Here is a 113,115-nt window from a genome sequence, read left to right as displayed (position 1 = left end):
CGGGCCGGCGCCGCGACCGACATGGTGTTCGCGTAGACGCCCGGGCCCGCCTTGGCTCCCGGGTACGAGCCCGGCCGGAAGCGCGCCTTCATGCGCGTGACCTGGTCGGCGATGTCGCCCTTGGCCCGCTCGACGTGGGCGAGCACCATGGCACCGACCGCCGCGGTGATCAGCAGCGCGGAGGTGACCTCGAAGGCGAAGACGTACTTGGTGAACAGCAGGCGCGCGATGCCCTGCACGTTGCCGCCGGCGGCGCTGTTCGCCTCGGCCAGGCCGACGACCTCGGTGCCGGCCAGCGAGCGGGCCAGGCCGGTCGCGACGAGCACCCCGAACGCGACGCCGAGCAGGATGGCCGCGATGCGCTGCCCCCGCAGGGTCTCGATCAGGGAGTCGGAGGCGTCCCGGCCGACCAGCATCAGCACGAACAGGAACAGCATCATGATCGCGCCGGTGTAGACGATGATCTGCACCGCACCCAGGAACGGCGCCTGGTTGATCACGTAGATGAAGCCCAGGCAGAGCATCGTGACGACCAGCCAGAGGGCCGAGTGCACCGCGTTGCGCGCGATGACCATGCCCAGGCCGCCGATGACGGCGAGCGAGCCCAGGATCCAGAAGCCCCAGGCCTCACCGGTGGAGACCTGGCCCGCGGCGGCCGCGGCGTAGGCGAACATCAGGAGGCCTCCCGTCGTACCGTGCCCGCGGTCTCCGGCCGGGCGGCCGGGTCGACGGCGGTCGCCGCGTCGTCGGTGCCCGCGTCGGACCACGGCGCCCGTTCGGCACCGGCCGACGTGCCCGGGTTGGTCAGCGCACCGAGGTAGTAGTCCTTGTCGGTGTCGCCGAGCCGCATCGGGTGTGGCGGCTGCTCCATGCCGGGCAGCAGCGGCGCCAGGAGCTCCTTCTTGGTGAAGATGAGGTCCTGACGGCTGTCGCGGGCCAGCTCGTACTCGTTGCTCATGGTCAGCGAACGGGTCGGGCAGGCCTCGATGCACAGTCCGCAGAAGATGCAGCGGGCGTAGTTGATCTGGTAGATGCTGGCGTACCGCTCACCGGGCGAGAAGCGCTGCTCGTCGGTGTTGTCGCCACCCTCGACGTAGATCGCGTCCGCCGGGCAGGCCCAGGCGCACAGCTCGCAGCCGATGCACTTCTCCAGGCCGTCCGGGTGCCGGTTGAGGATGTGCCGCCCGTGGTAGCGCGGCGCCGGCGTCGGCGGTGTGAACGGGTAGTCGGTGGTGATGACCTTGCGGAACATGTGCGCGAAGGTCACCCCGAAGCCCTTGAACGAGCCGGTGAACGTTCCCACGTCACACCTCCTTGTCTGACGTGTCGTCCGGGGTGGGCGTGGTGCCGCCGACCGTGGCCGGCTGCCGTTCGGCGACCGCCCGGCGGGCCCGTGGGCTGGGTGGTACCTGGAGGTCCATCGGCGGGACCGGGAAGCTGCCCGGGGGCCGGGCGGCCAGCTGTTCCTCGATGGAGAACTCGCGGGGCTTCTTGCTGGCCGGCCAGAGCAGCGCGATGCCGAGCACCACCACCGCCGCGGCCAGGTAGACGAGCCAGCGGGCGCCGCCGTCGATCCGGTCGTTGGTGACCCGGACGCCGGCCAGGAACAGGATCCAGACCAGGTTGACCGGGATCAGAACCTTCCAGCCGAAGCGCATGAACTGGTCGTAGCGCATCCGGGGCAGGGTGGCCCGCAGCCAGATGAAGCCGAAGAGCAGCAGCAGCACCTTGCCGAGCCACCAGATCAGCGGGAACCAGCCGGAGTTGGCGCCCTCCCACCAGCTGATCGGCCACGGAGCCCGCCAGCCGCCGAGGAACAGCGTGGTGGCGAACGCCGAGACGGTGATCATGTTGATGTACTCGGCCAGGAAGAACAGCGCGAACTTGAACGACGAGTACTCGGTGTGGAAGCCGCCGACCAGCTCGGACTCCGCCTCGGGCAGGTCGAACGGGGCCCGGTTGGTCTCGCCGACCGCCGCGATGCAGTAGATGACGAAGCTGGGCAGCAGCAGGACCGCGTACCAGCTCGGCGCGGTCGGGCTCCAGCCGAAGATGTCGAACGCCGTGGTGGGGTTGTTGCCCGCCTGGGCCGCGACGATCTGCGAGGTGCTCATGGTGCCCGCGGTCATGAAGACCGCCACGATGCTCAGGCCCATCGCGACCTCGTACGAGATCATTTGCGCACTCGACCGCAGCCCGCCCAGCAGCGGATACGTCGAACCCGACGCCCAGCCGGCCAGCACCACGCCGTAGACGGCCATCGACGAGCAGGCCAGCAGCACCAGCACCGAGACCGGCACGTCGGTCAGCTGCAGCGCCGTCTTGTGGCCGAACATCGAGACGACCGGCCCGAAGGGGATCACCGAGAACGCGGTGAACGCCACCGTCGCCGAGATCACCGGGGCGATGAAGTACACCACCTTGTCGGCGGTCTTCGGGATGATCTCCTCCTTGAACGGCAGCTTGACGCCGTCCGTGAGGCTCTGCAGCCAGCCCTTGGGCCCGACCTGGTTGGGGCCCGGGCGGACCGCCATCCGGGCCACGACCTTGCGCTCGTAGTTGATCGTGAACAGCGTCAGCAGCAGCAGGATGACGAATACACCCAGCAGCTTGATCAGGACGATCCACCAGACGTCGTTCTCGAACGTCGCCAGGGTCGGGTCCTGCGCTTTCGCGAGGATCAGCGAATTCATGCGGTAGCTCCCTGAGCCAGGATCGGGCCAGGCTGGCCGGCGCTGAGCCGGACCACCGCACCCGAGGTGACGCCGAGGCTGCGACGCAGCGTCGAGCCCGGCGAGTTCGTGGGCAGCCACACCACCTGCGCGGGCAGGTCGGTGATCGCCGCCGGCAGAGTGATCGCGCCGCGGTCGGTGCCGACCGTGACGGCGTCACCGTCGGCCACTCCGAGCGCCTCGGCCAGCCCCTTGCCCAAGCGGACCACCGGGGTGCGGGCCGTGCCGGCCAGCACCTCGTCGCCGTCGAGCATCGAGCCGAGGTCGATCAGGTGGTGCCAGGACGCCAGCACCGCCTCCTGGTCCCCGACCTTCGGCAGCGCGGCAGCAGCGACGGCCGGCACTGCCGGGCGGTCGGCGCGGCTCGCGGGCATGCTCCCCAGCTCGCGGCGGATGGCGGCGACGTCACCGGTGGCCAGCGAGACATCCATGAGAGCGGCGATGGCCTCCAGCACCCGGCCGTCGGTCATCGCGGTGGTGTTCAGCACGGCGTCGAAGGTCCGCAGCCGGCCCTCCCAGTCCATGAAGGTGCCGGGCTTCTCGGCGGCCGGGGCGATCGGCAGCACGACGTCGGCGCGGCGGGTGACCGCGCTCTGCCGCAGCTCCAGGCTGACCAGGAACGGCACCGCGTCGAGGGCCTGATCGGCCAGCCGCGGGTCGGCCAGGTCGGCCGGGTCCACGCCGGCGACCAGCAGAGCGCCCAGGGTGCCGTCCGCGGCGGCCGCGACGATCGCGTCCGTGTCGCGGCCGACCGTGCCGGGCAGCGCGCCGGCCTCGACGTCCCAGGCCGCGGCGAGCTCGGCCCGCGCACCCGCGTCGGTGACCGGACGGCCGCCGGGCAGCAGGTTGGGCAGGCAGCCCGCGTCCACCGCGCCCCGGTCGCCCGCGCGCCGCGGCACCCAGGCAAGCCGGGCGCCGGTGCGGTCGGCCAGCGCGGCGGCGGCCGAGAGACCACCGGGCACGCTCGCGAGCCGCTCGCCGACGATCAGCAGGGCGCCGGGCACGGCGAGTGCGGCGCTCACGGCCGCGTCGGTGCCGAGCAGCCGGGCCTCGTCACCGGGCACGGCCGCGACGAGCGTCGCGCCGAGCTTCTCAAAACCCCGGCTGAGGTACGGCGCCACGGCCGTGACCTTGAGCTTGCCCTTCCCGTGGCCCTTACGCAGCCGCAGGAAGAGGATCGGGCACTCCTCCTCGGGCTCGAGGCCGACGATGACCGCGGCGGGCGCGTTCTCGACGTCCTCGTAGGTGACGTCCGTGACGCCTGCGACGGAGGAGGCCAGGAAGTCGGCCTCCTCGCCGGACAGCGGGCGCGCCCGGAAGTCGATGTCGTTGGTGCCGAGGGCGACCCGGGCGAACTTCGCGTACGCGTACGCGTCCTCGACCGTGAGACGGCCACCGGTCAGCACGCCGACGCCGCGGCCCTTCGCCGCCTGCAGCCCCTCGGCGGCGGCCAGCAGGGCCTCGCTCCAGGACGCCTCACGCAGCTGGCCGGTCTTGGCGTCACGCAGCATCGGGGTGGTGATGCGGTCGTAGCCGGTGGTGTAGCGGAAGCCCCACCGGCCCTTGTCGCAGTTCCACTCCTCGTTGACCGCCGGGTCGTCGCCGGCCAGGCGCCGCAGCACCTTGCCCCGGCGGTGGTCGGCCCGCATCGAGCAGCCGGCGGCGCAGTGCTCGCAGGCGGTCGGCGAGGAGACCAGGTCGAACGGGCGGGCCCGGAACCTGTACTGCTCGCCGGTCAGCGCGCCGACCGGGCAGATCTGGATGGTGTTGCCGGAGAAGTAGGAGTTGAAGGCGACGTCGCCCTCGCCCTCGCCGACCTGGCCGTCGCCGGTGCCCTCGCCGCCGAAGAAGTCGTCACGGTAGACGTTGATCTGCTCACCGGACGAGCGGTCCATCAGGTCGATGAACTTGTCGCCGGCGATCTCCTCGGAGAAGCGGGTGCAGCGCTGGCACAGGATGCAGCGCTCCCGGTCCAGCAGCACCTGGCTGGAGATGTGGATCGGCTTCTCGTACTCGCGCTTGTGCTCGTGGAAGCGCGAGTCGACGCGGCCGTTCGACATCGCCTGGTTCTGCAGCGGGCACTCGCCACCCTTGTCGCAGGTCGGGCAGTCGAGGGGGTGGTTGGCCAGCAGCAGCTCCATCACGCCGCCCTGCGCCTTGGCGGCGACCGGGGAGCTGAGCTGGGTCTTGACCACCATGCCCTCGGCCACCGTCTGGGTGCAGGAGGCGACCGGCTTGCGCTGGCCTTCCACCTCGACCAGACACTGGCGGCAGGCGCCGGCCGGGGCCAGCAGCGGGTGGTCGCAGAACCGCGGGATCGCGATGCCCATCCGCTCGGCGACCCGGATGACCAGCTCGCCCTTGGCGGCGGTCACCTCCACGCCGTCGACGGTCAGCGTGACCTCATCGGTCTTCTTGGCGACGTCGGTCATCAGTGCGCTCCTACCAGGGCCTTCTCGGACAGCCGCGGAGCGGTCCGGCCCTCGATGTAGTCCAGGTAGTCCTGGCGGAAGAACTTCAGCGTCGACATGACCGGCGTCGCGGCGCCGTCTCCGAGGCCGCAGAAGGAGCGGCCGAAGATGTTGTCGGCGGTGTCCTGGAGGGTGTCCAGGTCCTGGTGGGTGCCCTGACCGGAGAGGATCCGGCGGTACGTGCGGACCATCCAGTAATTGCCCTCGCGGCACGGGGTGCACTTGCCGCAGGACTCGTGGTGGTAGAACTCCAGCCAGCGCCAGGTCGCGTACACCGGGCAGTCCTGGTCGGAGAAGATCTGCATCGCCGTGGTGCCCAGGATCGAGCCCGCCGCGGCCACTCCCTCGAAGTCCATCGGGGTGTCGATGTGCTCGGCCGTCAGCAGCGGCGTCGAGGAGCCACCCGGCGTCCAGAACTTGAGGTTGTGACCCGGCTTCATGCCCCCGGCCAGCTCGATCAGCTCGCGCAGGGTGATGCCGAGGCCGCACTCGTACTGGCCCGGGTTGGCGATCCGGCCGGAGAGCGAGTAGATCATCGGGCCGGACGACTTCTCCGTGCCCATGCTCTTCCACCAGTCCGCGCCGCCCAGCACGATGTACGGCACCGACGCGATGGTGCCGACGTTGTTGACCACCGTCGGGCTCGCGTACAGGCCGGCGACCGCGGGGAACGGCGGGCGCAGCCGGGGCTGGCCGCGGAAGCCCTCGAGCGAGTCCAGCAGCGCCGTCTCCTCGCCGCAGATGTACGCCCCCGCGCCGCTGTGCACGACGAGGTCGAGGTCGAACCCGGAGCCGAGGATGTTCTCGCCGAGGTAGCCCTTGGCGTACGCCTCCCGGACCGCGTTGCGCAGCCGCCGGGTGGCGTGGACGGCCTCGCCGCGGATGTAGATGAACGCCCGGCTGGCCCGGATCGCGTAGGCCGCGATGATCGCGCCCTCCACCAGCGAGTGCGGGTCGTACGTCATCAGCGGCAGATCCTTGCAGGTGCCGGGCTCGCCCTCGTCGGCGTTGATGACGAGGTAGTGCGGCTTGCCGTCGCCCTGCGGGATGAAGCCCCATTTGAGACCGGTCGGGAAGCCGGCCCCGCCGCGGCCGCGGAGGCCGGAGTCCTTGATGAGCTGGATCAGGTCGTCGGGGTGGACGTCCAGCGCCTTGCGGACGGCGGCGTACCCGTCGAGCCGCTCGTAGGTGTCGATCTGCCAGGCGTCCGGCGACAGCCAGCGCTTGGTGAGGACGGGGGTGAGCTTCTGAAGAACCTCACGCCGGGGCTGAGTCACTTCTTCTCCTCGTTGCCGCGCGGAGTGTTCTGCCAGCCGGGGTTGTCGTTCGTGGTGGCCGGCTGCTTCTGGGCGGCGGTGCCCTCGCTGACGATGCTCTCGCCGCGCTCGGTGTCGCCGGCGGGCTTGCCGTCGCCGGCGACCTCGTTCTTCGCCGCGCCGGCCGCCTCGGCCGGGTTGCTCGGAGCCGGGGTCTGGTTCGGCAGCCCGGCGCTGGTCGCGGCCGGGGCCGGGGTGTCGGCGGTGGGGTTGCGGGCTTCGGCGGCCCGGGTCTCCGGGTCCTTGTCGTCGCCGGCCTTGACCGGCGCACCGGCCTTGCGGTGCTCGACCTTGTCGACGACCGTGGCCGCCGCGGCCTTGACCTTGGAGGCCACGTTGGCGATGAGGCCGCCGTGCTTCTCCTCGGTCCGCGGCGCGGAGACCGGGCCGGGGTCCTTGACGGCCTTGGCGGACTCGTCGCGGGCCGGCTTGGTGGTGGTGATCGGGGTGTCGATGTTGAAGTTCGCCACCGCGACGCCGTGCTCCTGGGCCAGGGTCACGCCGCGCAGGGTGGGCGCCCCGGCCGGACCGTCGGCGACCGCACCCTCACGCTCGTCGGCGAAACCGGCCAGCTGGAACTGCATCTCCTTGAGCGAGCAGATCCGCGCGCCGCGGGACGGCATCGGCCGCTCCCCCTTGCGCAGCTGCTCGACCAGCTCGACCGCCGCCTGCGGAGTGCTGTTGTCCACCGCGAAGTCGTAGTTGACCGTCACGACCGGCGCGTAGTCGCACGCCGCGAGGCACTCGGCGTGTTCCAGCGTGATCTTGCCGTCGGCCGTGGTCTGGTCGTGCCCGACCCCGAGGTGCTCGACCAGGCCGTCGTAGATCTCCTGGCCGCCGAGCACGTTGCACAGCGTGTTGGTGCAGACGCTGACCAGGTATTCGCCGGTCGGCTTGCGCTTGTACATGGTGTAGAAGGTCGCCACCGCGCCGACCTGGGCCTTGTTGATGCCCAGGATCTCGGCGCAGAACGCGACACCGTTGGGGCTGACGAAGCCCTCCTCGGTCTGCACCAGGTGCAGCAGCGGGAGCAGCGCCGAACGCTCACGACCCGCCGGGTAGCGCGCGAGGATCTCGCGCGCCGGCTCGAGGAGCTTCTCGGCCAGCGGCGCTGCCGCCGGGGAGAAGTCCACAGTCACATCTGACATTTAGCGGTCACACCCACCCATCACGGGGTCCAGGGAGGCGCCGCCGGCGATGACGTCGGCCAGCAGCGCACCCTCGGCCATCGCGGGGATGGCCTGGAGATTCACGAAGCTCGGGTCGCGGTAGTGCACCCGGTACGGGTGGGTGCCACCGTCGGAGACGGCGTGCACACCCAGCTCGCCACGCGGATGCTCGATGCCGACGTAGACCTGGCCGGGCGGCACCCGGAAGCCCTCGGTCACGAGCTTGAAGTGGTGGATCAGCGACTCCATCGACTGACCCATGATCTTGGCGACGTGCTCGAGCGAGTTGCCCATGCCGTCGACGCCCACGGCCAGCTGGGCCGGCCAGGCGATCTTCTTGTCCGCGATCATCACCGGGCCGGGCTTGAGCCGGTCCAGCGCCTGCTCGACGATCTTCAGCGACTCCCGGATCTCCGCCATCCGGACCAGGTAGCGACCCCAGACGTCGGCGGTGGTCGCGGTCGGCACGTCGAACTCGTAGTTCTCGTAACCGCAGTACGGCATGGTCTTGCGCAGGTCCCAGGCCAGGCCGGCCGAGCGCAGCACCGGGCCGGTGACGCCCAGCGACAGGCAGCCCGTCACGTCGAGGACGGCGACGCCCTGGGTGCGCTCCTGCCAGATGACCTGGCCGGAGAGCATGGCCTCGTATTCCTTGAGCTTCTTGGGCAGGTAGACGAGCAGGTCCCGGATCTTGCGGATCGCCGAGTCCGGCACGTCCTGCGCGACCCCGCCCGGACGGATGTACGCGTGGTTCATCCGCAGGCCGGAGGTCTCCTCGAAGATGTCGAGGATGTACTCACGCTCGCGGAAGCCGTACAGCATCATCGAGATCGCGCCGAGCTCCATGCCCGTGGTGGCGATCCACACCAGGTGCGACGAGATCCGGTTGAGCTCCATGAAGAGCACCCGGATGGTGTTCGCCCGCTCGGTGATGTCGTCGGTGATGCCGAGCAGCTTCTCGACCGCCAGGCAGTAGCCGGTCTCGTTGAACAGCGGCGCCAGGTAGTCCATCCGGGTCACGAAGGTCGTGCCCTGGGTCCAGTTGCGGTACTCGAGGTTCTTCTCGATGCCGGTGTGCAGGTAACCGACGACCGGGCGGACCTGGGTGACGGTCTCGCCCTCGAGCTCCAGCACCAGCCGCAGCACGCCGTGCGTCGACGGGTGCTGCGGGCCCATGTTGACGACGATCTTCTCGTTGCTGAGCGGATCGATGCCACCGGTGATGGTGTCCCAGTCGCCCCCGGTGACGTTGAAGACCCGGCCTTCGGTGGTCTCGCGCTCGGTGGCGTACCCGGCTCCGCTGGTCGTCTGGCTTGTCATTGGTAGACCCTCCGCTGGTCCGGCGGCGGAATTTCGGCGCCCTTGTACTCGACGGGCACGCCGCCGAGCGGATAGTCCTTGCGCTGCGGGTGGCCTTCCCAGTCATCCGGCATCAGGATCCGGGTGAGGTTGGGGTGGCCGTCGAAGACGACACCGAACATGTCGTAGATCTCGCGCTCCTGCCAGTCGGCAGTGGGGTACACGCTCGTCACGCTCGGCAGGCTGACGCCCTCCGCCACGGCCGCCTCCAGGCGGACCCGGCGGCGGTACGTCATGGAGGTGAGCTGGTAGGAGACGTGGAAGCGGCGGTTGTCGCTGCCCAGGTAGTCGACCGCGTCCACCGAGGAACACAGCTCGAAGCGCAGCGACTCGTCGTCGCGCATGATCTGGGCGACCTCGGCGATCCGCTCCGGCTTGATGTGCAGGGTCAGCTCGCCCCGGTCGACGACGACCTTCTCGATCGCGTCGGCGAAGCCCGGGTAGGCCTCCTCCAGCGCGTCGTGGACCTCGTCGAAGTAGCCGCCGAACGGGCGCGGGGTGTCGGCCGTGGTCGGTCGCCGGCGGGCCAGGCCGCCGAAGCCGGACACGTCGCCGGTGCCCTGGACGCCGAACATGCCCTTGTCGGGGCTCGGCGGCGTCTGGGCCGGAGCGTCGAGGTCGGCGCCGACCGGCTGAGTGGCGGGTACGCCGCCGTCGGACTCGTTGGTCACTTGCCACCCTCCCGAAGGTGCGGCTGCAGCTTCATCCAGTTCTCGATGCGCAACTGCTCCTCGCGGCCTTCCTTGACGGCCTGCGTCCACTCCGCCCGGCGGGCCTTGTCCACCCGGTACGACGAGGGCATCGCGCCCGGTGCGACGACCGGCAGCTTGCCCTCGGCCCGGCGCGCCTCGAGCATCTTGCGGCCGTTCGGGCCGAGCGGGGCGGCCATGACCTTCTCGCGCATCTTGAGGATCGCGTCGATCAGCATCTCCGGCCGCGGCGGGCAGCCGGGCAGGTAGATGTCGACCGGGACGATGTGGTCCACGCCCTGCACGATCGCGTAGTTGTTGAACATGCCGCCGGACGAGGCGCACACGCCCATCGAGATGACCGAGCGCGGCTCGGGCATCTGGTCGTAGATCTGGCGCACGACGGGGGCCATCTTCTGGCTCACCCGGCCGGCCACGATCATCAGGTCGGCCTGCCGCGGCGAGGCCCGGAAGACCTCCATGCCCCAGCGGCCGAGGTCGTAGTGCGGTCCGCCGGCGGCCATCATCTCGATGGCGCAGCAGGCGAGGCCGAAGGTGGCGCCCCAGAACGACGACTTGCGGGCCCAGTTGGAGAGCTTCTCCACCGAGGTCAGCAGAATGCCGCTGGGCAGCTTCTCTTCGATTCCCATGTCAATCAGTCCCAGTTCAATCCGCCGCGTCGCCACACGTACGTGTAGGCGATGAAGACAGTGACGATGAAGAGGACCATCTCGACGAAGCCGAACAGGCCGAGCGCCTCGAAGGACACCGCCCACGGGTAGAGGAAAATGGTCTCGATGTCGAAGACGATGAACAGCATCGCGGTCAAGTAGAACTTGACCGGGAAGCGACCGCCACCGATGGGCTGCGGAGCCGGCTCGATGCCGCACTCGTACGCCTCGAGCTTGGCCCGGTTGTAGCGCTTCGGACCCACGATCGGCGCGATCGACACCGAGAACAGGGCGAAGAGCGCACCGAGGATCAGCAGCCCGACGATCGGTACGTAGGGATTGAGCGTCATACCGTCTCCTGCTCGACTGTTAGCCGCTTCACACTATTAATCCGCTTTGGCGTCTTGTCGACCGGGGTCCACTTGTCTCTCATACCGCCGGTGCGACCTTCGTCAGGCCGTTGATGATGCGGTCCATGGCGTCGCCGTCCCTTGGATCCGTCAGGTTGGCCAGCAGCTTGAGCACGAACCGCATCAAGGTCGGGTGCGGCATGCCGTGCTTGGTGGCGATCCGCATGATCTGCGGGTTGCCGATGAGCTTCACGAAGACCCCGCCCAGGCGGTAGTACCCCCCGAACCGGATCTTCAACTCCGACGGGTAGGCCTGCAGGGCGCGCTCGCGGTCGGCGCCGGCCGGGCGCGCGAGGGCCTGGACGGCCACCTCCGCGGCCAGCTCGCCGGACTCCATCGCGTAGGCGATGCCCTCGCCGTTCATGGGGTTGACCATGCCACCGGAGTCGCCGACCAGCATGACGCCGCGCGTGTAGTGCGGCACCCGGTTGAAGCCCATCGGCAGCGCGGCCCCCAGGACCGGGCCGTCGGCGTTGGCCTCGCCGCGCATGCCCCACTCCTCGGGCGTGGTGTTCAGCCAGTCGGTGAGCATGGCGCGGTAGTTGGTCTTGCCGAAGGCGCTGGAGGAGTTGAGGATGCCCAGGCCCACGTTGACCCGGCCGTCGCCCAGGCCGAAGATCCAGCCGTAGCCGGGCAGCAGCCGGTCGCGGTCCTGGGCGCTGCGCAGCTCCAGCCAGGACTCCAGGTAGTCGTCGTCGGCGCGTACCGGGGACTGGTAGTAGCGCCGGACGGCGACGCCGAGCGGGCGGTCGTCGCGCTTGGCCAGTCCCATCGCGAGCGGGAACTTGCCGGACACGCCGTCCGCCGCGATCACCAGCGGGGCCCGATACTGGACGGGTTCCTTCCCGGGGCCGGCCTTGGCCTCGACACCGATGGCGCGGCCGTCGGCGTCGAGCACCGGGCCGGTGACGTTGACCCCGGTGCGCAGCAGGGCGCCGGCTTCCACCGCGCGCCTGGCCAGCATGTCGTCGAAGTCGAGGCGGGTGCGCACGAGACCGTAGTTGGGGAAGCTCGCGAGCTCCGGCCAGTCCAGCTCGAGGCGGACGCCGCCACCGATCACCCGCAGGCCGCGATTGTGCAGCCAGCCCGCCTTCTCGGAGGTGTCCACACCCATCCGGATCAGCTGGCGGGTCGCGCGTGGAGTGAGGCCGTCACCGCAGACCTTCTCGCGCGGGAACTCCGTCTTCTCCAGCAGCAGGACGCGCAGGCCGTGGCGCGCCATGTGGTACGCCGCGGCGGAGCCGCCCGGCCCAGCCCCGACCACGATCACGTCGGCCTCGTCGGCGACGGTTCCCCCTGCGACAGCGAGGTCGTTCACGGCTCACCTCCGTCAAGCGCGGGCTCGTGAAACAGTTCACAAGCCAGCCCAGTCGGAGTCTAAGACGGCCATCGAAGCGGATAGGGGTTAGGGAACCCTAACTGTTTCGGAACTGTTCCGGCTTCTCGCGAGAGCCCGCTGCAGGACCTCGCGGGCGACTCCGTCCAGGTGCTCGGAAAACGTACCGCCCATCGCGGCATCGAGCGCGACGATCAGCTCATCCACCAACCGCTGCGCCTGTTCCGGGTCCCGCACGGCCACCAACCGGATACGATGCGCCAGCTCCAGGGCCCGGCGCTCGCCCTCGTCACGGTCGTCGATCGGGACGTCGATGTCCGAGTCGTCGACCAGGCAGTCGATTGTCGTCATGTCCTCGAGTCAAACACCCCGGACCGGCGAGAACCGGGCAAACGCTCATTTTTCAGATCTTCGTGGCCCGGTGCAGGGCAACGACCCCACCGGTGAGGTTGCGCCACCCGACCCGCGCCCACGGGCCCGCGCCCGCGATGCGGGCGGCCAGCCCGGACTGGTCCGGCCAGGCGCGGATCGACTCGGCCAGATAGACGTACGCCTCCGGGTTGCTCGACACGCCGCGGGCCACGGTGGGCAGGCTGCGCATCAGGTACGACAGGTAGACGGTGCGGAACGCCGCGTTGGTCGGGTGGCTGAACTCGCACACCACCAGGCGCCCGCCCGGCCGGGTGACCCGGCCCAGCTCCCGCAGCGCCGCGCCGGTGTCGACGACGTTGCGCAGGGCGAAGGAGATCGTCACCGCGTCGAACGTGTCGTCGGGGAACGGCAGCTTGAGCGCGTCCCCGGCGACCAGTGGCACAGCCCGGCCGGCGGCCCGACCGGCCCGCAACATCCCGGTGGAGAGATCGGCACCCACCGCGTACGCCCCCGAGCGGCCCAGCTCCTCGGTCGACACCCCGGTGCCCGCGCCGACGTCGAGGACCCGCTCCCCCGGCCGCAGCCCCAGGGCGGCCCGGGTGGCCCGGCGCCAGCCGCGGTCCTGGCCGAAGGAGAGCACCGTGTTGGTGAGGTCGTACCGCTCGGCCACACCGTCGAACATCTCGGCGACCTCGTGCGGCTGCTTGTCCAGATCTGCGCGCGTCACGCCCCCACTTTGCCAGCCGCGCACATGGAAAGGGCGGGATGGTGACCCATCCCGCCCGTTCATCTTGCGTTATATATACGACCGCCATCGGTCGGGTCCGACCCCGCCGCCGACGGTCATGAGTCGTGGCGACGCTTCAGTGTTGCGGTGTTACGCAGGCAACGTAACCAGCACCAACGCGCCGGACCAGAGACACACGCGGCTCGTTACCGAGGAGCAATCAGCCCCTCACCGCTTCGCCGAGGCGCACCTGGCCGATCGGCCGGTGACCCCGGTCATCCGGCCCATCGACACCCCTCAGCGCGGGGGCCGCCGGGTCTCGAGAAGCTATCGGGCCTCGACGAGCGGCAGCTCGGTGCGGCCCGCGCCGCCGCCGGGCATCGCGATCGACGAGAAGTGCGACACCACGCGCTCGTCCGTCGGGTCGTCGGCCTCGGTCGCGTGCACCGCGAGGTGCCGGTACAGGGTGTCGCGCTGCGCCGGGACCCGGCCCGCCGTGCGGATCATCCAGATCAGCTCGTGCAGGTTCGACCGGTGCCGGGCGCCGGCCGAGGAGATCACGTTCTCCTCCAGCATGATCGAGCCGAGGTCGTCGACGCCCAGGTGCAGAGCGAGCTGGCCGACGTCCTTGCCGGTGGTCAGCCAGGACGCCTGCAGGTGGGCGATGTTGTCGAAGAACAGCCGGGAGACCGCGATGAAGCGCAGGTATTCCATCGTGGTGGCCTGGGTGCGGCCCTTGAGGTGGTTGTTCTCCGCCTGGTACGTCCACGGGATGAACGCGCGGAAACCGCCCACGCTGCCCTCGGCCTCGACCGCCGAGTCCACGTAGCCGTTCGCCACGGCGAGGTCCTGCACGTCGCGGATCATCCGGATGTGCTCGATGCGCTCGGCGTTGGTCTCGCCGGTGCCCATCATCATCGTGGCCGTGGAGCTCAGGCCGTTGCGGTGCGCGACCGCCATGACCTCGAGCCAGCGCGCGCCGGACTCCTTGAGCGGCGCGATCGCCTTGCGCGGCCGGTCGGGCAGCATCTCGGCGCCGGCCCCCGCGATGGAGTCGAGGCCGGCGGCCTTGATCCGCAGCACCGCCTCCTCGATGGAGACGCCGGAGACCTTGGCCATGTGCAGGATCTCGCTGGGGCCGATCGAGTGGATGGCCAGCTGCGGGTAGGCCTGCTTGACCGAGGAGAAGAGATTCTCGTAATACTCCACGCCGTAGTCCGGGTGATGGCCGCCCTGGAGCATGACCTGGGTCGCGCCGAGCTCGACCGCCTCGCCGCACCGGTGCAGGATCTCCTCCATCGGGTGCGACCAGCCCTCGGCGTGCTTCGGCGCCCGGTAGAAGGCGCAGAACTTGCAGGCCGTGACGCAGACATTGGTGTAGTTGATGTTGCGATCGATCAGGTAGGTGACGATCCCGTCCGGGTAGCGCCGGCGCCGGACCGCGTCAGCCGCCTCGCCGAGGGCGTGGAAGGGCGCTTCGGTGTAGAGCAGCAGCGCCTCCTCGGGCGTGATCCGCCCACCGTCGGCCCCACGCTGCAGGATGCTGTCGATCTCCGGGTTCGCCGTCACGCCCCGAAGCCTACGTCCCGGATCCGGCAGTCGTCAGCGGCGTCGGTCACTGACGCGCCGCGCTGCTGCGGCGCTCGATCAGCACCCCGAGGCCGTCCAGGACCCGTTCGAGGCCGAACGCGTACGCGTGGCCGGGGTCGAAGGCGGCACCCAGCTCGGCGCCCGCCGCGGCGCCGACCCGCACGGCCGTCGGGTAGGCGGCCGGATCGAAGACCTTCGCCAGCAGCGGGCCGTTCTCGGCCCACCACTCCTGATCACTGCGCGCGCTGCGCTCGGCCGCGGCCTGCGCGTCGGCGGCGGCCCGGGCCGAGGCCCGCACGAAGCCGAGCAGGAACGTCAGGGCGGAGTCGGTCTCCACGTCGTCGAGGCCGGTGCCCGCGAAGGCGCGCAGCTCGTGCTCGTATTTCGCCATCAGGCCGGGGCCCAGCGGCGGCCGGCTCTGCGCGATGCCCGCCGCCCACGGGTGCTGCGCGAAGAGCAGCCTGTTGTCCTCGGCCACCGCCGCCAGCCGCTCCCGCCAGGACGCGTCCGCGCTGCCTTCGCGCGACATCCGCAGGTAGACGGCGTCGAGCATCAGGTCGAGCAAGGCGGCCTTGTCCGGTACGTACGTGTACAGCGTCATCGGCACGACGCCCAGCTCCTGGGCCACCCGCCGCATGCTCACCGCGTCGAGCCCCTCGTCGTCAGCGAGCGTGATGGCGGCGTCGACGACCTGGGCGACGGTCAGGCCCTTCTTACGGCCTCGCCGGCTCGCCGGCTCGTCGAACCAGAGCAGGTCGATGGTGCGTCGCGCCTCGGCCACGGGGTGGCACTCCTTTCTTGTACGGCGTATCTTATACGGCGTCCAACTAAACGGGCTGGGGGCCCGGTGACAGTGTCCCGCCTACCGTTCGGGCTTCGCCTCGCCGGGGCGCACCTGCGCCAGGGGCGGGCTCAGTCGTTAACCTCGACAGGTCGATCGGAATCGGAGTCGCAGTGCTCGTCGTGCATGGCGTGTGGATCGCCGGTGAGTCGGCGCCCGGGAGGCTCGCGCTCTGGGCCGAGGATCCCGCTCTCCCGCTGACCACCTCTTCCCGGGCTCGTCGCCGCCCCCATCCGTTCGCGGTGCCGCCCGGAGCCCTCGCCGCGGCTTTGACCGGCTCGTCGGATGACGTCCGAGACGCGCTGGCCAAGGCCGCCGAGACGGAGCTGGTCCTGCAGCTGCCCGGCACGGCCAAGGGTCCGCTGCCGTCGCCGGAGGCCGGCAGCGAGGCGCCCGGCCGGGGTCTGCGGCTGGGGGCCTGGGAGACACCGGCCCTGGTGCTGCCGGGCGAGCTGGCGCTGACCGCCCTGGGCGCGCTGGCCGAGCCCGATCCGGACGGGCCCTGGATCGCCGCGGCGTCCCTGCGCTACCTGTGCGTGCTGGCCGGGCACGCCTGCGACATGGCCCGCCGCGGGCGGATGCTGCCGCAGCTGGTGGTGGAGTCGGGCACGCCGGCCGGCCGCTGGCGGCCGGTGCTCACCGGCGCCGACGCCGCCGGCTATCGCGACTTCGCCGCGGCCATGCCCCCGGTGTGCCGCTCGGCCGCGGTGGGCGGGTCGTCCGACGACGCCGGGAGCAGTGCCACCGGCAGTGTCGGCCGCACGTTGCGGGACGCGCTCGAGGTCCTGGTGGATGCCGCCGCCCGCTCCCTGATGCCGGAGCGGATGCTGCTGGGGCTGCGGCCCGGCCCCAGGACCGCGCTCGCCGAGCGATGGCTCTTCTCGCTGACCGGCGCCGATCCCTCCTTGCCGGGGGCCAAGCCGGCCGACGTCGCCGAGCTGTCCAAGCCGCTGGTCGGCTGGTTGCGGTCGGCGCACGACGCCAACGGGCCGATCCGGGTGAGCTTCCGGCTGACCGAGCCCCCGCCCGGCACCGACGACTGGGCGCTCGACTTCGCCCTCCAGTCGGCCGACGATCCGAGTCTCTACCTGCCCGCCGACGACCTCTGGAGCGGCACGCGCATGCCCGGCCTGCCGGCCAATCCCGACGAGACGCTGCTCGCCGGGCTCGGCCGCGCGGTCCGGCTGTTCCCGGCGCTGCACGAGGCGCTGCTGGACGCCCGGCCGGCGGCCATGGCCCTGAACACGGGCGAGGCCCACGACTTCCTCCGGCAGGCCGCTCCCCTGCTGCAGGCCGCCGGCTTCGGCGTGCAGCTCCCGGCCTGGGCCGGGCGCAAGGCGGTCGGGCTCAAGCTGACCACCCGCACCCGCAGCAAGACGCCGTCCGGCAAGGCCGCCGCCGACTCCGGGTTCGGCCTCGAGCAGCTGGTCGACTTCCGCATCGACCTGGTGATCGGCGACGGCACGGTCAGCGCCGAGGAGCTGGCCGAGCTGGCCCGGCTCAAGGTGCCGCTGGTCCGGGTCCGGGGGCAGTGGGTCGAGCTGGACGATCGCCAGCTCAAGGCGGCTCTGAAGGCCGTCGGCAAGCGCCGCGAGGGCGAGCTGACCGCCGGCGAGGTGCTGCAGCAGGTGGTCGACGGCGGCGAGGAGGATCTGCCGCTGGTCGAGGTGGACGCGGACGGCGCGCTCGGTGACCTGATCTCCGGGCAGGCGGCTGAGCGGCTCACGCCGGTGCCGACACCGCCCGGGTTCCAGGGGACGCTGCGGCCGTACCAGGAGCGGGGGTTGTCGTGGCTGCACTTCCTGGCCCGGCTCGGCCTGGGCGGCATCCTCGCGGACGACATGGGCCTCGGCAAGACGGCACAGACGCTGTCGCTGCTGCTGGCCGAGCGCGTCGATCCGGATGTGCCGGTCGCCCCGACTCTGCTCGTCTGTCCTATGTCTCTGGTCAGCAACTGGCAGAAGGAAGCCGCCAGGTTCGCGCCCGCGCTGCGGGTGCATGTCCATCACGGCGGGGCCCGCAAGCGCGACGACGATTTCCGGTCCGTGGTCGCCACGGCCGATCTCGTCATCACCACATACGGCACCGCCCTGCGGGATCTCGGCGCCCTTCGTGAGGTCCAATGGGGACGGATTGCTTGCGACGAGGCCCAGGCGATCAAGAACAGCGGCACCCGGCAGGCCCAGGCAGTGCGGGCCATCCCGGCCCGGACCAGGCTGGCCCTGACCGGTACGCCGGTGGAGAACCATCTCGCCGAGCTCTGGTCCATCATGGAGTTCTGCAATCCCGGCCTGCTGGGGCCCGCGAAGCGGTTCCGCCGCCGCTTCCAGGAGCCGATCGAGGTGCGCGGCGACGCCGATGCCACCGCCGCTCTGAAGCGCGCCACCGGACCGTTCGTGCTGCGCCGCCTCAAGACCGACAAGTCGATCATCTCCGACCTGCCGGAGAAGAACGAGATGAAGGTCTGGTGCACGCTCACGGCCGAGCAGGCGACGCTCTACCAGGCCGTGGTCGAGGACATGATGGCCGTCATCGACAACAGCGAGGGCATCCAGCGGCGGGGCAACGTGATCGCCGCGATGACCAAGCTCAAGCAGGTCTGCAACCATCCCGCCCACCTGCTCAAGGACGGCTCCCGGCTGCCCGGTCGCTCCGGCAAGCTGGCCCGGCTGGAGGAGCTGACCGCGGAGATCATCGAGGACGGCGACAAGGCTCTGATCTTCACGCAGTATTCGGAGTTCGGGACCATGCTCCAGCCGTACCTGGCCGCGCATCTCGACCGGCCGGTGCTGTGGCTCCACGGTGGACTGTCGAAGGCGCGGCGGGACGAGCTGGTCGAGCGTTTCCAGAGTGACACCGAGCCGATGCTGTTCCTGCTCTCGCTCAAGGCGGCCGGCACGGGCCTGAATCTGACGGCCGCCAACCACGTCATCCACGTGGACCGCTGGTGGAACCCGGCAGTCGAGGACCAGGCGACCGACCGCGCGTTCCGCATCGGACAGTCCCGCAACGTGCAGGTGCGCAAGTTCATCTGCACCGGCACGCTCGAGGAGAAGATCGACGCGATGATCGAGCGCAAGAAGGCCCTGGCGTCCTCAGTGGTCGGTACGGGCGAGGACTGGGTGACCGACCTCAACACCGACCAGCTGCGCGAGCTGTTCGCCCTCGACCCGGTGGCGGTGAGCTGACCATGCCCGTGGACCCGCAGGGACGCTGGTTCGACAACACCGGGCCGATCCGGGTGGACGGCGGCCTCGCCGTGCGCGCCAAACGCGGCAAGATCGGCGAGCAGTGGTGGTCCCGCCGCTTCGTCGACATCCTGGAACGCACCTGCGACCCGGGCCGGCTCGCGCGCGGACGTGCGTACGCCCGCAAGGGTCAGGTCATCGACTTCGAGCTCACCCCCGGCCGGGTTGCGGGACGGGTGCAGGGATCACGCCCGCAGCCGTACGAGGTGACGATCGCCATCCCGGCCTACGACGAGGCACAGTGGACGCGCGTGCTGGCCGCGCTGGGATCACAGGCTCTGTATCGCGCGGCACTGCTCGCCGGGGAGATCCCGCACGAGTTGGTGGACCTGTTCGACGAGCTGGAGCTGCCGCTGTTTCCGTCCACACTGGAGATGAGCTGTTCGTGCCCGGACTGGGGCACGCCGTGCAAGCACGTGTCCGCGGTGCTCTACGTGCTGGCGGAGGCGTTCGACGACGACCCGTTCCTGGTGCTGGCCTGGCGCGGACGCGGCCGGGAGGGGTTGCTGACCGCCCTGCGCGGCCTGCCCGAACCGGTCGAGACCATCGACCCGCTCGCGGTCGAGGAGGTTGAGCTGCAGACGCGTCTGACCGACTTCTACACCCCGGCCATCTCACTGAGCCGGCTGCGCGAGCGCCCGGGCCGGGTGACGGTGCCGCCGGAGCTGCTGCTGCGGGTGCTGGACGCTCCGCAGATCCGGGTCCGCCACATCCCGCTGGTTGACATCCTCCGCCCGGCGTACCGCGACCTGGCCGACCCACCGTCCACATAGGGCCGCGGATGGTTGGATCGGCCGAAATCGCGGCGACGCGCCGGCCCCATCGGCAGCCGGCGGGCGGGCACCGTCCTCCCCGATCGCGTCCGGCCCGGTGAACGCCACCGCCACCCTCCGCACCACTCGCGGGCGGTGTGGTCGACGAGGCACACCGTCGCTGTCCTCAACCGCGGCAGTGGCCGGATTCCGGTGGGCCCGCGCCCGCCGCGCAGGCCCACCGGAGACCGCGCATGACAACAGACGGGCCTGCGTATGCCGCGCAGGCCCGTCCGTCACCGCACCGTCAGCCCTTGTGCCACTTCTGGTTCGCCGAACCCCCGCAGTCCCAGAGCTGGAGCCGGCCGCCGTCCGCACCGTTCCAGTCCTTGATGTCCACGCAGCGGTTCGCCTGCGGGTTCACCAGGTCGCCCGCGCCCGAGAGCACGAACTGCTGGGCCCCCGTACCGTTGCAGGTGTAGAGCTGCACCGGCGTGCCGTTCGCCGTTCCGCCGCCGGCCACGTCCATGCACTTGTTGTTCTGCGCCTGCAGGGCGCCGCCCGCCGACGTCCACTTCTGGGCGTTCGATCCGTTGCAGGTCCACGTCTGCAGCGGCGCGCTGTCGACGAAGTTGGCGCTCGGCACGTCGATGCACTTGCCGTTCCAGTCGCTGATCAGAGCCTGTCCCCCGCCCGTCGGCGGCGGCGTGGTCGGGCCGCCCGCACCGAACGGGGTCAGAATCAGCCCGGCCGCACGCGGGTCGCCGTCGTGCACCAGCGACTCGAAGGCGCCGACATCGTCGAAGGCGAACGCGTACGCCTTACCATCGGCCATGTTCTGGTGAATGATCTTGGCGTACTGGTTGGTCGGGTTGTTCTGGTAGAACTGCGCCGCGTTGGTGCTCGGCTGGGTGTCGATGGTGCCCAGCGTGCCGCGGTTCAGCGCCGCGCAGAGGGTACGCGAGATCGGCCCCTTCACCAGGTCGTTCGGTGCCGGCAGATCACCGTCGCAGCCCCAGACGCTGGCCGACGAGGGCTTGTTGAACGACGCCACCTGCTGGCCCGCGCTGTTCGTGAAGTTCATGACGTTGCCGGAGGTCCGGCCGAAGTACTTGGTGTTCGGCTGGTCCCCGAACGGCACCACCGTCAGCGTCTTGCTGGTGTACGCGTTCCACGCCGACGTGATGTACGAGTCCAGGTAGTTCGCGCTCATGAGCCCGGCCCCGGCGGCCTTGCCCGGCGCCAGCGCCCGCAGCACGGTTCCGTCCGAGCGGGTGTAGACCGTGTTACCCCAGCCGGCCTGGGCCTTGATGCCGTTGATGACGTTGTTGCGGCCGTTGTTGAGCAGCTCGCCGGTCTTCTTCGTCGCGCCGGAGGATCCGGTCACCGTCACCGCGTGCGGCACTGCGAACATGTCGACCTGCGAGCTGTTGAGCCACAGGCCCGCGTCGTTGTAGGTGAACTCGCTCCAGTCGAACAGGATGTTGTAGTTGGCGTCGCCGCTGGCCCACGGGGCGGGCTGCACCAGGCCGTCCGGGGTGAGGAAGAACTTGAGCTTCTCCCCCAGCGAGAAGTAGACCCGCCCGGAGAAGCCGCGCGGGAAGTTGATCGTCGTGGCGCCGCCGTTGCCGGGGCCGCCGATCGCCACGTCGGGGGCGGGCGAGGGCGGGAGCGAGCCGGCCGGCCACGGGGTGAAGGCGCCGCCCTGGTTGACGTAGCCGAGGCGGTTCGTGCTCAGGTTGATGCCGATCACGTACAGGTAGACGGCTTCGCCACGGCCGGAGTTGTTGGTGACGGTGACCGGCAGCACAGCCGGGCCGACCGCTTGGGCCGGCGCGGCCGCCGCCACGGCCGCGAGCGGCACGGTGACGGTGAGCGCGGCCAGCGCATGCAGAAGTTTTGATCTGATACGCACGATGACTCCTCGGGAGACGGACGGCGCAGGGGATGGGGGACGGCTCGTGAGAGCGCTCTCACAGCATCAAATGGTTAACACTGTGTGTCAATAGACACCAGCTGATGTATTGCCAGATTATTTCGGCACCCTCGTCGGCATAGGCTCGGATCATGAGTGACATGACCTACCGCCGCCTCGGCACCTCGGGCCTGGTCGTCTCGGTCGTCGGCATCGGCTGCAACAACTTCGGCCGCAAGCTCGACGTCGACGGCACCCGGGCGGTCGTCGACGCGGCGCTCGACGCGGGGATCACGCTGTTCGACACCGCCGACATCTACGGGACCCCGCACGGCAGTTCCGAGGAGTGCCTGGGCGCGGCCTTGAAGGGCCGGCGTGACGAGGTCGTGCTGGCGACCAAGTTCGGCATGGACATGGAGGGCCTCAACGGCGCGGACCATGGCGCCCGAGGTTCCCGGTCGTACATCATCCGGGCGGTCGAGGCCTCGCTGCGCCGGCTCGGGACCGACCACATCGACCTGTACCAGATCCACACCCCGGACGAGGCCACCCCGATCGAGGAGACCCTGTCGGCGCTGGACGACCTGGTCCGCAGCGGCAAGGTCCGCTACCTGGGCAACTCCAACTTCGCGGGCTGGCAGATCGCCGACGCGGACTGGACGGCCCGGACCGCCGGCCGCACCCCGTTCATCAGTGCGCAAAATCAGTACAGCCTGTTGCACCGCGAGGTCGAGGACGAGGTCGTGCCGGCGTGTGAGCAGTTCGGGCTGGGACTGCTGCCGTTCTTCCCGTTGGACAGCGGCCTGCTCAGCGGCAAGTACCAGCGCGGCACGCCGGCACCCGAGGGCACCCGGCTGGCCCAGGAGCGGTATCAGCGCTGGCTGGACGGGGCGGACTGGGACACCATCGAGGCGCTGACCGCGTACGGCAAGGAACGCGGGCACACCCTGCTCGACGTGGCGATCGCCGGCCTCGCCGCGCAGCCGGCGGTGACCAGCGTGATCGCCGGCGCCACGACCCCGGACCAGGTACGGGCGAACGCCGCCGCCGGGCAGTGGCGCCTCACCGCGGACGACGTGGCCGCCCTGGACCGGATCCTGAACCGCGGAGCCTGACGATGCAGGAGGAAGCCGCCCGGGCGATCCTCCCCGCAGCCGTCTACGACTACTACCGGGACGGCTTCGGCGCCCAAGTCACCCGGGACGAGGCCGCGGCAGCCTGGCGCGAGTGGCGGTTCGTCCCGCGGCTCTTCCGCGATGTCTCCCAGGTCAGCACCGAGGTCGAGCTGTTCGGCGCCCGGCTCGCCGCCCCGGTGCTGGCCGGACCGACCGCGCTGCACACGCTCGCGCATCCCGAGGGTGAGGCGGCAACCGCCCGGGGCGTCGCGGCGGCCGGCTCGTTGCTGGTGCTCAGCGCCCGGGCGGGCCGGTCGCCGGCCGAAATCGCGGTGGCCGGGCCCTGGTGGTTCCAGGCCTACGTGCTCCGGGACCGGGACATCACCGAGCAACAGGTACGCGCAGCCGTCGCCGCCGGGGCGGGCGCGATCGTGCTGACCGCCGATGCCCCGTTTGTGCACCCGCGGTCGGTACCGCAGGCCGGTGCGCTGTCCCCGGCGACCCGACCGGTGGGCCGGGAGCAGGATCCGGCCCTCGAGGCCGGCGCGATCGGCTGGCTGGCGGCGATCTCCGGCCGGCCGGTGCTGGTCAAGGGTGTGCTCGGGGCCCGGGACGCGTCGGCTTGTGTCGAGGCGGGCGCTGCCGGGGTGATCGTCTCCAATCACGGCGGCCGGCAGCTGGACCGGGTGGTCGCTACCGCGCGGGCGCTCGGCCCGGTTGCCGAGGCGGTCGCGGGCCGGGTGCCGGTGCTGGTGGACGGCGGCATCCGGGACGGCGGCGACGTGCTGACGGCATTGGCGCTGGGTGCGCGGGCGGTGCTCATCGGCCGCCCGGTGCTGTGGGCCCTGGCCACCGGCGGCGCGGACGGCGTCCGTGACTGCCTGGATTACTACCGCACCGACCTGGCCCGGACGATGGCGCAAGCCGGCTTACCGGCGATCAGCGACATCGACGCCGACGTGATCACCCGGCCCTGACCGAGCGGCCGAGCCGGCCCGGCCCGACCCGACCCGCGACCCCGGGCAGCCAGACCAGCCAAGCCGGCCACGACGCACGCCCGGCGGGATCGACCGGCCGGCGGGACGACGCCCGCCCAGGACGGAAGCAAAACCGACCGGCGGGCCCACCCGCCCGAGCGGAATCAGACCGGCCGGCGACGACGGGTCAGCACCAGCGCCAGCGCACCCGTCAGCACGAGCATCATCCCCACACCAGCGATCCGCCCGGCCGGCGCACCCGTGATGGCCAGCCCACCGCCGGACCCGCCACCGGTGCCACCGGAACCGCCGCCCGAGCCGCCGCCCGTGGTCAGCTTGACCTCGATCTTGGCCACGTTGTTGGTCGTCTTCTGGTCCTGCACGCCACCGTCGACCGTGATCGAGCCCTCGTCCTCGTTCTCGCCGTCCTCGATCTTGGCGGTGAACGAGAACAGCTGCTGCTCCCCCTTGGCCAGCTGCTTGCTCGCCACGCACAGGTAATCGTGGCCGCTGACCTGGCCGGGCTGGTCCCAGCTGGGGTCGCCGTCGCCGTTCGGGACGCAGTGCTTGTCCACCTTGGTCAGCGCCAGGCCGGACGGGATGCGCACCTTGGCCGCGTGGATCCACGACGTCGTGCGGCCGAGCACGGTGGCCGGGCCGTCGTTGCGGAAGCCGACCTTCACCGTACGGGTGTCGCCGATCTTGCCCTCGAAGTTGTCGCCGATGGCCACGCTGTCGGCCGCGTTGAGCGGGACCTTCACCTGGAACGAGGTCGCGTTGTCCCATTCGTTCAGCTCGCGCTGACCGGCCGCGAGGCTCTGCGCGGCCGGCACCAGTTGGAGCTTGGCGCCCGGCTTCCTGGCTGCCTTGGTCGCCGCGGCGAGGCCGGCTTCGTCGTCGTCGAGGCCCAGGGCCGCCACGCCGGCGGTGTAACTCGCCGGGCCGGGGGCAGCCACGTCGGCCGCGACGGTGAGCGGGGTCGTCGGCGACATGCCGAAGGTCGAGCCCGGCGCGAGGGTCAGGTCGAAGACGCAGACGATGCCGGGCAGGTCCTCGGCCTTGACGCAGTTGCTGTAGTTGTTCGGATACGAGATGTAGCGCGGGCCGGCCAACGCGAGGGCGACACCCTCGGCGGCCTTGTCGCCGTTGTTACGGACCGAGATCGGCAGCACGGCTGACTTGCCCGCAGCCAGCTCGATGTCCGGGATGCGGGCGGTCTCGAGGTCGACGCCGGCCGCTTCGCGCACCACCGTGACGGTGGTCGACTCCTTCCACGCGCCCCCGGCGTCGTGGACCACCAGACCGATCGCGGCCCCGGTCGCGGGCAGCGCGGCAGTGGGCGTCACCGTGAACGAGAAAGCCTTGCGGGCGCCCGGCGCGAGGTCGCCGATCGCGCACCCGGTCGCGGTGCAGCCCGGCGCGGGCTTGAAGCCGAGGCGCGGGTCGATCGCGGTGCCGGCGAGGGCGAAGTCGAGGGTCAGGCCGGTCGCCGCGGTCTCGCCCGCGTTGACGACCTCGAACGGCACGGTCTTGGTGGCACCGCTGGTGGTGACCACCCGCTCGGGCGCCGAGATCTCGATCGTCGGCCGTTCGGCCGCGGCCTCGGCGCGTGCCGGGGTGGCCGCGCCGACGGCGGTCAGCCCGATCATGGCGAGGGGCAGCGCGAGGCGGATCGCGAGATTGTTCGGTCGGGTAGCCACCGGTCAATGCTCCACTGCGGACCGACGCGGCGCTACCCCCTGAGGAGCAAAGCGGTCTATACCTGGGCGAAGATCGGCCCGTCGGCCGGCAGGGCCGGCGCCTCGCCGCGGGCGGCGGCCCGGCGGGCGAACTCGCGCACCCCGGCCACCTGCCGCTCACCCAGCGAGAAGTCCAGGGCCCGGAAGTACGTGGCCAGCGTCGCGGCGTCGAACGGCTCCCAGCGCGCCGCCGCCTCGGCCACCTCGTCCAGCTCACCGAGGCAGAGATCGCGTGAGCGCTGGAACGCCTCGTGCACCTCCTTGACCACACCCGGGTGGGCGGCGGCGAACTCCTTGCGGACCGCCCAGACGGCGAAGACCATCGGCAGGCCGGTCCACTCCTTCCACGCCTGCGCCAGGTCGATGACCTGCAGGCCGAGCTCCGGGGCCTCGTACATGGCGCGCAGGGCCGGGTCGCCGATCAGCACCGCGGCGTCGGCCTCCAGCAGCATCTGGTTGAGCTCCGGGGGGCAGCGGAAGTATTCGGGCTCGGCGCCGTACTGCTCGGCCAGCAGCATCTGGGCCAGCAGCACGCCGGTCCGCGACGTCGAACCGAGCGCGACCGGGCGGCCGTCCAGCTCGGCCGGCGGCCGGGTGGACACCAGGTTGACCGACAGCACCGGCCCGTCGCTGCCGACCGCGAGGTTCGGCAGCAGCAGCAGGTCGTCGGCGTTGCGCAGATACTCGACCAGGGAGATCGGGCCGATGTCGAGGTCGCCGGCGACCAGGGCGGCGTTGAGCCGGTCCGGGGTGTCCTTGTGCAGGTCGACGTCGAGCAGCGCGCCTGAGCGCATGAGGCCCCAGTAGATCGGCAGACAGTTGAGGAACTGGATGTGGCCTACCCGGGGTCGCCGGACTACGTCGCTCATGGTCCGACGCTATCTCCGGCGGGTTGCGCGGGCCGGGGCTCCACCCGCGGCGAGGGACCTATCTCACGTTCGGCCCGGCGGACGACGGGCAGGCAGACGGCCACCGCGACCAGCCCGGCGAGCCCGGCCGCGGCGACCAGCGGCCGCGGCGCGAAGTGGTCGACGAGCGGCCCGCCGACCAGGTAACCCACCATGCCGGCGCCCTGAACGGCGGCGCCCATCGCGGCGAACGCCCGTCCGCGGGCGGCGGCCGGCACCCGTTGGGCCATGACCACGCTGGTGAAGACGTTGATGCCGCCGTTGCAGATGCCGCCGGCGAACCAGAGCGGCACCAGCAACAGCGCGTGCCACACGCCGGCCCCGGCCAGCACGGCGGCGCAGGTGGCCCCGGCCAGCAGCAGCGAGATCCGCACCAGCCGTCCGGGCTGGGTCCAGCGCCGGCCGAGCCGGCCGAACAGCAGGGCGCCGGCCAGCATCCCGGCGGTCCAGGTGCCACTGACCAGGCCGAACACCGTGGTGGAGGCGCCGAGAGTCGCCCGGATGAAGAAGACCTCGATGACGTTGATGGCGTCGACGCCGGCCACGACGGCCGCGATCGCCCCGACCATCACGGCGACCAACCTGTCGTCGCGCAGCCGCCAGGAGACGGGCACGGCCGCGGCGGGCCGGGCCGCGGGCGATCTCCGGGTACGGATGAGCAGCCCGGCCACCACCAGCGACAGGTACGAGACGGCGTCCAGCAGCAGCGGCACCCGTACGCCGAACTGCCCCACCAGCACCCCGGCCAGCGCGGGAGCGATCAGCATGCCGATCAGTCCCGCCGTCTGGTTGATGCCGCTCGCCTTGGCCAGATCCTCCCGCCGGACCATCGCCGGCAGCAGCGCCGCGAGGGTGGGTTGGGTGACCGCGAGCCCGCTCGCCAGCACCGCGACCAGCGCAATGATCACCAACGAGTGCTCGGCGAAGGCCAGCGCCGTGCACACCGCGGCCTGCCCGATCCCCGCCACGATCAGCAGCTTGCGGCTGTCCACCCGGTCGGCGATCCGGCCGGTCACCGGGGCCAGCACCGCCAGCGGCAGGGCGGCGGCGAGCAGCAGCCCCGAGACGGCCACCCCACCGGCCCCGGCCTGCTGCAACGCGAGCGCAAGAGCGGTGGCCGCCAGGAAGTCACCACAGGCGCTGACGCCCCGGGCGCCGGCGGCGAGGTAGACGTCACTCCAGCGCGAGCCGTCAGATGTGAAGGACATACTTCGAAAATAATCCTTCGCATCTGCTCAGCACAAGGGCTACTCCACCGGGAAGACGGCGTAGTGCACAGCGACCGGCCGCGCGTCCGCGGGCGCGTCCGCGATCCGCTCCCGCCGCCGGTACGGCGCCAGCACCTCCTTGACCCGCCGGTTGACCTCGGCCAGCTCCTCGGCGTTGAGCAGCAGCATCGGACTCATCAACGCGCTCGCCTCCTGCCAGGTCTTCGGCTCCTCGTGCGCCCGCGCGACCCACTCCCGCAACCGGGCGAAGTCGCGGTTCAGGTAGACATCGACCAGCGCCCGCTGACTGGCCCGGGTCTCCGGCTCGTTCAGGTCACCGTCGACGTTGAGCCCCGAGGTGGTGCTGCGCCAGACCCGTTCGCGGCCGTCCCCGCGGCTCGGCGCCTGCTCGACGAGCCCGTACCTGGCCAGCTCACGCAGGTGATAGCTGGTCGCACTGGGCGACAGGCCGACCAGCCCGGCACATTCGGTGGCGGTGACGACCGCCCCGGTGCTGCCGAGATGCTCGATGATCGCGATCCGGGCCGGGTGCGCGAGAGCCCGCATCACCTTCGGGTCGGTGATCCGTGTGGTGGGTTGCCCGTCAGCCATGCCACCCATGATCCCGCGTCACCCGCGGCCCCGACGCACCCGGGCGATCAGAGATGCCGGCGCAACTCTGCAGCGAAACGCGGCACGCCGGTGCGCTCGAGCAGCACCAGCACGCCGGGAACGCTGGTCGGCTCCCGCCGATAAGAGGCGGCCTGCTGACGCAGGACCGCCAACGTCAGACCCGGATAAAGATCCAGCTGATCGAGCCGAAACTCGTCCGGATGCACGGCAATGATGTCGTCAATCAGGGACTCATAACCCGTGACCAGCGCGTCAGGAAACGACCGCGTCATCAGGGCGATCCGCCGGTCAACCTTGTCGGCAGGAATCCCCCGTTGGATCACGTTACGCCGTAGTTCCTCCAGGACGGTCCAACGACCACAGCGGCCGGTAGGCAGAGGCTTCGGCCAGGCGGAGCAGCGTGTCAGCGAGGTAGGCCGGATAGAGAACGCAGGTGTCAAGAAAGGCGGGGAACGGCACGGTGGCGGTTCCTTATCGGGTCGGTCTCGGGGTGGCGGTGGACTCGTACAGTCCTGCCTCCTCCCCCTCTGACGCCATCCGGTCCAGCGCTTCACGGCGTTCGGTTCGCACGCGCTCCTGGTAGGCGAGGACGTCGCGGAGCATCACCCGGCGATGCCTTCCGCGCATGGTGTACGAGATGTCGCCGTCCGTCAGGAGCCGGACCAGGGTAGGCCGCGAGATGTTGAGCAGGTCGGCTGCTTCCTGAGTGGTCAGCATCGTGTTGTGCGGTGCGATGGAGATCGCCATCCCCTGGGACAGCGCCCCCACCACGTCTCGCAGGATGCCGTAGAGATCGTCCGGGATCTCGATCTCCGTGCCGTCCGGGCCGACCAGCCGAGCCCGCGTGGGAGCCGCCACCGCGGCCAGACCGCGAGCGAAGCGGGCCATATCGGCAGGGTCGTCGGGGGGCAGCACGGTCCGTTCGCGCAGGACACCGGTCATGAAATGAGCCTACCGCTAAACGAAAAAAACGAAAGACGAAATTCGGTGGCCGAGGGCGGCGGGGTTGCGTATCGTACGTGGCCGCTTGACGGCCGCGGTGAGTCGACACCGCAGCGGACGTCTCCGCGCCGGACGACGGCCACCCGTTGCCGGATACGCGAGCGAGCAGCGAGCTACCGCGATAGGAATCAGCGTGCCCGCATCCGAACTCGACAACGAACTCATTTCCGAACGCCGGCACCTCAGCCAGTCCCGCGCCGCGCTGGGGCGGATGCGGGGGCGGGCCGAGTCCCTGTTCGCTGCCGGTGCTGACATCGCCGGGGACGCCTACAGCGCCGAGACGCTCGGGCGGACCCTGTCGCGCCGGGTGGCCGAGCTGGCCGATGATCCCGACACTCCGCTCTTCTTCGGCAAGCTGGACATCGAGCAGACGGCGTACCACATCGGGCGCCGGCACGTCACCGATGATTCCGGTGAGCCGATGGTGCTGGACTGGCGGGCGCCGCTCTCCCAGTCGTTCTACCGGGCCAGCGTGCGTGATCCGCAGGGTGTGGCCACCCGGCGCCGGTTCGGTTTCGTCAAGGGGGAGCTGACCAGCTTCGAGGACGAGCATCTGGACCGGGGCGAGGAGCTGGGCACCAAGAGCCGGATCCTGACCGCCGAGATCGAGCGGCCGCGCGTCGGGCCGATGCGCGACATCGTCGCCACCATCCAGCCCGAGCAGGACGAGCTGGTCCGCGCCGAGCTCGAGGACTCCATCTGTGTGCAGGGAGCGCCCGGCACCGGTAAGACGGCGGTCGGGCTGCACCGGGCCGCGTACCTGCTCTATGTCCACCGGGAGCGCTTGCGCCGCTCCGGGGTGCTGATCGTCGGGCCCAACACCGCGTTCCTGTCCTACATCTCGGCGGTGCTCCCGGCGCTCGGTGAGGTCGAGGTGCAGCAGGCCACGGTCGACGACCTGATCGCGCGGGCACCGGTACGCGGCCACGACGCCGAAGCCACCGCCCTGCTCAAGCACGATCCGCGGCTGGCCACCGTCCTGCGCAAGGCCTTGTGGAGCCGGCTGGCCAAACCGGTGGAGCCGATCATGGTTTCGGACGGCTCGTACCGCTGGCGGATCGATCCGGGACCGCTGCGGCAGATCGTGGACGAGGCGCGCCGGGAGGAGCTGCCGTACGCGGTCGGCCGGGAGCGGGTCCGGGCCCGGGTCGTCGCGCTGCTGCAACGTCAGTCGGAGTACCGCACCGGCAACTCACCGAACGAGGGCTGGCTGCGCCGGATGGGCAGGATCCCCCCGGTACGGGACTTCCTGGACAACGCCTGGCCCGCGCTGACCCCCGAAGGGCTGGTCGTGGCGCTGCTCAGTGACGCCGAGCTGCTGGCCGCCGCGGCCGAGGGCATCCTCACCGAGGCGGAGCAGGAGCTGCTGCTCTGGCCGAAGGCGCCGCGCACGGTGAAGGCGGCCAGGTTCAGCGCCGCCGATCTGGTGCTGATCGACGAGGCCGCCGGGCTGCTGGAGCGGGAGCAGAGCTTCGGGCACGTGGTGGTGGACGAGGCTCAGGACCTGTCGCCGATGCAGGCGCGGGCGATCGCCCGGCGCAGTGAGCACGGCTCGATCACGCTGCTCGGCGACCTGGCTCAGGGCACCGCGCCGTGGGCCGCCGCCGATTGGCGGGACACGCTGCGGCATCTCGGTAAGCCGGACGCCGTGGTGGTGCCGCTGACGGTCGGTTTTCGCGTACCCGCTGTGGTTGTGGCCCTGGCCAACCGCCTGCTGCCGGCGCTCGGGGTGGACGTGCCGGAGGCCGTCTCGCTGCGTCGCGACGGTGATCTTTCCGTCGTCGGCGTGCCGTCGGCGGACCAGGTGGATGCCGCGATGCTGGTCGAGGTGACCGCGGCGCTGGAGCACGAGGGTTCGGTCGCGGTCATCGCGGCCGACGCGGCGGTGGACCGGCTGCGGGCGCATCTCGCGGCGGCGGGTCTGCCGGCCGCGACGCCGGACGACGTCGACTCCGAGGCGCGCGTCACGGTCGTGCCGGCCACGATCGTCAAGGGCCTGGAGTACGACCACGTGGTCGTCGTGGAACCGGCCCAGATCGTGGCGGCCGAGCCCCGCGGCCTGCACCGGCTCTACGTGGTCCTGACCCGCGCGGTGTCCCGGCTGTCCGTGGTGCACGCCGAGCCGCTGCCCGAACCGCTCAGAGCGGCTTGATCCAGCGGGACCAGTCCGGCTGGCGGTGGTAGCCCCGGGCGGCCCAGATGGCGTGGGCCCCCGGGTTGTCATCCAGCACCATCGCGTCGATCCGGGTGCCGCCCAGCGCCCGGATGCGGTTCTCCGCCGCCTCGATCAGGGCCCGCCCGATGCCGTTGCGGCGGCGTTGCGGATCGACCGCGAGGCGGTACAGGTGGCACCGCCAGCCGTCCCAGCCGGCGATGATCGTGCCGACGATCCGGTCCCCCTCGACGGCCACGATGAGCGCGTCCGGGTCCCGCAGGTGCAGCGCCGCCAGGGCGCCCGGGGTGTCCGGCGGGCGACTGGCGTTCTCGGCCGCCGTCGCCCAGAACGTCAGCACCTCCCCCAGCTCGCGGGAGTCGGCGGCCCGCAGTACGAGATGGCTCACCGCGCGATGCTAAGCGAGCAGTAAGGTTTATGGCACAAAGCTCTTTGACTTTATGCGGTAAAGTTCTTTGCATGGACGCCAGAGATGACGAACTCCCGCCGGCCGACCCCGCCGAGTCCCTGCGCCTGATCGCGCGGGAGCGGGCCACCACCGCCCGCCGGCTCACGCCGGATCCCCGCCTGCTGCTCTGGCCGTGGGGCCTGGCCTGGCTGATCGGCTTCGGGGTCTTCTTCCTGCGCTTCGGTCCCGACGAGCGGGTCTATGTGGACATGCCGGACTATCTGCCGCTGACCGTGCTGCTCGGCCTCATCACGCTCGCCGGCATCACCACCGGCTTCGTCGGTGCCCGGGCCAGCCGGCAGGTCAGCGGCCCGTCCTCCCGCCAGGGCGCGATGTACGGCTTCACCTGGTCGGTCGCCTTCATCGGCATGGCCGTCCTGTTCAGCCGGATCAGCGACCTGTTGCCCGTCCCCGACGCCAACCTGCTGTGGGCCGGCGCGATGGTCGCGCTCACCGGCGCCCTGCACATGGCCGGCGGCGCGCTGTGGAACGACCGGGTCCTCTACGTCCTCGGCCTCTCGATCAGCGTCGTCAACGTCGTCGGCGTCATCATCGGGCCGGGCTGGCACGCGCTGATCGTCGCCGTGTTCGGCGGCGGCGGGATGCTCGTCGCCGGGCTCATCTCCTGGCTGCGGATGCCGCGGTGAGCGCCGACCTGCCCGAGCTGGACCCGGTGATCCACGCCCAGGCCCGGCTGCGCGTCGTCTCCGCCCTCTCCACCCTGCGCGAGGCCGACCGGATCGCCTTCCCGCGGCTGCAGGACATCCTGCGGATGACCGCCGGCAACCTCTCCGTGCACCTGCGCAAGCTCGAGGACGCCGGCTACGTCGAGGTCACCAAGACCCACCAGGGCCGGACGCCCACCACGCTGGTCCGACTCACCGGGCGCGGCCGGGTCGCCTTCGAGGACTACACCGCGGCGCTGCACGCGCTGCTCAACGGCACCGCCAACCTCCAGGAGGAGTTGTGATCCTCGCCCGCGCCCTCGGCGTCAGCCGCCGCTACGGCGACGTGCTGGCCCTCGACCGGATCGACCTCGACGTGCCCGCCGGTGAGCTCGTCGGCCTGCTCGGGCCCAACGGCGCCGGTAAGAGCACCCTGGTCAGCCTCCTCACCGGCGTGCGCCGGCCCACCTCGGGCACGGTGGAGCTGTGCGGCGGCGACCCGCGCGACCCGGCGAGCCGGCGAGCGCTGGGGGTGACCCCGCAGGAGACCGGGCTGCCCGGCGCACTGCGCGTCGGCGAGGTCGTCGACTTCGTCCGTGCGCACTTCCCCGACCCGCTGGGCCGGGCCGAGCTGCTCGACCGGTTCGGGTTGACGGACCTGGCCAAGCGGCAGACCGGCGGCCTGTCCGGCGGCCAGAAACGGCGGGTCGCGGTGGCGCTGGCGTTCGTGGGCCGGCCCCGGATCGTGTTCCTCGACGAGCCGACCACCGGGCTGGACGTGGAGGCCCGGCACGGTTTGTGGGACGGCATCCGGGCGTTCCACGCCGACGGCGGCACGGTCGTGCTGACCAGTCACTACCTGGAAGAGATCGAGGCCCTGGCCCGGCGGGTGGTGGTGATCGGGGGCGGCCGGGTGCTGGCCGACGACACCGTCGCGGCGGTACGCGGTCTCGTCGCCATCCGCCGGGTCAGCCTGACCGTGCCCGTACCGCTGCCCGAACTGCCCGGGGTGGTCGGCACCGAACGCGACGGCGACCGCACCCACCTGCTCACCGGCGACGCCGACCGGCTGGTCCGCGATCTCGTCGCCCGCGACGTCCCCTTCACCGAGCTGGAGGTACGCCCCACGTCGCTGGAAGAAGCGTTCCTCACCCTCACCTCGGCCTGACCCGGAGGTTCGGATGACATCCCTCGCCCTGACCCACGCCCGTTTCCAGCTCATCGAGACGTTCCGGATCCCGATGGCGCTCATCGGCAGCGCGTTCTTCCCGGCCGCCTCGATGATCTTCTTCGTGGTGCCGTTCGTCGGCGACGACCCGGTGTACGCCACCTACGCGACCGCGTCGATGGTCACCTTCGTGGTCATGACCAGCAATCTCTTCCAGTACGGCATCGGCGTGGCGGAGGACCGGGCCCAGCCCTGGGACCCGTACTCGCGGACCCTGCCGGCCGGCGCCGCGCCGCGTTTCGCCGGCCGCATCCTGGCCGGGCTGGTACTGATGGGCGCCTCGCTGGTGCCGGTCGTGGTCATCGCGGCGGTGGCGACCGAGGCGACGATCACCCTGACCGGTTTCCTCACGGCGGTGGCCGTGGTGGCCGTGATCGCGGTGCCGTTCACGCTGATGGGGCTGGCCATCGGCTACTCGCTGCCGGCCAAGGCCGCGATCGTGCTGGCCCAGGTGCTGTTCTTCCCGCTGGCGTTCGGTGGCGGCCTGATGACCGCGCCGGGCAGCGCGCCGGGGTTCGTCGAGACCATCGCTCCGTACCTGCCCACCGGGGCCGCGGTGCGGCTGATGTGGGCGGCCGTCGGCGACTTCCCGGTGCAGTGGGCATCGATAGCGGCCTTGATCGCTTGGACAGCCGCCCTGGCTGGGGTGGCCGTATGGGCCTATCGACGCGACGAAGGTCGGCGGTTCAGTTGAACTTCCGACTGAGCGGCCCCGTACCTCGCATCGCGGTGTAACGATCCACCTGTCGTCCGCCGTAACCCCGAGGAGCAGGCATGAACCCACCGACCCCCGGTGTACCGAACTGGGTGGACCTGGGTACCGCCGACCTCGCGGACGCGATCCGCTTCTACACCTCGCTGTTCGGCTGGGAGGCCGAGGTGTCGGGTGAGGAGTACGGCGGCTACACCACGTTCCGGCTCGACGGCCGGGCCACCGCCGGCGCCGGTCCGCTCTACGGCGAGGGCCAGCCGACCGCCTGGAGCACGTACGTGGCCACCGACGACGCGGACGAGATCGCGGCCCGGGTCGAGGCGGCCGGCGGCAAGGTGCTGGTGGCACCGTTCGACGTCATGTACCAGGGCCGGATGGCCGCGTTCCTGGACCAGGCCGGCGCGCCGTTCAGCGTCTGGCAGGCGGGCACGATGCGTGGTGCCGACATCTTCGACGTGCCCGGCGCGCTGACCTGGAACGAGCTGACCACCCGGGACCTGGAGGGCTCGGCCGCGTTCTACGGCTCGGTCTTCGGCTGGGTGGCCCGGGAGAGCTCGGTGAGCGGCATGGACTACATCGTGTGGGAACACGAGGGCCGGCAGATCGCGGGCATGCAGGCGATGGACGGCGACCGGTGGCCCGACGACCTGCCGCCACATTGGATGATCTACTTCGCGGTGGCCGACTGTGACGACTCGGCCGCGTACGCGCAGTCGCTGGGCGGCCGGATCGTGCACCCGCCGACCACCCTGCCGATCGGCCGGTACGCGGTGGTGGACGACCCGCAGGGCGGCACGTTCTCCATCCTGCAGGGCACCAACGGCTAGCCCCGGACCGGCACGACCAGCGGTCCCTGCCCGCCGTCGATGACCTTGACGCGTACGCGGTAGTGCCGGGCCAGCAGTTCCTCGGTGAGCACCTCCCACGCGGTGCCGGCCGCCACCACCCGGCCGCCGGCCAGCAGCACCATCCGGTCCGCGTACTCGCCCGCGATCGACAGGTCGTGCATCGTGGCCAGCACAGTGAGGTCGCGTTCGCCGCGCAGCCGGTCGATCAGTTCGAGCACCTCCTGCTGGTGACCGATGTCGAGCGCGCTGGTCGGCTCGTCCAGCAGCAGGATGCGGGCGCCCTGGGCGAGCGCGCGGGCCAGGAACACCCGCTGCCGTTCGCCGCCGGAGAGCGTGTCGAGCCTTCGGGTACGCAGCCGGTCCAGGTCGAGCGCGGCCAGCACCTCCTCGACGGCGGCCAGATCGGACTCGGACTCCCGGCCCAGCGCCGGGATGTAGGGCGTGCGACCGAGGAGCACGTAGTCGAGGACCAGCATGCCCGGCGGCACCACGGGCGACTGCGCCACGGTGGCCACGGTCCGGGCCCGTTCCCGCCGGGGCAGCCGGTCCAGCGGGGTGCCACCCAGGCCGACCGAGCCACTGAACGGCAGCAGCCCGCCGACGGCCCGCAGGACCGTGGACTTGCCCGCGCCGTTCGGGCCGATGATCGTGACCCACTCCCCGGCGGCCACGTCCAGATCGACGCCGTCGACGATGACCGAGCCGCCCAGCCGGACCCGCAGCCCCCGCACGCTGATCATGAGCCCCCGCCGACACCGCTGCGGCGCAGCACCAGCGCGAAGAACGGTGCGCCCAGAAACGCGGTCACCACGCCGATCGGGATCTCGGCCGGGCTGACCACCGTCCGCGCGACCAGATCGGTCAGGGCCAGGAACGCGCCGCCGAACAGCACCGACAGCGGCAGGATCGACCGGTAGCTCGGCCCGGCCAGCAACCGCAGGGTGTGCGGCACGATGATCCCCACGAAACCGATCAGCCCCGACACCGACACCGCGGCCGCCGTGCCCAGCGAGGCGGCCGCGATCAGCAGATAGCGGCTGCGCTGCGGGTGCAGGCCCAGGCTGGTCGCCTCCTCGTCGCCTACGGTCAGCACGTCCAGCTCGCGGCGCTGGGACAGCACGATAGCGGCGGTGATCGCCGCGTACGGCAGCACCAGCAGCACGTCGTGCCAGCCGGCGGTGGCCAGCCGGCCGAGCAGCCAGGAATAGACCTCACGCAGCGCCTCGATGTGCCGTTGCAGCAGGAACGTCTGGGCCGCCGCCAGGAACGCCGACACGGCCACGCCGGAGAGGATGAGCGTGGCCGGAGTCCGCGACCGACCGCCGGCGCCGCCGAGCACCCAGGTCAGGGCGACGGCGACGGTGGCACCCACGAAGGCGGCGAGCGGCACCCCGATCGGCAGGTCCGCGGTGGCATCACCGGCTGCCGGCCGGAACGCGACGACCACCGTCACCCCGAGCCCGGCCCCGGCCGCGACCCCGAGCAGGTGCGGATCGGCCAGCGGGTTGCGGAAGACGCCCTGGTACGCGGCCCCGGCCAGGGCGAGCAGGGCGCCGACGAGCAGGCCCAGGACGACCCGGGGCAGGCGGAGCTCGGTGACGATCGCCGTCTCGCGCAGGCTCAGGCCGCTGTGGATCCGTACCCCCGGAATCAGGTCGAGCAACGCGGCCGCGACCCCGGCCGGCGGCAGTGCGACCGGCCCGAAGGCCACCCCCGCGATCAACGCGACCAGCACCGCGAGCACCCCGCCGGCCAGCCAGCCGGGCCGCAGGCCGGCCGGCCGCGGCGGATCGGTCACGCGGTGCCCACCTTGGTCATGCCGGGACCTTGGCCACCGCATCGGCGACGGCCCGGACAAGGTCGACCACCCGCGGACCCCACCGCGACGCGACGTCGTCGTCCAGGGCCACGATCCGGTCCTGCCGCACCGCGGTGATCTGTGACCAGCCCTTGCGCTGCCGCACCGTCGCCGCGGACTGGCCGCAGCACTTGGTGTCGGCCAGGAAGATCAGGTCGGGGTCGGCCGCGACGAGCGCCTCCGGGGAGAGCTGGGGATAGCCGTTCTTGCTGCCGTCGGGATCGGCCGCGTCCGCGACATTGGTGAGCCCGAACGGCGCGAGCAGCGAGCCGATGAAGGTCTTGGAGGTCGCGGAGTAGAACGTCTGGTCGATCTCGTAGTAGTAGCTGAGCGGATCCTTCCGGGGCGGCACCTCTTTGACGATCTTGTCGATCTCCGTCCGCATCCGCTGTACCAGCGCGGCCGACTCGTCCCGGTGCCCGGTCAGCGCGCCGAGCTGGTCGATCTGCCGGTAGGAGTCGTCGATCACCTTGGCCGCCGGGGCGAGCAGCACCGGGATCTCGAGCTTGCTCAGCTGGTCGACGATCTTCTCCAGGTCGTCGGAGACCACCACCAGGTCGGGGTTCCGCGCGGCGATCGCCTCGGCGTTCGGCTTGAAGCCGGACAGGTCGGTGCGGGGCGCCTCGGCCGGATAGGTCGACTGGTCGTCGACCGCCACCACCTGCGGGCCGGCGCCGATGGCGAAGAGCGTCTCGGTCGCCGTCGGGGCGAGCGAGACGATCCGGGCGGGCCGCTCGGCCACGGTCACCGACCCGACCGTGACCGGGAAGGCGGCGCTCGAGGCCGCCGGCTTCCCCTCATCCTCGGCACCGCCGCCACAGCCGGCGAGCAGCAGGGCGGTGACCGCGATCGCGGCCGTCCCAAGTCGTCTCATTCTGTCCTCCTGTCGGCCGAGGCTGCGGTGCTTCGCCGACCGGAGGAGCAGGGCCCGGCCCGCGAGGCGCCCCTCCCCGGGAGCGCTGAATCGCGACCGACGCCCAGGCGACCTGGCTTCACCCACGCCGCACGGGCGAGGGCTCACAGTTGCGGGACAGCGCCGGAATCCCACCGGCTTCGCTGCGACGCGGTCATGTCGAAACTAGCCCAGGCATCCGCGGCGCAACGAACAGACCCGTCAGCTCAGCGGCCAGATCCGGGCCAGGAGTCGGCCGTCCACGGAGTCCTGCGGGATCATGCCCAGCTGACGGGAGTCCTGGGAGACGATTCGGTGGTCGCCGAGCACGAACAGCTCGCCCGCCGGGACCGTGACCGGTGCGCCGCAGTCATCGGTGGCGGCGGGGCCCTCCAGATAAGGCTCGTCCAGGACGGCGCCGTCTCGGTACACCCGGCCCTCCCGGCATTCGATGGTGTCGCCGGGCAGGCCGATCACCCGCTTGAGCATGGGTGCGCCCGGCGTGAGCGGGCTGTCGAACTCGACGATGTCGCCGTGCCGGATGCCGGTCAGCCGAAAGCTCACCTTGTCGACCACGACGCGGTCCTGGACCCGTACGGTCGGCTCCATCGAGCCGCTCGGTATGTATCGAGGGGTGAGCACGAACTGGTTGACGACGACTGCCGCCGGGATCATCAGCAGGGCCGCGATGACGGCCGCACGCTGGATGCGGACCCGGGCCGGCAGGGTCCTGATCCGCGCCCGGCGCTCGTGCCACACCGCGCGCAGGCCGCCCGCGGCCCAGCGCACCGCCTCCCAGCGGCCGGTGGTCTGGTCGAACTCGGCCAGGGCCGCCTCGCCCCACGGACCGCCCCGGGCGCGGCGCCCCCGTACCGCCGCGACCAGGACCGCCCGCGCCGCCCGGCGCATCACGCTTTCCTCGGCACGAAGGCCGCGGCCGTGCCGGGCTGCTTGCGCGCCGCGGCGGCCAGGCGCTGCCGGGCCAGGACGATGCCGTCGGTGGTCAGCCGGTAGGTGTGCCGCGGCGGCCGGCCGGGCTCGTCGGAGGCCTCCCAGCCGGTGTCGAGCAGCTGCTGGGCGGAGAGCCGCATCAGGATCGGGTAGAGGGTGCCGGACGCGAGCCCGGTCTCGCGGCTCAGGTCGTAGCCGTAGCGCCAGCGGGCCGGCTCGGCGAGCAGGGCCTCGAAGAGCCGCAGCGTCTGCGGCGAGGCGTGAGAAGGTCGGGGCATGGCGGAAAGTCTACATAACTCGACTTACTCCGGCCACCCGTCACGGCCTACGGCTGTGACAGGTGGCCGGGCCACAAGACCGGTCAGCAGTACGTGGACTGCTTACCGATCACCTTGTACGGGCAGTCCGCCGCCTCGGCCAGCAGCAACGCGGCCTCCTTGTTGCGGCTGGTCTCCCGGGTGATCACGCTGGCGGGCGGGTAGAAACCGCCGGCCGAAGAACTGGTCGGGTACATCTCGAAGGTGTACGCGAAGATCTTGTGCGTGCCCCAGAGCCAGTCCAGCGAGTCCCCGTCGGTGATGTAGAGGTCACTGGACTGCTCCGGGGTGTACCGGTTGGTCGCCGCCATCTGCCGGCCCAGCGTCGCGAACGTGTTGTTCTGGTCCGCGCTCATCCCCGTACCGGTGTTGGCGGTGGTGTGCCCGAACGGCCACAGCACCAGCTCCGAGTACGTGTGGAAGTCCATCGCGGCCTTGATCTGCTGCACGCCGCCGACGACCCGGCTGTTGACGAAGTCACGGATCACCCGCGTCTCGGGCGCCGAGAACGCCGCCGTGCCCCGGTACGTGTCCGAGGACGTGCTGCCCGACGAGCCGCCGCAGCAGCCCCAGCGGTAGCCGTAGTTGCGGTTCAGGTCCGTGCCGACGTACGAGGAACCGGAGTTCGGCTGGCGGTTCTTGCGCCACGAGCGGTAGCTGCCGGTGGCGACGTCGTACTCGGCGCCGTCCGGGTTGACCGACGGGATGATCCAGATCTCGCGGCTGTTCACCACGTTGCGGATCCGGGTGTCGCTCGCGTAGTTGTCCGCGTACAGGTGCAGCAGGTAGATCGCCATCTCCACGGTGAGGTGCTCACGGGCGTGGTGGTTGGCGTCGTACAGCACCTCGGGCTCGGCCTCGTCGGTGCCCACGTTGTCGGACAGCTTGACCGCCACGATGTCGCGGCCCTCATAGGTCTTGCCCAGCACCCGCTTGCTGGCGATGGCCGGGTACCGCGCCACGATGGCGTTCACCTCGGCGACCATCTCGGCGTAGTTGTGGTACGCCGCGTCCCGGGACGGGAAGTCGAAGGTGGACACGGCGCTGCCGGGCGTCTCGACAGCGGCCGGCTTGACCGTGAAGCCGAGCGCCCGCAGGGCCTTGACCTCGCGGCCGGTGGCGGTGATCTCGACGATCGAGTGCTCCATGCCGTCGATCGCCGCGCCGGTGCCCGCGATGGCATTGCGCTGGGCGAGCGTGCGCACGTCGTAGACCTCGTACGGGGCCGCGGTGTCCGCCGCGCGCGGGACCGCGGTGGCGGCCGGCGCGATGGCGGGGGAAGCGGCGATCAGGGCCAGGCCGGCGGTGACCGCGGCGACCAGGCCGGTGACGCGTCGTCGTCTCATGAACGACCTCCGGGGGGTGTCAGAGGGGGTTCGGGCCCCGTCACTGCACCACCCGGCATCGACCTTTGGCAATGGAATCGAGCGCCGCGAGACCATGCCAATGTGCCCCCTACGTCGACATGATGACCGCATCACTGTCGCGCACGCCGGCCACGCGGGGTGCCAGATCCGCGGAAATCACCGACCTCGGGTCAGGAGGCCTTGGCCTCCCCAGTGGAGGTTGCCTCACCCGGCGTCGCGCGGTCGCCGGCGGCCGCCGCCGCCTCGTCGCCGGCCAGGGCCGCGCGCAACCGGGCCTTCTCGGCCTGGCGGCGCTCGGCCACCGTGCCGAGCTGCTCGGCCATCTCGTTGCGCCACTTGGCCAGCAGGAAGTAGGAGAACCCGGCCGATGCCAGCAACGCGATCATGGCCTTGACCAGGAAGTTCAGCGGGACCGGCAGCAGCAGCGCGAAGACGACCACGAACAGGCCCAGGCGGCCGAGCGTGTACTTGACGGCGGGACTCATGACGACTCCTGTCAGCCCGCGCGGTGGCTGAGCCACCGCAGGCCGTAGAACCAGACCAGGCAGTAGACGACCGTCAGGCCGAGCGCGCCGGCCGCGCCGCTGACCAGCGGCGGGAACGTCGCGGCGGCCAGGCCGGCGAGGGTCATGCCGGCCGCGACGCCGAAACCGGCCGCGAGGGCCGCCACGACGATCCGGTACGCGCCGTAGCCGGCCGCGCGGAACTCCTCGGTGAACAGCCACACCGGCAGGATCAGCGCGAGCCAGCCGCTGGAGTCGCCGAACTCGAACGCCCGGGCCAGCGACATGACGGCCTCGAACAGCAGCAGCACCACGACGCCGGTGACCAGACCGGCGAGCGCCACACCGAGCAGATCACCGACGGTCACCAGGCGTCCGTCGGCGTCGCGGCGCGGGCGGCGCTCACTCTTGGTCTCAGTCATGACAAGACGAGGGTACGCCCGGTACGTCCCGCCGTTACGCCCAGACCTGCTGCGGCTCGCTGCGACGCTCGGCCAGCGACACCGGCCGGTCGTACTCACGGACGATCTCGTAGCGGGTGTTGCGCTCGACCGGCTGGAAACCCGCGTCCCAGATGATGTTCAGCAGGTCGTCACGGTGCATCGTGGTCGGTGTGCCGTACGAGTCGGCGTCATGGGTGATCTTGTATTCGACCACCGAGCCGTCCAGGTCGTCGGCGCCGAAGTTCAGCGACAGCTGGGCCACCGACAGGCCGTGCATGACCCAGAAGTTCTTCAGGTGCGGCACGTTGTCGAACATCAGCCGGGACACCGCGAAGGTGCGCAGCGACTCGGCCGGCGCCGCCATCGTGGTGCGGGACTGGATCCGGTTGCGGATCTTGCCGTCCGCCGAGTCGACGAAGTCGTGCTGGTAGCGCAGCGGGATGAAGACGGCGAAACCACCGGTCTCGTCCTGCAGCTCGCGCAGGCGCATGACGTGGTCGACCCGGTGCCGCGGCTCCTCGATGTGGCCGTACAGCATGGTCGCCGGGGTCTTCATACCCTTTTCGTGGGCGAGCCGGTGGATCCGGGACCAGTCCTCCCAGTGGCAGTTGTGGTCGACGATGTGCTGGCGGACCTCCCAGTCGAAGATCTCCGCGCCGCCGCCGGTGAGGGACTCCAGGCCGGCGTCCATCAGCTCGTCGAGGATCTCGCTCGCGGGCAGACCGCTGATCTTCTCGAACCACTGGACCTCGGTGGCCGTGAAGCACTTGAGCTTGACGCCGGGCAGCGCCGCCTTCAGCTCGCGCAGCACCTTGGGGTAGTAACGCCAGGGCAGCGTGGGGTGCAGGCCGTTGACGATGTGCAGCTCGGTGAGCCCCTCGCCCTCCATCTCCTTGGCCTTGCGTACGGCCTCGTCGATGCGCATCGTGTACGCGTCCTTCTCGCCCGGCTTGCGCTGGAAGGAGCAGTACGCACAGCTGGCGGAACAGACGTTGGTGAGATTGAGGTGCCGGTTGACGTTGAACATCACCCGGTCACCGTTGAGCTCGGTGCGCTTGTGGTGGGCCAGCCGGCCGAGCCAGGCCAGATCGTCGGACTCGTACAGCGCGACGCCGTCCTCGCGGGTCAGCCGCTCGCCCGCGTAGACCTTGGCCTCCAGCTCGCGCTTCAGCCCCACGTCCATCTGCGGCATGTCCGCCCCCTTCACCGTCAACTCGTGGTCGAGCGTACGTCCTCATTTCGGCGGATCGACGTCCGGCGGCTTCGGGGCGGCGCGGATCACGTCGTCGGACTTACGATTCACAGCGTCCTGTCATGTCCAATCAATCGACATCGGTGCCTTGGTTGGGGTATGACCTTTAGAGGGACGCGAAGCGGTGGTGGGCGACCATCGCGGACGGGGAGCGCATGTCGATGAGCGGGCAGCACAGAAGCGGACGAACCCTACGGATACGCCCATGGTGGCGACCGTTGGCGTACTCCGCCGCGACTGCCGCCGCCATCGCCGCTCTGTTCAACCCGCTGCCCGCCTCCGCCGCCCCGCCGGCCGCACCCCCGGCGCCCGCCGTTCCCGACGCCGGTTCCCGGCCTCTGGCCCAGGGCTCGCTCGTGCTGCCCGGTCAGCAGGTGCCCACGACACCGACCACGACGGCACCGATCACCACTCCCGGCGTGGCCATGACGCCGGTGATGCAGAAGATCGAGAAGGGCCGTACCGAGCTCGCGGCCCTCGGCGAGCGGCTCACCAAGGCCAAGGACGAGGTCGACCTCACGACCCAGCAGGCCGCCGCCGCGGACCAGAAGGTGACCCAGTCCTCCGCCGCGGTCTCCCAGGCCCGCTCCGAGGTCGCCAACGCCGCGGCCGCCGCGGTCCGGGACGCGGCCGCCCTGCCGCCCGGCTCGATCGGCTCCGGCCTGTCGGACCTCGACTCGCTCGCCCGGATCAACCGCGGCGACTCCGCGACCCAGCAGGCCGCCAGCCGCCAGCTCACCATCGCCGAGACCATCTACAACGCCGCGCTCACCGAGCAGCAGGCCGCGCAGACGCGGCTCACCACGTTCACGGCCGACCGCGACAAGCTGCAGAAAGACGTCGACAAGAAGTCGGCCGCCCAGCAGAAGCTGGAGCAGGACAACGCCGCCGCCATCGCCGCGGCCGACAGCGCCCAGGCAGCCCAGGACGCCCAGGCCGGCGCCGGCTACCTGGCCGGGGAGAACGCCGGCCGCGGCGCCGACCCGCGCGCCATGGCGGCTCTGCGCTTCGCCCTGGCCCAGCGCGGCGACCCGTACGTGTGGTCCGAGGAAGGCCCGGACGAGTACGACTGCTCCGGCCTGATGTGGGCCGCCTACCGCTCCCCGGGCGCCGGCGACTTCAAGCTGACCCGGGTGTCCCGCGACCAGTACTTCCAGACCCGCGAACGCGTGGTCGACCGCTACTCCCTGCTCCCCGGCGACCTGCTCTTCTTCAGCTCGTCGAGCAGCTGGCAGCAGATCCACCACGTCGCGATGTACGCGGGCAACGGCATGATGGTCGAGGCGCCGCGCACGGGCCTCAACGTGCGCCTGGTCCCGGTCCGCTGGACCCGGCTCTTCGGCGCGACCCGCATCTACGGCTCCATCGAAGGCACCGTGCAGGGCCCCAACCTGGGCTCGCCGGACCCGGAGAAGCCGAGCGACCACAACCCGAAGCCGACCACCAAGCCCACGACCAAACCGCCGGCGACGAAGCCGACCACGCCGTCGACCAAGCCCACGACGCCGTCGACCAAGCCGACCACGCCGTCGACCAAGCCCACGACCCCGTCGACCAAGCCGACCACCCCGGCGGCGACCCCGACGACCGAGAAGCCGGCGACCACGCCGCCCACCACGGCCGCGCCGGTCACCACGACCCCGTCGGAGGACAAGCCGTCAACACCGGAGGGCTCGGCGGAGAACTCACCGACGAAGGCCGACAGCCCCGCGGCGACCAAGTCGACCTCCGCCTCAGCCAGCACCGGCGAAGCGTCGAAGTCGTCCGGCTCCTAGCGCACCCGGCCCCCGCCAGTCATGATCTTCAAGCGGCGCCGGGCCGACGCCGGGTGCGCTCATGAGCGCTGATGTGGCACGGTAGTTACCAAGCGCCCGGCAATCGGTCTGCCCGGCGTCCGGCACGTGGCGTCGGCACGCGGGTGACGGCGATCGGGAGGACCCATGGACGAGCAGCAGGCGAAACCGGACAGCGACGGCAGGACGCCGCCCGCTGCGCGGCCGCCCGCGAGCAGCGCCGGGCCGAAGAGCGACCAGGGGTACGAGCTGCCCCCGCCGCCGGCACCGGGCGCGCTGTGGGCCCCGGCGTCCGGCACCGACGCGTCGAAGTCGCCGTCCTCGGGCGGCGCGTCGACCGCTCGGGCCACGGCGTCCGCGCCGGTCAGTGCGGCTCCGGTCAGTGGTCCTAGCAGCGGGCGGGCTTCGGTTTCCGGCTCTGCCTCTGCTTCTGGATCTGCCTCTGCTTCCGGCTCTGCCTCTGCTTCCGGCTCTGCCTCTGCTTCCGGCTCTGCCTCTGCTTCCGGCTCTGCCTCTGCTTCCGGCTCTGCCTCTGCTTCTGGATCCGCCTCTGTTTCCGGCGCCCCGAGCGGCTCTGGCGGCTCGGCCTCTGCCTCCGCTCGTCCGGTGAGTCCGGGCGGCGTCTCGGCGGCCGCGCGGCCGGCTGGTTCCGTATTCGGTTCCGCCGGCCCTTCCGCTTCGCCCGCCGCTCCTTCTTCTGATGCGGCGGCCAGTTCGGCCGGTTCGTCGTCGGCTTCGGCCGGTTCCTCGTCGGCTTCGGCCGGTCCGTCGTCGGCTTCGGCCGGCTCGTCGGCTTCCGCCGGCCCGTCGTCGGCTCCGGCTAGCTCGTCGGCTCCGGCTGGCTCGTCGGCCGTGCCGGGCTCCAGTGGCTCTCCGGCCGGGTCGGGCTCTGCTTCCGTGCCCACCAGCTCTGCCAGCGGCCTTGGCGGCGCCACGCGGCCCGTGTCGGTCGCGCCGAGCGCCAACGCGGCACGTGCCACCGTGCCCGGCGCCATCGACCCCGCCGGCGCCCGGGCCACCACCTGGCCCAGCGGGCAGGCCAAGATCTACGGCCGGACCGCGGACAAGCCGGGCACCACCGCCAAGGACGACTCCGGTACACCGAACGTTGCCGCCCAGTCGAGCACGATCGACAAGCAGAGCACCGGCGTGAAGTCGGACGCCGCTTCGAAGCCGGATATTTCCGACAAGGCAGCATCGCCGGAGGACAGCGCGGAGAAGGCCGGCGGGGACAAGGCCGGCGCGGTCAGCTGGATGAGCGTCGGTGACCGCCCCCGCCAGCCCAGCTCGAGCACGACTGGCCGCCCGACCACCGGCGACAAGCCAGCCACGAAGCCGCAGAACACAGCCTCCGGCACGGACGGGCCCGACGCGGCCTCCGCCAGCCCGGTCCCGCCGACCCCGGCCCTCTCGACGCCGGTCTCGTCCAGCCCGGACGCCTCCGACCCCGACCCCTCCAGCCCGGACCCCGCTCTGCCGGAGCCGTCGACCCCGGAGCCGGTCAAGCCCGCACCGGCCAAGCCCGAGCCCACCCGGCCCGAGCCGGCCCCGCTGCCGACCCCGCACCCGACTCCCGCCCCAGAGCCAGGCCCCGCACCGAGCCCCACGCCCGGTCCGGCGCCCAGCCCCACACCGCCCGGCCCCGTACCGCCGGGCCCCGGTCCCAGCCCGGTCCCGCCCGGCCCCGGCCCGAGCCCCATCCCGCCCGGCCCCGGCCCCAGTCCGGTCCCGCCGGGTCCCGGCCCGAGCCCCGTACCGCCGGGTCCTGGTCCGTCGCCGGTCCCGGGCCCGCCGCCGGCGCCCTTCCCCGGACCGCCGATGATCTCCCATGCGGGCGGCTCCCAGGCGCCCGGCGCTTTGCCGGCGTACACGATGCCGGCCGCCGCTCCTTCCGGTCAGTACGGCAGCCCGGCCCCCGCCGGCAACAGCTCGACCTCGTACGGGGTAGGCGCATCGGGCGGTGCCCGGCAGCCGTTCGGCGGACCGGCGGCTCCAGTGAGCACTCCCGTGACGTACGGCTCAGGTTCCGCCGCGTCGGGATCCGGACAGTCCACCGCCGTGCCGCAGCAGCGGGGTCAGGGCACCGTCTACGGCGGGCTGGCGGACTACGCGCCGGCTGACATGACCATGCCGGTGAACGTCAACCCGGTGGAGAATTCCGGCTCGCTGACCGGCCACATCCTGGCCCAGGGCTGGCGGGACGGGCCCGACAACCAGCGGCGCAGCAACGTCAAGGTGGCTGTGGCGATGCTCATCGTGCTGCTCGTCCTGGTCGGTGTGAGCGTCCTTTTCCTCTTCACCGTGGGCGACGCGTTCAGCGACATGATCGGTGGCGTTTTCAAGCAATGAGTTGTCGCCGGCGACGGATCCGCCTAAGCTGGCGAGGTTGCGCCGAAGGGTGAGTCTGCCCACTACCGGCGCGGAATGCGGGCAGTGTCCAGGACGTTGACCCGTACACTGATGGAAGTAATTAACCTGGCGTGCCCTCAACGAGCACGCCACGGGCGTTCTTGCGGTCATTTCAGCGGCCGGCTGTTGGTAGCCGCGGCGGGCCATACGCGAGCATGCGCCCCCGTAGAGAGGTTCTCTTGACCACTTTCGCTGATCCCAGCACGTTCCCGTCCGTTGAAGAAGTTCTCGCCGAGTCCGGCGGCACCCCCAGCACCGACGCTCCCGCTGCCGCCCAGGTCACCCCTGAGGCCGCCGTGGAGCAGACCGAGACCCACGAGGTCGAGGTCGTCGAGACCCCCGCCCCCGCCGTGCCGACCTTCGCCGAGCTGGGTATCCCCGCCGAGCTCGTCCGGGTGCTGAGCCGCGAGGGCATCATCGCCCCGTTCGAGATCCAGGCCGCGACCATGCCCGACGCCCTCGCGGGCCGGGACGTGCTCGGCCGCGGCCAGACCGGCTCCGGCAAGACGCTGGCGTTCGGCCTGCCGCTGCTCGCCCGCATCGCCAAGAGTGGCCGGGCGCTGCCGCACCAGCCGAAGGCCCTGATCCTGGTGCCGACCCGCGAGCTGGCCATGCAGGTGGCCGACGCGCTGACGCCGCTGGGCCGCTCGGTCGGCGTGTTCCTCAAGACCGCTGTCGGCGGCGTGCCGTACGACCGTCAGATGGACGCGCTGCGGCGCGGCGTCGAGGTCATCGTGGCGACCCCGGGCCGCCTCGGCGACCTGATCGAGCGGGGCGCCTGCCGGCTCGACGCGGTCGAGGTCACCGTCCTGGACGAGGCCGACCAGATGGCCGACATGGGCTTCCTGCCCGAGGTCACCGAACTGCTGTCCAAGACCCCGGCGGACGCGCAGCGCCTGCTGTTCTCGGCGACGCTCGACGGTGACGTCGACGCGCTGGTCAAGCGGTTCATGCACGACCCGGTGACGCACTCCACGGCCCCGGCCGAGGCCAGCGTCTCCACGATGGAGCACCACATGCTCCTGATCCCGCCGCACGACAAGTTCCCGATCACCGCGTCGATCGCCAACCGGGCCGGCAAGACCATCGTCTTCGCCCGCACCCAGATGGGCGTCGACCGGCTGGTCGACCAGCTCGCGGCGGTCGGCGTGCGCGCCGGCGCGCTGCACGGCGGCAAGACCCAGCGGGTACGCACCCGCACGCTGGCCGAGTTCAAGGAAGGCCGGACGAACGTGCTGGTCGCCACGGACGTCGCAGCGCGCGGCATCCACGTCGACGGCATCTCGCTGGTCATGCACGTGGACCCGCCGAAGGACCCGAAGGACTACCTGCACCGCGCGGGTCGCACCGCCCGGGCCGGTGAGTCCGGCGCGGTCGTCACGCTGGTCCTGCCGAAGCAGCGCCGCACCACGGCATCGATGATGCTGAAGGCGGGCGTCACGCCGGCCGAGCTGCGGGTCCGCCTCGGCGACGAGCAGCTGGCCACGGTCACCGGGGCTCGCGAGCCCAGCGGTGTCCCGGTGAAGATCGAGCCCGAGCCGCGTGAGCGGGGCGACCGGCCGCGTCGCTTCGGTGACCGGCCGCAGCGTGGTGGCAGCAGCTACGGCGACCGTTCCCGCGGTGGCAGCAGCTACGGCGACCGGCCGCGCACCGGCGGCGGAGACCGTTCGTTCGGCGACCGTCCGCGGGGCAGCTTCAGCGGCGGCGACCGCACCTACGGCGACCGGCCGCGTGGTGGCGAGCAGCGCTCGTTCAGTGACCGTCCCCGTGGCGAGCAGCGCACGTACGGCGACCGCCCGGCGGGCGACCGTTCCTACGCCGAGCGTCCGGCGACCGGCGGCGACCAGCCGACGGGTGACCGTCCGTCGTTCGCCGACCGCCAGCGCGGCTTCAGCGAGCGGACGGCGCGCAACCTGAGCGAGCGTCCCGGCGGTTTCCGCCGCGAGCCCGCTCGCAACGACCGGCGGGAGACCGGCAACGGCCGCTTCTCGACCGGCCGTCCGGCGCACACCCACTGATCCATCGCACGTGTAAGAAGGCCCCGGCGCTCTACGCGCCGGGGCCTTCTTTCTGCATAGCGGGGTTCGCGCCCGACCAGGAGCTGGCGCCGGGGATGGCGCCTGCCTGGAAACGGCCGGCGGGTCTCATCCGGACCTTGAAAGGGACGGCAGAACTCACGCCCACCCGGAACGGGGGTAGCGGGCTCCTGCGGACCACGGAACGGCGTGGCGGGTCTCGCGCCAGACCCAGAACAGGACGGCTCGGTTTCACGGCGAGCCCGCAACAGCTTGGCAGGGACCGCCCCGGACCCCGAAACGGCGTGGCGGGGTTCGTGGCGGGCGGGGAACGGGTAGTCGGTGACTATGGCCGTTCTGCCGGGTTCACTTTTCTGGGATCGCCGCGACACGTCCGGTGCTGAGCATGCACTGGTTGATACGCGTGCTGGGCTGCACGCCCGAGGCACCGCCGTGGCCGTCGATCCGATCGCCTACAGCGCCCGCTACGAGGTCCGCACCAGCTCGGACTGGCTCACCACTTCCCTCGAGGTCAGCACTGAGGGCGCCGGCTGGAGTCGCAGCCTGCGCTTGGAGTCCGAGGGTGGGCGGTGGCGGACCTCGACCGCGGAGCGGGGTGATCTGGATGCCGCGCTGACCGCCGGTGGTCACCCCGGGGCCGGTCTGCCCGGCACCGAGGATCCGGACCTGCTGGTCGGGGCTTTCGACGTCGACCTGACCGGTTCGCCGTTGACCAACACGTTGCCGATCCGGCGGCTGGGGTTGCTCGAGGCCGAGGCGGGCGTGGCCCACCGGGTCAGCGTCGCCTGGGTGCTGCTGCCCAGCCTGGAGATCGTGCAGGCGGATCAGATCTACACCGCGCTGGGCGACGGGCGGGTGCGGTTCGCCACCGAGACCTTCAGCGCGGACCTGGTCGTCGACGATGAGGGTTTTGTCGTGGACTATCCGGGGCTGGCCCAGCGGGTGCGCTAGACCTTGTCGCGGATCCAGGTCAGGCAGGTCTTGTCGACCGTCGTGAACGGCTTGCCGAACGCCTCGCGGGACGCCGGGTCGAGGTCGCGGTTCTCCCGCAGGTAGAGCCGGACGAAGTCGAAGAGCGCGCCCTGGCCGTACTTGCGGGCGAGGCAGTCGGCGGTGAAGTGGCCGAAGCCGTAGAAGGCGTCGCTGGTGTCGGGGCTGGCGTTGTCGCCGGGGGCCTTCGCGGCGATCGACTTCGGGCGTTTGCTGCCCGCGAGCAGGGAGCGCACCGCCGAACGCCGCCAGCTGTCCGTGGCGGATCTCGGGTACCAGCCGATGTACTCGGCGATGCCCTCCTCCAGCCACATGTCGTCGCTGCCGCCAGTCCGGTACGCACCACCGAGCGTGACGACGTGCGCGAGCTCGTGCTGGAGCGTGGTGGCGAGCACGTCGCTGTCCGTACGGACGGCCGAGATGTTGAGCACCACGTCGCTGCCCGAGTCCTTGAGCGGGATGGCGTAGCCAATGACCCATTTGTCGGTGATGCCGCCGTACCAGGTTTTCCACTGCTTGGCGCCGGCCACGTAGACGCGGTATCGGCGCTGAGGGTTGCCGACCAGGCCGGCGAAGCGGTCGTTGACGACGGCGGCCTTCTCGGCGGCGGCGAGCACCTGCTTGAAGTATTTGCGCTCGGTGCGGTTGCCGATCACGGTGACCCGCTCGCCGGACAGGAAGCTGAGCTCGCCGGACTCCCACGGGGTGGGCTGCTGACGGCTGCGGCTCTTCTTCTCCGTGACCTTGGCGATCACGTACCGGCCGCTGACCTTTTTGAAGGTCAGGACCTGGCTGATCGTCGGCGGACCGTCCGACGCGTTGTACTTCTCTTCCGGGCACTTGTCGGTGCTGAAGCAGTACGCCACCTCGGCCGTCACCTGGACCGTGCCGCTCTTGGCATCGACGGGGTCGACGGAGGTCTGGTAGGCGAAGTGGCTGACACCCAGCCCGCGCAGGGAGCGGAACATCGAGGCGTACCGGGTGCGGAGCTTGGACTGGCCCGGGTCGACGGCGGCCAGCCAGCCCTTCTCGTTGTTGGCCAGCAGGGCGGCCGCCTGGGCCTTGAGCGCCGCGACGGCGGCCTCGGCCGGGGTCAGCGGGGTCCGCGCGGCAGTGGGCTCCGGCCCGGCCGCCGCGGCGCGCTCGTTGAGCGAGAGCGGAGTGCGATTGACGTAGACGACACCGGCACCGACGGCGAGCGCCGCGGCCAGGGCCAGGGCGGCGCCCATCAGCAGGCCACGACCCCGGCGGGAGGGCAGCGCGGGCGGATCACCGACCTCGATCGGCGGCTGCACCCAAGGCGGGGCCGACGGGTGGGTCAGCGGGTGGGTCGAGGGGAAGAACTCACTGGCCTGCGGCGCCCGCTGGCCGGGAATCTGGGAAAAACCAGCCGGCGGCGACGACCAGGGGCCGGACACCATCGGCGGAGCGGCGGGTACTTCCTCGGCGTCGTGCACTGCGCTCCTCGAACCCGAAACCCGTCACAGGTCTCAGATCCTCCCAGGTCCACCGCCGCAGCGCTGCCCCCCGTTCAGGCAGGTGGCCAGACGCCCGTGGCCAGGAACGTGTCAATCGCCGCCAGGTGTGGTTCGAGGGTGATGCCCTGCGCGGCGACCCAGGCGTCCGAGTAGTACGTGTCCGCGTACCGTTCGCCGCCGTCGCAGATCAGGGTGACCACCGACCCCTTGTGGCCCGCCGCCCGCATCTCGGCGATCAGGCCGAAGGCCCCGCACAGGTTCGTGCCCGTGGAACCGCCGACCCGGCGCCCGAGCACCGCTGAGCCGGCCCGCATCGCCGCCAGCGACGCCGCGTCCGGCACCTGCACCATCCGGTCGACCACCGCGGGCTGGAAGGAGGCCTCCACCCGGGGGCGGCCGATGCCCTCGATCCGCGAGCCGCGGCCGGTGGACACCGACCAGTCGCCGGAGACGTAGGCCGGCCAGAACGCCGACCCTTCCGGGTCGACCACGCAGAGCTTGGTGTTCAGCTGCCGGTAGCGGGCGTACCGGCCGATGGTCGCGCTGGTGCCGCCGGTGCCGGCCCCGACCACGATCCACGCCGGTACGGGATGCCGCTCCAGCGCCAGCTGCAGGTAGATGGACTCGGCGATGTTGTTGTTGCCGCGCCAGTCGGTGGCCCGCTCGGCGTGGGTGAACTGGTCCATGAAGTGGCCGCCGAGGTCGGCCGCGAGCGTACGGGCCGCCGCGACGACCGCCGTCGGGTCGGTGACGAGGTGGCACTTGCCGCCCTGGAACTCGATCAGCGAGATCTTCTCGGGGGACGTGCTCGCCGGCATCACCGCGATGAACTCGAGTCCGAGCATCCGGGCGAAGTACGCCTCACTGACCGCCGTCGATCCGGAGGACGCCTCGACGACCGGGGTGTGCGGGCCGATCCAGCCGTTGCAGAGGGCGTACAGGAAGAGCGAGCGGGCCAGCCGGTGCTTGAGCGAACCGGTGGGGTGCGACGACTCGTCCTTGAGATAGAGGTCGATGCCCCAGGAGCGGGGCAGCGGGAACGGCAGCAGGTGGGTGTCGGCCGAGCGGTTCGCGTCCGCCTCCACGAGCGCGATCGCCTCGCGGGCCCACTCGCGGGCGGTGTCGTCACAGCGGTCGTGCTGGTCCATGGCTCAACCTGCCGTCGGGTCGAGGCCGGGCTGGGGGCGGTTCTCCCACTTGGTGGAGAGCGCGATGGCCGTCCTGGTCGACGCTACGCCGCGGGTCCGGTTGATGCGGACGATCAGCTGCTCCAGCTCGGCGATCGTGCCCACCCGGACGGTGAGCTGGTACGACTCCACGCCCGCCATGAAGTAGCAGGACTCGATCTCGGGCATCACCCGCAGCGCGGACAGCACGTCGTCGGTGTCGGCGCCGGAGTCCTCGACGATGCCGATCAGGGCGGTGACGCCCAGCCCGATGGCCTCGTGGTCGACCTCGGCGCGGTAGGCCCGGACCGTGCCGGCGGCTTCCAGCTTGCCCACCCGCTCGTGCACGGCCGGCGCGGAGAGCCCCACCTGCCGGGCCAGCTCCGCGTACGAGGAGCGGGCGTTGTCCCGCAACAGGTCGATCAGGCGCAGGTCGATGGCGTCCATGGTTTCAGAGGTTAGTGCGACCCGCCCTGCTACCTCACGCCCGGTAGCGGGCTCGGACCGCCGGACGCAGCAAGGATAATGGTCAACGTCGCAATCGGGGCTTTTTCCGCATTTCAGCGACTTGCTGTTTTTGGCGGTGCTCTAATGGCACTACGTCCCGATCGAGCACGCCGACACTCACTGTGACCAACGGCGCTCCAACACGACGCGAGGAGAGGGCCGTGGACACAGGAGATCGACTGCTGACGCCCGGGGAGGTGGCCGCGCTGTTCCGGGTGGACCCGAAGACGGTCACGCGCTGGGCAGCCGCCGGACGTATCGGCAGCATCCGTACTCCGGGTGGCCACCGCCGGTTCCGCGAGTCCGAGGTGCGCGCGCTGCTCGAGGGCGACGGTGTCGTCGAGGAGATGCGCGAGGACGACGCCGCCAACCGCCCGCGCAACGGCGGGCCGGCCAACCCGGGGCAGAGCTACGGCCCGCCCAACGGACTGCGCTGATTCAGTTCTCCCGCCCATCGCGTGAAGAGCTGATGGGGTACGCCCAGAGCGTCGAGCACCTTGCCGGCCACGAAGTCCACCAGTTGGCCGGCGGTCGCCTGCGCGCCCGAGCCGTAGAAGCCGGGGCTGGCCGGCAGGACCACCGCCCCGGCGTCGTGCAGAGCGATCAGGTGCTCCAGGTGGCTGCGGGTCACCGGGGTCTCCCGGGGCACGACCACCGTACGGCGGCGCTCCTTCAGGTTCACCTCAGCGGCCCGCTGGAGCAGGTCCTTGGACAGCCCGATCGCGATGCCGGCGCAGGCGGCCGTGCTGGCCGGCACGACCGCCATCCCCAAGGCCGGGTACGAGCCGCTGCTCGGACCGGCGGCCAGGTCACCGGCGGGCCAGTAGCCCAGGTCACCGAGATCCCGGCCGAGCCACCGCTGCACGTCGTCCTTCCAGTGCGCGTCCCGTACGGTCGCCCCGGTCTCGTCGAGCAGCGTCAACCTGGCCGCCTTGGAGACGACCAGGTCGACTGCTTCGCCGGCCTCGAGGAGCCCGTTCAGAACGGCCTTCGCGTAGGGCGTGCCGGAAGCTCCGGAGACACCGACGATCCACGGGGTGCGCATGCTTCCAGCATGCCCCAGGCGATGATCAGCTGACGGCCTCGGTGGCCGCGAACCAGGTCGAGGAGTCGGTCGGGTCGGCGAACTCCACGCTCTTGAGCATCTTGATCATCTCGGAGTTGCCGATGAAGCCGCCGCCGTTGAGCTCGACGAAGAACTTCTTGTCGGCGGTGTAGCGGTAGCAGAGACCTTCCTGCGGGCAGTACGGCGCGTTGCCGGGCGCGGTGTACTTCTGCTCCTTCGCCGGGTAGACCTGCAGCGACAGGATCGGCAGCTGGGTGTCCCCCACGATGAACGGGTCACCGACCGTGCCGGTGAGCTTCTCGTACGGGAAGTCGCCCTTGATCAGGCGCAGGTAGGACGTCCCGGCGAAGGTGGCCCCGAGGTAGTCCGACGTCGTCCCGGCCGCACCGAGCTCGAAGCCCGAGGGCACGTAGCCCAGCTTGATGCCGACCTTGACCGGCTGCTCGGCGCCCCCGGTGAGGCCCTCGGCGATCGACGCCAGCTTCGTCGCGGGGTACTTGAGGCCGCCCTGCACGATGACCTGCGCCCAGGCGTCGTCGGCGTACTTCCAGGTGTAGGTGGACTCGGCGTACGGCGCCGGGATGCCGGGCTTGATGGCCTCCTTCTTCTCACCCGCGTGGAACCAGCCGGCCCCCGCCTTGGGGTCCTTCTTGGCCTTGGCCGGGTCGAAAGCACCCTTGGCGTACGTCACCACGTGCCCGATGACGTTCGGCGCGTAGTACCGCCCACCGTTCTCGTCCTCGTACGCCTGGCCCTTGCCCGGCGCCGTGATCGAGGCGACCTGGTAGCCCGGGGTCACCAGCACGGTGCCGTCGACGGTGAGGTCTCCCACCTTGTATTTCGTGAACGTGCCGGAGAACTCGGTGGACGGGTAGGCGAACGGCACCTTGGCCGGCTTCTCGGCCTTCGAGGGGGCCGCTCCGGCGTTCACCGTCGTCGACTTGTCGTTGCCCGCGGGCAACAGCTGAGGGACGGCGACCGCCCCGGTCACGGCGAGCACGACGGCGGCCGATCCGGTGCCGGCCCACAGCGCCCGGCGCCGCTGCTGCCGCTTGCGTCCGGCCATCAGCGCGTCCTGCACGCTGTAGCGCGGGGGCGGGGCATCCGACTTGGCTTCCTGCAACATGTCAGACAGCTCGTGCGGCACGGTAATTCTCCCTGTTGACGAACACCTCGGCGCCCATGGCGGTGCGCAGGGCTTCGAGGCCCCGCGAGGTGTAGCTCTTGACGGTTCCTTCCGGGCACCCCAGGGCCTCGGCGGTCTCCTGGATGCTCAGACCTTCCAGGTAGCGCAGAGTCAGCACGGCACGCAGCCGCGCGGGGATCTTCTGCAATGCGTCACGGATCCGCAGCCGTTCGTCGACCGCGTTCGTGTCGTCACGCAGGTTGGGCCGGTCGGGCATGGCATTGCTCTGCGCGCGCTCCCGCCGCCACCACGGGCGGCGGGTCTCGTCGATCGCCGCACGGACCACGGCGGTGCGCGCGTACGCGCCCGGGTTGTCGATGCGCCGCCACTTCACATACAACTTGGCCAGCGCGATGAGGACCGCGTCCTCAGCCGCCTGCCAGTCGCCGCAGGTGAGATAGGCGAGCCCGCGCAGCGGCTCCATCTGCGCGGCTACGAAGGCGCTGAACTCCCTGTCTCTGTCACTCACAGCTAGTAGACGGAAGTCGGCGGCCGGAAAGTTACAGCAGAATCAGATCAAGGACGGCGAAGACGAACAGGGCTATGCCCACGAAGCCGTTGGCCGTGAAGAACGCCCTGTTGACCTTGGAGAGGTCGGCGGGCGTGACGACGACGTGCTGGTAGGCGAACGCGGCCGCGGTCAGGGCCAGGCCGATCCACCACAGCCAGCCGAGCCCGGCGAGCTGGCCGAACCAGACGAACAGCGCGAAAGTCAGCACGTGGGTGGCGGTGGAGATGTGCAGCGCCGTGCGGACACCGAAACGGGCCGGCGTGGAGTGCACGCCGATCCGCCGGTCGACCTCGACGTCCTGGCAGGCGTAGATGATGTCGAAGCCGCCGATCCACAGCCCGACCGCGACGCCGAGCACCCAGGCCGGCCCCGAGCCATCGAACGTGCCGGTGATCGCCAGCCACGCCCCGACCGGCGCGACGGCCTGGGCCAGCGCCAGCACGTAGTGCGGGAAGTTGGTGAACCGCTTCGCGTACGGGTAGATCACCAGCGGGATCACCGCGAGCGGCGACAGGATCAGGCAGAGCGGGTTGAGCAGCGCCGCGGCGGCGAACAGCACGACCAGGGACACGGCGGCGCCGGTCCAGGCCGTGCGCACACTGACGGCCCCGGTGACCAGCTCGCGATTGCGGGTACGCGGATTCTGCGCGTCGATCTTGCGATCCAGGATCCGGTTGGCCGCCATGGCGAAGGTGCGCCCGGACACCATGGCGACCGTGATCAGCAGCAGGTCGGCCCAGCGCACCCCGGTGCCGGTGCGGTCCATGGCGACCAGGGCGGACAGGTAGGCGAACGGGAGCGCGAAGACGGAGTGCTCGATCGCCACCAGCTTCAGGAAAGACCTGATCTTGCCTGGCTGCTCCGGCGCCGCGGCGACCGCTGTCATATGCCGTATTCCTTCCACCGCTTGTCGACCAGCGAGACGACCTCGTCCGCCATCGTCATCTCCTCCGGCCAACCCCGGGTGTAGCCCTCGCCGGGCAGCTTACGGGTCGCGTCCAGCCCCGCCTTGCCACCCCAGAACTGCTGGTAGGAGGCATGATCGAGATGGTCCACCGGGCCCTGGGTGAGGAGCAGGTCGTGGTCGTAGTCGACGTTGCCGAAGGCCCGGAAAGCCACCTCGTTGTAGTCGTGCACGTCGCAGTCCTCGTCAACGATCACGATGAGCTTGGACAGCGACATCAGGTGGGCACCCCAGACCGCGCTCATGATCTTCTGCGCGTGCTTGGGGTAGCGCTTGCGGATCGAGACGATCACGCAGTTGTGGAACACCCCGGCGGCCGGCATGTCGTAGTCGACGATGTCCGGGATCAGCATCTTGAGCAGCGGCAGGAAGATCCGCTCAGTGGCCTTGCCCAGGCCGTGGTCCTCCTGCGGCGGCTTGCTGGTGACGATCGAGTGGTAGACCGGCCGCTTGCGCATCGTCATGCACTCGATGTGCAGCACCGGGAACGGCTCGACCGGGGTGTAGAAGCCGGTGTGGTCGCCGAACGGGCCCTCGGGCGCGCGCTCCCCCGGCTCCAGGTAGCCCTCGAGGACGATCTGCGCCTGCGCGGGCACCTGCAACGGCACGGTCAGGCAGTCGACCATCTCCACCCGCTCGCCGCGCAGGAAGCCGGCGAACAGGTATTCGTCGATGTCGCCGGGCAGCGGGGCGCTGGCCGCGTAGCTGACCACCGGGTCGCAGCCGATCGCGACGGCCACCGGCAGCCGCTCACCCCGGCGCTCGGCGACGGCGTGGTGGGCGGTGCTGTCCTTGTGGATCTGCCAGTGCATCCCGAGCGTGTTCTTCGAGTGCTGCTGCAACCGGTAGAGGCCGAGGTTGCGCTTGCCGGTCTCCGGGTGCTTGGTGTGGGTGAGCCCGTAGTTGTGGAAGATGCCGCCGTCGCCGGGCCAGACCTGCAGGCCGGGCAGCTTGCCCAGGTCCACCTCGTCGCCCTTGAGCACGACCTCCTGACAGGGAGCGCTCTTGACCTTCTTGGGCGGGACCGACTTGAGCTGCAGCACCTTGCCGATGCCCTCGCGGATGCCGGACCAGCCGACCGGCAGCTCCGGCTGGATCAGCGAGCCGATCCGGTTGCCGACGTCGTCGAGGCTGTCCACGCCCAGCGCCATGGCCATCCGCTTCTCCGTACCGAAGAGGTTGACGACGATCGGCATGTCACCACGGGTCGGGCGCTCGAAGAGCAGGGCCGGGCCGCCGGCCCGGACGGTGCGGGTGACGATCTCGCTGATCTCCAGCGTCGGATCGACCGGTACGCGGACCCGGCGCAGCTCACCGGCCGCTTCCAGGGCCGCGATGAAGCTCTGCAGATCGTGGTGAGGGAAGCCGGCAGCCATGTTCCCAGTCTCGCACCACGGGACGGCAAGTGATCGGCGGGCGGGAACCGTCACCGGGGGATCTCGTCCGGCGTTGAGCCAGAGATGTGGTTTCCGCGCTGGTCAGGGGCGAGGTGGGCAGCTTGAAATTCCGGTCCGTGGCACGCTGGTGCGCCCTGGGTGGCCTGGTCACGGCGCTGGTGACGGCCGCTCCGGCCGCCTCGCACCGCAACCACCGGCTGCCCGCCTGCCCGGGCGGTGAGGCGTCTGTCACAGGGCCGACCGAGCCGGCCGGCCGGCACGCCCGCAAGGCCTGCCGGGCCACCGGACCGATCCTGGAGTCCGGCGTCCGGCTGGACCGGATGCGCGAGCGGGCCACCCCGAGTGGCTACCACCATCTCGGCGCGGGCACCGGCGGCGAGTGGGGCGGGGTGTCGGGCCGCATCGAGGTCGTGGACGGCGCGGTCCGGCGCAACACGTACGACTTCGTGGCCGGCCGCTTCATGGTCAAGCGCGACATGGGCGCCGGTTCCATCGCCTGGCTGGAGGCGGGCTGGGCCGAGACGGGCTGGGCCGGCAGCGGCCGCCAGCACATCTACACCTTCAACACCAACACCAAGACCTGGCAGTTCTACGACCAGTACCAGCTCAAGCCGGGTGACAAGGTCTGGCTGGACCTGCACACGGACGCGAACAACGTCTGGCAGGCGTGGCTGTGGTGGAACAACCGGTGGAACCTGCTGACCGCGCAGCAGCTGCCGGTCGGCTCCCGGGCGTACGTCGAGCAGTACGTCGAGGTCCACGTCGACCCGAGCCGCCCGGCCCGGGTGGTGGTCCCCCCGGTGACCGTGGACAACGTCCAGCTCCGCCCACCGGACGGCGGCTCGGCCCGCTACTGGCGCGATGACGTCGACACCCAGATCGGCGACCAGGCCCAGCAGCGGGCCGGCGGCTTCTGCCTGGACTGGGTGACCCGCTACGACACCTGGACGGCCGGCGACTGCGCCGGTGGCGCGGGCGCCGGCTGGCCCGGCTCACCGACCGGCGTGCCGCCCTCGGCCGAGGAACGCCCCTAGCGGGTCAGGCAACTCCTGGGCGTCGGGCACCCGACACGCGGTACTTGACCTCAGGAAAATATCCGCAACGGTCTCACCTCGAACCCGACTCGTGACTCACCGTAGCGCTGAGCCGCCTGCCGTAGCCGGCGTCCAGTGGTCCGGAAACGCGACGACACCAGACCGGCGAATATCGATCGCGACAGATCAGAAGTGTCGGCGTAATCAATGGGCCAGACCCGCCGTAGTGCGGTCCGGGACATTTCCTTTGCCGCCGCCGCGGCAGTTCCGCACATCTCGTATGGATAACGACCGCTCCGGAGAGCGCTCCCTGTCCTCATGGTCGCCGCCGAGCCCATTCCGGTGGCACCGGTCCGCGAAAGGACATCCATTTACGTCCGGACGGGCGGGACCGCCGAAATGATCATTCCAGAATTGGATCTTCGCCGGCTCGGCGACGGAGCTCATCGTGCGGATGAATGCCCTGGTGAGCGCGGTAAATGGACCGGGTCGGCAGCGCGCTGGCGTCGACTGCGCCGGCAACCACCGGGGACCGCCACCCGGCCCGGGCCACGATCAGGGGCCTTGCCTGCACTTACGGCCGCCGCTGTGGAGATCGACGGTGTCGGCCGGTATGGTGGCCACCGCGGAGGTCAGCGCATTTCCGCTCGATGGTGCGTCTGATTGGTCTCGGGCCGGCATCGAATGAGCAGGACCCGGAAAGCAGTTGTCGTGGCAGCTTCCGGAAGTGATCAAGGGGTCGGCCCGATGCCCGCGCGGTATCGCTCCGGCCCCTTTTTCATTTCGGCACCGATACTACCCGCGGGTAGGCCCTTTTCCAGCTGCGGGTCACGCCCGGCCGACGGCCTATCCACCACCGCACAACAGCGACACTGCGTGGTGGAATACGTCGCAACCCTGGTGCACAATCAACCACGGTGACGGGGCCCCGCCCACGATCGGGACCCCGTGCCTTCCTTGAGCTATGGCCCGAGACCAATTTCATTGACGCCTCATCACCCCAAGGAGCAAGTGCAGTGACAATCAGTTACATCACGTCTGGAGGACGGGCGTGATGACCGGCGTGGTGCAGGAACCCGGGGAACCCAACGAGGGCCGGCACCGCGCCGACTTCGCCACCTTCCGCCGGCCGACCAGCGAAGCCCTGGCGCTGGAGCACGAGGCGGCCCGCATGCGGGCCAAACTGATGGACCCGGAGACCGCCCTCCGGGAACTGGCCGAACGCCTGACCTTCGCTCACGTGAACGCGGGCAAGCCGTCATTGGCCGTGCTGAGCGAAGCCGTCCACTACAGCAAGGGCACCCTGTCCAAGGTGTTCGCCGGCAAGATGGTGCCCTCCTGGCCACTGGTCGAGGGGCTCGCCGCGGAGCTCGGAGTGCCGACGCAGACCGTCATCCGGGAGTGGTTCCACCTCTGGACCGCGGCCAACACCCTGCGGCGCAGGCCGGGCGGGGTGCGCGAGCGAGCCGCGACCGAGCCGGCAACGACCGCGGTGCCGGCCGGGCCACCGGCCGTCACCGGCTCGGGCCACACCTGCCCGGCCTGCGGCAGCTGGGTGGTCGACCCGGCGTTGCACGCCCAATGGCACCGGCAGGCCCGGGAGGTCGGCCGGGGAGGGCCGGCCTCCGGGGCGCTCGGCGGGTGGGGCGCCCAGGGCGGGACGATCGGGCTGAACCGCGAGACGCTCGGCCGGTGAGCTCATCCCCCGCCCCGGGTGGCGGGGCGGGGGACACAACGGCTTACATACCGGCGGCGTTGGCGTACGAGTGCAGGCCCGCGAAGAACAGGTTGACGCCGAACAGGTTCATCAGCATCGTCACGAAGCCCAGCAGGGCGATCCAGGTCGCGGTGGTGCGCTTGACGCTCGGGGTCGCGCGGGCGTGCAGGTACGCCGCGTAGACGACCCAGGAGATGAACGCCCAGACCTCTTTGGGGTCCCAGGCCCAGTAACGGCCCCACGACGCCTCGGCCCACAGCGGCCCGGCGATCAGCGCACCGAAGGTGAACAGCGGGAACGCGAACGCGTGCAGCCGGAACGTCAGCCGTTCCAGCAGCTCCGCCGGCGGCACCTTCGCGCCCAGCGTGTACGGGAAGCTTCGCTTGCCCTGGTCGTGGCCGGCCCGGATGAGGAACATCGCGGCCGGCACCGCCCCGATCAGCAGGATGCCGGAGGCCAGGATGATCGTCGAGACGTGCACGATGTACCAGTACGAGTTCAGCGCCGGCACCAGCGGGCCGACCGGCGTGTACGCGATCAGCCCGGCCGCACCGAGCAGCACGACCAGCGCGAGCGCGGTGAACAGGCCGAGGTGGCGCACGGCCGGCTTGCGGGTGATCACACCGAGCCAGACCGCCGAGCCGACGAGGGTCACGGCGAGGATGAACTCGTACATGTTGCCCCACGGCATGCGGTGCGCCGCGACGCCACGGGTGACCACCGTGCTCAGGTGCAGCGCGAAGGCGAGCCAGGTGAGCCCGACACCGATCAGGCCGAGCAGGGCACCGCGGTCCCGGGGCGGCGCCGGCGGCACGACGTCGTCCGCGGGCGGCACCTCCACCTCGCCCGGTCCCCCGGCGCCGACGAGCCGGCGGGCCGGACGGGTCGCCGCGCGGCCGATGTGGCTGCGGTTGCCGAACGCGTACTCCGCCGCGTAACAGACCATCGCGGCCAGGTACGCCAGCACGGTGAAGGCCATCAACTGGTCAGACAACTCCGCCATCACGGCGTCCTCTCCTCCGGCGTCCGGCGCGCCGCCGCCACGACCTGCTCGAACTCCTCGTGGAAGCCCGGATAGTCGGTGCGCGGCAGACCACCGGCCTCCATCAAACTACCGCCGGTGCCCGCCTCGGACCCGGCCGGGGGCGAAACCCGGAACCACACCCGGCGGCGGTGCCCGGACAGCGACAGCATCAGTCCGAGCAGGCCCAGGACCGCGCCGCCCAGCACCAGCGGCTGGGTCGGGTCGTAGCGCACCGCGAGGGTGGCGAACTGGCGGGTGCCGACGAACTCCAGCTTGGTGCCGTCGTCCAGGGTCCAGGTCTGGCCGGGCGTCAGCCGCTGCGGCCGTTCGCCGCTGACCTGCTTGAGCTGGCCGTTGGCCAGCTGGCCACGGTCCAGCGCGTAGACCGAGCCGGGCAGGCCGGCGTCGACCCCGAGATTGCCCCGGTACGCCGTCAGGAACAGCGCCGGCTCCCGTTCGGCCGGGAAGACCGAGGTCGGGCCGCCCTTCGGATCCACCGTGGGCAGATAGACACCCTCGAAGGCGACCTGCAGGTCCTCGTCGCGCCGGTTGGTCTTCGGGTCGATGTTGACGTCGGGGAACTGCGCGACGCCCTCACTGGTGAGCATCTGGTCGCGTGGCAGGAACGGCACGATCCGGGTCTGCTGCTGGCCGAACCTGTCGGTGAAGCGCAGGATCGGCGCGTAGCCGTGGCCGAGCAGGTGCACGTTGGCCTGCGGCAGGCGCAGCGGGTGATTGACCGTGAACTCGGTCGGGCGCCACGGCCCGTCCTGCTCGGTCTGCACGGTGGCGTGCGCGCCGAACGACTTCGGCTGGCCGTTGCTCTGGTACGCCGCGTCGAAGTCGTTCAACCGCAGGCAGAAGAACGGCAGGTCGGCGGCGTCGAGGCGGGGGCCGAGGGTGGACTCGTCGTACTGCGTCACCGAGTTGCAGAAGCCCAGGTCGTCGCCCTGCACCAGGAGGCGGTTGCCGTGCCAGCCGTACCAGTGCCCGAAGCCCACCCCGATCAGCACCGCCAGCAGCGCGAAGTGGAAAAGCAGGTTGCCGGTCTCCTTGAGCAGGCCCTTCTCGGCCGAGACCGTCCACGTGCCGTCCGGCCGCTCGCGCACGACCGTGCGGAAGCGGTGCCGGCGCAGGCCGGCGGCGACGGCGGCGGCCGCGGCGGCCGGCTCGTCGGGTCGCGGCTCTGCCGCCGCGTGCTGCGGCAGCCGCTCCAGCCGGCGAGGAGCATCCGGGGGTACGGTGCGCAGCGCACGCACGTGGTCGAGCAGCCGCGGGATGACGCAGCCGACCAGTGAGGTGAACAGCAGCAGGTAGATGGACGCGAACCAGGGCGAGGCATAGACGTCGAAGCCACCCAGCCGGCTCAGCACCGGGGCCAGGTCGGGATGGTCCCGGAAGTAGCCGGCGACGTTCTCCGGGTTGATCGCGCGCTGCGGCAGCACCGAGCCCGGGATCGCGGCCACGGCCAGCAGGAAGAGCAGCACCAGGGCCGTGCGCATGCTGGTCAGCTGCCGCCAGGAGTTGCGCAGCAGCGCCCACAACCGGTTGGGCCGGCGCGGCGGTGGCTCGGCCGCGGGTGCGGGGCGCTGCTCGACGACGGTCACAGCAGGGTCCCGGCGTCGAAGTTGAAGGTGGTGACCAGCCAGATCAGGAAGCTGTTCCAGCCGCCGGTGACCAGGGCCAGCCCGACCAGGACCAGCAGCACGCCGCCGATCCGGGTGACCCACCGGCTGTTGCGGCGCACGGCCTTGAAGACGCCGAGCAGCCGGCGGAAGAACAGCCCGAACAGCACGAACGGCACCCCGAGCCCGAGGCTGTAGGCCAGGGCCAGCACGACGGCCCGGTCGGTCTGCCCGCTGGTGGTGGCCAGGCCGAGGACCGCGCCCAGGGTGGGTCCGGTGCAGGGCAGCCAGGAGAGCCCGAACAGCGCCCCCAGAATCGGTGCCCCGGCCAGGCCGGCGTTGGGCAGCCAGTTGATCCGGGCCTGGCCCTGCATACCGGGGACCAGGCCGATGAACATCAGGCCGAGCCCGATGATCAGCACCCCGAGCACGATGTTGAGGGTGCGCTCATGGGTCTTCAGCGCCAGGCCGATGTTGGCCACCAGCGTGGCCAGCAGCATGAACACGACGGAGAAGCCGACGACGAACAGCACCGTCCCGGCCAGCACCCGGCCGCGTCCGGCGGTCCGCGCCCGCGGCTTGGTGGCCACCGCGACCGACCCGCCCGGCTCCGGCTCCGGCCGCGACTTGGGGGGCACGCCCAGCGCGGCGTCGAGGTCGGCGCCGGCCAGCCCGGTGACGTACGAGAGGTAGCCGGGCATGAGCGGCAGCACGCACGGCGACAGGAAGCTGACCAGCCCGGCTATCGCGGCAGCACCGATGGCCAGCAGCAACGGACCGCTGCTGGCGACGTCGGCGAAGGTCTCCCCCATCAGCCCGGGCCCTCCGCGGCGATCCGCTCCACCACCGGCTGCAGCACACCGATCGTGGTGGCCCCGCGGATGCCCGCGGCGATCCGGCCCTGCCGGTCCAGGATCAGCGTGGCCGGGGTGGTGACCTGCGTGACGTCGAACTTGAGAGCGACACTGCCGTTCGGGTCGTAGATGCTCGGATAGGTCACCCCGAAGCCGCGCTCGAACGCCTTCGCCGGGTCCTTCTCGTCACGCGAGTTGACCCCCACGAACGTCACGTCCTTGGCCTTGGTGGCCTGGTAAGTGCGCTCCAGATCGTCGGCCTCGGCCCGGCACGGGTTGCACCACGAGCCCCAGAAGTTGACGACGATCACCTTGCCGCGGTCCTGCGTGACGTCGTACGTGCCGCCGGCGAGCAGCTCACCGGTGACCGCGCGGGCCTCGGGACGCTGGTCCGGGGTGCACTCGATCACCCGGTCGGCGTTCGTCGAGCACTTCTTCTCCCAGCTCTCCTCCCCGCAACCGGCCAGCGCACCGGCCGTGACAGCGGCGGTGAGGGCGACTGCGGCGAGCCGGCGCACGGTCATGCCCCCTTGGCCGTCCGGGCGCTCGGGGACATGGCCACCAGGGCGGCGGCGGGCTCGGCGTACTCGATGCCGACGACCTTCGCGTCCTCGAAGACGAACGAGGTGAGGCTGGCCAGGCCGCACTGGCGGCGGCGCGGGTCGTGCCAGAGGCGCTTCTTCTCGACGTAGCGGCGCAGGGTCCAGATCGGCAGCTGGTGCGAGACGCAGACCGCCTCGTGCCCCTCGGCGGCGACCCGGGCGGCCTGCACGGCGGCGAACATCCGCTGGGCGATCTGCAGATAGGCCTCGCCCCAGGACGGGGTGATCGGGTCGCGCAGCACCCACCAGTTGCGCGGGTTGCTGAACGCGCCGTCGCCGACCGACACCTTCTTGCCCTCGAAGAAGTTGGCGCTCTCGATGAGCCGGGTGTCGGTGGCCGTCTCGAGCTTGAAGTGGGCCGCGAACGGCTCGGCCGTCTCCTGCGCGCGTTCCAGCGGGCTGGCCACCACGTACGTGACGTCGCGGTCGGCGAGCGCCTCGGTGGCCGCCTTGGCCATCTGCCGGCCCAGCTCCGAGAGGTGGAAATCGGGCAGGCGGCCGTACAGGATCTTGCCTGGGTTGTGGACCTCGCCGTGCCGCAGCACGTGCACCGTGGTCTTGGTCGGGCTCAAGATTGTGCTCCCCCCGCTGCCGCGGCGGCCCGCGCCGCCGCCGGCAGTGCCGCGCTGATCTGCTCCAAGGCGGCGTCGTCGAGCGCCGTCGACACGAACCACGACTCGAACGCGCTCGGCGGCAGGTAGACGCCGCGGGAGAGCATCGCGTGGAAGAACGCCCGGAACGCGGCCACGTCCTGGGTCTTCGCCGAGTCGTAGTCGACGACCTCGGCGTCGGTGAAGAAGACGGAGAACATGTTGCCGGCGAAGGACAGCCGGTGTGGGACGCCCGCGGTGTTCAGGGCGTCCGAGGCGAGCGCGCCGATCGTGGCGGAGACCTCGTCGAGCCGTTTGTAGACGGCGTCGTCGGCCAGCCGCAGGCTGGTCAGCCCGGCCGCGCAGGCCAGCGGGTTACCGGAGAGCGTGCCGGCCTGATAGACCGGCCCGGCCGGGGCCAGCCGGGACATGATCTCGGTGCGGCCACCGAAGGCCGCGGCGGGCAGGCCACCGCCCATGACCTTCCCGTACGTGAAGAGGTCGGCGTCCACGGGATCGAGCCCGGCCCAGCCGCCCGGTGAGACCCGGAAGCCGGTCATCACCTCGTCGACGATGAGCAGGGCCCCGGCGGCGTGAGCCAGCTCGGCGAGCCGCTGGTTGAAGCCGGCCCGCGGCGCGATCACGCCCATGTTGCCGGCGGCGGCCTCGGTGATGATCGCGGCGATGTCGTCATTGTCCCGGAAGACCGCCTCGACCGCGGCGACGTCGTTGTAGGGCAGCACGATGGTCTCGCTGGCCGCCGCGCCGGTGACCCCCGGCGAATCGGGCAGGCCCAGCGTGGCGACGCCGGAACCGGCCGCGGCCAGCAGCGCGTCGACGTGGCCGTGGTAGCAGCCGGCGAACTTGACGATCTTGCTGCGGCCGGTGAAGCCGCGGGCCAGCCGGATCGCGGTCATGGTGGCCTCGGTGCCCGAGCTGACCAGGCGCACCTGCTCGACGGGGGTGCGCCGGACGATCTCCTCGGCCAGCTCCACCTCGCCCTGCGTCGGGGTGCCGAAGCTGGTGCCGAGCGCGGCGGCGGCCTGCACGGCGGCGACGATCGCCGGGTGCGCGTGCCCGTGGATCAGCGGGCCCCACGAGCAGACCAGGTCCACGTAGCGGCGCCCGTCGGCGTCGACCATCCACGGGCCCTCACCACGGGCCATGAACCGGGGTGTGCCGCCCACGGAGTTGAACGCACGCACGGGTGAATTGACCCCGCCGGGCACGATGCCCTTGGCGCGGTCGAACAGGGCCTGGGAGACCGGGGCCTCGTCCGGGTACGGACTGCCCGCGGCGTGGTTTGAGGTGGTCACGGCGGATCCCATTCTGTCAGCGCCGGGCGGCGGCCGCCTTAGCAGCCCCGGGGGCGGGTTGTACAGGTCACGATCGGTGGGTGGATGCGGGGCGGATGAACCGTGCCAACAGGCTGGATTCCACCGCTCGCGATAGGCTGACCCGGTGGAGCGACCGGAGCTGTCCATCGCGGTTGAGCGAGCCCCCGACGAGGTTGTCTTCCACCTCGCCGGTGAGATCGACGTGCTCACGGTGGCCAAATTGTCCGCCATGGTGAACGAGACCCTGCTGGAACCGGAACCACCCTCCCGGATCGTGCTCGACATGTCCGGCGTGACCTTCTGCGACTCGCAGGGCCTGGGCACCCTGGTGGTGCTCAGCCGTAAGGCCCAGCATGCCCGCGCGGTGCTGGCTCTGACCAACGTCGGCGACTTCCTGCTCCGCGTCCTGGACATCACCGGCCTGCGCAGTGCCCTGATGATCTCCAGCGCTACCTGATAGGTTCCTGTCGAGCCCCGGATGGGCCGACACGGAGGGAAAGCTGTTCGGCCATCCTCCGTGGGCTCATCCACCCTGGGTGGCTGCTCTCCGTGACAGGGATCGAGCAGTAGGGACGACATTGAGCGCGACGTTCAACCACACCATCATCGCCGCGAAGGACCGCACCGTCTCGGCCGCCTTCTACCGTGACGTGCTGGAAGCAGCCGACGCCCCGTCCTGGGGCTTGTTCACCAACCTCCAGCTGGACGGCGGCGTGCTGCTCCAGTTCGCCGAGCCGCCGGTCGAGATCCAGATGCAGCACTACGCCTTCCTGGTGGACGACGAGCACTTCGACCGGGCGTACGCGCTGCTCCTCGAGCGCGGCATCGAGCACTGGGCGGACCCGCAGATGCAGCGCCCGGGCGAGACGAACACCGAACACGGCGGCCGCGGTGTGTACTTCAAGGACCCGGCCGGTCACGCCCTGGAGCTCATCACCCGGCCGTACCTACGCTCCCCGCAGTAGCCGGAACGCCGCCCCCGGGACGACGACACGTCCCGGGGGCAGCACCACGCTGAGGCCATGACGTTTCGATTCGGCGTGGTGGCAGCGACGGCCCGCACCGGCGCGGAGTGGACCACCACCGCGCGGCAGGCGGAGGAACTCGGCTACGACACCCTGCTCGTCCCGGACACCGTGCACACGCTGTCACCGTTCGCGGCGCTGGCCGCCGCAGCGGCGTGCACCGAGAGGCTGCGGGTCGGCACCTATGTGCTCAGTGCCCCCAACCGCGCGCCCGGCCTGGTGGCCTGGGAGACGAGAACCCTGCAGCTCCTGAGTGGTGGCCGCTTCGAGCTGGGCCTCGGCGGCGGGCGGCCGGGCGCCGAACGGGACGCCGCGACGCTGGGTGTGGAGTTCGGGACACCGGGCGAGCGGTTGCGGCGGGTGGCCGAGACGATCCGGGCCGTCCGCGAACTCTCCGGCGGCGGCCCGCCGGTGCTGGTGGCGGCGAGCAGACCGGGGATGCTGCGGCTGGCCGCCGAACAGGCCGACATCGTGGCCCTCGGCCTGCCGCCGCAGTCGTCGGAGGAGGAACTGGCCGAGACGGTCGCGCGGCTCCGCGGCTTCGGCGGGTCGCCGGAATTGCATGTCAACGTGGCGGCGGTGGCGGAGACGGCCGAGGCGGTGCCGGAGTGGGCGGACCGGATGGTCGGCGGCGATGCCCGGCGGATGGCGGCGGCGGGCGGCATCGCGTTCCTGCTCGGCGACCCGGGCCGGATCGCCGAAACGCTTCGCCGGCGGCGGGCTGAGCTGGGCATCTCCTACATCGGAGTCAGCGCCATGTTCATGCACCAGTTCGCCCCGGTGATTACCGCGCTCCGCGGCAATCATTCGGAGTGATCGTGGTTGCATCGCCGGCCGCGGCGGCGTTGCGCGCTGCGGGCAGCCGCGGCGGCCAGATTGAGCAGGCCGGCGCCGAAACTCAACACCGTCGTAACTGCGGGGAGCCAATCCATCAACGCTCTGGTCATGGGTCCACGGTCGCTGTCCGGGCCCGCGTCCGGCGATCTTCTCGGACGGGCTCCGGACAGACGTGGGACAGCGCGGCGCGGCCGGATCTAGTGTTCCTGAGTGGACAGCGCCGGGCAGCCGCCGATGACGGGCTTCGCCGCGCGGTTACGCGATCTCCGGCGGCGGGCGGGAGAGCCGTCACTGCGGGAGCTGGAGCGCCTCACCCGCCGGACGGGTCGCCCCTACCCCCGCGCCACCATCGATGACAAGCTCCACGGCCGTACGCTGCCGGACTGGGAGTTCGTGGCAACGTTCGTCCGCGTCTGTCACCGCCACGCCGGATGGCCGGACCCACCGGATCTCGACGCGTGGCAGGTGCAGCATCGCCGCGTGCTCGCCGAGCTGGCCGGGCAACGGGCAGGTCAGCGACGCGGGACAAGAGCGGCCGAGGCCCTGGCCGGCGATCCGCTGACCGTCACCGTCAAGCTCGCCGACGTCAGCTACCTGGTAGTCCGCGGCCCTGACGGGGTGCACGAGGTGCCCGCCAGCGGGCACCGGGTACGCCTGATCGTCGAGGCCCCCGAGCCGCCCGCCGTCGTGCTGACCGAGCTGCGCCCGGTGGTCCTGGCCCGCCGACCGGCCGCGGGTGACCTCGTCCCGCACCACGGTGTCGTGCCGGTCCGGCCGTTCGCCGTGCACCTCGACGAGGATCCGGCAAGCCTGGAGCAGCTCGGCGACGCCGGCTTCCCGTTCAAGGTCACCCCCGACGACCCCGAGGTCTTCGACCTGACCGTGCACACCGCGACCGCCGACGTCCGGTGGGCGCTGGAGCTGGACTGGACCTGCGCCGGGCGCAGCGACACGCGCCGCGTGGACCTCGGCGGACAGCCGTTCCGGACGACGGCCCGGCCGGGCTGAGGGTCCGTTGACCGAACGAAGGAGCGCAGGTGTGGAACCGACCGGAAGCCGACCGCCCGCCGAAACCGGCGGTCAGTTCTACGCTGCCCAGATCCTCACCAGGCCGGTAGCGCCCACCGCACCGGTGGCCGCGCCCTTCACCGCGGAGCTGAGCACCCGCTCACACATCACACTGGTGCGCTCGCCGAGCTCCGAGGTCGGCCCGGCCCCCGTGCACATACCGGTGACCGGGCACAACGTCTTCCTCGTCCTCACCGCCGGCCCGGACCGCGACATCACCCTCGACCGGCTGCGGGCACAGGTGACCGGGCGCGAGTCGCTCACCGCGGACGGCATCAGCGTGGCGCTGCCCCGGCAACCGGACCTGGTGCTCAGCGCGGATCTCGAGGAGCCGGGGCGGCGGGCGGCCGCCGCCTTCGAGCCGCTGGAGATCCCGCACTACGAGGTGGTCCTGGATGCCGTACCGGCGCTCGTGCGGACAGCCCGGGACGCTCACGGACGTCCACCCCGGTGGGTGCCGGACGGACCACCGCTGGTGCCGGCGGGCGGACGGGCCCGCGTGGTCCTGGCCGCGCTGACCAGCGACCCGGCGCTCGTACGGTGGCGGCTGCGGGCCGACGTGACCCAGGACGACCGCACCTGGTCGTTCGCCTGGGACCTGTCGGTCACCGCCACTTCCGGGATGGTGCACTACCGACCCGGCGGTAACGGCCCGATCGTCACCCCGGTCCAGGAGCTCTTCCCGCAGCACTGGACGCTGCGTTAGGTAAGCGCGACCGACTGCGCGGGGATGACTGTTCGTGAGCGCAGCGATACGGTTCTACCTTGGACCGCGGACTCGGCTCGGACGGGGGACACAGCGTGGTACCGGTCTCGGCGGAGCCGCGCCGGCCGTGGCTGGCGCCCCGGCTCACCGCCGACATCGTCGCGCGGCCCGAGGTCACCGACCGGCTGCTGGACCTGGTGTGCGCCGACGACAGCGACCCGGTCGGCATCACGGGCGTGCACGGCACCGGTGGCTTCGGCAAGACCACGCTGGCGAAGTGGATCTGCCACGAGCCGCGTACGAAACAGCGGTTCCCGGGTGGCCTGCTGTGGGTCACGCTGGGCGAACAGGTGGCCGGCGCCGAGCTGGCCGCCCGGGTGAACGACCTGGTCGTCCAGCTCACCGGGCTGCGGCCGGCCCTGACCGATCCCCTGCAGGCCGGTTTCCGGCTCGGCGAGGTCCTGGACGCCCAGCCGGACCCGATGCTGCTGGTCATCGACGACGCCTGGACCGACCAGCAGGTCGAACCCTTCCTCTGCGGTGGCCGCCGCTGCCGCCGGCTGCTGACCACGCGGCACCGGCGGCTGGTCGACCCGCGCAGCAGCGTGCCGCTCGACCGGATGACCGCGGCGCAGGCGGCGGCTCTGCTGACCCGCGACGTCCCCGGCATCGCCGGCCGCCCGGTCGACCGGGTGGTCGCCGCGACCGGTCGCTGGCCGGTGCTGCTGACGCTGGCCAACCGGGCCCTGGTCCGCGCGGTGGACTACGGCACCCCGGTGGACCAGGCGTTGCAGGACGTCGCCGACCGGCTCGACGAGGACGGACCGGTCGCCTTCGACCTGGACAACGTGCACGACCGCGGCCGGGCCGTACGGGCCACCGTCCGGGCGAGCCTGGACCTGCTCCCGGCCGACACCGTGGAGCAGTTCCGCGAGATGGCCGTCTTCTCGGAGGACGCCGACGTACCCGTGACCGTCCTCGAGATGCTGTGGGCCACCAGCGCGCGGAAGGTCCGCGCCGTCTGCCAGACGCTCGCCGACCTCGCGCTCGTCCTGGAATATCGGCAGGACGCCGGCACGGTCCGCCTGCACGACGTGATCCGGTCCTACCTGATCCACGAGGTCGGCGAGTCCGGTCTGCGCCCGTTGCACGGCCGGCTGCTGGACGCGGCCGCGCGGACGGTGTTCACCGCGAGCGGACCGGCGTGGTGGGACCTGCCGGAGCAGCACGACTATCTGATCCGGCACTTCGCCGACCACGTACTCGGCGCCGGGCAACCGGACTACCTGGCCGCCACGGTCACCGATCTGCGCTGGATCGCCGGCCGGCTGCGGCGGCACGGCCCCGCCGGGGCGGAGGCGGACCTCGCCCGGGTGCCCACCGACCTCGCGCGGCTCCTCGGCCGCAAGATCAGGCAGAACGCCCATCTGCTGACCCCGATCGTTCCCGAGCACTCCCTGGGCGCGGTGCTGGTCAGCCGGCTCGACTTCATCGCGACGTTCCAGTCCACGATCAGCGAACACGTGCCCGGCCTGCCCACGCCGCGCCTGGCCAACCGCTGGCCCCTGCCCGACCTGCCCCACCCGGCGCTGCTGCGGACCTTCACCGGCCACACCGACCGGGTCACCGCGCTCGCCGTGGCCCCCGACGGCAGCTGGATCGCCACGGGCGGCGGCGACCACACCGTGCGGATCTGGAACCCGGGCACCGGCGCCACCGAGCATGTCCTGACCGGACACAGCAGCGAGATCACCGCCATCGCCACGGCGAGCGACGGAAGGTGGCTGGCCACCGGGAGCGCCGATCACACCGTACGGCTGTGGGATCCGGCAACCGGCGCACTCCGGCAGATCCTGGCCGGCCACACCGGCCCGGTGACGGCGCTGGCGGTTCCCGCCCCGGGCGGATCGATCGCAAGCGCCGGTGACGACCGGACCGTACGGCTGTGGGACACCGCCACCGGTGACTGCCGGGCGGTGCTCACCGGCCACACGGACCGGCTGACCGCGCTCGCCGTCGCCCCGGACGGCCGGTGGATCGCCGGCGCCGGGCAGGACCACATTGTCTGCCTCTGGGACACCGCGACGGGTCAGCGCACCCACGTCCTCGACGGCCACACCAACTGGATCGCCTGCCTGGCCGCGGCACCGGACGGAGCCTGGCTCGCCTCCGCCGGCGGCGACAGCACGGTCCGGATCTGGGACCCGGCGACCGGGACGGCCCGGCACGTCCTGCGCGGCCACACGGGAATCGTCTGCGCGATGGTCGCCGGACCGGGCGGGGCCTGGCTGGCCACGGCCAGCCACGACAACACCGTCCGGATCTGGGACCCGGCCTCAGGTCGCTGCCGGCAGGTGCTGTCCGGCCACACCGACTGGGTGGTCGCGCTGGCGATCGTGGCGGGTGCGGAGCCACGCCTGGCCACCACGGGCCACGACCGCACGGTCCGGCTCTGGGATCCCTCGACCGGCAAGTGCACCGGGGTCTGCTCCAGCCACACCGACCGGATCACCGTGCTGGCCACCGCACCCACCGGGCAGTGGATGGTCACGGCCGGCTACGACCGCACGGCGCGGACCTGGGAGCCCGTGACGTCGTCGGCCGACGACGCCCCGGACGGCCACAGCAACCGGATCACGGCCCTGGTGAGCGAACCCGCCGGCACGTGGCTGGCCACGGCCGGCGAGGACCACACCGTACGGGTCTGGGACGCCGCCACCGGCTCCTGCCGGCAGGTCATCAGGGGGCACGGAAGTCCCATCGGTGCGCTGGCCGTCGCGCCCGACGGCACCTGGCTGGCCGCGACCGGGGTGAGTTCAACCCGGATCTGGGAGCCGCTCACCGGCCGGTGCCGGCACGTGCTGCGCGACCAGCACGACTGGATTCGCGCCCTTGCGGTCGCTCCGGACGGCACCTGGCTGGCGACCGGAGGAGGGGACACCACCGTGCGGATCTGGGACCCCGCCACGGGTGAGTGCCGGCACGTGCTGCGCCACGGGAATCCGGTGGGACGCCTCACCGTGAGCCCGCAGGGCGATTGGCTGGCCACCGGCTGCATCGACGGCACCGTGCGGATCTGGGATCCCAGCACGGGCCGTCACCAGCATCATCTGACCGGCCACGGCAACTGGATCGGTCCGGCCGTGCCGGCCCCGGACGGCACCTGGCTGGCCACCGGCAGCGGTGATTTCACGGTGCGGATCTGGGACCCCGTCACCGGCGCCTGCCGGCACGTCTTCGGCGGCCACCAGGGGTGGATCAGTGGGCTGGTCGTGGCCCCGGACGGCAGCTGGCTCGCCGCCGGCAGCGCGGCCGGCTCGGTGCGGATCTGGGATCTCGCGTCCGGCGCCTGCCGGCACGTGCTGACCGGACACGACCGGTCGGTCAGCGCCCTGACGATCGCACCGGACGGCGGCTGGATAGCCGCCGCCTCCCGCGAAGGCACCATCACCGTGTGGCGTCCCGACGAACCGGCCCCGGTCGCCGCGATGCGGGTCGACGCCGCGCTGACCACCTGTGTCGCCCTGCCGGACGGGACCGGGATCAGTGCGGGCAGCGCCGGCGGCGCCGTCTACACCTTCGACCTCGTCGGCCGGTGAATCAGTTGCCCCAGCGGGCCTTCTCCAGCAGCTCCAGGGCTTCACCGGCAGCCTCGTCGCCGCCGGCGCGCAGAGCTCTCGCGGCCTCGTCCACCAGGTCGGTCAGGCGCTGCCATTGCGCCTCCCGCTCCCGGCTGGCTTCGGCCTGGGCCTTGAGCTGCTGGGTCTTGGTCCACAGCTCGACGAAGATGGAGACCTTGGCCCGCAGCACCCACGGGTCGAACGGCTTCGTCAGGTAGTCGACCGCGCCGACCGCGTAGCCGCGCAGGGCGAGCTGGGCGTCACGGTCGGCCGCCGTCAGGAACAGGATCGGTACGTGCCGGGTGCGTTCGCGGCGCTTGATGTGGCCGGCCGTCTCGAAGCCGTCCATGTTGGGCATCTGCGCGTCCAGCAGGATCACCGCGAAGTCGTCCGTGAGCAGCTGCTTCAGTGCCGCCTCGCCGCTCTCCACCGCGACCGCCTGCACCGGCAGGCCCTGCAGGATCGCCTCCAGCGCCAGCAGGTTGTCGCGCCGGTCGTCGACCAGCAACGCCTTGGCCCGCTCACCCATCCTTGTGCTCCGTCCCGGAATTGTCGGACGCGTTCACCCAGCGGGCCATCAGCTCGATGAGCTCGTCCAGGTCGACCGGCTTGGTGATGTAGTCGCTCGCCCCCGCCGCCAGCGCCGACTCCCGGTCGCCGGGCATCGCCTTCGCTGTCAGGAAGACTACCGGTAGGTCCGCGAAGCGCTGATTGCGGCGGATTCCGCGGGTGGTCTCGTAGCCGTCCTGCTCCGGCATCATCGCGTCCATCAGCACGATGTCGACCTCGGGGTGCTCGGCCAGCAGCCGGACCCCGTCCACGCCGTTGTCGGAGTAGAGCACGTTGAGCCCGTGCATCTCCAGGGCGCTGGTCAGCGCGAAGACGTTGCGCACGTCGTCGTCGACGATCAGCACGGTGGCGCCGTCGAGCTGGCGGCTGGCCGGGCTGACCGTGTGCGTCTCCAGCTCCGGGCGGGGCGTGATCAACGGGAGGTCCAGCGACGACAGCGTGCGGCGCGGCTCACCGGCCGAGGTCGACGCGGGCAGCTGCGGCAGGGACGGCGTCGGGATCGCGTCGCCGATCAGGACGTCCGGCATGTAGAGCGTGAACGTCGAGCCCTCGCCGGGGGCTGAGGAGACCACGATCGTGCCGCCGAGCAGCGCGGCGAACTCGCGGCTGATCGACAGGCCCAGGCCGGTGCCGCCGTACTTGCGGCTGGTCGTGCCGTCGGCCTGCTGGAACGCCTCGAAGATCAGGCTGAGCTTCTCGTCGGAGATGCCGATGCCGGTGTCGCTGACCGCGAAGGCGACCACCTGGTGGGCCGAGGCCAGCCCGGGAATGTCGAAGTCGAGGTCGGCCGGCGCCGGGTAGATGCTCAGGGTCACCGAGCCGTTGTCGGTGAACTTGACCGCGTTGGAGAGCAGGTTGCGCAGAATCTGCTGGAGTCGCTGGGCGTCGGTGACGATCGACTCGGGCAGCTCCGGCGAGACCGCCACCCGCAGCTCCAGGCCCTTCTCCTCGGCCTGCGGGATGAAGGCCTGCTCGACGTAGCTGCGGACGCCGTCGAAGTCGACCTGGTCCGGCTCGACGTCCATCCGGCCGGCCTCGATCTTGCTGAGGTCCAGGATGTCGTCGATCAGCGACAGCAGGTCGGAGCCGGCGCTGTGGATGGTGCGGGCGAACTCGATCTGCTTCTCGGTCAGGTTGTGCTCGGGGTTGTCGGCGAGCAGCCGGGCCAGCAGCAGCAGCGAGTTCAGCGGCGTACGCAGCTCGTGGCTCATGTTGGCCAGGAACTCGGTCTTGTACGCCGACGCCCGGGACAGCTGCTGCGCCTTCTCCTCGAGGCCGAGGCGGGCCAGCTCGATCTCCCGGTTCTTCGTCTCGATGTTGCCCTTCTGCTCGCTGAGCAGCTGCGCCTTGTCCTCCAGCTCGGCGTTGGTGCGCTGGAGCTCGGCCGACTGGTCCTGCATCTCGCGGGCCAGGCGCTGCGACTGGGCGAGCAGTTCCTCCGTACGCCGGTTGGCCTGGATGGTGTTGAGGGCGACGCCGATGGCCGCCACCAGGCGCTCCAGGAAGGTCAGGTGGAGCCCGGAGAACGCGGCCACCGAGGCGAACTCGATCACGCCGAGCATCTCGCCCTCGAACAGCACCGGCAGCACGACCAGGTCGTTCGGCGGCATCGACATGAGACCCGAGCGCATCGTCAGGACGCCGTCGTGGGTCGCCCGGACCCGGATCGTACGGCGGGAGACCGCGGCCTGGCCGACGAGTCCCTCACCGGGGCCGAAAGTGACCTCATGGTTGCGGGCGACGTAGCCGTACGACGCGGCCAGCCGCAGCCGCATCACGGCCTCCTCGTGATCGACCATGAAGAAGGCGCCGAGCTGCGCGTCCACCAGTGGCGTCACCTCGGTCATGATCATGCGGCAGACCTCGCCGAGGTCCCGCTGGCCCTGCAGCAGGCCACCGATGCGGGCCAGGTTGGAGTCCAGCCAGCCCTGCTCCGCGTTCGCCTTGGTGGTCTCGCGCAGCGTGACGATCATCTGGTTGATGTTGTCCTTGAGCTCGGCCACCTCGCCCTGGGCCTCGACGGCCACGCTCTGGGTCAGGTCACCGCGGGTCACCGACGTCGACACCTCAGCGATGGCGCGCAGCTGGGTGGTCAGCGTGGAGGCCAGCTGGTTGACGTTGTCGGTGAGGTCGCGCCACGTACCGGAAACGCCCTTGACCTCGGCCTGACCGCCGAGCTTGCCCTCGATGCCGACCTCGCGGCCGACCCGGGTGACCTCGTTGGCGAACGACGAGAGCTGGTCGACCATCGTGTTGACGGTGTCCTTGAGCTCGAGGATCTCGCCGCGGGCGTCGACCGTGATCTTCTGCGACAGGTCGCCCTTGGCCACGGCCGTGGTGACCGAGGCGATGTTGCGGACCTGGGCGGTCAGGTTGGACGCCATGTAGTTCACGTTGTCGGTCAGGTCGCGCCAGGTGCCGGCGACGCCGCGCACCTGGGCCTGGCCACCGAGCTTGCCCTCCGAGCCCACCTCGCGGGCGACCCGGGTCACCTCGTCGGCGAACGAGGACAGCTGGTCGACCATCGTGTTGACCGTCGACTTCAGCTCCAGGATCTCGCCCTGGGCGTCGACCGTGATCTTCTGCGACAGGTCGCCGCGGGCGACGGCGGTGGAGACCTGGGCGATGTTGCGGACCTGGGCGGTCAGGTTGGACGCCATCGAGTTCACGTTGTCGGTCAGGTCGCGCCACGTGCCGGCCACCCCGCGCACCTGGGCCTGACCACCGAGCTTGCCCTCCGAGCCCACCTCACGAGCAACTCGCGTCACCTCGTCGGCGAACGACGACAGCTGATCCACCATCGTGTTGACCGTCGACTTCAGCTCCAGGATCTCGCCGCGGGCGTCGACCGTGATCTTCTGCGACAGGTCGCCCTTGGCCACCGCGGTCGTGACCGAGGCGATGTTGCGGACCTGGCTGGTCAGGTTGGACGCCATGTAGTTCACGTTGTCGGTCAGGTCCCGCCACGTACCGGAAACGCCCTTGACCTCGGCCTGACCGCCCAGCTTGCCCTCGGAACCCACCTCGCGGGCCACCCGGGTCACCTCGTCGGCGAACGACGAGAGCTGGTCGACCATCGTGTTCATGGTGTTCTTCAGCTCCGCGATCTCACCGCGGGCGTCGACCGTGATCTTCTGCGACAGGTCACCCTTGGCGACCGCGGTGGAGACCTGGGAGATGTTGCGGACCTGGTCGGTGAGGTTGGCGGCGAGCTGGTTGACGTTCTCGGTGAGGTCGCGCCACGTACCGGAGACACCGCGGACCTGGGCCTGACCGCCCAGCCGGCCCTCGGTGCCGACCTCGCGGGCCACCCGGGTGACCTCGTCGGCGAACGACGAGAGCTGGTCCACCATCGTGTTGACGGTGTCCTTGAGCTCGAGGATCTCGCCCTGCGCGGCCACCGTGATCTTCTGCGACAGGTCGCCCTTGGCGACCGCGGTGGAGACCTGGGCGATGTTGCGGACCTGGCTGGTCAGGTTCGACGCCATCGAGTTCACCGAGTCGGTGAGGTCCTTCCAGGTGCCGGCGACATTGGGTACGTCGGCCTGGCCGCCCAGCTTGCCCTCGGTGCCCACCTCGCGGGCCACCCGGGTGACCTGCTCGGCGAAGAGCCGCAGGGTGTCGGTCACGCCGTTCATGGTGTCGGCCAGCTCGGCGACCTCGCCGCGGGCCGTCACGGTGATCTTCTGCGACAGGTCGCCGCGGGCCATGGCCGTCGCCACCTGGGAGATCGAACGCACCTGGTGGGTCAGGTTCGACGCCATCGTGTTGACCGAGTCGGTCAGGTCCTTCCAGGTGCCGGCCACGCCACGGACGTCGGCCTGGCCGCCGAGCTCGCCCTCGGTGCCGACCTCGCGGGCCACCCGGGTCACCTCGTCGGCGAACGACGACAGCTGGTCCACCATCGTGTTGACCACCCGGCCGATGCGCAGGAATTCACCCCGAAGGGGTCGCCCGTCCATCTCGAGTGCCATGTGCTGCGAGAGGTCACCGTCCGCGACAGCCACGATGACCCGGGAGATCTCCGTGGTGGGCCGGCCCAGGTCGTCGATCAGCGAGTTCACCGAGCGGGCGCTGTCCGCCCAGGCGCCGTCGAGGCCCTCCTCGTCCAGCCGCTCGGTCAGCCGGCCGTCCCGGCCGACGATCCGGCTGATCCGGCGCACCTCGCGATTCTGCCGTTCCTGCAGCGCCACGACCTCGTTGAAGGCGTCCGCGGCCTCACCGGCGACGCCGCTGCGCCGGGGCAGGCGAACCTTGAAATCGCCACGGCTCACCCGGCGTAGGGCTTCCGCGAGCTCGACGAGCACGGCAGTCTCGTCGGGCACGCCGACATTGACCTGGTGGGTCGCAGTCATGCTGTCCTCATTCGCTGTCCAACGGCTGGGGCGCTCCATCATCCCTCGCCGGGACAGTCCGGCGCGAGGTGCAGCTTTGTGTGAAGCCGGTCGGCGGGAGAGGATGCAGACGTGTCGGTAGAGGCGGGACGTATCGCGGCAGCTCTGGTACGCCGGGTCCGGCTGCCCAACGACCGGCGTACGCCCGCGGCGGCGCGCGCCCTGGTCCGCTCGGTGCTCGAGGAGGCCGGGCTGGACTCCCTGGTCAACGAGGCCCTGCTGCTCACCACCGAGCTGTCCACGAACGCGGTGGTGCACGCCGGCACGGAAGTGGACATCGAGGTCGACGCCGACCCGGCCGGGCTCACCGTCACGGTGACCGACTTCGCCCCCGGGCCGGTCGAGCAGCTGGCGGTCGGCCCCCGCAACGAGCAGTCGGACATCGGCGAGGTCGCGGAGCGTGGTCGCGGACTGCTGCTCGTGGACCACTTCGCCAGCCGCTGGGGCACCGTGCACGAGGGCGTCGGCAAGGGCGTCTGGTTCCGGCTGGAGAGCAAGGGCCCGGCCCGTGACGGCATCCCCGTGGCCATCGCCGACGACGAGGTCGCCCCGTCCGTCGGCGAGCTGACCACGCTGCTGCAGATGAGCCCGGAACGGCTCACCGACGAGAGCCTGGCCGAGTTCGGCACCGAGCTGCTCTCCCGCTTGTCCCGGCTCACCGGGGCCACCGGCGGGGTGGTCCGGCTCGACCGCGGCGACGGCGGCGGACGTCAGCTGCTGGCCCGGCACGGCCGCGCTCCCCGCGACGACGCCGAGACCATCCGGGTGCCGCTCACCGTGCAGCGGCCGTACTCGGGTGAGCTGGAGCTGGACGCGTCCCCGGCCGGATACGCCCAGCCGCTGGCCACGATCGTCGCCGAGCGTTTCTCCCTGCACCTGGAGAACGACCGGCTGCGCCGGGCCGACCTGCGCCGGCAGACCTGGCTGACGTTCCTGGCCGAGGCCAGCGAGCTGCTCGCCCAGTCCCTGGACGTCAACCTGACGATGGCGCTGATCCCACAGCTGGTGGTGCCCCGGCTCGGCCAGTGGTGCGCGGTGCACACCACGGACGCCTGGGGCCGGCTGCAGCTCGCCGCGGCCACCCACGCCGACGAGGCGGCCGTGCCGCAGCTGCACGCGACGCTCGCCGAGACCGGCCCGGACTCGATCCTGGCCCGGCTCGAGGAGGCGTCCCGGCTCGGCCAGCAGGTCATGTTCGGCACCCCGCCGGAGGGTTTCGCGGTGCCGCTGGTCGCCCGCGGGCAGCGCCTGGGCACCCTGGCGGTGGGCCGCCACCTGCGGCACCGGCACGACGGCGACGAGGTGGCGGTACTGGAGGACGTGGCCCGCCGCGCGGCGCTGGCCATCGACAACGCCCGCATCCACGACGAACGCCGCAAGGTCGCCCGGACCCTGCAGGCCTCACTGCTGCCCCCGGCGCTGCCGCACGTCACCGGCATCGGCTTCGCCGCCGAGTACGTCCCGACGGGCTCGGAGGTGGGTGGCGACTTCTACGACGTCGTCCCGGCCGGCGACGACCGCTGGGTGGTCGTGGTGGGCGACGTGTCCGGCAAGGGCGTCCAGGCCGCGACGGTGACCGGCCTGGTCCGCGACGTGATCCGGATCCTGGTCGACGACGGCAAGCCGATGACGGAGATCCTCTGCCGGGTCAACCGCACCCTGGTCCAGCGCGGCGGCGGACGCTACTGCACGCTGGCCATGGCCACGGTGACCCGGGCGGGCACGGACCTGGCGGTCTGCCTGCACCTGGCCGGCCACGACCGGTCGGTCCTGGTCCGCGCGGACGGCCGGACATCCTTCGTGGGCGAGGGCGGCACGGCGCTCGGCCTGCTGGAGACGATCACCTCCCCGGACGTGACCGTGACCCTGCACCCGGGCGACTCCCTGATCTTCTGCACCGACGGCGTGACAGAACGGCGGCGCGGCCGGGAGTTGTTCGGCACGTCCCGCCTGCGGGACGCGGCGACGCCGTTGGCGGGCTACCCGGCGGATGTGATGGCGGCCCGGCTGCGCTCGACGACGATCAACTTCTCGGTCGAGGAGCCGCGGGACGACATCGCGATCCTCGTCCTGCGCAACGACGCCCTGTAGACCGGCTTTTTGTCGTACCGCTGCGGCAAGCTGAATGCCGTGCCGAAGACACAGTTCTATACCGCGACGAGCATCGACGGATTCATCGCCGATGCCGACAATTCGCTCGACTGGCTGTTCGAGGTCGACGAAGGCGATGCGGACAGTGCGCCGTTCGCGTCCTTCTTCGCCGAGGTGGGCGCCTTCGCCATGGGTGCCACCACCTACGAGTGGGTGCTGGAGCACGAGGGTCTGCTGGACAAGCCGCTGAAGTGGGCGGAGTACTACGGCGACACCCCGGCGTGGGTGTTCAGCCACCGGTCGCTGCCGCCGATTCCGGGCGCGGATCTGCGGTTCGTGCAGGGTGACGTCCGGCCGGTGCACGCCGCGATGGCCGAGGCGGCCCAGGGCAAGAACGTGTGGGTCGTCGGCGGGGGTGAGCTGGCCGGGGCCTTCGCGGACGCCGGGCTGCTGGACGAGATCGTGCTCGGGGTGGCGCCGGTGACGCTGGGGACCGGGGCGCCTCTGCTGCCGCGGAAGCTGACTTCTTCGCGGCTTGCGCTGACCGGGATGCAGCAGGTGGGCCAGTTCGCGTACCTGACGTATTCGGTGGGTCCGCCGGCCTGACCCGCTACGCCGGAATCGGCCCTTTTGTCGGCTACGTCGTGGCATCGTGATGGTGTGGCAAAGACGCAGTACTACACCGCGACCAGCATCGACGGCTTCACCGCCGATCTGGACAATTCGCTCGACTGGTTGTTCGAGGTCGACGAGGGCACGGACAACCCGTTCGGTGCGTTCTTCTCCGGCGTGGGCGCCTTCGCGATGGGCGCCGCCACCTACGAATGGGTGCTGAAGAACGACAACGTGCTCGAGGAGCCGGAGAACTGGCACGAGATGTACGGCGACGTACCGTGCTGGGTCTTCACCCACCGCGAGCTGCCGCCGGTGCCGGACGCCAACGTCTTCATGGTCAGCGGCGACGTGCAGCGGGTCCACGAAGCCATGATGGTCGCCGCCCAGGGCCGCAACGTCTGGCTGGCCGGCGGCGGCGACCTGGTCAGCGAGTTCGCGGACGCGGGCCTGCTCGACGAGATCATCCTGGCCATGGCTCCGGCGATGCTGGGCGCGGGCACACCGCTGCTGCCCCGCCGGCTGACGTCGCAGCAGCTGGCGCTGACCCACGTCGCCCAGATGGGCCAGTTCGCCTACCTGACCTACGCGGTCGGGTCCCTGGCCAAGCTGGGCCGCCATCTGGCCGCGGACGCCCTGGCCCGCGAACCCGCCTACCGCTGACCCGGCCGGCCGGGCCGCCCGGGTCAGCCGGGCCGCCCGGTCAGCTCGCGGAAGCGGGCTCCGCGAAGGCCGACCCAACCGGCGAAGCCCGAAGTCGGCAAAGCCGGCCCGGCGAGAGCCCACCCAACCGGCAAAGCCGGCCCAGCGAGCGCCCACCCAACCGGCAAAGCCCGACCCAGTCGGCAAAGCCGACCCAGCAAGGACCCACCCAACCGGCAAAGCCCGACCCAGTCGGCAAAGCCGACCCAGCAAGAACCCACCCAACCGGCAAAGCCCCGAAAGGCCCGTCAGAAGAGGTCGCGACGGCCGGCCATGGCCACCGTCGTGCTGATCGGCGGTGGGGCCGCGACCACCACGCACCGCCCGCCCCGAGCCAGCAGCACCCCCCGCACCGCGTCGAGGATGCCCTCGACCCGCTCGGGCGGCAGGCTCCCCGGCAGCACCGCGTGCACGGTCCCCATCCCGGCCGATCCCCGCACCGGCACCGCCATCCCCGCCACGTCGCGCAGCGCGTAGACCGCCGCGTGCAGGTCCGCGATCGGCACAGCGATCCGCAGCGCCACATCCTCGCGCCCGAACGGGTATCTGCCCCACCATCTCGGCGCCGTCGGCGTTACCACGGCCGCACCGCCCAGGACCGTCGCCAGCCGCCGGGCGCGCTCGCTCGTCTCCGCCGCGTCCCCTTCCAGCAGCACCGCCAGTGCTCCCGAGGGCTGCGTCGCCGTGCGGCTGCCCGCCGGGACCGGCAGGTCGACCTCGATCGCGCTCGGCGACAGGCGCTGCGCCAGCGTCGCCTCGACCACGTCGTGGACCTGCAGCGGCGTCGCGACCGGCACGTTCACCCAGCGGCGGGCCGCCGGCAGGGGCTGCAGGCGGACGCCGGCCGACACGATCACGCCGGCCACCTCGGCGATGCCGGGCCGGCCGTGCTCGCCGTCCGATTCCGCCGGCATCCCTTCAATGTCCACGTAACTGATCCGGTCGACCTGGGCCGCCGGGCTGCCGTACCGGTGGCGGAGCGGGCCTGACTCGTTCACCGCGAGCATGCCGCCGATCGTCGCCTGCGCCGACGGCGGGTCGACCGCCAGGCGCTGGCCGCGCAGCGCCAGCGCGGCCTGGACCGCCCGCACCGGCGTGCCCGTGCCGATCTGGGCCGTCATCGTCTCGGCGTCGTGGTCCCAGATGCCGTCCAGGCGCCGGGTGTCCAGCAGCAGGTCGATGCCCTGCGGCGGGGCACCCCAGTCGATTTTGGAACCACTGCCCCGGGGCACCACCGCCAGGCCGCGCTCGGCGGCCAGGCGCATCGTGTCCATCACCGCGCGGGTCGTGGCCGGCGCCGCGACGAAGCTGGCCAGGTGGCCGGCCACCATGTCCGGCGCGGCTGCCTCACGGGCGAAGTCGGGACCACATATGTCGATCAGCGCGCGCAGCAGCGGCTCACGCCCGGGAAGCGCGGTCACCATCAGCCCTCCCCGAAGATCGCACAGCTCGAAGATCGTCCACTCTGGCATATCGTACACATGTTCGAATGGCGAGGGGAGACGTGCGTGTGACCGCCCCGGGCACTGCCCTCCCGGTAACGTGGTTCAGCGTGACCACCGACATGCCCACGACCCCGCCCGCGGTCCGTCAGGTGCCCGCCGAGCGCACCTTCCACGGCGACACTGTCACGGATGAGTTCGCCTGGCTCGCCCAGAAGGACAACCCGGACACGATCGCCTATCTCGAGGCGGAGAACGCCTGGACCAGGGCGGCCACGGCACACCTCACCGACCTCCAGGACACGATCTTCAACGAGATCAAGGGCCGCACCCAGGAGACGGACCTGTCGGTGCCGAGCCGCAAGGGTGGCTACTGGTATTACACCCGCACGGTCGAGGGCAAGCAGTACGGCATCCAGTGCCGCGTCGCCGCCGCCCCCGGTGCCGTCGACCCGCCCGCCACCGGTGACGGCGCCCCGCTGCCGGGCGAGGAGGTGCTGCTCGACGGCAACGAGCTCGCCGAGGGCAAGCAGTTCTTCGCGCTCGGCACCTTCGACGTCAGCCCGGCCGGTGACCGCCTGGCCTACTCCGTCGACTTCGACGGCGACGAGCGCTTCCTGCTCAAGGTCAAGGATCTGCGCACCGGCGAGGTGCTCGGTGACGAGGTGCCCGACACCTTCTACGGCACCGCCTGGTCGGCCGACGGGTCCACGCTGTTCTACATCACCGTCGACGACGCCTGGCGGCCCCACAAGGTGTGGCGGCACATCGTCGGGCAGGCCGCCGCGGACGACGTGGTCGTCTTCGAGGAGGCCGACGAGCGCTTCTGGGTCGGCGTGGAGCTCACCCGCAGCGAGAAGTTCATCGTCATCGACGCCAACAGCAAGGTCACCAGCGAGGTACGGGTCATCGACGCGGCCCGCCCGACCGCCGAGCCCGCCGTCATCCGCGAGCGGGTCCAGGGCGTCGAGTATTCCGTCGAGCACCACGGACACCGCTTCCTGATCCTGCACAACGAGAACGCCGAGGACTTCGCGCTGGCGTACACCTCGGTGGACAACCCGGGCGACTGGGTCGAGCTGATCGCGCACCAGCCCGGCACCCGGCTGGAGTCCGTCGACGCGTTCCAGCGGCACCTGGTCGTCTCGCAGCGCCGCGACGGGCTCACCGGCCTGCGTGTGCTGGCCGACGGCAGCACCGACAGCTACGACATGGAGTTCCCGGAGCCGATCTACAGCGTCGGCCTGGCCGGCAATCCCGAGTACGACACGAACATCGTGCGGATCAGCTACACCTCGATGGTCACGCCCGAGTCGGTCTACGACGTCGACCTGATCACCCGGGCGATGGTGCTGCGCAAGCAGAAGCCGGTGCTGGGCGGCTACGACGCGGCGGACTACGAGCAGTTCCGCGAGTGGGCGGTCGCCGACGACGGCACCCGGGTGCCGATCTCCGTCGTCGCCCGCAAGGGCACGCCGCGCAACGGCACCGCGCCGCTGCTGCTGTACGGCTACGGCTCCTACGAGATCAGCATGGACCCGTACTTCTCCATCCCCCGCCTGTCGCTGCTGGACCGCGGCGTCGTCTACGCCATCGCGCACATCCGCGGCGGCGGTGAGATGGGCCGGCGCTGGTACGAAGAGGGCAAGATGCTGGCCAAGAAGAACACGTTCACCGACTTCGTGGCGTGCGCGCGGGCGCTCGTGGCGTCGTCGTGGACCGCGCCGGAGCGGCTCGTGGCGCGCGGCGGTTCGGCGGGTGGCCTGCTGATGGGCGCGGTGGCGAACATCGCGCCGGAGGCCTTCGCGGGCATCGTCGCGCAGGTGCCCTTCGTGGACCCGCTGACGTCCATCCTGGACCCGTCGCTGCCGCTGACGGTGACGGAGTGGGAGGAGTGGGGCAACCCGCTCGAGGACGCCGACGTGTACGCCTACATGAAGTCCTACAGCCCGTACGAGAACGTCGGGAAGCTGGCGTACCCGAAGATCCTGGCTGTGACCAGCCTGAACGACACCCGGGTGCTCTATCACGAGCCGGCCAAGTGGATCGCGCGGCTGCGGTCGGTCGCGCCCGACGGCTCGTACCTGTTGAAGACCGAGATGGGCGCCGGGCACGCCGGGCCCAGCGGCCGTTACGACTCGTGGAAGGAAGAGGCGTTCGTGAACGCCTGGACCCTCGACACCCTGGGCCGGGCCTGACCGAGTGCGTGGGCCCGGCCGCGTCGGCCGGGCTCGCGCCGCGTCAGGATCCGGCGGTACGGCGCAGCGCGACGACCGCGATGTCGTCGGCCTGTTCTCCCGCCCCGGCCAGGCTCACCAGGAGCCGCTGGCAGAAGGCGTCCAGGCTCGGCTCCACCCGGGCGGCGCAGCCGGCCAGGGCGTTCAGCCCCACGTCGATGTCGGCGTCCCGGCGTTCGATCAGGCCGTCGGTGTAGAGCACCAGCGTGCCGCCGGGCGGCAGGACGAACTCCAGGTCGGCCGGGCGGGGCGCGTTGATGCCCAGCAGCGGGCCGCGTGGCTCGAGGAAGTGGGCTTCGCCGGCCACGTGCAGCAGCGGGGGCAGGTGGCCGGCGCTGGCCAGTCGGATCCGGCCGGTGTCCGGCTCGAGGGTGAGCAGGCACAGCGTCGCCGACTCGGCCGGCAGCACCGTACGCATGAACCGGTTGACCAGCTCCAGCACCGCGCCCGGCGGATGTCCCTCGACCGCGTACGCGCGCACGGCGTGCCGCACCTCGGCCATCACCGTCGCCGCGTGCAGCGAGTGCCCGGCCACGTCACCGATCGCCACCAGCAGCCGGCCGTCCAGCATGGTCAGTTCGTAGAAGTCGCCGCCGACCTCGGTCTGCGCGCCGGCCGGCTCGTAGCGGACCGCCAGCTCCAGCCCGGGCACGTCGGGCAGCCGGGACTGGAGCAGGCTGCGTTGCAGGGTGACGGCGATCCGGTGCTCCTCGTCGTACGAGCGCTGCGCCTCCACGGCAGCCGCCACCGCCTGCGCGAGCTGGCGCAGCACCGGGAAGCCCGGGCTCTGCGTGCTCGCCGGGACGGCCACGTAGACCGGCATCCGGTCGTTGCGCAGCCGAGCCGCCGCCACCGCGACCGACTCACCTTCCGGCCACGGGCCGGCGCCGCTCCAGGCGGCCGTGTCATCGGTACGCAGCGTGGACCCGACGGCGATCTCGTGGTCCTCGACAGACCACGGCTGCACCGTCGCGGGGGCGCCGTTCGCCACCGCGGCCACGCCGTCGCCGTCGGACGTCTCGGCCACGACCACGATCGGTCCGCCGAAGATCTCGTGGGCCCCGTCGGCCGCCGCCTGCAGCAGGCCGGGCAGCGTCGACGCCGAGTTGATCGCCAGCGTGGTCTCGGCCAGCCGGACCATCCGGGCGGCCAGCGTCTCGGCGCGCTGCCGGGCCCGGTAGTAGCGCAGGACGGCCTGGGCCGTGGCGATGAGCTCGTCCGGCTCGATCGGCTCGACCAGGTAGGCGTCCGCGCCGCGGTTCAGCCCCTGGGTGCGGTCCACCACGTCGACCGCGTGCGCCGACACATGGATGACCGGCAGGACGCCGTACTCGGGATCGGTCTTGATCCGCTCGCAGACCTCGAAGCCGTTCATGTCGGGCAGCTTGACGTCGAGCACGACCAGGTCGATGTCGGCCTCGGTGAGCCGGAGCAGGGCCTCGCCGCCCGTCTCGGCCTCGACCACCGAGAACCCGGCCCGCGACAGCCAGCTCACCAGCAGGTAGCGCTTGGTCGCGCTGTCGTCGACGACCAGCACGGTCGCCGGGGTCATGGCGACACCGGCAGGGAGACGGTGAACGTGCTGCCCTGGCCCGGCTCCGAGCTCACCCGCAGCGCGCCGCCCAGGATGCCGACCAGCCGGCGGGCGTACGGCAGCCCCAGCCCGGTGCCCTTGCCGCTCAGCGCGTGGCTGCCGGGCACCTGGTAGAACTCCTCGAAGATGCGTTCCTGCAGCTCGGGCGGGATGCCGGCACCGGTGTCGGCCACGGTGAACTCGACCTCGTCGCCGACCCGGGTGGCGGCCAGCCGCACCGAGCCCTCGGCGGTGAACTTGATGGCGTTGGTGAGCAGGTTGCGCAGCACCTGGGCGAGCAGCACCTCGTCGGAGCGCAGCCGGGCCACGGCGGGCTCCTCCACCACGAAGTCGACCTCGGGCCGGGTGGCCAGCGGACGCAGGGTGCCGCGGAGCTGGCCGAACACCGCCTTGAGGTCGACGTCGCTCCAGTCCGGCTCGATCCGGCCGGCCTCCGCCTTGGCCAGGTCCAGCAGGTCGTTGACCAGCGAGAGCAGGTCGGCGGCGGAACCCCGGATGAGCTCCACCTGGCGTTCCTGCTCGGCGGTGAGCGGATCGGAGGCGTCGTCGCTGAGCAGCCGGCCCAGGCCGATGATCGCGGTCACCGGTGCCCGCAGCTCGTGGCTGACGTTGGCCAGGAAGCGGCTCTTCGCCTCGCTCGCCGCCCGCAACTGCACGGACTTCTCGTCCAGCTCGTTGTAGAGCGCGACGACGCCGCGGTTGGTCTCCTCCAGCTCGTCGGAGAGCTGGTGGTAGAGGGCCATCACGCCCCGGTTGGTCTCCTCCAGTTCGGCGTTCAGCCGGGCCAGGTCGTCGCGTTGCGCGCGTACCTCGTCCAGCGTGGCGATGAGCTGCTGGTTCTGCACCGCGAGTTCGTCGAACGGCGTTCCCGGCACATGACCGGCGAGTTCGGCACGAATGTCGTCCATACGGTCGGGACTCAGGATCGGCGCGTTCGGCGGGAGTCGACGAGACATCCGCACGACCGTTCCGATCTCCCCATCCCTTACCTCCATCGAGTCCACCAGGCGTCCGACCTGGGCCAGCTGGGCGGCGAGCCGGTCCGCGTCCCCGTGCGCGGCGTGTTCCAGCTTCACCGTCAGTGCAGGTACCCCGTCCGGGCCGGCCGCGAACACGACCTCGGTCTCGCGGCCGGTGGCGACCAGCAGCCGGCCCACCTCGCTGAGGGCGGTGGCCAGCCGGATCTGGTCCTGGGGCTCCAGGCCGACCAGCCGGCCGACCTCGCGCCCCAGCTGCCGGACCGCGAACACGTCCTGCTCCACCCGGAGCCGTGTGCGCACCAGGGGATCAGGGCTGGTCATGACCCACGCGCCACGAGAACGCCGGCGTCGTCGCGCCGGGTGCCGGCGTCCCGCAGCACGGTCGCCGCGATGACCTGCGATGAGTGTGCGAGCAGACCCGGGTAGTCGGCGACCTTCCAGCGGTCGACCACGCCGTCGGAGTGCATCAGCACGATGCCGCCGGCGGGCAGCGGGTAGTCGTACTCGCGGATCTGCCGGCGCTGGTGTCCGGCGATGCCGGGCAGCGAGACCATGCCGCGGCGGCTGCCGTCCGGGTTGAGCACCGTGCCGGCTATGTTGCCCAGGCCGGCATAGCGGACCAGGCCGGCGTCCGGGTCGAGCTCCGCGACGGCGAGCGCGGCGCCCCGGGTGTGGCTGAGTTTGCGGTGCAGCGCCTCCACGACCGCGGCCGGTGGCACGGCGGGCGCGTCGGCGAAGACCCGGACCGCTTCCTGAGTGGCCGCGTGGGCGAGCCGCCCGTGCCCGAGCCCGTCGCAGACCAGCACCTGCCGGCGGCCGTCGGCCTCGCGCACGGCGAAGCCGTCGCCGCTGACCGGCTCGCCGGTCAGCGGGCGGGTCAGCCCGGCCGCCCAGGGCTGCGGCGGGGTCTCGCCCGACCACACCTGCAGGGCCATGACCGTGCCCCGGCCCGGCACCGAGTGCAGGTCGGACCAGCTCGACTGGCGCACGATGGCGCCGAGACCGATGCCCAGGGTGCCGGCCGTGGAGTGCCCGTCGCCGATGGCGCGGGTGATGTCGGCCATGCCGGGACCCCGGTCCAACGCCAGGATCTCGACCCCGGCCCGCCCCGGTACGCGCACCGCCCGCAGCAGCAGGGTCCCCTCGTCAGCGTGCTTGACGAGGTTGCTGGCGGTCTCGGTGGCCACGATGGCGAGGTCGGCGATGCGGGCTGGAGGCATGCCCAGCTCGGTGGCGAGCCGCTCGGCGGCCCGGCGGACGGCGGCGGCCGTACCGGCGGCTTCCACCCGGAACCAGACTCCCGCGTCGAGGAGCCCCTCGGGTAGTGACGCCACCGCGCCTCCGCTCATCGGCACCACTTGATCACGCTGATCGTCGTACCTTGACCGACTGCGGTGTCGATGTCGAACTCGTCGACCAGCCGTCGCGCCCCGCTCAGACCCAGGCCCAGGCCACCGCCGGTGGTGTAGCCATCGGTCAGCGCCAGATCCAGGTCGGGTATGCCCGGCCCGTGATCGCTGAAAACGATCCGGATCCCGCTGCGCCGCCCGTTGTCGACCCGGCCGGCCACGACGGTGCCACCGCCACCGTAGACCAGGGTGTTGCGGGCCAGCTCGCTGGCCGCCGTGACCAGCTTGGTCTGATCGACCAGGGAGAGCTTGACCGAGACGGCGAGAGTGCGGACCAGCTGGCGGACCCGGACGACATCCTGGTCGGAGTGAATGGCCAGCGTCTCCTTGGCGACGATGTCGTCCCCGGCCGTCACGATGCGGCTACGACGGCCTCGTCGGCGTCGTCCTCGTCGTCCTCGTCGTCGAACTCGAAGTCGCGTTCGCGGGCGAGCAGCTCCATGCCGCGTTCCACGTTCAGCGCGGTGCGGATGCCGGGCAGCGACAGACCCAGCTCGACGAGGGTGATGGCCACCGCGGGCCGCATCCCGACGACGACTGTCTCGGCGTCCAGCACCCGGGAGATCGAGGCGATGGTGGCCAGCGTGCGGCCGACGAAGGAGTCGACGATGTCCAGGGCGCTGATGTCGATGATCACGCCGTGGCAGCCGGTCGCCACGATCCGGTCGGCCAGATCCTCCTGCAGCTGCAGGGCGGTCTGGTCCTCCATGTCGATCTGGATGGACACCAGCAGGATGTCGCCGATCTTGAGGACCGGTACGCGTTCCACGGGCTCAGCTCTCCCGGCGTCCGGCACCGCGCCGGCCGGCGTTGACGTCCGTCTTGCGCAGCACGTGACGCAGGGCGTCGGCCAGGCTCGCCTTGGTGGCGATGTCCCCGAACTCGATGCCCAGCGCCACGATGGTCTGGGCGATCTGGGGCCGGATGCCGGAGATGATGCAGTCGGCGCCCATCAGCCGGGCGGCCACCACGGTCTTGAGGATGTGCTGGGCGACCTGGGTGTCCACGGCCGGGACCCCGGTGATGTCGATGATCGCGTACGGCGAGCCGGTGTCGACCAGGGTCTGCAGCAGGCGTTCCATCACCACCTGGGCGCGGGCGGAGTCGAGGGTCCCGACCAGCGGGACGGCAACGACGCCCTCCCAGAGCTTCACCACCGGCGTGGAGAGCTCCAGCAGCTGCTCGGCCTGGTCGGAGATGAGCTCCTCGCGCGCGCGGACATAGCTGTCGAAGGTGAACAGCCCGGCCCGGTCGATGAACGCCGAGAAGGCAACGTAGTCACGCAAAGTAGCCGCATCGATGTCGCCGCCCTGGCCGAGGACGGTCAGCATGGCTTCCTTGAGGGCGAAGACGCTGACCGCGGTCTCGGTGGCGCTGAAGCCCTGCCGGGCCCGGGTGTTGGACAGCTCGCTGAGCAGCGCCCGCAACTCGCCGGCGGCGTCGGCCTCCAGGTCGGCGGCCCCGCCGGAGAGCGCCGACTGGAAGCCCTTCTGCAGCTCCGCGATCTGCCGGTGCAGCTCGGCGTGGCTGAGCCGGCCCCGCAGCAGGGTCGCCACCGCATCGGTCCAGGCGGTGGTCAGCGCGTCGCCGCTGCCCTCCAGCAGTCCGGCGAAGCGTCCTACTTCTTCGGTGCTCAGCGCCACCGCCGCCTCCCTGAGAGTCATCATTCCTGGGAGCGGCTCCGCGGGTCGCGGGCAGTCGTCACCGAGGGACGGCCGGACTTTACCACCGCGTCTTCGGTTACTTGCTGTAGGCCAATTAAAATCTCGGCACCAACTCGGTCCCCGTTCTGCGCACCTGTCCCGCCGTGGAGTAGCGTTCGGGACATAACTGGAGGTCCTGAATGTCCTTGACGGTACAAACGGAACAGCGCGGCGAAATGGTCGTCGTGTCGGTCGCCGGCGAACTCGACATGGCCACCGCGCCGCAGCTCCAGGACCAGATCAGCGACCTGCTGGAGAAGGGGCGCACCCGTCTGGTCTTCGACCTCGCGGAGGTGTCGTTCTGCGACTCCACCGGACTGTCGGTCTTCGTACGCGCGAAGAACAGCACCGACGACGCCGGCGGGGTCGTGCGCCTGGCCGCCCCACAGCGCGGGGTGCTGCGCATCCTCGAGGTCAGCGGCCTGGTCGAGGTGCTGCACACCTACCCGACCGTGGACGAGGCCGTGACGGCCGAGGAGCCGGCGCTCGACTGAGTCGATCATCCTGGTTTGTCGCCTACCAGGCATGGGAAACTGCTGCCGGCGAACCCTCGCCTCACGTGCAGGAGTGACTCTTGTCCATGCTCAAAGGCTTCAAAGACTTCATCATGCGAGGCAACGTCGTTGACCTCGCCGTCGGCATCGTCATCGGCGCCGCGTTCACCGCGGTCGTCACGGCCTTCACCAACGCCTTCCTCAAGCCGCTGATCCAGCTGCTCGGCGGCGGGACCGGCACCTCGGCGGGCACCTGGGACGTCAACGGCGTGAAGTTCGACTACGCCAGCTTCGTCAACGCGGTCATCACGTTCCTGTTGACCGCGGCGGTGCTCTACTTCCTGGTCGTCTTCCCGCTCAACAAGCTGGCCGAGCGCCGCAAGCGGGGCGAGGAGCCGCCGCCGGAGGCCCCGAGCGAAGAGGTCAAGCTGCTCACCGAGATCCGCGACGCGCTGGTCCGCCAGCAGGTCGCGCCGGGTGCGGTCAACGACATCCTGGGCCGGCACCAGCAGCAGGACCCGCCGCAGCGCTGATTCCGCGAAAAGATCAACCCACCCGGCACTGTTCGAACAGATGTTCGATACAGTGCCGGGATGGAACAGCGTAAGCACTGGTGGAACGGCAGATGGGGCCGCATCGCCCGCAAGGACGTCTACCTGCGGACGAGCGGCGACCAGTGGTACGTCGAGCAGCGCGCCGGCGGCTCGGACGGCGTCTCGCACTTCTTCGAGTACGACAGCGAGGACGCCGCGCTGGACATGGTGCGCGCGCTGCTGGTCGGCCCGGACGAGTGGCGTGAGCTGTCGGTCCGCCCGCCCGCTCGTTAGGCCGCGCGGCGTCGTTCCGCCTCCCGGCCCGGCACCGGCGCGGCCGCGGTGAGCGGTCCCCGCGGCACCAGGCGCAGCTTCGGCAGGGCCGGCTCGGGCGCCGGCTCCTCCTCGACGAAGTGCCAGCCGCTGCCACCGCCCGCCCGGTCACCGGGAGGCCGGGCCGAGTCGCCGGCGACCCGGGACAGCGCCACCACGATCAGGTAGCCGAGGAGCACGAAACCGTGGCTGACCAGCCGCGTCGTGTCGACCCGGGCCGCCGACAGGTCGTTGACCGAGAGCAGCAACAGCATCCCGACGAAGGCGGTCAGCATCGGCACCAGGCCGGTGGACCGGCTGCGGCGCAGCGCGATGAAGAGGAAGCCCGCCCCGACGGCCACGTTCCAGGCCGCCGACTCGTGCCACAGGTGCCCGGGCGTCGCGTCCAGCCCGGTGTGCACGTGGGCGCTGCTGGCCCCGCCACCGACCTGCGCCAGCCCGAGGATGAGCTGCACGGCGCCGACCGCCGCGAGGGCCACGAAGAGCGGCCCGGAGCTGAGCCGCCGGCGCCGGCGGGCCGGCGGGGACGGCAGGGCAGCCAGGATGGCCGCGCTGAGGTCGGGCACGTCCGGCACGAGACCCGTACGCGTCAGCCGGTTGACCGTGGCCGCCTGCTCCAGCCACCCCCGGCAGCCGGCACAGCCGGCCAGATGCTGCTCGACCCGCGGCCGGTCGGCCGGGTCGTCCTCGCCGTCCAGCTGCGCGGACACCAACTCGCGCCACCGCTCACACGCCATATCCCCATAGTCGCCCACCGAGGGCTCCTGGTTCCCGCGGGTTCAGTGCAGGTCGGGCCGCTGCACGCTGGGGCCACCGAGCTGGTTGCCGGAGTTGCCCATCAGCCGCTTGCGTTCCCGGAACGCCCGCAGGTTGGCCGTGTTTCCGCAGGTGCTGACGTCGTGCCAGACACCGCTGTTGTTACGCGAGGTGTCGAAGAACGCCGCCCGGCAGTCGACGTTGTGGCACAGCTTGAGCCGCGGCCAGAGTCCGGCCTGCTGGGCGAGCAGGGCCTCGGCCCACAGAGCCGAGGCGAGCCACCGGGTGCCGCGGCCGCTGGGCACCATCCGCACCCAGCCGTCCGCGTCGGGCACCAGGCTGACCGGCACGTCGGCGGGCGGCAGAGCGCCGTCCGGTTCGGGGTTACGTCCGCCGGCCAGGATGACGTTCTCGAAGGTGGTGCGCAGCCGGCGCAGCGAGCGCATGTCGGTCGAGGACAGCAGGATCACCGGCGCCGGCAGACCGGCCACCCGCGACCACGTGCCGAGCGCGTCGGTCAGCCAGCGCTGCGCGTCGTCGGGGCCGGCCAGCAGGTCCGGAGCGTAGGACATGCTGCCGCGGGTGTTGATCAGATCCTGCAGGAGGGCGAGGCCGGCCGGCGCCTCGCGTACGCCGTGCCGGGCACTCGCCTTCCATGACATAGGCGAAGAGTACTTGATTCTTTTTCACACCCGTATCCACCAGTCGCCTGACGCGGTTTCGGTGTGATCGGAACTTAAATTAACTATTAGGACTCTTAACCTTGTGGACACCGGCATCGATGGCTGAAGATGTCAGCAGCGGCCGCCCGTCCTGCAAATCCCCTGCTTCCCCCAAGGACACATCACGTGGGTAGAAATCTGCTCAGACGCGCTTTCGCCGCCGCCCTGTCACTCCTGACCGTCATCGCCGCCGGCATAGCCCTGCGACCGGCCGAAGCAGCCGCGGCCACGCCGTTCAAGGTCCTGGCGTTCTACAACGGCACCTGGGACGCGGCACACATCGACTTCGACAAGGAAGCCCGCGACTGGTTCCCCCGGGCCGGCGCGCAGTACGGCTTCACCTGGGAGGCGACCACCGACTGGAGCCGCCTCAACGCCGGTGAGCTGGCCCAGTACAAGGTCATCATGTTCCTCGACGACGCACCGCCGGCCGACCGGCGCGCGGCGTTCCAGCAGTACATGCAGAACGGCGGCGCCTGGATGGGCTTCCACGTCAGCGCGTTCACCACCGACGCCAACTCGTGGAGCTGGTACTACAACTCGTTCCTGGGCTCGGGGAACTTCGCCACCAACACGTGGGGGCCGACCGCCGAGACGCTGCGGATCGAGGACCGCGCGCATCCGTCCACCGCCGGCCTGCCGGCCACGATCCCGTCCGCGGTCAGCGAGTGGTACTCGTGGAGCCGGGACCTGCGGCAGAACCCGGACATCGACATCCTGGCCTCGATCGACGCCGGCAGCTTCCCGGTCGGCACCGACCCGAACCAGCAGTGGCGCAGCGGCTTCTATCCGCTGATCTGGACCAACCGCAACTACAAGATGCTCTACACCAACTTCGGGCACAACGACATGAACTACGCGACCAACACCCGGACGTCGTCGACCTTCGCGAGCGCCCAGCAGAACCAGTGGCTGATCAACGGTCTGCTCTGGCTCGGTGGCGCCACCGGGACCCCGCCGACCCAACCGCCGGCCGACCCGGCGATCGACCCGGCCGCCTGGTACTCCGTGGCCAACAAGAACAGCGGCAAGTGCGTCGACGCCCGCGCGGCCGGCACCACCAGCGGCACCGCGATCCAGCAGTACGCCTGCAACACCAGCACCGCGCAGCAGTACCAGTTCGCGCCGACCAGCGGGAACTACGTGCGGATCAACAACCGCGGCAACAGCGCGCAGGCCCTGGACGTGACCAACGTGTCGACGGCCGACAACGCCCCGATCCAGACCTGGGCGTACGGGGGCGGCGCGAACCAGCAGTGGCAGCCGGTGGCCGAGGCCGACGGCTCGTACCACTTCGTCAACCGCAACAGTGGCAAGTGCCTGGACGTCCCCGCCGCCTCGACCGCCGACAGCGTCCAGCTGGTGCAGTACGCCTGCAACGGCACGGCGGCGCAGAGCTTCCGGCTCACTGCCCGCTGAGCGTCTCTGATCGCGCGGGCCGTCCCACCCCTCGGCGGGACGGCCCGCGCCCGTCACAACGCCCGCTCGATCAGGTCGACGGCGGCGTGCGGATCGTCGACCTCGAGGACGAGCCGGGCGTACTCCTCGTCGTCGAGCTGGATGACGATCGCCTTGCCGGCGTCGCGCACGTCCCAGAAGATCCGCTCGCCGTCGGAGTGGAACGTCCCGGCCACGATGACGCCGGGCATGTGGGTGCCGGGCGAGCGCAGGCCCTTGGGCTCGCGCACGATGCCCGGATCGACGGTGGCGCCCCGCACGTTGCTCAGCGGGACGGTGATTCTGCTCTTGAGCGCCCAGACCTTGTTGAGTCCCTCGATCTCGACGATCAGCTCGCCGCCCTCGATGCGTACGTGTGCCATGACGTCACTCCCCCACGAATTCCGGCGCGGACCCGGTGGCCCGCGTCCGCAGTAGCAGGCCCAGCGCCCGGTCCAGCTCGCCCCGGGCGTCCCGCAGCCGGGCCAGGGCCCGGGTCGTCTCGGCCGCGACCTCGGGGTCGACGGGCGCCCGCTCGACCAGGGCCAGCAACAGCAGCCCCAGATCCGGCCCCGCGTCGGTGATCCGGCGCACCGCCTCATCGACGTCGGTCGCCGCCGCGAAGACCTCCGCGGCCGCGGTGACGTCCCGGTCGACGTGCTGCCGCAGCGCGGCCAGATAGAGCCCGCGCTTGCTGCCGAACGTCTTGTAGAGGCTGCCGCGGTGCACACCGAGGTGGCTGACCAGGTCGTCGACGCTGGTGCCGGCGAAACTCTGCCGCCCGAACAGCGTGACCGCCGCGCGCACGGCCTCGTCCTCGTCGAATCCCCGCGGCCGGCCCATGTCCCCACCGTAGGCCATTCGAGAACGATCAGTCAAGAACGATCGTTCTCAAACCCGTCAGACGGCGATGACCGCGGCGCCGACCCGCCCGCCGTCGACGTCGATCACCGTGCCGTGCACGAACGCCGACTCGTCGCCGGCCAGGTAGACGGCCGCGTGGGCGATCGCCTCCGGCGCCCCGCTGCCGCCCGCCGGGGTGCCGCGCATCATGACCTCCCCCGGGTGCGGGACCGCCGGGTCGAGGTCCGGCGTCCGGATCACCCCGGGCGAGATCGCGTTGACGCGTACGCCGGCCGGCCCGTACTCGGCGGACCAGGCCCGGGTCAGCGTCTCGACCGCGCCCTTGGTGGACGCGTACAGCGTGCCGATGCCCAGGCCGAGCCGGGCCACCCAGGAACCCAGGTTGATGATCACGCCGTCGCCCCGGGCCGCCATCGCGGGCGCGACCGCACCGGTCAGGAAGTACGGCGCTTTGACGTTGACCGCGTACACCCGGTCGAAGGTCTCCTCGTCGGTGGCCGCGGTGCTGTCGCCGGGAAAGATCCCGGCGTTGTTGACCAGGATGTCGATCCGGCCGCCGAGCACCCGCCCGGCCTCCTCGGCGAGGGCGTGCGACACCCGAGCGGAGCCGTCGAGGTCGGCCTGGACGAAGTCGGCCCGGCCGCCGGCCGCCCGGATGTCCGCGACGACCTGCTCACCCCGCTCCTTGCTGCGGCCCGAGACGACGACGTGGGCGCCCTCCGCCGCGTACGCGACAGCGATCGCCCGGCCGATGTTGCTGGTGGCGCCCGTGACCAGCGCCGTCTTTCCCTGCAGTCGCATGCCGACTCCCTTGATTGGACCCTGTAGTCCAGAAGCTAGCACGCGATTGGACCGGTGGGTCCAGAGAGCTAGTGTGGTGCTCATGACCCGACTGACCGCCAAGGGCGCGGCGACCCGCGGGCGGATCGTCGAGGCCGCGACCGACCTCGTGCTGGCTCGCGGGGTCAACGGGACCAGCCTCGACGACATCCGGGCCGGCACCGCGACCAGCAAGAGCCAGCTCTTCCACTACTTCCCCGGCGGCAAGAGCGAGCTGGTCAGCGCGATCGCGGCCTTCCAGATGGACCGGGTCCTGGCCGCGCAGCGCCCCTGGCTGGATACCCTCGACACCTGGGAGGACTGGGACGCGTGGCGGGACGCGGTGGTCGAGCACTACGCGTCGCAGACCCACAACTGCTGCGCGATCAGTTCGATGGTCACCGAGCTGCTGGTCCACGACCCGGAGCGGGCCGCCGAGGTCGACGGGCACGCCGAGCGCTGGTGCGCGTACCTGACGGCCGGCCTGCGCCGGATGGGCGAGCAGGGCAAGCTGCGCGCCGACGCCGATCCGGAGCGGCTGGCCGTGGCGGTCTTCGCCGCGTTGCAGGGCGGGCTGCTGCTGATGCAGGCCCGCAACTCCATCGCCCCGCTGGAGGCCGCGCTTGACGGCGCGCTGGCCGCACTGAGAAGTTTTCGCCTGTGACCATGCGAAGAGCTCTGACGTACGCGACGACGGTGGCGGCCCTCGTCACGCTGGCCGCCGGGTGCGACACCGGTGGCTCCGAGCAGGCTGCGGCGCCCTCGGTGCCCGCCACCGCGCCGTCGTCGGCCCCGGCGGCGCCGACCGCCTCGCCCGGTCCGAGCACCAGCACCAGCACGAGCCCGAAACCGACGACCCCGCCGAAGCCGCAGAAGCTCAAGACCGGCGTCAAGGGCGCCCGGGTCGTGGCGCTGCAACAGCGCCTCACCGACCTCGGTTACTGGAACGGCAAGGCCGACGGCACCTTCGGCGGCCGGACCCAGCAGGCGGTCTACGCGTTGCAGAAGGCGGCCGGCCTGAACCGTGACGGCGTCGTCGGACCCAAGACCCAGAAAGCCCTGGACCAGGGCGTACGGCCCAAGGCGAAGAGCACGAGCGGCCGGGTCATCGAGATCAACCTCAAGCGCCAGCTGCTGATGCTGGTCGACAACGGCACCATCAGCCACGTCTTCAACACCTCGACCGGCTCGATGGAGCACTACGAGCAGAACGGCGCGACGTTCCTGGCCGACACCCCCAGCGGCAAGTTCCGGGTGTCACGGCAGATCGACGGCTGGCGGCACGCACCGCTGGGTCTGCTCTGGCGGCCGAAGTACTTCAACGGGGGCATCGCCGTGCACGGGGCGAACAGTGTGCCGCCGTACCCGGCGTCGCACGGCTGCGCGCGGGTGTCCATCGCCGCGATGAACTGGCTGTGGACCAACAACAAGATCCCGATCGACACCAAAGTCTGGGTCTATTAGCCGTCGATCCGGGTGATGTTGCGGATCTTGTTGCTGGCGTCCAGGGCCGCCACCTTGTACGCCTCCGACAGCGTCGGGTAGTTGAACACCGCGTCGACCAGGTAGTCCACCGTGCCGCCGCAGCCCATCACGGCCTGGCCGATGTGCACGATGTCAGTGGCCGCGGTGCCGAAGACGTGCACGCCCAGCAGCCGGCCGTCGTCCGGGGAGACGAGCAGCTTCAGCATCCCGTACGAGTCGCCGACGATCTGCCCGCGGGCCAGCTCGCGATAGCGGGCGATGCCCACCTCGAACGGGGTCGCGCTGTCGGTCAGCTCGTCCTCGGTCTTCCCGACGAAGCTGATCTCCGGGATCGTGTAGATGCCGATCGGCTGCAACTCGTGCATCTCGCGGGCCGGCTCGCCGCACGCGTGCTGGGCCGCGAGCCGCCCCTGCTCCATCGACGTCGAGGCGAGCGCGGGGAAGCCGATGACGTCCCCGACCGCATAGATGTTGTCGACCGCGGTGCGGTAGTTGGTGTCCACCTCGATCCGGCCGCGCTTGTCCGCGCTCAGCCCGGCCGCCTCGAGAGCCAGGTCGTCGGTCTGCCCCTGGCGGCCGGCCGAATACATCACGGTGTCGGCGACGATCTTCTTGCCGCTCTTGAGGATGCACAGGGCGGCGGTCTGGTGACGCTCGACGGCGGCGACCTCCTCGCCGAACCGGAACGTCACCGACAGGTCGCGCAGGTGGTACTTCAGCGACTCGACGATCTCCTCGTCGCAGAAGTCGAGCATCTTGTCGCGCCGCTCGACGACGGTGACCTTGGTGCCCAGGGCGGCGAACATGGAGGCGTACTCCATGCCGATCACCCCGGCCCCGACCACCACCATGCTGCGCGGCACGGCCTCCAGGTTGATCACGCCGTCCGAGTCGACGATGGTCCGGTCGTCGAAGTCGACGCTGTCCGGCCGGGCCGGCCGGGTGCCCGCGGCAATGATGATCTTGTCAGCGCTGACCTTGGCGTCGTGCCCGGTGCCGCCGTCGAGCCAGATCGCGTGCGCGTCGGCGAAGCGGCCGGTGCCGGTGAGCATGGCGATGTGGTTGCGGGCGAGCTGGTTGCGGATGACGTCGGTCTGCCGGGTGATCACGTGCTGGGTCCGCGCCGCGAGGTCGCTGACCGTGATCTGCTCCTTGACCCGGTAGCTGCTGCCGTACAGGTCGCGCTGGCTCAGACCGGTCAGATAGAGCACGGCCTCGCGCAGGGTCTTGGAGGGCACTGTGCCGGTGTTTATGCACACCCCGCCGAGCATGTCGCGGCGGTCGACGATGGCGACCCGCTTGCCCAGCTTGGCGGCGGCGATGGCGGCCTTCTGACCGCTGGGCCCGGAGCCCAGCACCAACAGGTCGTAGTCATACACGGGCCTCAGCGTGACAGGATCTCCCGGCCCGCGCCCGCGCTATTGCGCGTTTTCGCACATATCCTTGATCGGGATATCCATCTCCGGCGCGTGCCCGGGCGGCCAGGGCGAACCGTAGAGCTCGGCGCACATGACCACGGTCATCCACGGCACCCACGGCCCGCGCAGCATGATCGGCTGGGCGCCCTGGAAGTAGAGGTTGACCGACCAGTCGAGCGGGTTGGGCTGGATCATGATCAGCGAGCGGAAGTCGTAAGCCGTGTCGCCGACCAGCAGCCGCTGACTGGTGACGGTCGCGGCCCGCCGCTCACCGTCGCTCCAGCCGGCCCGGGCCTCGCTGCTCGGCTCGGCGCTGTGCCCGGTGAAGAACAGCCCGCCGCTGGCGAAGATGCTGCTCGAATAGTCCACCTTGGTGGAGAAGTACGCGGACACGTCGGCCAGGAAGGAGCCGTACTGCTTCTCCTCGGCCTGCAGCTCGACCGTCGGTGTCACGGCGACCGGGTGACCACCCCGCTGCACATGCCGGACCAGCAGGGACATGGAACGCCATCCGGCATCCGTCTGCTCGGCGGTGTACACCCGGGTGGGCACTGTGGCGGGGTCTGAGTTCACCAGCAGAGCCTGGCACGCCGAAATGGTCGACGACCAGCGACTTCGCTCTGCCGTGAGCTGAATTGTCCGTAGCGCGAAGGTTAGCTGCCCGAACGTCCGGTGTGCGGACCCCGGTGCGGCGAACCGATGATGGGGACATGCGGCGTGTCACGGTTGAGCATCTGTCCTGTCTGGTCTCCGACGAGGACGGTCCGCCGCTGGTGCTGCTGCACGGCCTGGCCGGCAGTGCTCAGGAGATGACCGTCACACTGCCCGGCCACCGCGTCATCGCCCCGGACCAGCGGGGTCACGGTCACAGCGTCCGCCGCCCGACCGACCTCTCCCGCGAGGCGTACGTGTCCGACGTGGTCACGATCATCGAGACGCTGGCCGGTGGTGGCCCGGTGACGCTGGCCGGCCAGTCGATGGGCGCCCACACCGCGATGCTGACCGCGGCATGGCACCCGGAGCTGGTCAGCCGGCTCGTCATGCTGGAAGGCGGGGTGGGCGGCAGCGAGGACGACTACCCCACCCGGCTCGGCAAGTGGTTCGCCTCCTGGCCGGTGCCCTTCCCGTCCCGTACGGCCGCGGTCGGCTTCCTGGGGGAAGGCTCCCTGGCCCGCGCGTGGGCCGAGGAGCTGGAGCACCGGCCGGACGGCTACTGGCCGCGTTTCGACGCCGACGTCATGGAGGCCGCCATCCGTGCGGTCGCCGCGACCGCGCAATGGGAGAGCTGGCAGCGGCTCCGCGTGCCGACACTGCTGGTCCGCGGCGCGGAGAGCCGGATCCCGGACGAGGAGGTCGCACGCATGCTCGAACTGCGTCCCGACGTCGAGCTGGTGACGATCCCGGACTCGGGACACGACGCCCACCTCGACCAGCCGGCCGAGTGGCAGCGACTGCTGGGTGAATTCCTGGGCCGCTGAACGCCACGTGCATCCAGCGCCCCGACCGGGGGCGAACACCAGGAGGCGGCACTCGCCGCCGACCGGTACGGATGACGAAAGGCGTGTTGATGAACATCGCTCGACTGGCCACCCGCATCGCCGCAGGGGCCACGGCCACCGTTCTCGCCACCGCTGCTCTCGGGGCGCCCGCGCAGGCCCACGGCAAGACCAAACCGCTCGGCACCAAGTCGCTCGCCGCCGTGCTCACCGCGGACAAGAGCGGCTTCGACCGCAACTCGAAGGACTTCGACGTGCTCACCGCGGCCGTACTGGCCGTGCTGGACGCCAAGCCGGCCAGCCCGGTCAAGGTCCTCACCGACGGTACGGTCGCCCTGACCGCCTTCGTGCCCAACGACGGTGCGTTCCGCCAGCTCGCCAAGGAGGTCAGCAAGTCCCGCAAGCTGCCCTCCGAGAAGGCGGCGTTCACCACGGTCGCCGGCCTGGGCATCGACACCGTCGAGGCGGTGCTGCTCTACCACGTCGTGCCGGGGGCCACGATCGACCGCAAGGCCGCGCTCAAGGCCGACGGGGCCAAGCTCACCACCGCCGCGGGCGCGAAGATCACCGTCGACGTCTACCGGTCCTGGTGGCGGAGCAAGAAGGTGGCGCTGATCGACGCCGACCGCAACGACCGCAACCCGCGGGTCGCCGCCTTCGACATCAACAAGGGCAACAAGCAGATCGCGCACGCCATCGACCGCGTGCTGCGCCCGGTCGACCTGCCTTAATTTCGGGTCGCGCGACGCAGGAACTCCGCGTTCGTGCTGGTCGCCTTGAGGTGGTCGAGCAACTGCCGCATGCTCTGCTTGCGGTCCTCACCACCGAGGGCCCGGCGGAGTTGGTGCATCAGGGCCAGCTCCGCCGGCGCCACCAGCGCCTCGTCGTGCCGGGTGCCCGAGCCGGTCACGTCGATCGCCGGGAACAGCCGGGACTCGGCGAGTGAACGGTCGAGCTTGAGCTCGGCGTTACCGGTGCTCTTGAACTCCTCGAAGATGACGGTGTCCATCGCCGAGCCGGTGTCGACCAGCGCGGTAGCGATGATGGTCAGCGAGCCGCCGTGCTCGATGTTGCGGGCGGCACCCAGGAAGCGCTTCGGCGGGTACAGCGCCGTGGAGTCCAGGCCACCGGACATCGTACGGCCGCGGCCCGGCGCGGCCAGGTTGTACGACCGGCCCAGCCGGGTGATCGAGTCCAGCAGCACGACCACGTCGCGGCCGGTCTCGACCAGGCGCTTGGCCCGCTCGATGGCCAGTTCGGCCAGCGCGGTGTGATCGGTCGGCGGCCGGTCGAAGGTGGCCGCGATGACCTCGCCCTGCACCGAGCGCTGCATGTCGGTGACCTCTTCGGGCCGTTCGTCCACGAGCACGACCATCAGGTGCACTTCGGGGTTGTTGTGGGTGATGGCGTTGGCGATGGCCTGCAGCACCATCGTCTTGCCGGCCTTCGGCGGCGACACGATCAGCGCGCGCTGCCCCTTGCCGATGGGCATCACCAGGTCGATGACCCGGGTGGTGAGGACGTGCGGCTCGGTCGCCAGCCGCAACCTCTCCTGCGGGTACAGGGCGGTCAGCTGGTAGAAATCGGGCCGGCGGGTGGCCCGCAGCGGGTCCTCGCCGTTGACGGTGACGACGTCCAGGGTGGCCTGCTTGCGGCCGCTCGGGACGTGCGCGATGCCGGTGACGTGGTCACCGCGGCGCAGGCCGTGGCTGCGGACCTGGGCCGAGGACACCGCGATGTCGTCGGGGCCGGGCAGGTAGCCGTCGGCGCGCAGCCAGGCCTTGTCGTCGACGATGTCGAGCAGGCCGTCGACCGCGACATCGGCGCCGGGGGCGCCGGGGCCGGTGTCGGCCGGGCGGTTGCGGGGCCCGGTGCCGGCGGGCCGGCGGCGGGCACTGGTGGTACGGCGTTCGCCGGAGCGAACGTCACGCTCTGTCATGAAGTACTCCTCATCTGAGGTACGCGGATACGCGTCGGCGCGGCTGCGGAAGATCGACGACAGCCCGTGCGCCGGAAAGAAAGAAACAGGGGGCCGGTGTCTGAAACTCGGCCGATTTGGGATTCCCAGGGGCGGTAGCGCCGCCTACGTCCAGGTCCCGACTGCGCTAAAGGTAGCGTGCCCCGGCCACTGCCACAAGCGCTGACTGTCGTAACCACCGGCGGCACCGGATTGTTCCGCCGAGAAACGCGGTCCGCCGCATCCACCGGACCCTCCCGCGGCGAAGCATCAGTCGTGACAGCAGTCACGACCCGCCGCTCGACAAAGAAGGTCCGCTGATGAACGTCGCCCGGATCGCCACCCGCCTGACCGTCGCCACCCTGGCCACCGTCATGGTCACCACCGTCGCCGCCACCGGCGCTGAGGCCGGCACCAAGCCTCTGGCCCAGAGGTCCCTCGCGCAGGTCCTGCTCAAGGACAAGAGCGGCTTCGACCACAACGCGAAGGACTTCGACATCCTGACCGCGGCCGTGTTGGCCGTGCTGAAGGCCAAGCCGAACTCCCCCGTCAAGGTGCTCACCCAGGGCCAGACCCGGCTGACCGCGTTCCTGCCCACGGACGGCGCGTTCCAGCAGCTGGCCAAGGAGGCGACGAAGGCGCGCCGGACGCCGAGCGAGAAGAAGGCCTTCACCGCGATCGCCGGCCTCGGCATCAACACCGTGGAGAGCGTGCTGCTCTACCACGTCGTGCCGGGCGTACGCATCACCAAGAGCCGCGCCCTCAAGGCCGACAACGCCAAGCTCAAGACCGCCCTCGGCAAGACCGTCAAGGTCGACGTGCGGCACCCGCGGCACAAGCCGGCCCAGGTCTGGCTGAAGGACGCCGACACCAACGACCGCAACCCGCGCGTCGTCGTCTTCAACATCAACGCCGGCAACCGGCAGATCGCGCACGCCATCGACCGCGTGCTGCGCCCCGTCAACCTGCCCTGACGCGTACGGCGGAGGCCCCGTCGAGCTGCCCCAGCGCAGCTCGGCGGGGTTTTTTGCGTCAGCGGCCGTCGATCTCGACACCGCGGTCGCTGTGCTGCGGCGCTCGTGGTTCCGGCACCGCGGGCCGTTCCAGCAGCAGCATCCACAGCCGCTCGGCGTCCGGGGCGCGGATCCCGAACGCCCGGATGAACAGGTCCAGGGTGTCGTTCGTCAGGCGGTCGTGAGTCAGCGCGCGGCGCACCCGATCGCGGAGCTCGCGGTGGTGCACGCCCTCCGGGCGGTCCAGTTCAGCCGTCCGGGCCAGCACCTTCGCCACCGCGCTGAAGTTGATCCGCTCGCCGTGCGCGCGGCTCACCGACCGCAGCCAGACGTACCGGTACGGGCCTTCCAGCAGGCGGCGCAGCTCGGCTGTGCAGCGTCCCTGCCGCCCCGACCCGCCCCCCGTCACGAACCGTTCCCCCGATCCTCGTGCGCCATAGCTGCGCCAGAGCGTCCCTAAGTTCTCTCTCTGCAGCTAACGAACGCATAGACGAAGGGTTCCGTGCCGGTCCCATGACCACCCCCACCACGAGCACCGGTTCGTACGCCGACCGGTACCTGTGCTCGGCCGTGCACCTCTCCGACGGGTTCGCCGGCTACGTGCTCGGCGTCCTCACCGGTGACTCGCTGGACGCCCTGGGGCCCAGCCCGGGGATGGACCTGGTGGCGCTGGCCCGGCACGCCGATCTCGCCGTGACCCGGCACCGCCGGCAGCACGGCCTGCTCGCCGGGGTGCTGGCGGGCACGCTGGCGCTGACCCTGCCGGTGCTGGTGGCCGGCGGCGAGGCGGCGGTGCCATTGCTGATCATGGTGCTGCTGGGTGGCTGGATCGCCGGTTTCGCGGTGCTGCTGGTGCATCGCCTCGACGGCTACCGCCGGGCGCTGGCCGTACGGGACGATCCGGCCCAGCCCCGGGACCTGGCCCCGCCGCTCGACGGGGCGACGGAGGCGTATCTGGCCTCGGTGATGACCTCGAACGTGGTGGTCTTCTCCGGCGGGGAGCCGTTCGTCGGCTCCGGCGCCTTGCTGGCCCGGTGGAAGCTCAACATCAACTGCACCCGGCCGGCGCAGGCGGGTACGCCCGTCCGCCCGTTCACCGCCGCCGACCTGCACAAGGACCTGACGCTCGCGGCCCGGCGCACCGGCATCCCGGGGCTGGACGTGCACAACCGGCTGTTCGTGGCCGGCACCGCCGTGGGCACCGTGCCGGGGCTGCATCCCGATCCGATGAACCGCCCGCGCACCAGCGTGAGCCCCGCCGCGTTGCGCGCCGGGATCGACCAGCCGCAGCCGACCACCCGTACGTACCTGTGCCTGCGCAAGGTCTCGTGGGGCGGTGACCTGGTCGTCGAGGTGTTCGTCCGGGTCGAGCGGACGGCCGCGTACCTGTTCGTCGAGCATCACGCCTTCGTGCTGCTGCCGTTGCGGGCCGAGCTGTGCGTTGCGGCGTACCTGCCCAGCAACGTGGCCTGGCGGGTGGTGCTGCGCTCGGTGACCGGCACGCTCGGGGAGCTGCTGCGCAGCCCCGGCGCTCTGCTGCGCGGCGCGCGCGGCACCGCACGCCGGGCGCGAGCCGCCAGCCGGCAGCGCAAGCAGGCCCGGCGCAGCCCCATCTACGACTACGGCGCCGGCGGCGGGCTGCGCTCCGACGCCGCCAGCGCGGAGCGGATCGGCCTCTTCCAGTACGCCGACGAGGACCGTGACCTGGGCATCCTGCGCCAGGCGATGCTGGAGTCGATCTTCGACTTCCTGAGCGCGCACGGGATCGACACCTCCGAGTTCACCCGGCAGCAGACCAGCATCGTCAACCAGAGCATCAGCATCGGCTCGATCACCAACGGCAACACCGTGATCGGCGCGAACGGCACCGTCGTGCAGCAGCCGTCCGCCGCCGTACCGGGCCAGCCCACCGCGGCGCCGTGGGCGCCCGCGGCCATCCCGTAGCGAGGAGCCCGAGATGAACGTCGAGATCAAGCACATCAGCGGCGGCACCCAGGTCATCGGGGACCACGGCACGGTGCACCAGTACGGCACCCCCGCCGACCAGCTGACCGCCGCGATCGCCGCTTTGTTCGAGGTCGTCAACCGCAACCGCGCCGAGCTGGCCGAGCCCGAACGGGTCAAGGCGGCCGCGCTGGCCCTGCGCGCCGAGGCCGGCGAACCGCGGCCCCGCAAGGACCGCCTGCTCGCGCTGCTGCGGGACCTGTCCGTCGGCGCCGGTGAGGTCGGTGCCGTGGTCGGTGCCGTCCAGGGCATCGCCGAGATCGCCCAGACCCTGTCCTGAGCACCACCCCGAGCCCGGAGGAAGTCATGTCCGAACAGGGAATCCTGTTGCCGTTCTACCTGGTCGTCGACGTCTCGTACTCGATGGCCGGCCGCAACATCGACGCCGCCAACGAGATCCTGCCGTCGGTGGCCGACGCGCTGGCCAAGAACCCGATCCTGGCCGACAAGATCCGTTTCGGTCTGCTCGACTTCTCCGACGACGCCCAGGTCGTCCTGCCGCTGTCCGACATGAGCGGACAGGACTACCTGCCGAAACTGGTCGTGCGGGGCGGCACCGACTACGGCGCGGCGTTCCGGTTGCTGCGCAGTCAGTTGCAGCAGGACATCGGTCAGTTGCGGGCCGACGGCTTCAAGGTGCACCGGCCGGCAGTCTTCTTCCTGAGCGACGGCGAGCCGATGGACGGCTGGCAGAACGACTTCGCGGCGCTGACCACGTACGACAAGGAGACCGGCCAGGGCTTCAAGTGGTACCCGGTGCTCGTGCCCTGCGGCGTCGCCGATGCCAGCAAGGACACCATGCGCCAGCTCGTGCACCCGCCCGGCAAGAGCAAGCTCTACACGATGACCTCGGGCGCGGACGCGGCCGCGGCGATCAAGGCGATGGCCGAGATCCTGATCTCGTCGGTGCTGTCCTCCGGGCAGAGCGCGGTGGACGGCAACTCGGGCTTCGTCCTGCCGGACAAGAGCCAGCTCCCGCCGACCATCGACGTCGACGACGACTGGCTGAGCTGACCGTGACCATCGAATCCGACGTCGACATCGCGCTGCAGGACCCGCGGGCGGTCGTCGATCCACCCGCGACCATCGGCGATCCCGGCCGGGCCCACGCCGAGGTCCGCCCGCTGCTGCGTACCGACCCCGCCCACCCGCCGGACACCACGGTCGATCACGGCTCGGTCGGTGACCTGGAGATCCGCGCGGCGAGCGTCCGCGGTCTGTCGCACCGCCAGAACGGCATCCCGCGCCAGGACGCCTACGGCTTCGCGGTCACAGCGGGGCAGGACTGGCTGGTCGCGGTGGTCGCCGACGGCGTCTCGGCCGGTCACCTGTCCCATGAGGCGGCCTCCTTCGTGGCGCGCCGCGGTCCGCGCGAGGTCGTGCGCCGCCTCGACCACGGTACGGAGGCAGCCGAGCTCCCGTGGCACGAGATCTTCACCGGCCTGGCCGCCACGATCCTCACCGAAGGCACCCGCAGCCTGCGCCGCTACGACCCCGAGCGGTACGCCGCCGACCCTCCCACCGAGACGGACGTCGCCGCGGCGATGGCGACGACCGCCACCTTCCTGGTCTGCGAGACCGGCCACCGGCGGCACGGCCTGCGGCACGTCTACGTGGCGTGGACCGGCGACTCCCCCGCCTGGGCGATCGCGCCGGACGGCGCCTGGACCAGCCTGTCCGCCGTCAAGGGCGAGGGCGAGGAGGTCGGCAGCTCCCGGGTCGTGGCGTTGCCCAAGGTGCCCCGGGATCCCGGCGGGTTGCCGTACCAGGAACACATGCTGGACCACCGGTCCACCCTGCTGCTGATGACCGACGGCACCGGCGACCCGATCGCCGAGGCCCGCGGCGAGGTCGCCGCGCAGCTCGCCGAGTGGTGGCAGCGGCCGCCGGCCCCGCTGGCCTTCGCCGACCAGGTCGGCTTCGGCCGGCGCAGCTACGACGACGACCGCACGGTCGTGGCGATCTGGCCGGCGAGTCCGCAGGAACCACGATGAGCCCAGCCGGGCCGGGCGCCGCCACCCGTCGCCGGGGATCGGTTCCGGTGTCGGCGCTGGGCCCGATGACCCGGCTGAACTCCGGGGCGAACGGCACGATCCACCGGCTCGACGACTTCCAGCTGGTGGACGAGCCGGGTGAGCTGGTCTTCAAGGAGTACAACCTCAGCGTCGTGCGGGCGTCGCTGGGCGGCCTGGAGAAGCTGGTCGACGTCCGGCGCAGCCTGGCCGCCCAGCGCCGGGCCGTGCTGGACGAGATGACCGTGTGGCCGCTGTGCGCGGTCGCCGGTCCGGCCGACGAGCCGCTGGGCGTGCTGATGAAGCTGATCCCCGGCGGCTACTTCGAGCAGATGGCGCTGCCGTCCGGCCGCCGCGACCAGGTGCCCCGCGAGGTCCAGCACCTGATCTTCGAGGCGGCGGTGGCCCGGCGCCGCGAGGTCGACGTGCCGGCCGACGGTGATCCGCTCACCCGGCTGCGCATCTGCGAGCGCTTCTCCTACATCCTGTCGATCCTGCACGGCGCCAACCTCGTTTACGGTGATGTGTCCGCCCGCAATGTCCTCTACCAGCTCCGGCCCCGGCCGGATGTCCTGCTGGTCGACTGTGACGCGGCGCGGGTGCACGGCAGCGCCGCGGTCAACAAGCAGCAGCACAGCCCCGACTGGGATCCGCCGGAACGCTCGGGTGGGCAGAGCTTCACGACCGACCGCTACAAGCTGGCGCTGTTCGTGCTGCGCTGCCTCGTCCCGGGCAAGGGCTCGTCCCTCAACCGGGACTGGCGCAGCGCGTCGGCAGTGCTGGACACCCAGGGCCTGCGGCTGCTCAAGCTGGGCCTCGGCGCCGATCCGGCCGGACGTCCGCTGGCCCGCGAATGGGTCTTCTACCTGCGCTCCCGGCTCGGCATCACGGCCATGCCGGTGGTCCCGGCCGCCGTGCCGATCCGGCAGCCCCGCGAGACCGGATGGAGGCGCGGGCCCCATGGCTGGATCCCCGCCTGACCCGTACGCGTGCCGGCTGTGCGACGCCGCGCTCGGTGGCACGTGGTGGGAGACGCCGATGGGTGAGCGCGTCTGCCTCCGGCACAACGGCCCGTCCTGCCGATCCTGTGCGGTGCCCGGGGCGGACGCCGACGGGCTCTGTCCACGCTGTGCGCGTACCGCGGTGGTGACCCAGGACGGCGTGAAGGCGTTGCTGCCGCGGATTCGTACCGGCCTGCACGGGCTCGGCCTGCGCCTGACCACCCCGGTACGGGTACGCCTGGTCTCCACGGGCGAGATGGTGGCCATGAGCGGAGAGCCGGCCGGCACCGTGACCGGTTGCACGATGTCGATCGACGCGGAGGTCGTCGACCTGGCGATCGTCGCCGGCCTGCCCGCACCGCAGTTCGGTGCCGTGGTGGCGCACGAATGCATGCACGCGTGGATGGTCCAGCGCGGCTTCGGCATCGTGGCCCCGCCGATCGCCGAGGGGCTGAGCCAGTTCGCCTCCGACGGCTGGCTGGAACGGCAACGCGACCCGCGGGCCCGGCTGCTGCGCGAGGCGATCGCGCGGGACCCCGACCCGGTCTACGGCGACGGCTTCCGGCAGATCAAGGCCGCCGTACGCCGGCACGGGTTCCTGCCGGTCCTGCGCACGGTCCGCGCCGAGGGCAGGCTTCCGTGACCGGCGCCCGGCCGCCCCGGCCCCGCGCGGCGCACCGTCTGATCGTCTTCACCGTGGACGCCGGTTACTGCGACGACCCGGGTGGACGCCGGCTCGTCGGCGACGCGATCGCGCAGACCATCGCCCGGGTCGACGCCGCACCCGGCGGTGACGACCACGGCTTCGCGGCCGTCGTCTACGGCTCCGACCTGGTACGCGTCATCCCGGTCGGCACCCCGCCACCGTGGGACCTGTGGGTGGCCTGCCCCACCGCGGCCCGCCCGGACGGCGCCACCGTGGCACTCGCCGATCTGGCCGAGCAGTTCCTCGCCCACAGCCCCGACGGGCTGCCCGGCGCGGTCGACGTGCTCGCTCTCGTCTCCCCGGGTGCCCACGTGGTCTGCCCCGACGACCTGCGCGTCCTGCTGTCCGCGGTGGACGAGCCCACCGACCTCGCCGACGAGTGGTGGGCCCGGCTCGCCGAGCTGCGTTCCCGGCGGCGGCACACGGTGCTGCTGCGATGAGCACCCGGACGGTGAACGTACGCACGGTCCGGACCACCGCCGGCCCCGGTCTGCCGATGGTCGGTGCCACGCTCGGCTTCCGCCCCCGGCCGGGCGGCGTCGGCACCTACGGATACCGGGTCCTGAGCGTGGACGGCCGGCCGGTGTCCGGGCTGCTGCTGGGCTTCCCGGTGCTCGGGGACCGGCACGCCGCCCACACCGCCGAGCTCTGCCGGCGGCTGGCCTCGTTCACCCACCCGCTGCCGGACGGGCTGGCGGCGGCCGCGGTGTGGCACGGCACGGTGGACCTGCCCGGCCGCCCCGGCACGCACGCGGTGCTCGCCCCGGACCCGTACGCCGAGGGCTATCTGCCGCTGCACGAGGCGCTGACCTCCGGCCTGCTCGCGGCGGAGCCGATGCGCACCCGCTTCGAGCTGGCGTACGCGCTGGCCGCCGCGGCCGGTGACCTGGCCGGCCTCGGCGCGGTGCATGGCGGGCTGGACGCGTCCACCCTGCTGCTGCACGTCGCGGACCGCCGGGTACGGATCACCGAAGTGGAGTCCGCGACGATGGCGTCGGACGCGGGCCACCTGCCGCTGGCCGTCGGGGCCGCCGCCGGCTACCTCGCGCCCGAGCTGTACGACGGCGTCGGTGAGCACCCCGAGGCCGCCACCGCCGCCGCCGATCGCTGGTCGCTGGCCGTGGCCCTGCACGAGGTGCTGACCGGGCACCATCCGTACCACTTCCTGCCGGACCTGAGCCCGGGGGTGATCGGCGGCTATCTGCGCAACCGGACCTGGCCGGAGCATCACCTGGCCGGCTCGGCGGCCTTCGCGCACCGCTATGCCGCCGCACTGCGGCTCCTGCCCGCCGAGGTGCACGACCTCTTCGCGCGGACCTTCCAGCACGGCTGGGCGGACGGCACCGCCCGGCCCGCGGCCGACGAGTGGGTGCACACCCTCGGCCGGTGGATCGGCGACCCGGTCATCGACGAGTTGCGGGTGGACCGCGGTTACGTGCTGAGCGGCGAGAGCGTCACCGTCTCCTGGCGTACGCGGTTCGCGCACCGGATCCTGCTCGACGGCCGGGACGCGGGACCGGCCAACGGCAGCATCGCGGTGCCGATCGACCGGCCCCGTCCCGTGGTGCTGCACGCCGTCGGCCCGTTCGGCGTGGCCGAGGCCCGCACCGTGCGGATCGAGGTGCTGCGGGTGCCCCGGCTCGGCGCGGTGCGGGTGCGCTTCCCGCTGTCGTTGCGGTCAGGTGCGGGCGAGCCCGGGGACGCGACTTTCCGTGCGCCCGTACCGCCGCCGGCCCGGCCGCCCTGGGCGATCCCCCTGGCCGAGCGGCCCGCCCTGCCGGATCCCGTCGCCGCCCGGCTGCCCGCGGCCGCGCCGCGGTTCGCCGGCGCCGCACCACCACGCTTCCCGTCGTTCCGGCGCCCACGGAACACCGACCGCTTCAGAATCGAAAGGCCCAACCCATGAACTCGCCCTTGATCTGGCTGTCCGGCGCGGATCCCGAGATCCTCCG

At 71.2% G+C, this 113,115-nt stretch carries 110 protein-coding genes, 1 pseudogene and 1 riboswitch (2 of these 112 running past the window's edge); of the genes and pseudogenes, 45 read left to right on the top strand and 66 right to left on the bottom strand.

Annotated elements, in window-relative coordinates; all coding sequences use genetic code 11:
• The 15 genes from AB0C12_RS22535 to AB0C12_RS22465 all read right to left on the bottom strand — a co-directional run.
• On the bottom strand, nt 1–674 hold the 5' portion of the coding sequence (locus AB0C12_RS22535) for an NADH-quinone oxidoreductase subunit J (RefSeq protein WP_360550901.1). Its footprint begins 100 nt before the window's first position; the window shows 674 of its 774 coding nt (coding positions 1–674); the start codon lies at nt 672–674; its stop codon lies beyond the left edge, outside the window.
• Nucleotides 674–1,303, bottom strand: coding sequence for an NADH-quinone oxidoreductase subunit NuoI (gene nuoI / locus AB0C12_RS22530; protein WP_360550899.1), 630 nt, complete (start codon nt 1,301–1,303; stop codon nt 674–676). The genes AB0C12_RS22535 and nuoI overlap by 1 nt, the downstream gene beginning before the upstream one ends.
• A 1-nt stretch (nt 1,304) precedes the next feature.
• Nucleotides 1,305–2,681, bottom strand: a complete 1,377-nt coding sequence (gene nuoH, locus AB0C12_RS22525) for an NADH-quinone oxidoreductase subunit NuoH (RefSeq protein WP_360551927.1) — start codon at nt 2,679–2,681, stop codon at nt 1,305–1,307.
• A gap of 8 nt (nt 2,682–2,689) precedes the next feature.
• Nucleotides 2,690–5,164: an NADH-quinone oxidoreductase subunit G gene (locus tag AB0C12_RS22520; RefSeq protein WP_360550897.1), complete on the bottom strand. Its 2,475-nt coding sequence runs from the start codon at nt 5,162–5,164 to the stop codon at nt 2,690–2,692.
• Complete coding sequence (gene nuoF, locus AB0C12_RS22515) at nt 5,164–6,480, bottom strand: NADH-quinone oxidoreductase subunit NuoF (protein ID WP_360550895.1); 1,317 nt, start codon at nt 6,478–6,480, stop codon at nt 5,164–5,166. The genes AB0C12_RS22520 and nuoF overlap by 1 nt, the downstream gene beginning before the upstream one ends.
• Nucleotides 6,477–7,667, bottom strand: coding sequence for an NADH-quinone oxidoreductase subunit NuoE (gene nuoE, locus AB0C12_RS22510; protein WP_360550893.1), 1,191 nt, complete (start codon nt 7,665–7,667; stop codon nt 6,477–6,479). The genes nuoF and nuoE overlap by 4 nt, the downstream gene beginning before the upstream one ends.
• Nucleotides 7,668–9,008 carry an NADH-quinone oxidoreductase subunit D gene (locus AB0C12_RS22505; protein WP_360550891.1) on the bottom strand — a complete coding sequence of 447 codons (1,341 nt, stop codon included), beginning with the start codon at nt 9,006–9,008 and terminating at the stop codon, nt 7,668–7,670.
• Complete coding sequence (locus AB0C12_RS22500; RefSeq protein ID WP_360550889.1) at nt 9,005–9,718, bottom strand: NADH-quinone oxidoreductase subunit C; 714 nt, start codon at nt 9,716–9,718, stop codon at nt 9,005–9,007. Before AB0C12_RS22500 ends, AB0C12_RS22505 begins: the two co-directional genes overlap by 4 nt.
• Entirely contained in the window at nt 9,715–10,386 is a 672-nt protein-coding gene (locus AB0C12_RS22495) for an NADH-quinone oxidoreductase subunit B family protein (protein ID WP_360550887.1), read from the bottom strand. Before AB0C12_RS22495 ends, AB0C12_RS22500 begins: the two co-directional genes overlap by 4 nt.
• A 5-nt stretch (nt 10,387–10,391) precedes the next feature.
• Entirely contained in the window at nt 10,392–10,757 is a 366-nt protein-coding gene (locus tag AB0C12_RS22490; protein ID WP_360550885.1) for an NADH-quinone oxidoreductase subunit A, read from the bottom strand.
• 79 nt (nt 10,758–10,836) lie between these two features.
• The gene (locus tag AB0C12_RS22485) at nt 10,837–12,135 is read right to left on the bottom strand and encodes a geranylgeranyl reductase family protein (protein WP_360550883.1); all 1,299 of its coding nucleotides are present in this window, start codon (nt 12,133–12,135) and stop codon (nt 10,837–10,839) included.
• An 87-nt stretch (nt 12,136–12,222) separates the two neighbouring features.
• Nucleotides 12,223–12,504, bottom strand: a complete 282-nt coding sequence (locus AB0C12_RS22480; protein ID WP_360550881.1) for a hypothetical protein — start codon at nt 12,502–12,504, stop codon at nt 12,223–12,225.
• A 52-nt stretch (nt 12,505–12,556) separates the two neighbouring features.
• Nucleotides 12,557–13,252, bottom strand: a complete 696-nt coding sequence (locus AB0C12_RS22475; RefSeq protein WP_360550879.1) for a demethylmenaquinone methyltransferase — start codon at nt 13,250–13,252, stop codon at nt 12,557–12,559.
• A gap of 327 nt (nt 13,253–13,579) precedes the next feature.
• On the bottom strand, nt 13,580–14,821 hold the full coding sequence (mqnC, locus tag AB0C12_RS22470; RefSeq protein WP_360550877.1) for a cyclic dehypoxanthinyl futalosine synthase: 1,242 nt from the start codon (nt 14,819–14,821) through the stop codon (nt 13,580–13,582).
• A gap of 46 nt (nt 14,822–14,867) precedes the next feature.
• Nucleotides 14,868–15,623 (bottom strand): TetR/AcrR family transcriptional regulator C-terminal domain-containing protein, encoded by a 756-nt coding sequence (locus AB0C12_RS22465; protein ID WP_360550875.1) that lies wholly within the window; start codon nt 15,621–15,623, stop codon nt 14,868–14,870.
• 173 nt (nt 15,624–15,796) lie between these two features.
• Between AB0C12_RS22465 and AB0C12_RS22460 the strand changes: the two genes are divergently transcribed.
• Together AB0C12_RS22460 and AB0C12_RS22455 are read left to right on the top strand one after the other, a co-directional pair.
• Nucleotides 15,797–18,871, top strand: coding sequence for a DEAD/DEAH box helicase (locus tag AB0C12_RS22460; RefSeq protein ID WP_360550873.1), 3,075 nt, complete (start codon nt 15,797–15,799; stop codon nt 18,869–18,871).
• Between the two features lie 2 nt (nt 18,872–18,873).
• Nucleotides 18,874–19,704: an SWIM zinc finger family protein gene (locus AB0C12_RS22455; protein ID WP_360550871.1), complete on the top strand. Its 831-nt coding sequence runs from the start codon at nt 18,874–18,876 to the stop codon at nt 19,702–19,704.
• Between the two features lie 286 nt (nt 19,705–19,990).
• Here AB0C12_RS22455 and AB0C12_RS22450 read toward each other — a convergent pair whose 3' ends face one another.
• Nucleotides 19,991–21,598 carry a beta-1,3-glucanase family protein gene (locus AB0C12_RS22450; protein WP_360550869.1) on the bottom strand — a complete coding sequence of 536 codons (1,608 nt, stop codon included), beginning with the start codon at nt 21,596–21,598 and terminating at the stop codon, nt 19,991–19,993.
• Between the two features lie 161 nt (nt 21,599–21,759).
• Here AB0C12_RS22450 and AB0C12_RS22445 point away from each other — a divergent pair, with 161 nt between their 5' ends.
• Nucleotides 21,760–22,713 carry an aldo/keto reductase gene (locus tag AB0C12_RS22445; RefSeq protein ID WP_360551925.1) on the top strand — a complete coding sequence of 318 codons (954 nt, stop codon included), beginning with the start codon at nt 21,760–21,762 and terminating at the stop codon, nt 22,711–22,713.
• Nucleotides 22,714–22,715: 2 nt separating this feature from the next.
• Nucleotides 22,716–23,690: an alpha-hydroxy acid oxidase gene (locus AB0C12_RS22440; protein WP_360550867.1), complete on the top strand. Its 975-nt coding sequence runs from the start codon at nt 22,716–22,718 to the stop codon at nt 23,688–23,690.
• A gap of 164 nt (nt 23,691–23,854) precedes the next feature.
• Here AB0C12_RS22440 and AB0C12_RS22435 read toward each other — a convergent pair whose 3' ends face one another.
• The 6 genes from AB0C12_RS22435 to AB0C12_RS22410 all read right to left on the bottom strand — a co-directional run bounded on the left by AB0C12_RS22435 (nt 23,855) and on the right by AB0C12_RS22410 (nt 29,120).
• Nucleotides 23,855–25,390 carry a hypothetical protein gene (locus AB0C12_RS22435; protein ID WP_360550865.1) on the bottom strand — a complete coding sequence of 512 codons (1,536 nt, stop codon included), beginning with the start codon at nt 25,388–25,390 and terminating at the stop codon, nt 23,855–23,857.
• A gap of 56 nt (nt 25,391–25,446) precedes the next feature.
• Nucleotides 25,447–26,298 carry a menaquinone biosynthesis protein gene (locus AB0C12_RS22430; RefSeq protein WP_360550863.1) on the bottom strand — a complete coding sequence of 284 codons (852 nt, stop codon included), beginning with the start codon at nt 26,296–26,298 and terminating at the stop codon, nt 25,447–25,449.
• On the bottom strand, nt 26,295–27,545 hold the full coding sequence (locus tag AB0C12_RS22425; RefSeq protein WP_360550861.1) for an MFS transporter: 1,251 nt from the start codon (nt 27,543–27,545) through the stop codon (nt 26,295–26,297). Before AB0C12_RS22425 ends, AB0C12_RS22430 begins: the two co-directional genes overlap by 4 nt.
• Nucleotides 27,546–27,584: 39 nt before the next feature.
• On the bottom strand, nt 27,585–28,157 hold the full coding sequence (locus AB0C12_RS22420) for a helix-turn-helix domain-containing protein (protein ID WP_360550859.1): 573 nt from the start codon (nt 28,155–28,157) through the stop codon (nt 27,585–27,587).
• 47 nt (nt 28,158–28,204) lie between these two features.
• Nucleotides 28,205–28,501 (bottom strand): hypothetical protein, encoded by a 297-nt coding sequence (locus AB0C12_RS22415; RefSeq protein ID WP_360550857.1) that lies wholly within the window; start codon nt 28,499–28,501, stop codon nt 28,205–28,207.
• Between the two features lie 148 nt (nt 28,502–28,649).
• Nucleotides 28,650–29,120, bottom strand: coding sequence for a helix-turn-helix domain-containing protein (locus tag AB0C12_RS22410; protein ID WP_360550855.1), 471 nt, complete (start codon nt 29,118–29,120; stop codon nt 28,650–28,652).
• Nucleotides 29,121–29,313: 193 nt separating this feature from the next.
• On the opposite strand from AB0C12_RS22410, the gene AB0C12_RS22405 reads away from it, so the two are divergent.
• Entirely contained in the window at nt 29,314–31,332 is a 2,019-nt protein-coding gene (locus tag AB0C12_RS22405) for an AAA family ATPase (RefSeq protein ID WP_360550853.1), read from the top strand.
• Here AB0C12_RS22405 and AB0C12_RS22400 read toward each other — a convergent pair.
• Nucleotides 31,319–31,741 carry a GNAT family N-acetyltransferase gene (locus AB0C12_RS22400; protein ID WP_360550851.1) on the bottom strand — a complete coding sequence of 141 codons (423 nt, stop codon included), beginning with the start codon at nt 31,739–31,741 and terminating at the stop codon, nt 31,319–31,321. The genes AB0C12_RS22405 and AB0C12_RS22400 overlap by 14 nt on opposite strands.
• A gap of 71 nt (nt 31,742–31,812) precedes the next feature.
• Between AB0C12_RS22400 and AB0C12_RS22395 the strand changes: the two genes are divergently transcribed.
• From AB0C12_RS22395 to AB0C12_RS22375, 5 genes are all read left to right on the top strand, one after another.
• Nucleotides 31,813–32,448, top strand: a complete 636-nt coding sequence (locus tag AB0C12_RS22395; protein ID WP_360550849.1) for a transporter — start codon at nt 31,813–31,815, stop codon at nt 32,446–32,448.
• Nucleotides 32,445–32,771 (top strand): transcriptional regulator, encoded by a 327-nt coding sequence (locus tag AB0C12_RS22390; protein WP_360550847.1) that lies wholly within the window; start codon nt 32,445–32,447, stop codon nt 32,769–32,771. The genes AB0C12_RS22395 and AB0C12_RS22390 overlap by 4 nt, the downstream gene beginning before the upstream one ends.
• Nucleotides 32,768–33,634: an ABC transporter ATP-binding protein gene (locus AB0C12_RS22385; RefSeq protein WP_360550845.1), complete on the top strand. Its 867-nt coding sequence runs from the start codon at nt 32,768–32,770 to the stop codon at nt 33,632–33,634. Before AB0C12_RS22390 ends, AB0C12_RS22385 begins: the two co-directional genes overlap by 4 nt.
• Before the next feature lie 13 nt (nt 33,635–33,647).
• A complete protein-coding gene (locus AB0C12_RS22380; RefSeq protein ID WP_360550843.1) occupies nt 33,648–34,388 on the top strand; it encodes an ABC transporter permease in 741 nt (246 codons plus the stop codon).
• Between the two features lie 80 nt (nt 34,389–34,468).
• Nucleotides 34,469–35,233, top strand: coding sequence for a VOC family protein (locus tag AB0C12_RS22375; RefSeq protein ID WP_360550841.1), 765 nt, complete (start codon nt 34,469–34,471; stop codon nt 35,231–35,233).
• On the opposite strand, the gene AB0C12_RS22370 is transcribed toward AB0C12_RS22375, so the two are convergent.
• From AB0C12_RS22370 to mqnE, 9 genes are all read right to left on the bottom strand, one after another.
• Nucleotides 35,230–35,994, bottom strand: coding sequence for an ABC transporter ATP-binding protein (locus tag AB0C12_RS22370; protein WP_360550839.1), 765 nt, complete (start codon nt 35,992–35,994; stop codon nt 35,230–35,232). The two genes, AB0C12_RS22375 and AB0C12_RS22370, sit on opposite strands and share 4 nt — an antisense overlap.
• Nucleotides 35,991–37,052 (bottom strand): iron ABC transporter permease, encoded by a 1,062-nt coding sequence (locus AB0C12_RS22365; RefSeq protein WP_360550837.1) that lies wholly within the window; start codon nt 37,050–37,052, stop codon nt 35,991–35,993. The genes AB0C12_RS22370 and AB0C12_RS22365 overlap by 4 nt, the downstream gene beginning before the upstream one ends.
• Nucleotides 37,053–37,068: 16 nt before the next feature.
• A complete protein-coding gene (locus tag AB0C12_RS22360) occupies nt 37,069–37,986 on the bottom strand; it encodes an ABC transporter substrate-binding protein (protein ID WP_360550835.1) in 918 nt (305 codons plus the stop codon).
• Nucleotides 37,987–38,097: 111 nt separating this feature from the next.
• Nucleotides 38,098–38,164: riboswitch (cobalamin riboswitch) on the bottom strand.
• A gap of 62 nt (nt 38,165–38,226) precedes the next feature.
• Complete coding sequence (lepB, locus tag AB0C12_RS22355; RefSeq protein ID WP_360550833.1) at nt 38,227–38,913, bottom strand: signal peptidase I; 687 nt, start codon at nt 38,911–38,913, stop codon at nt 38,227–38,229.
• Nucleotides 38,913–39,233 (bottom strand): PadR family transcriptional regulator, encoded by a 321-nt coding sequence (locus AB0C12_RS22350; protein ID WP_360550831.1) that lies wholly within the window; start codon nt 39,231–39,233, stop codon nt 38,913–38,915. The genes lepB and AB0C12_RS22350 overlap by 1 nt, the downstream gene beginning before the upstream one ends.
• Before the next feature lie 83 nt (nt 39,234–39,316).
• Nucleotides 39,317–40,618, bottom strand: coding sequence for a M14 family metallopeptidase (locus AB0C12_RS22345; RefSeq protein WP_360550829.1), 1,302 nt, complete (start codon nt 40,616–40,618; stop codon nt 39,317–39,319).
• A gap of 191 nt (nt 40,619–40,809) precedes the next feature.
• The gene (locus AB0C12_RS22340; protein ID WP_360550827.1) at nt 40,810–41,124 is read right to left on the bottom strand and encodes a DUF4229 domain-containing protein; all 315 of its coding nucleotides are present in this window, start codon (nt 41,122–41,124) and stop codon (nt 40,810–40,812) included.
• Nucleotides 41,125–41,135: 11 nt separating this feature from the next.
• Nucleotides 41,136–41,564 carry a hypothetical protein gene (locus AB0C12_RS22335; protein WP_360550825.1) on the bottom strand — a complete coding sequence of 143 codons (429 nt, stop codon included), beginning with the start codon at nt 41,562–41,564 and terminating at the stop codon, nt 41,136–41,138.
• Between the two features lie 34 nt (nt 41,565–41,598).
• Nucleotides 41,599–42,768, bottom strand: a complete 1,170-nt coding sequence (mqnE, locus tag AB0C12_RS22330) for an aminofutalosine synthase MqnE (protein WP_360551923.1) — start codon at nt 42,766–42,768, stop codon at nt 41,599–41,601.
• 287 nt (nt 42,769–43,055) lie between these two features.
• Here mqnE and AB0C12_RS22325 point away from each other — a divergent pair, with 287 nt between their 5' ends.
• Nucleotides 43,056–44,612 (top strand): NlpC/P60 family protein, encoded by a 1,557-nt coding sequence (locus AB0C12_RS22325; protein ID WP_360550823.1) that lies wholly within the window; start codon nt 43,056–43,058, stop codon nt 44,610–44,612.
• A gap of 59 nt (nt 44,613–44,671) precedes the next feature.
• Here AB0C12_RS22325 and AB0C12_RS22320 read toward each other — a convergent pair whose 3' ends face one another.
• Together AB0C12_RS22320 and AB0C12_RS22315 are read right to left on the bottom strand one after the other, a co-directional pair.
• The gene (locus tag AB0C12_RS22320; protein ID WP_360550821.1) at nt 44,672–45,595 is read right to left on the bottom strand and encodes a hypothetical protein; all 924 of its coding nucleotides are present in this window, start codon (nt 45,593–45,595) and stop codon (nt 44,672–44,674) included.
• 81 nt (nt 45,596–45,676) lie between these two features.
• Nucleotides 45,677–46,135: a hypothetical protein gene (locus AB0C12_RS22315; protein WP_360550819.1), complete on the bottom strand. Its 459-nt coding sequence runs from the start codon at nt 46,133–46,135 to the stop codon at nt 45,677–45,679.
• A gap of 553 nt (nt 46,136–46,688) precedes the next feature.
• Here AB0C12_RS22315 and AB0C12_RS22310 point away from each other — a divergent pair.
• From AB0C12_RS22310 to AB0C12_RS22300, 3 genes are all read left to right on the top strand, one after another.
• Nucleotides 46,689–46,979, top strand: a complete 291-nt coding sequence (locus tag AB0C12_RS22310; RefSeq protein WP_360550817.1) for a hypothetical protein — start codon at nt 46,689–46,691, stop codon at nt 46,977–46,979.
• 410 nt (nt 46,980–47,389) lie between these two features.
• Nucleotides 47,390–49,057: a DEAD/DEAH box helicase gene (locus tag AB0C12_RS22305; RefSeq protein ID WP_360551921.1), complete on the top strand. Its 1,668-nt coding sequence runs from the start codon at nt 47,390–47,392 to the stop codon at nt 49,055–49,057.
• A 345-nt stretch (nt 49,058–49,402) separates the two neighbouring features.
• Nucleotides 49,403–50,026 carry a putative glycolipid-binding domain-containing protein gene (locus AB0C12_RS22300; RefSeq protein WP_360550815.1) on the top strand — a complete coding sequence of 208 codons (624 nt, stop codon included), beginning with the start codon at nt 49,403–49,405 and terminating at the stop codon, nt 50,024–50,026.
• Here the strand turns inward: AB0C12_RS22300 and AB0C12_RS22295 are convergent.
• The 3 genes from AB0C12_RS22295 to AB0C12_RS22285 form a co-directional block, all read right to left on the bottom strand.
• Complete coding sequence (locus tag AB0C12_RS22295; protein WP_360550812.1) at nt 50,023–51,522, bottom strand: hypothetical protein; 1,500 nt, start codon at nt 51,520–51,522, stop codon at nt 50,023–50,025. The genes AB0C12_RS22300 and AB0C12_RS22295 overlap by 4 nt on opposite strands.
• A 74-nt stretch (nt 51,523–51,596) precedes the next feature.
• Nucleotides 51,597–52,691 carry a PLP-dependent cysteine synthase family protein gene (locus tag AB0C12_RS22290; protein ID WP_360550810.1) on the bottom strand — a complete coding sequence of 365 codons (1,095 nt, stop codon included), beginning with the start codon at nt 52,689–52,691 and terminating at the stop codon, nt 51,597–51,599.
• Nucleotides 52,692–52,694: 3 nt separating this feature from the next.
• A complete protein-coding gene (locus AB0C12_RS22285) occupies nt 52,695–53,156 on the bottom strand; it encodes an Lrp/AsnC family transcriptional regulator (RefSeq protein ID WP_360550808.1) in 462 nt (153 codons plus the stop codon).
• 221 nt (nt 53,157–53,377) lie between these two features.
• On the opposite strand from AB0C12_RS22285, the gene AB0C12_RS22280 reads away from it, so the two are divergent.
• Nucleotides 53,378–53,653: a BldC family transcriptional regulator gene (locus AB0C12_RS22280; RefSeq protein ID WP_203773073.1), complete on the top strand. Its 276-nt coding sequence runs from the start codon at nt 53,378–53,380 to the stop codon at nt 53,651–53,653.
• Here the strand turns inward: AB0C12_RS22280 and AB0C12_RS22275 are convergent.
• Genes AB0C12_RS22275 through AB0C12_RS22255 form a run of 5 tightly spaced genes read right to left on the bottom strand, consistent with a single transcriptional unit; the run spans nt 53,626 to nt 58,319 of the window.
• Nucleotides 53,626–54,261 carry a UbiX family flavin prenyltransferase gene (locus tag AB0C12_RS22275; RefSeq protein ID WP_360550805.1) on the bottom strand — a complete coding sequence of 212 codons (636 nt, stop codon included), beginning with the start codon at nt 54,259–54,261 and terminating at the stop codon, nt 53,626–53,628. The genes AB0C12_RS22280 and AB0C12_RS22275 overlap by 28 nt on opposite strands.
• Before the next feature lie 25 nt (nt 54,262–54,286).
• Nucleotides 54,287–55,408 (bottom strand): hypothetical protein, encoded by a 1,122-nt coding sequence (locus tag AB0C12_RS22270; protein ID WP_360550803.1) that lies wholly within the window; start codon nt 55,406–55,408, stop codon nt 54,287–54,289.
• A 1-nt stretch (nt 55,409) separates the two neighbouring features.
• On the bottom strand, nt 55,410–55,937 hold the full coding sequence (locus AB0C12_RS22265; protein ID WP_360550801.1) for a SigE family RNA polymerase sigma factor: 528 nt from the start codon (nt 55,935–55,937) through the stop codon (nt 55,410–55,412).
• A 31-nt stretch (nt 55,938–55,968) separates the two neighbouring features.
• On the bottom strand, nt 55,969–56,865 hold the full coding sequence (mqnP, locus tag AB0C12_RS22260) for a menaquinone biosynthesis prenyltransferase MqnP (protein ID WP_360550799.1): 897 nt from the start codon (nt 56,863–56,865) through the stop codon (nt 55,969–55,971).
• Nucleotides 56,862–58,319: a menaquinone biosynthesis decarboxylase gene (locus AB0C12_RS22255; protein ID WP_360550797.1), complete on the bottom strand. Its 1,458-nt coding sequence runs from the start codon at nt 58,317–58,319 to the stop codon at nt 56,862–56,864. Before AB0C12_RS22255 ends, mqnP begins: the two co-directional genes overlap by 4 nt.
• Before the next feature lie 122 nt (nt 58,320–58,441).
• On the opposite strand from AB0C12_RS22255, the gene AB0C12_RS22250 reads away from it, so the two are divergent.
• Nucleotides 58,442–59,374: a hypothetical protein gene (locus AB0C12_RS22250; RefSeq protein WP_360550795.1), complete on the top strand. Its 933-nt coding sequence runs from the start codon at nt 58,442–58,444 to the stop codon at nt 59,372–59,374.
• Nucleotides 59,375–60,428: 1,054 nt separating this feature from the next.
• Entirely contained in the window at nt 60,429–61,070 is a 642-nt protein-coding gene (locus tag AB0C12_RS22245; RefSeq protein WP_360550793.1) for a helix-turn-helix transcriptional regulator, read from the top strand.
• A 43-nt stretch (nt 61,071–61,113) separates the two neighbouring features.
• On the opposite strand, the gene ccsB is transcribed toward AB0C12_RS22245, so the two are convergent.
• From ccsB to hemL, 6 genes are read right to left on the bottom strand one after another with little or no spacing between them, the layout of a single operon-like run.
• Entirely contained in the window at nt 61,114–62,094 is a 981-nt protein-coding gene (gene ccsB, locus AB0C12_RS22240; protein ID WP_360550791.1) for a c-type cytochrome biogenesis protein CcsB, read from the bottom strand.
• Nucleotides 62,094–63,722 carry a cytochrome c biogenesis protein ResB gene (locus tag AB0C12_RS22235; protein WP_360550789.1) on the bottom strand — a complete coding sequence of 543 codons (1,629 nt, stop codon included), beginning with the start codon at nt 63,720–63,722 and terminating at the stop codon, nt 62,094–62,096. Before AB0C12_RS22235 ends, ccsB begins: the two co-directional genes overlap by 1 nt.
• Nucleotides 63,719–64,552, bottom strand: coding sequence for a cytochrome c biogenesis protein CcdA (locus AB0C12_RS22230; RefSeq protein WP_360550787.1), 834 nt, complete (start codon nt 64,550–64,552; stop codon nt 63,719–63,721). Before AB0C12_RS22230 ends, AB0C12_RS22235 begins: the two co-directional genes overlap by 4 nt.
• The gene (locus AB0C12_RS22225) at nt 64,552–65,118 is read right to left on the bottom strand and encodes a TlpA disulfide reductase family protein (protein ID WP_360550785.1); all 567 of its coding nucleotides are present in this window, start codon (nt 65,116–65,118) and stop codon (nt 64,552–64,554) included. The genes AB0C12_RS22230 and AB0C12_RS22225 overlap by 1 nt, the downstream gene beginning before the upstream one ends.
• Nucleotides 65,115–65,771, bottom strand: a complete 657-nt coding sequence (locus AB0C12_RS22220) for a histidine phosphatase family protein (RefSeq protein WP_360551919.1) — start codon at nt 65,769–65,771, stop codon at nt 65,115–65,117. Before AB0C12_RS22220 ends, AB0C12_RS22225 begins: the two co-directional genes overlap by 4 nt.
• Nucleotides 65,765–67,114 (bottom strand): glutamate-1-semialdehyde 2,1-aminomutase, encoded by a 1,350-nt coding sequence (gene hemL, locus AB0C12_RS22215; RefSeq protein WP_360550783.1) that lies wholly within the window; start codon nt 67,112–67,114, stop codon nt 65,765–65,767. Before hemL ends, AB0C12_RS22220 begins: the two co-directional genes overlap by 7 nt.
• Nucleotides 67,115–67,247: 133 nt before the next feature.
• Between hemL and AB0C12_RS22210 the strand changes: the two genes are divergently transcribed.
• The 6 genes from AB0C12_RS22210 (at nt 67,248) to AB0C12_RS22185 (ending at nt 74,358) form a co-directional block, all read left to right on the top strand.
• On the top strand, nt 67,248–67,580 hold the full coding sequence (locus tag AB0C12_RS22210; RefSeq protein ID WP_360550781.1) for an STAS domain-containing protein: 333 nt from the start codon (nt 67,248–67,250) through the stop codon (nt 67,578–67,580).
• Between the two features lie 121 nt (nt 67,581–67,701).
• A complete protein-coding gene (locus AB0C12_RS22205; protein WP_360550779.1) occupies nt 67,702–68,088 on the top strand; it encodes a VOC family protein in 387 nt (128 codons plus the stop codon).
• A 57-nt stretch (nt 68,089–68,145) separates the two neighbouring features.
• On the top strand, nt 68,146–68,964 hold the full coding sequence (locus AB0C12_RS22200; protein ID WP_360550777.1) for an LLM class flavin-dependent oxidoreductase: 819 nt from the start codon (nt 68,146–68,148) through the stop codon (nt 68,962–68,964).
• A gap of 231 nt (nt 68,965–69,195) precedes the next feature.
• A complete protein-coding gene (locus tag AB0C12_RS22195) occupies nt 69,196–69,993 on the top strand; it encodes a hypothetical protein (RefSeq protein ID WP_360550775.1) in 798 nt (265 codons plus the stop codon).
• Nucleotides 69,994–70,024: 31 nt separating this feature from the next.
• Entirely contained in the window at nt 70,025–70,759 is a 735-nt protein-coding gene (locus AB0C12_RS22190; protein ID WP_360550773.1) for a hypothetical protein, read from the top strand.
• 59 nt (nt 70,760–70,818) lie between these two features.
• Nucleotides 70,819–74,358, top strand: coding sequence for an NB-ARC domain-containing protein (locus AB0C12_RS22185; RefSeq protein ID WP_360550771.1), 3,540 nt, complete (start codon nt 70,819–70,821; stop codon nt 74,356–74,358).
• 1 nt (nt 74,359) lies between these two features.
• Here the strand turns inward: AB0C12_RS22185 and AB0C12_RS22180 are convergent, their stop codons facing one another.
• Together AB0C12_RS22180 and AB0C12_RS22175 are read right to left on the bottom strand one after the other, a co-directional pair.
• On the bottom strand, nt 74,360–74,908 hold the full coding sequence (locus tag AB0C12_RS22180; RefSeq protein WP_360550769.1) for a response regulator: 549 nt from the start codon (nt 74,906–74,908) through the stop codon (nt 74,360–74,362).
• Nucleotides 74,901–79,304, bottom strand: coding sequence for a HAMP domain-containing protein (locus AB0C12_RS22175; protein WP_360550767.1), 4,404 nt, complete (start codon nt 79,302–79,304; stop codon nt 74,901–74,903). The genes AB0C12_RS22180 and AB0C12_RS22175 overlap by 8 nt, the downstream gene beginning before the upstream one ends.
• A gap of 111 nt (nt 79,305–79,415) precedes the next feature.
• On the opposite strand from AB0C12_RS22175, the gene AB0C12_RS22170 reads away from it, so the two are divergent.
• The 3 genes from AB0C12_RS22170 to AB0C12_RS22160 are packed head-to-tail and all read left to right on the top strand — an operon-like array spanning nt 79,416 to nt 82,709.
• A complete protein-coding gene (locus AB0C12_RS22170; protein WP_360550765.1) occupies nt 79,416–81,434 on the top strand; it encodes a SpoIIE family protein phosphatase in 2,019 nt (672 codons plus the stop codon).
• Between the two features lie 39 nt (nt 81,435–81,473).
• On the top strand, nt 81,474–82,040 hold the full coding sequence (locus AB0C12_RS22165) for a dihydrofolate reductase family protein (protein WP_360550763.1): 567 nt from the start codon (nt 81,474–81,476) through the stop codon (nt 82,038–82,040).
• Nucleotides 82,041–82,094: 54 nt separating this feature from the next.
• Nucleotides 82,095–82,709: a dihydrofolate reductase family protein gene (locus AB0C12_RS22160; protein ID WP_360550761.1), complete on the top strand. Its 615-nt coding sequence runs from the start codon at nt 82,095–82,097 to the stop codon at nt 82,707–82,709.
• Nucleotides 82,710–82,996: 287 nt separating this feature from the next.
• Here AB0C12_RS22160 and AB0C12_RS22155 read toward each other — a convergent pair whose 3' ends face one another.
• Nucleotides 82,997–84,172: an FAD-binding oxidoreductase gene (locus AB0C12_RS22155; protein ID WP_360550759.1), complete on the bottom strand. Its 1,176-nt coding sequence runs from the start codon at nt 84,170–84,172 to the stop codon at nt 82,997–82,999.
• Between the two features lie 128 nt (nt 84,173–84,300).
• Between AB0C12_RS22155 and AB0C12_RS22150 the strand changes: the two genes are divergently transcribed.
• Complete coding sequence (locus tag AB0C12_RS22150; protein WP_360550757.1) at nt 84,301–86,388, top strand: S9 family peptidase; 2,088 nt, start codon at nt 84,301–84,303, stop codon at nt 86,386–86,388.
• A gap of 43 nt (nt 86,389–86,431) precedes the next feature.
• On the opposite strand, the gene AB0C12_RS22145 is transcribed toward AB0C12_RS22150, so the two are convergent.
• Genes AB0C12_RS22145 through AB0C12_RS22120 form a run of 6 tightly spaced genes read right to left on the bottom strand, consistent with a single transcriptional unit; the run spans nt 86,432 to nt 92,053 of the window.
• Nucleotides 86,432–87,979 (bottom strand): fused response regulator/phosphatase, encoded by a 1,548-nt coding sequence (locus tag AB0C12_RS22145; protein WP_360550755.1) that lies wholly within the window; start codon nt 87,977–87,979, stop codon nt 86,432–86,434.
• Nucleotides 87,976–89,322 carry a sensor histidine kinase gene (locus tag AB0C12_RS22140; protein ID WP_360550753.1) on the bottom strand — a complete coding sequence of 449 codons (1,347 nt, stop codon included), beginning with the start codon at nt 89,320–89,322 and terminating at the stop codon, nt 87,976–87,978. The genes AB0C12_RS22145 and AB0C12_RS22140 overlap by 4 nt, the downstream gene beginning before the upstream one ends.
• Complete coding sequence (locus AB0C12_RS22135) at nt 89,319–90,350, bottom strand: SpoIIE family protein phosphatase (RefSeq protein WP_360550751.1); 1,032 nt, start codon at nt 90,348–90,350, stop codon at nt 89,319–89,321. Before AB0C12_RS22135 ends, AB0C12_RS22140 begins: the two co-directional genes overlap by 4 nt.
• Nucleotides 90,347–90,766 (bottom strand): anti-sigma regulatory factor, encoded by a 420-nt coding sequence (locus AB0C12_RS22130; protein WP_360550749.1) that lies wholly within the window; start codon nt 90,764–90,766, stop codon nt 90,347–90,349. Before AB0C12_RS22130 ends, AB0C12_RS22135 begins: the two co-directional genes overlap by 4 nt.
• Nucleotides 90,763–91,179, bottom strand: a complete 417-nt coding sequence (locus AB0C12_RS22125; protein ID WP_360550747.1) for an STAS domain-containing protein — start codon at nt 91,177–91,179, stop codon at nt 90,763–90,765. The genes AB0C12_RS22130 and AB0C12_RS22125 overlap by 4 nt, the downstream gene beginning before the upstream one ends.
• Nucleotides 91,180–91,183: 4 nt before the next feature.
• Nucleotides 91,184–92,053 carry an STAS domain-containing protein gene (locus AB0C12_RS22120; protein WP_360550745.1) on the bottom strand — a complete coding sequence of 290 codons (870 nt, stop codon included), beginning with the start codon at nt 92,051–92,053 and terminating at the stop codon, nt 91,184–91,186.
• A gap of 200 nt (nt 92,054–92,253) precedes the next feature.
• Between AB0C12_RS22120 and AB0C12_RS22115 the strand changes: the two genes are divergently transcribed.
• From AB0C12_RS22115 to AB0C12_RS22105, 3 genes are all read left to right on the top strand, one after another.
• The gene (locus AB0C12_RS22115) at nt 92,254–92,607 is read left to right on the top strand and encodes an STAS domain-containing protein (protein WP_203773135.1); all 354 of its coding nucleotides are present in this window, start codon (nt 92,254–92,256) and stop codon (nt 92,605–92,607) included.
• Nucleotides 92,608–92,693: 86 nt separating this feature from the next.
• Complete coding sequence (mscL, locus tag AB0C12_RS22110; RefSeq protein ID WP_360551917.1) at nt 92,694–93,140, top strand: large conductance mechanosensitive channel protein MscL; 447 nt, start codon at nt 92,694–92,696, stop codon at nt 93,138–93,140.
• Between the two features lie 60 nt (nt 93,141–93,200).
• Complete coding sequence (locus AB0C12_RS22105; RefSeq protein ID WP_360550743.1) at nt 93,201–93,434, top strand: hypothetical protein; 234 nt, start codon at nt 93,201–93,203, stop codon at nt 93,432–93,434.
• Here AB0C12_RS22105 and AB0C12_RS22100 read toward each other — a convergent pair.
• Together AB0C12_RS22100 and AB0C12_RS22095 are read right to left on the bottom strand one after the other, a co-directional pair.
• Complete coding sequence (locus tag AB0C12_RS22100) at nt 93,431–94,210, bottom strand: zf-HC2 domain-containing protein (RefSeq protein ID WP_360550741.1); 780 nt, start codon at nt 94,208–94,210, stop codon at nt 93,431–93,433. The two genes, AB0C12_RS22105 and AB0C12_RS22100, sit on opposite strands and share 4 nt — an antisense overlap.
• 42 nt (nt 94,211–94,252) lie before the next feature.
• On the bottom strand, nt 94,253–94,891 hold the full coding sequence (locus tag AB0C12_RS22095; RefSeq protein WP_360550739.1) for a CGNR zinc finger domain-containing protein: 639 nt from the start codon (nt 94,889–94,891) through the stop codon (nt 94,253–94,255).
• Between the two features lie 186 nt (nt 94,892–95,077).
• Between AB0C12_RS22095 and AB0C12_RS22090 the strand changes: the two genes are divergently transcribed.
• The gene (locus tag AB0C12_RS22090) at nt 95,078–96,370 is read left to right on the top strand and encodes a ThuA domain-containing protein (RefSeq protein WP_360550737.1); all 1,293 of its coding nucleotides are present in this window, start codon (nt 95,078–95,080) and stop codon (nt 96,368–96,370) included.
• Nucleotides 96,371–96,423: 53 nt separating this feature from the next.
• On the opposite strand, the gene AB0C12_RS22085 is transcribed toward AB0C12_RS22090, so the two are convergent.
• The 3 genes from AB0C12_RS22085 to AB0C12_RS22075 are packed head-to-tail and all read right to left on the bottom strand — an operon-like array spanning nt 96,424 to nt 98,053.
• The gene (locus AB0C12_RS22085) at nt 96,424–96,771 is read right to left on the bottom strand and encodes a hypothetical protein (protein ID WP_360550735.1); all 348 of its coding nucleotides are present in this window, start codon (nt 96,769–96,771) and stop codon (nt 96,424–96,426) included.
• Between the two features lie 4 nt (nt 96,772–96,775).
• Nucleotides 96,776–97,231, bottom strand: a complete 456-nt coding sequence (locus AB0C12_RS22080) for a helix-turn-helix domain-containing protein (RefSeq protein WP_360550733.1) — start codon at nt 97,229–97,231, stop codon at nt 96,776–96,778.
• 57 nt (nt 97,232–97,288) lie between these two features.
• Complete coding sequence (locus AB0C12_RS22075; RefSeq protein WP_360550731.1) at nt 97,289–98,053, bottom strand: SDR family oxidoreductase; 765 nt, start codon at nt 98,051–98,053, stop codon at nt 97,289–97,291.
• A gap of 82 nt (nt 98,054–98,135) precedes the next feature.
• Here AB0C12_RS22075 and AB0C12_RS22070 point away from each other — a divergent pair, with 82 nt between their 5' ends.
• Both AB0C12_RS22070 and AB0C12_RS22065 read left to right on the top strand, forming a co-directional pair.
• Nucleotides 98,136–98,735 (top strand): helix-turn-helix domain-containing protein, encoded by a 600-nt coding sequence (locus tag AB0C12_RS22070; protein ID WP_360550729.1) that lies wholly within the window; start codon nt 98,136–98,138, stop codon nt 98,733–98,735.
• A gap of 2 nt (nt 98,736–98,737) precedes the next feature.
• Nucleotides 98,738–99,535 (top strand): L,D-transpeptidase family protein, encoded by a 798-nt coding sequence (locus AB0C12_RS22065; protein WP_360550727.1) that lies wholly within the window; start codon nt 98,738–98,740, stop codon nt 99,533–99,535.
• Here the strand turns inward: AB0C12_RS22065 and sthA are convergent.
• Nucleotides 99,532–100,935, bottom strand: coding sequence for a Si-specific NAD(P)(+) transhydrogenase (gene sthA, locus AB0C12_RS22060; protein WP_360550725.1), 1,404 nt, complete (start codon nt 100,933–100,935; stop codon nt 99,532–99,534). The genes AB0C12_RS22065 and sthA overlap by 4 nt on opposite strands.
• Nucleotides 100,936–100,974: 39 nt before the next feature.
• Nucleotides 100,975–101,547, bottom strand: coding sequence for a hypothetical protein (locus tag AB0C12_RS22055; protein ID WP_360550723.1), 573 nt, complete (start codon nt 101,545–101,547; stop codon nt 100,975–100,977).
• Nucleotides 101,548–101,684: 137 nt separating this feature from the next.
• On the opposite strand from AB0C12_RS22055, the gene AB0C12_RS22050 reads away from it, so the two are divergent.
• Together AB0C12_RS22050 and AB0C12_RS22045 are read left to right on the top strand one after the other, a co-directional pair.
• Nucleotides 101,685–102,452 carry an alpha/beta hydrolase gene (locus AB0C12_RS22050; RefSeq protein WP_360550721.1) on the top strand — a complete coding sequence of 256 codons (768 nt, stop codon included), beginning with the start codon at nt 101,685–101,687 and terminating at the stop codon, nt 102,450–102,452.
• Between the two features lie 89 nt (nt 102,453–102,541).
• Nucleotides 102,542–103,201, top strand: coding sequence for a fasciclin domain-containing protein (locus AB0C12_RS22045; protein WP_360550719.1), 660 nt, complete (start codon nt 102,542–102,544; stop codon nt 103,199–103,201).
• On the opposite strand, the pseudogene rho reads toward AB0C12_RS22045, so the two are convergent.
• A pseudogene (gene rho, locus AB0C12_RS22040) lies at nt 103,198–104,289 on the bottom strand (transcription termination factor Rho); the annotation flags it as partial. The gene AB0C12_RS22045 and the pseudogene rho overlap by 4 nt on opposite strands.
• Nucleotides 104,290–104,747: 458 nt before the next feature.
• Here rho and AB0C12_RS22035 point away from each other — a divergent pair.
• Nucleotides 104,748–105,401: a fasciclin domain-containing protein gene (locus AB0C12_RS22035; protein WP_360550717.1), complete on the top strand. Its 654-nt coding sequence runs from the start codon at nt 104,748–104,750 to the stop codon at nt 105,399–105,401.
• 58 nt (nt 105,402–105,459) lie between these two features.
• Here the strand turns inward: AB0C12_RS22035 and AB0C12_RS22030 are convergent, their stop codons facing one another.
• The gene (locus tag AB0C12_RS22030; protein ID WP_360550715.1) at nt 105,460–105,849 is read right to left on the bottom strand and encodes a hypothetical protein; all 390 of its coding nucleotides are present in this window, start codon (nt 105,847–105,849) and stop codon (nt 105,460–105,462) included.
• 104 nt (nt 105,850–105,953) lie between these two features.
• Between AB0C12_RS22030 and AB0C12_RS22025 the strand changes: the two genes are divergently transcribed.
• The 9 genes in view from AB0C12_RS22025 to AB0C12_RS21985 are tightly spaced (at most 26 nt apart) and all read left to right on the top strand, a layout consistent with a single transcriptional unit that may run on beyond the window.
• A complete protein-coding gene (locus tag AB0C12_RS22025) occupies nt 105,954–107,384 on the top strand; it encodes a hypothetical protein (protein WP_360550713.1) in 1,431 nt (476 codons plus the stop codon).
• A 13-nt stretch (nt 107,385–107,397) separates the two neighbouring features.
• Nucleotides 107,398–107,724 carry a hypothetical protein gene (locus AB0C12_RS22020; RefSeq protein WP_360550711.1) on the top strand — a complete coding sequence of 109 codons (327 nt, stop codon included), beginning with the start codon at nt 107,398–107,400 and terminating at the stop codon, nt 107,722–107,724.
• A 26-nt stretch (nt 107,725–107,750) separates the two neighbouring features.
• Complete coding sequence (locus AB0C12_RS22015) at nt 107,751–108,458, top strand: VWA domain-containing protein (RefSeq protein ID WP_360550709.1); 708 nt, start codon at nt 107,751–107,753, stop codon at nt 108,456–108,458.
• 2 nt (nt 108,459–108,460) lie between these two features.
• Nucleotides 108,461–109,438: a protein phosphatase 2C domain-containing protein gene (locus tag AB0C12_RS22010; protein ID WP_360550707.1), complete on the top strand. Its 978-nt coding sequence runs from the start codon at nt 108,461–108,463 to the stop codon at nt 109,436–109,438.
• Nucleotides 109,435–110,436 (top strand): hypothetical protein, encoded by a 1,002-nt coding sequence (locus tag AB0C12_RS22005; protein WP_360550705.1) that lies wholly within the window; start codon nt 109,435–109,437, stop codon nt 110,434–110,436. Before AB0C12_RS22010 ends, AB0C12_RS22005 begins: the two co-directional genes overlap by 4 nt.
• On the top strand, nt 110,417–111,100 hold the full coding sequence (locus AB0C12_RS22000) for a protein DA1 (protein WP_360550703.1): 684 nt from the start codon (nt 110,417–110,419) through the stop codon (nt 111,098–111,100). Before AB0C12_RS22005 ends, AB0C12_RS22000 begins: the two co-directional genes overlap by 20 nt.
• Nucleotides 111,097–111,603: a hypothetical protein gene (locus tag AB0C12_RS21995; RefSeq protein WP_360550701.1), complete on the top strand. Its 507-nt coding sequence runs from the start codon at nt 111,097–111,099 to the stop codon at nt 111,601–111,603. The genes AB0C12_RS22000 and AB0C12_RS21995 overlap by 4 nt, the downstream gene beginning before the upstream one ends.
• On the top strand, nt 111,600–113,069 hold the full coding sequence (locus tag AB0C12_RS21990; protein ID WP_360550699.1) for a hypothetical protein: 1,470 nt from the start codon (nt 111,600–111,602) through the stop codon (nt 113,067–113,069). Before AB0C12_RS21995 ends, AB0C12_RS21990 begins: the two co-directional genes overlap by 4 nt.
• Nucleotides 113,066–113,115: the start of a DUF4407 domain-containing protein gene (locus AB0C12_RS21985; protein WP_360550697.1), read on the top strand. Its footprint extends 1,330 nt past the window's final position; 50 of the gene's 1,380 nt are visible here — the first part of the coding sequence; the start codon lies at nt 113,066–113,068; the stop codon falls past the right edge of the window. Before AB0C12_RS21990 ends, AB0C12_RS21985 begins: the two co-directional genes overlap by 4 nt.

Source organism: Actinoplanes sp. NPDC048967 (assembly GCF_040649415.1).
Classification (GTDB): Bacteria; Actinomycetota; Actinomycetes; order Mycobacteriales; family Micromonosporaceae; genus Actinoplanes.
This window is presented reverse-complemented; position numbering and strand designations above follow the sequence as displayed.

Coding starts and splice junctions, on each gene's coding strand:
- AB0C12_RS22025 (WP_360550713.1), top strand. CDS start 105,954: ATGACCACCCCCACCACGAGCACCGGTTCGTACGCCGACCGGTACCTG.
- AB0C12_RS22360 (WP_360550835.1), bottom strand. CDS start 37,986: ATGAGACGACTTGGGACGGCCGCGATCGCGGTCACCGCCCTGCTGCTC.
- AB0C12_RS22255 (WP_360550797.1), bottom strand. CDS start 58,319: ATGGCTGCCGGCTTCCCTCACCACGATCTGCAGAGCTTCATCGCGGCC.
- AB0C12_RS22455 (WP_360550871.1), top strand. CDS start 18,874: ATGCCCGTGGACCCGCAGGGACGCTGGTTCGACAACACCGGGCCGATC.
- nuoE (WP_360550893.1), bottom strand. CDS start 7,667: ATGTCAGATGTGACTGTGGACTTCTCCCCGGCGGCAGCGCCGCTGGCC.
- mscL (WP_360551917.1), top strand. CDS start 92,694: ATGCTCAAAGGCTTCAAAGACTTCATCATGCGAGGCAACGTCGTTGAC.
- AB0C12_RS22080 (WP_360550733.1), bottom strand. CDS start 97,231: ATGGGCCGGCCGCGGGGATTCGACGAGGACGAGGCCGTGCGCGCGGCG.
- AB0C12_RS22230 (WP_360550787.1), bottom strand. CDS start 64,552: ATGGGGGAGACCTTCGCCGACGTCGCCAGCAGCGGTCCGTTGCTGCTG.
- AB0C12_RS22380 (WP_360550843.1), top strand. CDS start 33,648: ATGACATCCCTCGCCCTGACCCACGCCCGTTTCCAGCTCATCGAGACG.
- ccsB (WP_360550791.1), bottom strand. CDS start 62,094: ATGGCGGAGTTGTCTGACCAGTTGATGGCCTTCACCGTGCTGGCGTAC.
- AB0C12_RS22155 (WP_360550759.1), bottom strand. CDS start 84,172: ATGGTGACCGCGCTTCCCGGGCGTGAGCCGCTGCTGCGCGCGCTGATC.
- hemL (WP_360550783.1), bottom strand. CDS start 67,114: ATGGGATCCGCCGTGACCACCTCAAACCACGCCGCGGGCAGTCCGTAC.
- AB0C12_RS22395 (WP_360550849.1), top strand. CDS start 31,813: ATGGACGCCAGAGATGACGAACTCCCGCCGGCCGACCCCGCCGAGTCC.
- AB0C12_RS22480 (WP_360550881.1), bottom strand. CDS start 12,504: ATGACGACAATCGACTGCCTGGTCGACGACTCGGACATCGACGTCCCG.
- AB0C12_RS22070 (WP_360550729.1), top strand. CDS start 98,136: ATGACCCGACTGACCGCCAAGGGCGCGGCGACCCGCGGGCGGATCGTC.
- AB0C12_RS22005 (WP_360550705.1), top strand. CDS start 109,435: ATGAGCCCAGCCGGGCCGGGCGCCGCCACCCGTCGCCGGGGATCGGTT.
- mqnE (WP_360551923.1), bottom strand. CDS start 42,768: ATGGACGTGGGGCTGAAGCGCGAGCTGGAGGCCAAGGTCTACGCGGGC.
- AB0C12_RS22285 (WP_360550808.1), bottom strand. CDS start 53,156: ATGGACGCCATCGACCTGCGCCTGATCGACCTGTTGCGGGACAACGCC.
- AB0C12_RS22115 (WP_203773135.1), top strand. CDS start 92,254: ATGTCCTTGACGGTACAAACGGAACAGCGCGGCGAAATGGTCGTCGTG.
- AB0C12_RS22085 (WP_360550735.1), bottom strand. CDS start 96,771: ATGGCACACGTACGCATCGAGGGCGGCGAGCTGATCGTCGAGATCGAG.
- AB0C12_RS22275 (WP_360550805.1), bottom strand. CDS start 54,261: ATGCGCACCCCGTGGATCGTCGGTGTCTCCGGAGCTTCCGGCACGCCC.
- AB0C12_RS22100 (WP_360550741.1), bottom strand. CDS start 94,210: ATGGCGTGTGAGCGGTGGCGCGAGTTGGTGTCCGCGCAGCTGGACGGC.
- AB0C12_RS22445 (WP_360551925.1), top strand. CDS start 21,760: ATGACCTACCGCCGCCTCGGCACCTCGGGCCTGGTCGTCTCGGTCGTC.
- AB0C12_RS22420 (WP_360550859.1), bottom strand. CDS start 28,157: ATGGCTGACGGGCAACCCACCACACGGATCACCGACCCGAAGGTGATG.
- AB0C12_RS22145 (WP_360550755.1), bottom strand. CDS start 87,979: ATGACCCCGGCGACCGTGCTGGTCGTCGACGACAGCGCGACCAAGCGC.
- AB0C12_RS22440 (WP_360550867.1), top strand. CDS start 22,716: ATGCAGGAGGAAGCCGCCCGGGCGATCCTCCCCGCAGCCGTCTACGAC.
- AB0C12_RS22140 (WP_360550753.1), bottom strand. CDS start 89,322: ATGACCAGCCCTGATCCCCTGGTGCGCACACGGCTCCGGGTGGAGCAG.
- AB0C12_RS22050 (WP_360550721.1), top strand. CDS start 101,685: ATGCGGCGTGTCACGGTTGAGCATCTGTCCTGTCTGGTCTCCGACGAG.
- AB0C12_RS22495 (WP_360550887.1), bottom strand. CDS start 10,386: ATGGGAATCGAAGAGAAGCTGCCCAGCGGCATTCTGCTGACCTCGGTG.
- AB0C12_RS22345 (WP_360550829.1), bottom strand. CDS start 40,618: ATGAGACGACGACGCGTCACCGGCCTGGTCGCCGCGGTCACCGCCGGC.
- AB0C12_RS22035 (WP_360550717.1), top strand. CDS start 104,748: ATGAACGTCGCCCGGATCGCCACCCGCCTGACCGTCGCCACCCTGGCC.
- AB0C12_RS22135 (WP_360550751.1), bottom strand. CDS start 90,350: ATGAGCGGAGGCGCGGTGGCGTCACTACCCGAGGGGCTCCTCGACGCG.
- AB0C12_RS22375 (WP_360550841.1), top strand. CDS start 34,469: ATGAACCCACCGACCCCCGGTGTACCGAACTGGGTGGACCTGGGTACC.
- AB0C12_RS22045 (WP_360550719.1), top strand. CDS start 102,542: ATGAACATCGCTCGACTGGCCACCCGCATCGCCGCAGGGGCCACGGCC.
- AB0C12_RS22340 (WP_360550827.1), bottom strand. CDS start 41,124: ATGAGTCCCGCCGTCAAGTACACGCTCGGCCGCCTGGGCCTGTTCGTG.
- AB0C12_RS22270 (WP_360550803.1), bottom strand. CDS start 55,408: ATGTTGCAGGAAGCCAAGTCGGATGCCCCGCCCCCGCGCTACAGCGTG.
- AB0C12_RS22015 (WP_360550709.1), top strand. CDS start 107,751: ATGTCCGAACAGGGAATCCTGTTGCCGTTCTACCTGGTCGTCGACGTC.
- AB0C12_RS22200 (WP_360550777.1), top strand. CDS start 68,146: ATGACGTTTCGATTCGGCGTGGTGGCAGCGACGGCCCGCACCGGCGCG.
- AB0C12_RS22300 (WP_360550815.1), top strand. CDS start 49,403: ATGGCCGTTCTGCCGGGTTCACTTTTCTGGGATCGCCGCGACACGTCC.
- AB0C12_RS22350 (WP_360550831.1), bottom strand. CDS start 39,233: ATGCCCCGACCTTCTCACGCCTCGCCGCAGACGCTGCGGCTCTTCGAG.
- AB0C12_RS22075 (WP_360550731.1), bottom strand. CDS start 98,053: ATGCGACTGCAGGGAAAGACGGCGCTGGTCACGGGCGCCACCAGCAAC.
- AB0C12_RS22430 (WP_360550863.1), bottom strand. CDS start 26,298: ATGAGCGACGTAGTCCGGCGACCCCGGGTAGGCCACATCCAGTTCCTC.
- AB0C12_RS22335 (WP_360550825.1), bottom strand. CDS start 41,564: ATGACTGAGACCAAGAGTGAGCGCCGCCCGCGCCGCGACGCCGACGGA.
- AB0C12_RS22245 (WP_360550793.1), top strand. CDS start 60,429: ATGACCGGCGTGGTGCAGGAACCCGGGGAACCCAACGAGGGCCGGCAC.
- AB0C12_RS22505 (WP_360550891.1), bottom strand. CDS start 9,008: ATGACAAGCCAGACGACCAGCGGAGCCGGGTACGCCACCGAGCGCGAG.
- AB0C12_RS22520 (WP_360550897.1), bottom strand. CDS start 5,164: ATGACCGACGTCGCCAAGAAGACCGATGAGGTCACGCTGACCGTCGAC.
- AB0C12_RS22175 (WP_360550767.1), bottom strand. CDS start 79,304: ATGACTGCGACCCACCAGGTCAATGTCGGCGTGCCCGACGAGACTGCC.
- AB0C12_RS22000 (WP_360550703.1), top strand. CDS start 110,417: ATGGCTGGATCCCCGCCTGACCCGTACGCGTGCCGGCTGTGCGACGCC.
- AB0C12_RS22225 (WP_360550785.1), bottom strand. CDS start 65,118: ATGACCGTGCGCCGGCTCGCCGCAGTCGCCCTCACCGCCGCTGTCACG.
- mqnP (WP_360550799.1), bottom strand. CDS start 56,865: ATGACAGCGGTCGCCGCGGCGCCGGAGCAGCCAGGCAAGATCAGGTCT.
- AB0C12_RS22065 (WP_360550727.1), top strand. CDS start 98,738: ATGCGAAGAGCTCTGACGTACGCGACGACGGTGGCGGCCCTCGTCACG.
- AB0C12_RS22095 (WP_360550739.1), bottom strand. CDS start 94,891: ATGTCATGGAAGGCGAGTGCCCGGCACGGCGTACGCGAGGCGCCGGCC.
- AB0C12_RS22410 (WP_360550855.1), bottom strand. CDS start 29,120: ATGACCGGTGTCCTGCGCGAACGGACCGTGCTGCCCCCCGACGACCCT.
- AB0C12_RS22290 (WP_360550810.1), bottom strand. CDS start 52,691: ATGGACCAGCACGACCGCTGTGACGACACCGCCCGCGAGTGGGCCCGC.
- AB0C12_RS22490 (WP_360550885.1), bottom strand. CDS start 10,757: ATGACGCTCAATCCCTACGTACCGATCGTCGGGCTGCTGATCCTCGGT.
- AB0C12_RS22020 (WP_360550711.1), top strand. CDS start 107,398: ATGAACGTCGAGATCAAGCACATCAGCGGCGGCACCCAGGTCATCGGG.
- AB0C12_RS22370 (WP_360550839.1), bottom strand. CDS start 35,994: ATGATCAGCGTGCGGGGGCTGCGGGTCCGGCTGGGCGGCTCGGTCATC.
- lepB (WP_360550833.1), bottom strand. CDS start 38,913: ATGCGCCGGGCGGCGCGGGCGGTCCTGGTCGCGGCGGTACGGGGGCGC.
- AB0C12_RS22105 (WP_360550743.1), top strand. CDS start 93,201: ATGGAACAGCGTAAGCACTGGTGGAACGGCAGATGGGGCCGCATCGCC.
- AB0C12_RS22425 (WP_360550861.1), bottom strand. CDS start 27,545: ATGTCCTTCACATCTGACGGCTCGCGCTGGAGTGACGTCTACCTCGCC.
- AB0C12_RS21990 (WP_360550699.1), top strand. CDS start 111,600: ATGAGCACCCGGACGGTGAACGTACGCACGGTCCGGACCACCGCCGGC.
- AB0C12_RS22180 (WP_360550769.1), bottom strand. CDS start 74,908: ATGGGTGAGCGGGCCAAGGCGTTGCTGGTCGACGACCGGCGCGACAAC.